At 37.7% G+C, this 98,070-nt stretch carries 80 protein-coding genes and 2 pseudogenes (1 of these 82 cut by a window edge); 31 read left to right on the top strand and 51 right to left on the bottom strand.

The features are described 5' to 3' along the window. From H6G25_RS07465 to H6G25_RS07430, 8 genes are all read right to left on the bottom strand, one after another. Positions 1 to 1,394: DUF4347 domain-containing protein (locus H6G25_RS07465; RefSeq protein ID WP_190391929.1), on the bottom strand; the 1,394-nt coding region annotated here is incomplete at its 3' end. A 144-nt stretch (positions 1,395 to 1,538) separates the two neighbouring features. Beyond that, positions 1,539 to 2,747 carry a DegT/DnrJ/EryC1/StrS family aminotransferase gene (locus H6G25_RS07460; protein WP_190391928.1) on the bottom strand — a complete coding sequence of 403 codons (1,209 nt, stop codon included), beginning with the start codon at positions 2,745 to 2,747 and terminating at the stop codon, positions 1,539 to 1,541. Beyond that, the gene (locus tag H6G25_RS07455; protein ID WP_190391927.1) at positions 2,740 to 3,714 is read right to left on the bottom strand and encodes an SDR family NAD(P)-dependent oxidoreductase; all 975 of its coding nucleotides are present in this window, start codon (positions 3,712 to 3,714) and stop codon (positions 2,740 to 2,742) included. Before H6G25_RS07455 ends, H6G25_RS07460 begins: the two co-directional genes overlap by 8 nt. Then, complete coding sequence (locus H6G25_RS07450; RefSeq protein ID WP_190391926.1) at positions 3,704 to 4,684, bottom strand: methionyl-tRNA formyltransferase; 981 nt, start codon at positions 4,682 to 4,684, stop codon at positions 3,704 to 3,706. The genes H6G25_RS07455 and H6G25_RS07450 overlap by 11 nt, the downstream gene beginning before the upstream one ends. 13 nt (positions 4,685 to 4,697) lie before the next feature. Beyond that, complete coding sequence (locus H6G25_RS07445) at positions 4,698 to 5,711, bottom strand: hypothetical protein (protein WP_190391925.1); 1,014 nt, start codon at positions 5,709 to 5,711, stop codon at positions 4,698 to 4,700. Then, positions 5,711 to 6,820: a DegT/DnrJ/EryC1/StrS family aminotransferase gene (locus H6G25_RS07440; protein ID WP_190391924.1), complete on the bottom strand. Its 1,110-nt coding sequence runs from the start codon at positions 6,818 to 6,820 to the stop codon at positions 5,711 to 5,713. Before H6G25_RS07440 ends, H6G25_RS07445 begins: the two co-directional genes overlap by 1 nt. Then, entirely contained in the window at positions 6,817 to 7,932 is a 1,116-nt protein-coding gene (locus H6G25_RS07435; RefSeq protein WP_190391923.1) for a Gfo/Idh/MocA family oxidoreductase, read from the bottom strand. Before H6G25_RS07435 ends, H6G25_RS07440 begins: the two co-directional genes overlap by 4 nt. A 220-nt stretch (positions 7,933 to 8,152) precedes the next feature. Further along, positions 8,153 to 8,704 (bottom strand): acyltransferase, encoded by a 552-nt coding sequence (locus H6G25_RS07430; protein WP_190391922.1) that lies wholly within the window; start codon positions 8,702 to 8,704, stop codon positions 8,153 to 8,155. A gap of 474 nt (positions 8,705 to 9,178) precedes the next feature. Between H6G25_RS07430 and H6G25_RS07425 the strand changes: the two genes are divergently transcribed. Next, positions 9,179 to 11,371: a tyrosine-protein kinase family protein gene (locus H6G25_RS07425; RefSeq protein ID WP_190391921.1), complete on the top strand. Its 2,193-nt coding sequence runs from the start codon at positions 9,179 to 9,181 to the stop codon at positions 11,369 to 11,371. A 118-nt stretch (positions 11,372 to 11,489) separates the two neighbouring features. Further along, complete coding sequence (locus tag H6G25_RS07420) at positions 11,490 to 12,341, top strand: WecB/TagA/CpsF family glycosyltransferase (protein ID WP_190391920.1); 852 nt, start codon at positions 11,490 to 11,492, stop codon at positions 12,339 to 12,341. Between the two features lie 236 nt (positions 12,342 to 12,577). Here H6G25_RS07420 and H6G25_RS07415 read toward each other — a convergent pair whose 3' ends face one another. The 4 genes from H6G25_RS07415 to H6G25_RS07400 all read right to left on the bottom strand — a co-directional run bounded on the left by H6G25_RS07415 (position 12,578) and on the right by H6G25_RS07400 (position 16,498). Continuing rightward, on the bottom strand, positions 12,578 to 14,365 hold the full coding sequence (locus H6G25_RS07415) for a WD40 repeat domain-containing protein (RefSeq protein WP_190391919.1): 1,788 nt from the start codon (positions 14,363 to 14,365) through the stop codon (positions 12,578 to 12,580). Positions 14,366 to 15,407: 1,042 nt separating this feature from the next. Next, positions 15,408 to 15,863, bottom strand: a complete 456-nt coding sequence (locus H6G25_RS07410; protein ID WP_190391918.1) for a ferredoxin — start codon at positions 15,861 to 15,863, stop codon at positions 15,408 to 15,410. Beyond that, entirely contained in the window at positions 15,863 to 16,249 is a 387-nt protein-coding gene (locus H6G25_RS07405) for a DUF1257 domain-containing protein (RefSeq protein ID WP_028085003.1), read from the bottom strand. The genes H6G25_RS07410 and H6G25_RS07405 overlap by 1 nt, the downstream gene beginning before the upstream one ends. A 39-nt stretch (positions 16,250 to 16,288) precedes the next feature. Continuing rightward, the gene (locus H6G25_RS07400) at positions 16,289 to 16,498 is read right to left on the bottom strand and encodes a DUF2997 domain-containing protein (protein ID WP_190391917.1); all 210 of its coding nucleotides are present in this window, start codon (positions 16,496 to 16,498) and stop codon (positions 16,289 to 16,291) included. A gap of 867 nt (positions 16,499 to 17,365) precedes the next feature. Between H6G25_RS07400 and H6G25_RS07395 the strand changes: the two genes are divergently transcribed. The 3 genes from H6G25_RS07395 to H6G25_RS07385 all read left to right on the top strand — a co-directional run bounded on the left by H6G25_RS07395 (position 17,366) and on the right by H6G25_RS07385 (position 19,412). Beyond that, positions 17,366 to 17,665: a 30S ribosomal protein PSRP-3 gene (locus tag H6G25_RS07395; protein ID WP_015079494.1), complete on the top strand. Its 300-nt coding sequence runs from the start codon at positions 17,366 to 17,368 to the stop codon at positions 17,663 to 17,665. Positions 17,666 to 17,880: 215 nt separating this feature from the next. Then, the gene (locus tag H6G25_RS07390) at positions 17,881 to 18,390 is read left to right on the top strand and encodes a hypothetical protein (RefSeq protein ID WP_190391916.1); all 510 of its coding nucleotides are present in this window, start codon (positions 17,881 to 17,883) and stop codon (positions 18,388 to 18,390) included. A 134-nt stretch (positions 18,391 to 18,524) separates the two neighbouring features. Continuing rightward, positions 18,525 to 19,412: a hypothetical protein gene (locus tag H6G25_RS07385; RefSeq protein WP_190391915.1), complete on the top strand. Its 888-nt coding sequence runs from the start codon at positions 18,525 to 18,527 to the stop codon at positions 19,410 to 19,412. Between the two features lie 59 nt (positions 19,413 to 19,471). Here the strand turns inward: H6G25_RS07385 and rpsU are convergent, their stop codons facing one another. From rpsU to H6G25_RS07370, 3 genes are all read right to left on the bottom strand, one after another. Further along, positions 19,472 to 19,669, bottom strand: coding sequence for a 30S ribosomal protein S21 (rpsU, locus tag H6G25_RS07380; RefSeq protein WP_015078697.1), 198 nt, complete (start codon positions 19,667 to 19,669; stop codon positions 19,472 to 19,474). 238 nt (positions 19,670 to 19,907) lie between these two features. Then, the gene (locus H6G25_RS07375; protein ID WP_190391914.1) at positions 19,908 to 20,279 is read right to left on the bottom strand and encodes an RNA-binding protein; all 372 of its coding nucleotides are present in this window, start codon (positions 20,277 to 20,279) and stop codon (positions 19,908 to 19,910) included. 190 nt (positions 20,280 to 20,469) lie between these two features. Continuing rightward, positions 20,470 to 21,324: an inositol monophosphatase family protein gene (locus H6G25_RS07370; protein WP_190391913.1), complete on the bottom strand. Its 855-nt coding sequence runs from the start codon at positions 21,322 to 21,324 to the stop codon at positions 20,470 to 20,472. Between the two features lie 101 nt (positions 21,325 to 21,425). On the opposite strand from H6G25_RS07370, the gene H6G25_RS07365 reads away from it, so the two are divergent. Together H6G25_RS07365 and H6G25_RS07360 are read left to right on the top strand one after the other, a co-directional pair. Beyond that, a complete protein-coding gene (locus H6G25_RS07365) occupies positions 21,426 to 21,596 on the top strand; it encodes a hypothetical protein (RefSeq protein WP_199319682.1) in 171 nt (56 codons plus the stop codon). Positions 21,597 to 21,792: 196 nt separating this feature from the next. Beyond that, on the top strand, positions 21,793 to 22,104 hold the full coding sequence (locus H6G25_RS07360; protein ID WP_190391912.1) for a HigA family addiction module antitoxin: 312 nt from the start codon (positions 21,793 to 21,795) through the stop codon (positions 22,102 to 22,104). Between the two features lie 244 nt (positions 22,105 to 22,348). Here H6G25_RS07360 and H6G25_RS07355 read toward each other — a convergent pair whose 3' ends face one another. After that, positions 22,349 to 23,233 carry a sugar kinase gene (locus H6G25_RS07355; protein ID WP_190391911.1) on the bottom strand — a complete coding sequence of 295 codons (885 nt, stop codon included), beginning with the start codon at positions 23,231 to 23,233 and terminating at the stop codon, positions 22,349 to 22,351. 52 nt (positions 23,234 to 23,285) lie between these two features. Here H6G25_RS07355 and H6G25_RS07350 point away from each other — a divergent pair, with 52 nt between their 5' ends. Together H6G25_RS07350 and rsmI are read left to right on the top strand one after the other, a co-directional pair. Further along, complete coding sequence (locus tag H6G25_RS07350; protein ID WP_190391910.1) at positions 23,286 to 23,729, top strand: DUF29 domain-containing protein; 444 nt, start codon at positions 23,286 to 23,288, stop codon at positions 23,727 to 23,729. Between the two features lie 163 nt (positions 23,730 to 23,892). Continuing rightward, the gene (rsmI, locus tag H6G25_RS07345) at positions 23,893 to 24,747 is read left to right on the top strand and encodes a 16S rRNA (cytidine(1402)-2'-O)-methyltransferase (protein ID WP_190391909.1); all 855 of its coding nucleotides are present in this window, start codon (positions 23,893 to 23,895) and stop codon (positions 24,745 to 24,747) included. A gap of 733 nt (positions 24,748 to 25,480) precedes the next feature. On the opposite strand, the gene H6G25_RS07340 is transcribed toward rsmI, so the two are convergent. From H6G25_RS07340 to H6G25_RS07330, 3 genes are all read right to left on the bottom strand, one after another. Then, positions 25,481 to 32,809 (bottom strand): esterase-like activity of phytase family protein, encoded by a 7,329-nt coding sequence (locus H6G25_RS07340; RefSeq protein WP_190391908.1) that lies wholly within the window; start codon positions 32,807 to 32,809, stop codon positions 25,481 to 25,483. Between the two features lie 499 nt (positions 32,810 to 33,308). After that, the gene (locus H6G25_RS07335) at positions 33,309 to 33,917 is read right to left on the bottom strand and encodes a TIGR02466 family protein (RefSeq protein ID WP_190391907.1); all 609 of its coding nucleotides are present in this window, start codon (positions 33,915 to 33,917) and stop codon (positions 33,309 to 33,311) included. Between the two features lie 127 nt (positions 33,918 to 34,044). Then, positions 34,045 to 36,072, bottom strand: a complete 2,028-nt coding sequence (locus tag H6G25_RS07330) for a flavin-dependent dehydrogenase (protein ID WP_190391906.1) — start codon at positions 36,070 to 36,072, stop codon at positions 34,045 to 34,047. Between the two features lie 161 nt (positions 36,073 to 36,233). On the opposite strand from H6G25_RS07330, the gene H6G25_RS07325 reads away from it, so the two are divergent. Then, a complete protein-coding gene (locus H6G25_RS07325) occupies positions 36,234 to 36,467 on the top strand; it encodes a hypothetical protein (protein ID WP_190391905.1) in 234 nt (77 codons plus the stop codon). 127 nt (positions 36,468 to 36,594) lie between these two features. Here H6G25_RS07325 and H6G25_RS07320 read toward each other — a convergent pair whose 3' ends face one another. The 6 genes from H6G25_RS07320 to H6G25_RS07295 form a co-directional block, all read right to left on the bottom strand. After that, a complete protein-coding gene (locus tag H6G25_RS07320; RefSeq protein ID WP_190391904.1) occupies positions 36,595 to 37,944 on the bottom strand; it encodes a TldD/PmbA family protein in 1,350 nt (449 codons plus the stop codon). Positions 37,945 to 37,947: 3 nt separating this feature from the next. Then, positions 37,948 to 38,691 (bottom strand): Uma2 family endonuclease, encoded by a 744-nt coding sequence (locus H6G25_RS07315; protein ID WP_190391903.1) that lies wholly within the window; start codon positions 38,689 to 38,691, stop codon positions 37,948 to 37,950. 112 nt (positions 38,692 to 38,803) lie between these two features. Further along, positions 38,804 to 40,240, bottom strand: coding sequence for a TldD/PmbA family protein (locus tag H6G25_RS07310; protein WP_190391902.1), 1,437 nt, complete (start codon positions 40,238 to 40,240; stop codon positions 38,804 to 38,806). A 115-nt stretch (positions 40,241 to 40,355) separates the two neighbouring features. Next, entirely contained in the window at positions 40,356 to 40,976 is a 621-nt protein-coding gene (locus H6G25_RS07305; protein ID WP_190391901.1) for a pentapeptide repeat-containing protein, read from the bottom strand. Next, positions 40,973 to 42,391 (bottom strand): DICT sensory domain-containing protein, encoded by a 1,419-nt coding sequence (locus H6G25_RS07300; RefSeq protein ID WP_190391900.1) that lies wholly within the window; start codon positions 42,389 to 42,391, stop codon positions 40,973 to 40,975. The genes H6G25_RS07305 and H6G25_RS07300 overlap by 4 nt, the downstream gene beginning before the upstream one ends. A 60-nt stretch (positions 42,392 to 42,451) precedes the next feature. Continuing rightward, positions 42,452 to 44,017, bottom strand: a complete 1,566-nt coding sequence (locus H6G25_RS07295) for a photosystem II high light acclimation radical SAM protein (RefSeq protein WP_190391899.1) — start codon at positions 44,015 to 44,017, stop codon at positions 42,452 to 42,454. A 242-nt stretch (positions 44,018 to 44,259) separates the two neighbouring features. Between H6G25_RS07295 and H6G25_RS07290 the strand changes: the two genes are divergently transcribed. From H6G25_RS07290 to H6G25_RS07270, 5 genes are all read left to right on the top strand, one after another. After that, positions 44,260 to 44,496, top strand: a complete 237-nt coding sequence (locus H6G25_RS07290; RefSeq protein WP_190391898.1) for a hypothetical protein — start codon at positions 44,260 to 44,262, stop codon at positions 44,494 to 44,496. A 234-nt stretch (positions 44,497 to 44,730) separates the two neighbouring features. Beyond that, positions 44,731 to 45,111, top strand: coding sequence for a DUF1830 domain-containing protein (locus H6G25_RS07285; protein ID WP_190391897.1), 381 nt, complete (start codon positions 44,731 to 44,733; stop codon positions 45,109 to 45,111). A gap of 16 nt (positions 45,112 to 45,127) precedes the next feature. After that, positions 45,128 to 45,235, top strand: a complete 108-nt coding sequence (locus H6G25_RS07280; RefSeq protein ID WP_190391896.1) for an RRXRR domain-containing protein — start codon at positions 45,128 to 45,130, stop codon at positions 45,233 to 45,235. Positions 45,236 to 46,755: 1,520 nt separating this feature from the next. Continuing rightward, positions 46,756 to 49,380: a DNA polymerase III subunit alpha gene (locus tag H6G25_RS07275; RefSeq protein WP_190391895.1), complete on the top strand. Its 2,625-nt coding sequence runs from the start codon at positions 46,756 to 46,758 to the stop codon at positions 49,378 to 49,380. Positions 49,381 to 49,759: 379 nt separating this feature from the next. After that, positions 49,760 to 50,266 carry a hypothetical protein gene (locus tag H6G25_RS07270; RefSeq protein ID WP_190391894.1) on the top strand — a complete coding sequence of 169 codons (507 nt, stop codon included), beginning with the start codon at positions 49,760 to 49,762 and terminating at the stop codon, positions 50,264 to 50,266. A gap of 541 nt (positions 50,267 to 50,807) precedes the next feature. On the opposite strand, the pseudogene H6G25_RS07265 reads toward H6G25_RS07270, so the two are convergent. Further along, a pseudogene (locus H6G25_RS07265) lies at positions 50,808 to 51,551 on the bottom strand (molybdopterin dinucleotide binding domain-containing protein); the annotation flags it as partial. Positions 51,552 to 51,767: 216 nt separating this feature from the next. Beyond that, entirely contained in the window at positions 51,768 to 52,325 is a 558-nt protein-coding gene (locus tag H6G25_RS07260) for a calcium-binding protein (RefSeq protein ID WP_190391893.1), read from the bottom strand. Positions 52,326 to 52,539: 214 nt separating this feature from the next. On the opposite strand from H6G25_RS07260, the gene H6G25_RS07255 reads away from it, so the two are divergent. Further along, entirely contained in the window at positions 52,540 to 53,115 is a 576-nt protein-coding gene (locus H6G25_RS07255) for a hypothetical protein (RefSeq protein WP_190391892.1), read from the top strand. Positions 53,116 to 53,127: 12 nt separating this feature from the next. Here H6G25_RS07255 and H6G25_RS07250 read toward each other — a convergent pair whose 3' ends face one another. The 9 genes from H6G25_RS07250 to H6G25_RS07210 all read right to left on the bottom strand — a co-directional run bounded on the left by H6G25_RS07250 (position 53,128) and on the right by H6G25_RS07210 (position 62,716). After that, positions 53,128 to 53,778, bottom strand: a complete 651-nt coding sequence (locus tag H6G25_RS07250; RefSeq protein ID WP_028085096.1) for an LON peptidase substrate-binding domain-containing protein — start codon at positions 53,776 to 53,778, stop codon at positions 53,128 to 53,130. A gap of 191 nt (positions 53,779 to 53,969) precedes the next feature. Further along, positions 53,970 to 54,287 (bottom strand): 30S ribosomal protein S10, encoded by a 318-nt coding sequence (gene rpsJ / locus H6G25_RS07245; RefSeq protein ID WP_015113498.1) that lies wholly within the window; start codon positions 54,285 to 54,287, stop codon positions 53,970 to 53,972. Positions 54,288 to 54,450: 163 nt separating this feature from the next. Continuing rightward, entirely contained in the window at positions 54,451 to 55,680 is a 1,230-nt protein-coding gene (gene tuf / locus H6G25_RS07240) for an elongation factor Tu (protein ID WP_190391891.1), read from the bottom strand. A gap of 22 nt (positions 55,681 to 55,702) precedes the next feature. Then, positions 55,703 to 57,781, bottom strand: a complete 2,079-nt coding sequence (gene fusA / locus H6G25_RS07235; protein ID WP_137907297.1) for an elongation factor G — start codon at positions 57,779 to 57,781, stop codon at positions 55,703 to 55,705. Positions 57,782 to 58,094: 313 nt separating this feature from the next. Then, positions 58,095 to 58,565: a 30S ribosomal protein S7 gene (gene rpsG, locus H6G25_RS07230; RefSeq protein WP_137907282.1), complete on the bottom strand. Its 471-nt coding sequence runs from the start codon at positions 58,563 to 58,565 to the stop codon at positions 58,095 to 58,097. A 322-nt stretch (positions 58,566 to 58,887) separates the two neighbouring features. Then, entirely contained in the window at positions 58,888 to 59,271 is a 384-nt protein-coding gene (gene rpsL / locus H6G25_RS07225) for a 30S ribosomal protein S12 (protein ID WP_028085100.1), read from the bottom strand. Between the two features lie 246 nt (positions 59,272 to 59,517). After that, positions 59,518 to 59,841: an iron-sulfur cluster assembly accessory protein gene (locus H6G25_RS07220; protein ID WP_190391890.1), complete on the bottom strand. Its 324-nt coding sequence runs from the start codon at positions 59,839 to 59,841 to the stop codon at positions 59,518 to 59,520. A gap of 68 nt (positions 59,842 to 59,909) precedes the next feature. After that, entirely contained in the window at positions 59,910 to 60,326 is a 417-nt protein-coding gene (locus tag H6G25_RS07215; protein ID WP_028085102.1) for a cupin domain-containing protein, read from the bottom strand. 539 nt (positions 60,327 to 60,865) lie between these two features. After that, positions 60,866 to 62,716 carry a phosphodiester glycosidase family protein gene (locus H6G25_RS07210; RefSeq protein ID WP_347239150.1) on the bottom strand — a complete coding sequence of 617 codons (1,851 nt, stop codon included), beginning with the start codon at positions 62,714 to 62,716 and terminating at the stop codon, positions 60,866 to 60,868. A gap of 473 nt (positions 62,717 to 63,189) precedes the next feature. Between H6G25_RS07210 and H6G25_RS07205 the strand changes: the two genes are divergently transcribed. Then, a complete protein-coding gene (locus tag H6G25_RS07205; RefSeq protein ID WP_190391888.1) occupies positions 63,190 to 67,860 on the top strand; it encodes a glutamate synthase-related protein in 4,671 nt (1,556 codons plus the stop codon). A 180-nt stretch (positions 67,861 to 68,040) separates the two neighbouring features. Here the strand turns inward: H6G25_RS07205 and H6G25_RS07200 are convergent, their stop codons facing one another. After that, positions 68,041 to 68,352 carry a hypothetical protein gene (locus tag H6G25_RS07200; RefSeq protein WP_242034904.1) on the bottom strand — a complete coding sequence of 104 codons (312 nt, stop codon included), beginning with the start codon at positions 68,350 to 68,352 and terminating at the stop codon, positions 68,041 to 68,043. Between the two features lie 261 nt (positions 68,353 to 68,613). On the opposite strand from H6G25_RS07200, the gene H6G25_RS07195 reads away from it, so the two are divergent. The 4 genes from H6G25_RS07195 (at position 68,614) to H6G25_RS07180 (ending at position 76,513) form a co-directional block, all read left to right on the top strand. Continuing rightward, on the top strand, positions 68,614 to 72,030 hold the full coding sequence (locus tag H6G25_RS07195) for a hypothetical protein (protein ID WP_190391887.1): 3,417 nt from the start codon (positions 68,614 to 68,616) through the stop codon (positions 72,028 to 72,030). Beyond that, complete coding sequence (locus H6G25_RS07190) at positions 72,023 to 74,392, top strand: DarT ssDNA thymidine ADP-ribosyltransferase family protein (protein ID WP_190391886.1); 2,370 nt, start codon at positions 72,023 to 72,025, stop codon at positions 74,390 to 74,392. The genes H6G25_RS07195 and H6G25_RS07190 overlap by 8 nt, the downstream gene beginning before the upstream one ends. 206 nt (positions 74,393 to 74,598) lie before the next feature. Next, positions 74,599 to 75,228 carry a DUF4433 domain-containing protein gene (locus H6G25_RS07185; protein WP_190391885.1) on the top strand — a complete coding sequence of 210 codons (630 nt, stop codon included), beginning with the start codon at positions 74,599 to 74,601 and terminating at the stop codon, positions 75,226 to 75,228. A 211-nt stretch (positions 75,229 to 75,439) separates the two neighbouring features. Then, positions 75,440 to 76,513 carry a macro domain-containing protein gene (locus tag H6G25_RS07180; protein ID WP_190391884.1) on the top strand — a complete coding sequence of 358 codons (1,074 nt, stop codon included), beginning with the start codon at positions 75,440 to 75,442 and terminating at the stop codon, positions 76,511 to 76,513. A 330-nt stretch (positions 76,514 to 76,843) separates the two neighbouring features. Here H6G25_RS07180 and H6G25_RS07175 read toward each other — a convergent pair whose 3' ends face one another. The 4 genes from H6G25_RS07175 to H6G25_RS07160 all read right to left on the bottom strand — a co-directional run bounded on the left by H6G25_RS07175 (position 76,844) and on the right by H6G25_RS07160 (position 81,320). Beyond that, positions 76,844 to 77,791, bottom strand: a complete 948-nt coding sequence (locus tag H6G25_RS07175; protein ID WP_190391932.1) for a polysaccharide deacetylase family protein — start codon at positions 77,789 to 77,791, stop codon at positions 76,844 to 76,846. A 118-nt stretch (positions 77,792 to 77,909) separates the two neighbouring features. After that, complete coding sequence (locus H6G25_RS07170; protein ID WP_190391883.1) at positions 77,910 to 79,388, bottom strand: addiction module component; 1,479 nt, start codon at positions 79,386 to 79,388, stop codon at positions 77,910 to 77,912. A 482-nt stretch (positions 79,389 to 79,870) separates the two neighbouring features. Continuing rightward, positions 79,871 to 80,239: an EamA family transporter gene (locus H6G25_RS07165; RefSeq protein ID WP_190391882.1), complete on the bottom strand. Its 369-nt coding sequence runs from the start codon at positions 80,237 to 80,239 to the stop codon at positions 79,871 to 79,873. 124 nt (positions 80,240 to 80,363) lie between these two features. Continuing rightward, positions 80,364 to 81,320 (bottom strand): glycosyltransferase, encoded by a 957-nt coding sequence (locus H6G25_RS07160; RefSeq protein WP_190391931.1) that lies wholly within the window; start codon positions 81,318 to 81,320, stop codon positions 80,364 to 80,366. A gap of 78 nt (positions 81,321 to 81,398) precedes the next feature. On the opposite strand from H6G25_RS07160, the gene H6G25_RS07155 reads away from it, so the two are divergent. Together H6G25_RS07155 and H6G25_RS07150 are read left to right on the top strand one after the other, a co-directional pair. Continuing rightward, positions 81,399 to 83,858, top strand: a complete 2,460-nt coding sequence (locus H6G25_RS07155; RefSeq protein ID WP_190391881.1) for a hypothetical protein — start codon at positions 81,399 to 81,401, stop codon at positions 83,856 to 83,858. Positions 83,859 to 83,861: 3 nt separating this feature from the next. Beyond that, the gene (locus H6G25_RS07150) at positions 83,862 to 85,391 is read left to right on the top strand and encodes a glycosyltransferase family 39 protein (RefSeq protein ID WP_190391880.1); all 1,530 of its coding nucleotides are present in this window, start codon (positions 83,862 to 83,864) and stop codon (positions 85,389 to 85,391) included. 66 nt (positions 85,392 to 85,457) lie between these two features. On the opposite strand, the gene H6G25_RS07145 is transcribed toward H6G25_RS07150, so the two are convergent. From H6G25_RS07145 to H6G25_RS07130, 4 genes are all read right to left on the bottom strand, one after another. Continuing rightward, positions 85,458 to 86,816, bottom strand: coding sequence for a DUF2079 domain-containing protein (locus H6G25_RS07145; RefSeq protein WP_190391879.1), 1,359 nt, complete (start codon positions 86,814 to 86,816; stop codon positions 85,458 to 85,460). 441 nt (positions 86,817 to 87,257) lie between these two features. Beyond that, entirely contained in the window at positions 87,258 to 88,031 is a 774-nt protein-coding gene (gene hisA, locus H6G25_RS07140; protein ID WP_190391878.1) for a 1-(5-phosphoribosyl)-5-[(5-phosphoribosylamino)methylideneamino]imidazole-4-carboxamide isomerase, read from the bottom strand. A gap of 24 nt (positions 88,032 to 88,055) precedes the next feature. Next, positions 88,056 to 88,394, bottom strand: coding sequence for a DUF3593 domain-containing protein (locus H6G25_RS07135; RefSeq protein WP_190391877.1), 339 nt, complete (start codon positions 88,392 to 88,394; stop codon positions 88,056 to 88,058). After that, on the bottom strand, positions 88,391 to 88,726 hold the full coding sequence (locus H6G25_RS07130) for a DUF2499 domain-containing protein (RefSeq protein WP_190391876.1): 336 nt from the start codon (positions 88,724 to 88,726) through the stop codon (positions 88,391 to 88,393). The genes H6G25_RS07135 and H6G25_RS07130 overlap by 4 nt, the downstream gene beginning before the upstream one ends. 110 nt (positions 88,727 to 88,836) lie before the next feature. On the opposite strand from H6G25_RS07130, the gene csaB reads away from it, so the two are divergent. The 3 genes from csaB to H6G25_RS07115 all read left to right on the top strand — a co-directional run bounded on the left by csaB (position 88,837) and on the right by H6G25_RS07115 (position 91,240). Next, the gene (csaB, locus tag H6G25_RS07125; protein WP_190391875.1) at positions 88,837 to 89,883 is read left to right on the top strand and encodes a polysaccharide pyruvyl transferase CsaB; all 1,047 of its coding nucleotides are present in this window, start codon (positions 88,837 to 88,839) and stop codon (positions 89,881 to 89,883) included. 45 nt (positions 89,884 to 89,928) lie between these two features. Then, on the top strand, positions 89,929 to 90,366 hold the full coding sequence (locus H6G25_RS07120; RefSeq protein WP_190391874.1) for a hypothetical protein: 438 nt from the start codon (positions 89,929 to 89,931) through the stop codon (positions 90,364 to 90,366). A gap of 295 nt (positions 90,367 to 90,661) precedes the next feature. Further along, complete coding sequence (locus H6G25_RS07115; protein ID WP_190391873.1) at positions 90,662 to 91,240, top strand: Uma2 family endonuclease; 579 nt, start codon at positions 90,662 to 90,664, stop codon at positions 91,238 to 91,240. Here the strand turns inward: H6G25_RS07115 and H6G25_RS07110 are convergent. Both H6G25_RS07110 and H6G25_RS07105 read right to left on the bottom strand, forming a co-directional pair. Continuing rightward, the gene (locus H6G25_RS07110; RefSeq protein ID WP_190391872.1) at positions 91,214 to 91,372 is read right to left on the bottom strand and encodes a hypothetical protein; all 159 of its coding nucleotides are present in this window, start codon (positions 91,370 to 91,372) and stop codon (positions 91,214 to 91,216) included. The two genes, H6G25_RS07115 and H6G25_RS07110, sit on opposite strands and share 27 nt — an antisense overlap. Positions 91,373 to 91,387: 15 nt before the next feature. Continuing rightward, the gene (locus H6G25_RS07105; protein WP_190391871.1) at positions 91,388 to 91,597 is read right to left on the bottom strand and encodes a hypothetical protein; all 210 of its coding nucleotides are present in this window, start codon (positions 91,595 to 91,597) and stop codon (positions 91,388 to 91,390) included. Between the two features lie 152 nt (positions 91,598 to 91,749). Here H6G25_RS07105 and H6G25_RS07100 point away from each other — a divergent pair, with 152 nt between their 5' ends. The 5 genes from H6G25_RS07100 (at position 91,750) to H6G25_RS07080 (ending at position 95,901) form a co-directional block, all read left to right on the top strand. Continuing rightward, positions 91,750 to 91,983 carry a hypothetical protein gene (locus tag H6G25_RS07100; RefSeq protein WP_190391870.1) on the top strand — a complete coding sequence of 78 codons (234 nt, stop codon included), beginning with the start codon at positions 91,750 to 91,752 and terminating at the stop codon, positions 91,981 to 91,983. A 50-nt stretch (positions 91,984 to 92,033) separates the two neighbouring features. Next, a complete protein-coding gene (locus H6G25_RS07095) occupies positions 92,034 to 92,543 on the top strand; it encodes a DUF29 family protein (protein WP_190391869.1) in 510 nt (169 codons plus the stop codon). A 311-nt stretch (positions 92,544 to 92,854) separates the two neighbouring features. Further along, positions 92,855 to 94,813 carry an AAA family ATPase gene (locus tag H6G25_RS07090; RefSeq protein WP_190391868.1) on the top strand — a complete coding sequence of 653 codons (1,959 nt, stop codon included), beginning with the start codon at positions 92,855 to 92,857 and terminating at the stop codon, positions 94,811 to 94,813. Beyond that, positions 94,810 to 95,436, top strand: coding sequence for a hypothetical protein (locus tag H6G25_RS07085; protein ID WP_190391867.1), 627 nt, complete (start codon positions 94,810 to 94,812; stop codon positions 95,434 to 95,436). Before H6G25_RS07090 ends, H6G25_RS07085 begins: the two co-directional genes overlap by 4 nt. A 180-nt stretch (positions 95,437 to 95,616) precedes the next feature. After that, on the top strand, positions 95,617 to 95,901 hold the full coding sequence (locus tag H6G25_RS07080) for a DUF427 domain-containing protein (protein ID WP_137906983.1): 285 nt from the start codon (positions 95,617 to 95,619) through the stop codon (positions 95,899 to 95,901). 62 nt (positions 95,902 to 95,963) lie between these two features. Here the strand turns inward: H6G25_RS07080 and H6G25_RS07075 are convergent. The 4 genes and pseudogenes from H6G25_RS07075 to H6G25_RS07060 form a co-directional block, all read right to left on the bottom strand. Beyond that, positions 95,964 to 96,140, bottom strand: a pseudogene (locus H6G25_RS07075) (TOBE domain-containing protein); the annotation flags it as partial. Positions 96,141 to 96,266: 126 nt separating this feature from the next. Beyond that, positions 96,267 to 97,028, bottom strand: coding sequence for a hypothetical protein (locus H6G25_RS07070; RefSeq protein ID WP_190391866.1), 762 nt, complete (start codon positions 97,026 to 97,028; stop codon positions 96,267 to 96,269). Positions 97,029 to 97,030: 2 nt separating this feature from the next. Further along, a complete protein-coding gene (locus tag H6G25_RS07065) occupies positions 97,031 to 97,498 on the bottom strand; it encodes a deaminase domain-containing protein (RefSeq protein ID WP_190391865.1) in 468 nt (155 codons plus the stop codon). Positions 97,499 to 97,576: 78 nt separating this feature from the next. Continuing rightward, positions 97,577 to 98,070: the 3' end of a DNA cytosine methyltransferase gene (locus tag H6G25_RS07060; protein ID WP_190391864.1), read on the bottom strand. 754 nt of this gene lie beyond the right edge of the window; the window shows 494 of its 1,248 coding nt (coding positions 755-1,248); its start codon lies beyond the right edge, outside the window — the gene reads right to left on this strand; the stop codon is at positions 97,577 to 97,579.

Below are 98,070 nucleotides of genomic sequence, written 5' to 3'. Positions count from 1 at the left end.
TGTGATGTTAAACCGCTAACAGAAACGATACTTACGTCATTGATGTTAGCAACGTTAGTAGTAGCTGTACTGATGGGATTTTCACTGCTGCCGAGAGCATCAGTGTAAGTAGCCCTGACTCGTACTTGCTGATTCACCTGTGCTTGAGCCAGAGTCAGTCTTTGGCTAGTAGCTCCGGTAATATTTGTCCAGGTAGTACCGTTGCTGCTCTGTTGCCACTGATAGTTAATGGTTACACCCGTTAATCCATCAGCATCGGCAACATTTGCTGTCAGGGTTTGGTTTTGCCTTGCCGTGCCACTGATGCTGACTGTACCAGGTTTGTTATTGGGATTTGGGGCAGTGGGAGCAAAGACAATATCCCGAAAATAGTTGGAATTTTGATAGGATTGGGCAGGAAAACTACCTGGGGTAAAGTCATACACCCCATTACTGCCATCGGCTACTGCGCTCAGGTCGCCATTCGTAAGGGTAGTCCCCAATCCATTGCTGGTAAAGGCGTAAAAGGTGTTGCTATTAACTGAAACAACATAAGTCGTATTGGCTTGAATATTCAATGGAGTTGCCAATGTTTGCTGTTGCCAACCCGAAGCAGTTTCATTGGTAAATGTTACGCTTGCCAGCAGGGTGCCTGTAGAAGACCAAATTCTACCAATATGGGTACCTGTTTCACTGGGAGCTTTGTAGTAGCGAATAGCTGAAATCTGTCCAGATTTCCCACTGCGGAATTCCATCCCCAACTCATAATCTCCGGCACTGCCAGTTCCATCTGTCTTAAATTGTGCTGGTGTTTGCGTGGTAAAAACACTTGCCAATAACCCCTTGTAGGAGTTGATCTGGGAATCTGTAAAGGGTGTCTGAGTCTCAATAGTGCCTGTAGCATACTCCAGAGTCCAGTTGCCGCCCAAGGCAGAATTACCCGTTAAATCTGTAGAAGCCGCAATATCGCCTCCTGTCAAGGTACTGATCTCTTTGACGAAGGCTTGTCCCAAGTCTCCTGCCGCAATATTACAACCGTAAAACAGAATATCCGCATCTGGAGTCAGGGATGCTTCCCACTGTTTTAGTTCGTGGGTGTATTGCTGGAGAGAGTTTGCACTCAGAAAACTGTTGCCCAATTGTACTTGAGCGACATTTCCATGGGAGATAATATCAATACCTGTCAAATTTTGATAATGTCCCAAGGTTTCGGTAATTTGAGCAATACCGTCTCGCGTCGGATCGAGAAGAACCTTGACATCTGCTTGCAGGTCTGCCATGAGAGTCATGGCATCAGAAACTCTTGAATCAAAAAATGCAATGTTTGTTACTGTTGATTCTTTTAAGGGGTCTCGATATTCTGTGATTAAGTTGGAATTTAATGGAGATGGCGATTCAGTTTCTGTAAACAACATTTGTTTTATCTATTTCCTATGTACGTATATGTACAAGGTTGAAGGCATTGCTGATTAAGAGTATGAATATGGCTCACGCAAAGTCGCAAAGTCGCAAAGAATTAAAGTTGAAAAGTCCAATTCAGTAATACCGACTTTTAATTTCTATATCTGCATTTGACAAGCGGCTTTTAGCTCGTTGACCACAGCATCTTGCTCTTGCTCGGTCATTTGATGAAATAAGGGCAATAGAATAGCGTGATCCTGTACTTGTTCACTTTCAGTTAAGAGATCGCAATGTTGTTCGGAACAGTCGCAATTTGCTCTTGCTACTCCACAAGACCAAGCTTCATGTTCATAGGCAGGTTCACGATGAGCGCACATAATTCCGCGTCGCGTGCCAATTCCAGCATCTAGCATTGCTTGCATCAGTTGTCGTTGATCATACTGTGGAGATAAGCGGATGCAGTAACTTTGCCAGTTACTCTTTGCCCAGGTTGGCTCTGTTGGTAATTTTAATCCTGGTATATCTGCCAACTGATGATGATATCGTTGTGCTAAATAACGACGGCGTTCCAGAATTTCCGGTAGGCGTTTGAGTTGTTCCCGTCCGACTGCTGCCTGAATATCAGTCATGCGGTAGTTGTAACCCAACATGGGATAGGACTCGAAAATCACCTGTTTTGCGCCGTGACGGACAGTATCAGGGACACTCATCCCATGTTGTCGCCAAAGCCGAAATTGTTGATCCCAGTCAGGATTATTAGTGGTAATCATCCCCCCGTCACCTGTGGTAATTACTTTGCGAGGGTGAAAGGAAAAGCAAGCAATATCTCCGTGGGGTTTACCGATTTTCTCCCATTGTCCATCCCAGAGAATCTCGCTACCAATGGCACAAGCTGCATCTTCAATCAGTGGTAAGTTATAGCGCTTCGCTATCACTAAAATAGCTTTGAGGTCGCAAGGCATTCCCATTTGGTGGACTATAAGAATAGCGCGAGTGCGATCGCTAATTGCATCCTCAATTAAAACTGGGTTGATATTGTATGTCTGCGGTTCAATATCCACAAAAACTGGAATCGCGCCACAATAACGAATACTATTAGCAGTAGCAATATAAGAGTGACTGACAGTAATCACCTCATCTTCTGGCTGTACACCCACGGCTAACAGTGCTAAGTGCAAGGCTGTGGTGCAATTAGAAACAGCACAAGCATATTTTGCTCCTACATAAGCCGCAAATTCCTGTTCAAATCCGGCAACTTCTGGTCCTTGAGTCACCCAACCGGACATGATAGCACGTCTGGCTGCTTCGGCTTCTGGTTCGCCAATCCAAGGTTTAGCAATGGGGATATTTTGCATTTTTTTAGACATGGCTTGTTTCCTTTGTCAGTTTTTGTTTGTGCCACCAAGTAACCAAGCGAGATAACCCTTCTTCTAAAGATACCTGTGCCTCAAATTTCAATAACTGTTTGGCTTTCCTCACATCTGCCACTCGGCGTTGCACGGCGTTAACTTTACGTTCTGGTTTATATTCTGGTTGGAGATCAGAACCCATCACTTTTAGTAAACTATGGGCTAAATCATTTAAGCTAGTTTCTACACCACTAGCAATATTGAAAACCTGATCTGTGATCCCAGCTTTAGCCGCCAAAATATTAGCTCTAGCGATGTCTTCAATATAGATAAAATCCATTGTTTGCTCACCATTGCCAAAAATTAGGGGTGGCTGTCCGGCAATAATTCGCTCCATCCAGCGAATCAATACCTCAGTGTAAACACCGTAAATATCCATGCGAGGTCCATAAACATTGAAGTAGCGTAATCCTACATAATTCAGTCCATACATTTCATAGAAGCTACGGTATAAACCTTCATTAAAGGTTTTCGCAGCACCGTAGATGGTGCGGTTATTGTAGGGATGATCAGATTCAGTTGTCGGGAAATTCTCTGCCATGCCATATATTGAGGCTGATGAGGCTGCAACTACCTTTTTCACCCCAGCTTTGACTGCTGCTTCGAGAACATTAAAAGTGCCATCTGCGAGAACTTCCAATGCTAGACGAGGTTCTTCGGCACATTGGGTAATCCGAATAGCAGCTTGATGAAATACCATATCCACACCTTGCATGATATCAGCCAGGAGTTGGCGATCGCGGATATCTCCCTCAACAATCACTAACGGACCATTGGCTTGTGTCCAAGCTAAGTTATCACGACAGCCGCGGGTAAAGTTATCGAGGACAATAACTTCTGCTACTTCCTCTTTTACCAGTAAATCGGCAATATGAGAACCAACTAAACCTGCACCACCTGTAATTAAAATTCGTTTATTTTGCATTTTCTTTGAGTTTTGTAGTTTCGGTTTCTAGACTTTGAATACGAATTAATAAATCAGAGATTCGTACTCCTAAAGTGCTTTTAGTAGATTTAATAATATTGGCCGCTGCTGTTATTTCTTGTCCAACAAATTGCACTTTAAATAGTCTCAGTACACCATCACCTGTCAGCACATCAACATAACCTGCTGTCTTTGATCTACCGATGACCCTACCAGGGATACGCCCTACATAAACAGGTGGATTATTAAGAATTTGAGCTTGCCAAATGAGTAGTTTCTTTTGTTGAAAATAAGTGTACGCACCCGGAAAAGGAGAAACTAATGCCCGAATTAAACAATCTATACTTCTAGTTGAATCTGACCAATTAATCTCACCATCTTCGGGAAGGCGAGTACAACAATAAGTAGCTTCAACACTATTTTGCTTTATTCCTTGATATCCATTGAATACTTTAATAACTGTCTCTGCCAAAAATTGCCGTTGAATTGTATTCAATCGGTCATATATATCAGCAACAGTATGATCAGAATGAATGGGAATTAGTTGTTGAAATAAAATGTTTCCTTCATCCAGTTCTGGCGATATTTTATGAATGGTTATCGCTGCACAAGATTCATTATTAATTATCGCCCAATTAACATTAGCACGACCGCGATAATTAGGCAATGGAGAATAATGAACATTGAGAAATGTAGACAGTTCTATTATTGCTGGTGGCAGAATTTGGTTATAGGAAGAAATCACCACACAGTCTGGTTGAAATTTTAAGAGTAAAGATTTAATTTCTGACTGGGATATCTTAGAAAAGATGGGAATACCCTTTTCTTGAGCAAAAGTAATAACAGGATCATCCACAGCAGATTCAGTCTCTATATTTCTGACTAAACCTTGCACATTGCACTTGGATATTAAAGACTCCAACGCACTAAATGTGGTCGTACCTATACCAATTAGCAGAACATTAACCATTTATCACCTTCCTTTACAGCAGTTGCACAAATTCCATCAATGACTGGTTATGACTCTGTGAAAATTGTTGCTGCCAAATCACTTCCGCTGCTTTGAGTCCACCTACTTGCAGACGGATAATTGGTTCTGGCCCCACAGCAGAAGGGAGGATACCCATGTGTTGCGGTTTCGGTTCTACTTCTGGACACACTAGAACATTCTGGGATAAAAAGGCAGACCTATCTATGTCTCCCCAATACTGAGCTACCACAGCACCTGGCCAGTATTTAGCGATATTGTCTGCATCCATCGCAGATAAAACTGGGTGAGTCTGGGGTTGCAAAGCCACTAAGATCACATCATATTTTCTGTGTATGGGCGCTACTTTCAGACTATCAACTGTGTCTACATTAGCACCAACACTAACTAGTCCACGTTCAATAAATGAACTAAAAGGATTATCACATAACAACAAAATATTACTTGTGTAGACGGCAATCCCAGCATTCAGTAAAAGCTTGATGGCCATGATCCCTAAAAAGGAAAATACGTCTACACTCGGATGTCGTTCATTGACACCTGCTACCTGAATTCCTCGCAAGCGACAGCTAATGAGGTCTATATCCTCTGATCTAAACTCCCATGCCTCATACATTAATCCAATAACTGTTGTTGGCTGCATCTCGGCAATCATCTCTGCATCAATAGGACGAACATGGCCACTATTGGTGATAATGTCGCTTTGAGCTAAAATATCTGGTAATTTATGTGTGATAAATTCGATTTTATCACTTACGCCCCCGATTTCCGCAAGTTGTTCTGTCTGGGCTTTCACTTCCTCTATAGTGCCATAGCGGCTACCTTGGGTCAGAGCAAACACTTTTTTCGCTCCTGCCATTGCAGCTATTACGGGGGTAACAACATAAGCTCCTGTTGCTGCTTCTGTCAGTACAGTCAGATTGTCAAGTTGCAGTTGACAACGGTGAATTGACTGTTGTATTAGGGTAATGAGACGATGGGGATTAAAACCAGGACGGGTATCGTTCATTAATTTTTGACTCCCTGAAGAATGTTTTGCAAATTTTCGCTAACAACGTGAATTTGTGTTGGTGTCAGTTCTGCATACATAGGCAGTGAAAGCACTTCCTTCGCTGCTAGTTCTGAGTGGGGAAAATCACCTGCTTTATATCCTAAATCTGCATAAGCTGGTTGCAAATGCACAGGAATCGGGTAGTGAATGCCTGTTTGGATACCCTGATCATTTAGCTGCTGTTGTAGGGGATCTCGTGACCTTGAACGCACGGCATAAATATGATAAACGTGATGGCTGTATGGCATAACAGTAGGAGTGATGACGTCTGCCTTTGCTAGTAGTTTATCATACTGGGCAGCGATCGCTCTCCTAGCCTGGGTCCAATCATCTAAATGGCGTAATTTAACCCGCAAGATTGCTCCTTGCAAGCCATCCATGCGATAGTTATAACCCTTGAGGACATGATGATACTTGCGTTCTTGTCCCCAGTCACGCAACGTTTCCATAGTGAGGGCGTATTTGGGGTTATTGGTGACTACCATTCCGCCCTCACCATACGCTCCCAAGTTCTTTCCTGGATAAAAGCTAAAACAACCTAAGTCGCCAATACTACCAACTCGTTGCCCCTTATACTCCGCCCTGTGTGCCTGGGCGGCATCTTCAATGACAGTCAGACCATAACGGCGAGCAATGTCTAAAATTGTGTCCATGTCTGCTGGTTGACCATACAAATGTACTGGCAAAATTGCTTTAGTGCGTTCGGTGATGGCTGCTTCAATTTTGGTGACATCTATAGTCAGGGAAACAGGGTCAATATCTACAAAAACAGCCTTAGCTCCGGTATAGTCAATGGCGGCTACGGTAGCTACAAAAGTGAAAGGTGTGGTAATTACTTCGTCACCAGGACCAATACCCGCTGCTAGAAGTGCTAGATGCAAAGCACTAGTACCTGTATTTACAGCAATGCCATAATCGGCGCTACAGTAGTTAGCGAACTCCCGTTCTAATGCTGCTACCTCATTACCTAAGATGAATTGTGTACTTTCCAGGACTTGAGAGATAGCGGTGTGGATTTCGTCTTTAATACTCAAATACTGTGATTTTAGGTCTATAAATGGAATCATCCTGCTACCTCTGCTAAGTTTAGTTCAATTAATCGTCCCTGCTGTTTAATAGATTGGGTAGCAGCTTCTAAAATTTCCACTACTCGCAGTCCTGCTGCTCCATCTGTAATTGGGGGATTACCTTGTCGAATACAATCAATAAAATGTAATGCCTCTGTTTGCAATGCTTCTGTCATATCCAACTTGGGAGACCACATATCACCTGTGCGATAACCGACCAGCATTTGATAAACGTTCTCAGGACTGTCATTCACTGTAATTCCCTTGTCGTACACCTTAATCTTTTCACTCGGTTCTAAATCGTCATAACAGACCATTTTTTGACTACCACCCAGTATTGTCCGCCGTACTTTTACTGGTGCGAGCCAATTGACATGAATATGGGCAATTAAGTTATTCTCAAAAAATAAGGTTAAGTAGGCAATGTTTTCTGGTTCGCTAGAAATGTGACTCATCCCTGTAGCGGATACCGCATAAGGCTTTGATAGCAATACATAATCCATAATGGAAAGGTCATGAACTGCCAAATCCCAGATCACATTGACATCGTGCTGGAATAGTCCTAAGTTGACACGGACAGAATCATAGTAATAGACATCGCCTATGGCATTTGTCGCTACCAGTTCCCGCATCTTCCGCACAGCACCTGTATACACAAAGGTGTGATCTACCATCAAGACTAAATTACGCTTTTGAGCCTCATCTATCAGTCTGATTGCCTGTTGGGAGGAAACAGTCATTGGTTTTTCTACTAATACGTGCTTACCGGCTTGCAAAGCTGCTAAGGCTAAATCGTAATGAGTAGAAACTGGTGTAGCAATGGCGATCGCATCAATCTTTGGATCTGCAAACAGGTCTTGGCTATTTGTGGTTAACTTGATGGCTGGGTATCGAGATTGCACCTTAGCCAGTCTATCTACTTGAAAATCACTAACTGCTATGACTTCTGCTCCTGGCAAATCAGCAAAGCTGCGGACTAAATTTGGACCCCAATAGCCATAACCGATAACGCCAATTTTGATTGTATTAATTGCCTGACTTTGCTGATTGATGGAGGTATTGTAAATATTTGGATCAAAAGCCAACCGCGAGTGAGCATGAGTATTTGTCATGGAATCTCCACGTATAAATAGTAAGTTTTACAAAACTTGATTTTTTCAAAATAAGCAGAATGACAATTTCTAGTGATGATTACAAGCAATCTTGTTAACAATACCTTCGCTAAATTTAAGGAAATTTTTTTGATATGTTGTAAAGTAACATGGTTGCATGATTTATGGTAGACAAATTGGCAAAAGTTATTTAGGATCTCAATTTGGTAAAGATATTGTTTTAAAACTCGGTTCTAATAGCTTTAAAAACTGAAATATTATCTGATTTCGTTAATAAGTTACTATGGGCAAAGCCGCCCAGTTTAGGAAGATTACCGATGATCTTTGCTGGTACTCCCACGACAATTGTATAATCGGGAATATCACGGGTTACAACTGCTCCAGCCCCAACTATGGCATTTTCACCAATTGTAACTCCTGGTAAGATTGTGGCATTACTACCAATAGAGGCACGGCGTTTTACATAAGTCTTAATTACAGACCAATCAGTTTCGTTTTTTAGGCTACTGTCTTGATTAGTTGCACGAGGGTAAAGGTCATTGGTGAACATAACTCCGTGACCAATAAATACTTCATCCTCGATAATCACGCCCTCACAAATAAAACTGTGTGATGAAACTTTACATTTAGATCCAACTATGACATTTTTCTGAATTTCCACAAAGCTACCAATCTTAGTTTCATCGCCAATTTCACAACCGTAAAGGTTGACAAGGTGAGGATGAAAAATGATTACGTCTTGACCTAACCTAACATTGTCATCTATCGCCATTTTTGTCTACCTTTGATAATTAAAATCCATGAGGAATCAGAAAAGTATACTTTTTGATACTTGAGTATATATATTCGATGATTCAATCTCTCACCTTTGGAAAAATCCATGCCAATCAAGTGATGTATCTGAAATTATAAATACTGGATTGAAAACAATTAAATGATAGTTCAATATAAAAGTCAATAGCTAATTTACGTTTTTTTGTTAACTTTAAATAATCTTTACAGGTTTTGAATAAAACTATAATGACTACAGTTAAATTATAAATATTAAGAAAACATATTGCTTGTCTGTTGACAAAGTGACAACTAATATGTTTTCCAAATTAAGAGCTTATAGAGATTATGCCAATTTGTCCACTACAACTCATGAAACAGTGTTACCTTACCAATTACTTGACTCTACAAGTTTTATATTTAATTGATTGAAATATCGAGTTGAAAATCAATTAGAAACTATATAAGGTTTGAGATGATAAAAAATCCCTATGCTTTACAGAATTTATCTCAAATAAATACACAAGAGGCTCAATCTACTCCTTTTGTTTATACAGTTCAGTCAGAAGAGGGTAATGAAGGTGGATTAAACTTAGGCAAATTATTGGCGGTTATTCGTCGCAGAATCATTATAATTGCCATCGGAACAACCGCTTTTGCATTTGCTAGTGTGGGATTAGCTTTGAATAAACCTCCAATTTATGTCTCTCAATTTAGACTTTTAACTGAACCGATAACAGCTGAAGATAAAGTAGCCCAAGATGACAGGTATAACAGAAGTGATTCTAATAAAATAGATGAAACTAAGTTGAATATTTTACAAAGTCCTAAATTGATATATCCTATCACCCAAAAAGTCCAGATGTATTACCCAGGTAGCAGCGCACCGGAACTTAATATCAAAATCCTACCTAATACTCAAATTTTAGAAGTTACTTATCAAGATCCCAATCCTAAGAAAGTTTTGTTTGTATTAAATCAAGTATCTGAATCATACTTAAAATACAGTTTAGATGAACGCCAAACAGAAACTAAACTGGGAATTAAATTTGTTGAAAAACAATTGCCACAACTACTAAGAAGAGTGGAAAATCTTCAGTCAAAACTACAACTTTTTCGTCAAAAATATGGACTGATTAATGCTGAAGTTCAAGGACAGGAACTTGCTAGTCAATTTAACCAAATTGTACAGAAACGGCTAAGTACAGAAATGCAATTAGCTAGAACTGAAACACTCTATACTAGTCTGCAAAAACAGTTGAGACTGGAAACTGATGAAGCAGAGGCTATTTCTATATTGAGTGAGTCTCCTGATTACCAGAAGCTATTAAGCCAACTCCAAGATAGAGAAACTGCAATTGCTATAAAATCATCTGAATATACAGAAAATAGTCCAAATATTCAAACTCTGCTGATTCAAAAACAAAATTTACTGGATTTAGTAGGCAGACAAAAACGGCGACTTTTGGGAATAACGTTGTCAAACACAAAAATGAATTCCTTAGATTCAGTTACACCAAATTCGGCTCGTCTGCGAGAAATTCAAAAATTTCTTGAGATAAATAAACAAATTGAGGTATTAAAAACAGAAATTCAATCTCTTAATCAAGCTGAAAGTTCTGTGGGGCAACAAATTAAATACTTTCCCTTTATTATTCGTCAGAAAGATGATTTAGAACGACAATTAAAAATTTCTGTTGATAATCTTAATCACTTTTTAACCGAACGGGAAAGATTACGCATAGACTCAGCTCAAAAGCAGATACCTTGGCAGATACTTACTCCTCCTAGTCAGCCTAAAAATATTGCACCAAGTACCACACAAAATTTAATTTTAGGAACAATTTTGGGGTTATTATTAAGCACAGGATTTGCTTTGATTATAGATAAGCTCAACAACGTCTTTTATGACCTTGAGGAAGTTAAAGATAAAATTAAATTGCCAATATTAGGGAATATTCCTCATATTAGGTTTGAAAAGAATGGTAAGCTTTATCGAAAACAGCATAGCTCAAACTTTTGGGAATCTTTCCGCTCTATTTATACAAATATTTCCTTTTTAAATAGTGATAGTTCTCTCCGTTCTCTAGCTGTGATTTCTGCTGCTCCTGGAGATGGTAAATCAACAATTGCTTTTTATCTAGCTCAGACAGCAGCAGCAATGGGTAAACGGGTGTTGTTGGTAGATGCAAATCTACGTTGTCCTAGTATCCATAAAATGTTAGACTTACCCAATACAAAAGGATTAAGCAATCTGATTTCTGAAGGACTAAATTTTGAGAATGTTATACACACAAACAGTAGCAGTATCGGAGAAAAAAATTATGATCTGAGTAGAGCGACTGCAAAAGATATAGGAAAATCATCTTTAGAGCATAACTTGTTTATCTTGACTACTGGAGAAATTCCCCCAAATCCCACAATTTTACTGTCATCTCCTCAGATGCAAAGCCTGATAGAACAATTTAAACAAAATTTTGATTTAATCATATATGATACATCGCATCTATTAGGTTTTGCAGATACTAATCTGCTGAGTAAATACACAGACGCAAGTATTTTGGCTATAAGAGTAGGTAAAACAAACCTTTCTGTTTTAGCCAAATCATTAGAGCAATTAAATTTCTCTTCTACTCCTATTTTGGGTGCGATTGCTATTGATCGATAATATATAGGAGTTTGATTTGATTTCTGTTCCCTGTTAAGAGTTCCCTTCTCTTCTCGGTTTAGCATAACAAGTACCGAAAAACCTTGAATTTTTACAACTCAACAATATAAATAAAAAGATGCTAACTACAAAAAATCAAGTTCAATACTTAAATTCATCTCTGAAATTTGAAGTTTCAACAACGCCTGCCAAAATTGATATTATTGGCTCTCCTGTTACTGCTTTACCTTTTGAGGTACAAATAAATATCATATTAGAATGGGCGATGAATAATGTGAGCAAAGTTATTTGCGTATCCAATACTCATATGCTTGTAGAGGCTTATTGGCATCCAGAGTTTTCCTCTGTTTTAAAGAGTGCGGATATTGTGACTCCTGACGGAATGCCGCTGGTTTGGATGTTGAAACTAATGGGTATAAATGCTCAAAACCGCGTTGCTGGTATGGATATTCTTTTATCTTTGTGTAAATTAACTCCACTAAGAAACATTCATCTTTTTTTCTTAGGTGCTGATATAGTAACTCTAGAGAAGATGAGAAGGAAGTTAGAGCGTGTCTTTCCAAATGTAAAAATTGCTGGCATGGAGCCTTTTCCATTTCGTCCACTCACACACGCAGAGGATGAAGCTATAATCAAAAAGATTCATGATAGTGGGGCAGGAATAGTTTTAGTCGCTCTAGGATGTCCAAAACAAGAGTTATGGATGAACCAACACAAGGACAAAATTCAGGCTGTGATGATTGGTTTGGGGGGGGCATTTCCTGTCTTTGCAGAAAGTCATAAAAGAGCACCCTATTGGATACGTCATTTAGGTTGTGAGTGGTTATATCGTTTGATTCAAGAACCATTGAGACTATTTAGTCGCTACAGTACAACTATCCCAACTTTCATCTGGTTAGCTTTCAAGCAAATCTTAAATTTGGCTCTAAGTAGGTTTACCATGAATTTACCGTATCGGCTCAGTAAGTAGGGCTTGGCGAAAAAGTGCGAAAAGCCCTGAGTCTACGGATTCCACATTCCGCACCCCAGGTTTCATAATCGGTCATTTCGGATTTTTGAATACCTAAAAGGATAAATTTCATGCAAAAAGTGTGGAAATTTTAGATAGCGAAAGCGAAGTACTACTGTAAGCAGTTCACCAATCTCAAATCTCTAAATGACCAATTTTCTTTATGTGATAGTTTAGGGTGCAGAAGGTCGGTTTACTTAACTTCGCTGCCAAATTTTAATTGTCTTGTCCAAACTTCCACTGACTAACATTTCGCCAGAATCAGTAAAGGATAAAGCTGTCACTGTGTTATTATGACCTGTAAATGTCCCTAATAATTCCCCTGATTCTAAATGCCACAATTTGATGGTTTTATCAGCACTACCACTAGCAATAATTTGTTCGTCAGGACTTAAAGCAACTGCATTCACACTATCTCGATGTCCTTTGAGAGTGTGAACTAATTCCCCAGTGGCTAAATTCCAAACTCGAATAGTTTGATCTTGACTACCACTGACTAAAAATTTAGCATCAGCACTCATGGCTAGAGTAGTAACAATATGGGAATGACCCATCAGGTTATATATTGGTTGTGTATCTTGGGAATTTTTCTGATTTTTTGTTGAGGATGTTTCCCAAACTTTGATTTTGCGATAGCTACCTGTAATTAAAATTTTGCCATCTTGACTTAATACCATTGAATGCGCTGCTGTATCATCCAAATATAGCGTATTTTCAACTTGGCGATCGCGCAAATTCCAAAATAATATCTTGCGATCATGGCCACCTGTTGCTAACATCTTACCATCGGGTGTAAACGCCACACAACGCACATCTCCACGATGTTTATGCAGGATATCAATGAGGTCTAACGCCCCAGTATGCCAAATTTTCACCGTGGAATCTGCACCTACAGTCACTAATGTTTGCCCGTCGGTACTAAAAGCCAAAGCATTAACTTCATCTACTAAGTCAGAAACCACCCAAGGATATTCTGATAATGTCTCAATTAATTCACCTTTGGCTAAATCCCATAATTTTGTTTCTCCCCTGCTACCACTAGCTAAAATTGGGATGGTTTTGACGTTTTTACACCTGACTTCTTTGACTACCAAAGTTTTGATAGCATAGGCTAAACAGTTAATACCTCTAGTATGTCCTTTCAATGTTTGCCAGTATTCCCAATCACCAATAATTTTCTTTTTTGGATGATCTGATGGTAAGGTTTGAATTGTCTCCACTACGGTTTTCTCATCAGTTATTGGTACATGATCTTGTTTTTCACCAAGAGATTGTAAATACCAATTTAATCCCCCTGCATACAACAAACTACTAGGATTTAAATAAGTCTTTGATTCTGGAAATTCTAGTTGATTTGTGGGTAAAAAACCAGTAATCACAGTTTGTTTTTTGTATCCTAATTGTGTATTTGCTGGATAAAACAAACACAGAAAAATTAATACCTGGTGGTTATTAATATCTTCTTGACTAACAGACCAACGGATTTTATCTTTTTTAATGCTGTTAAAACTTTCTCCATCTGCTACATGAATTTGAATACTCACCTTTGGATTATGAGTCAATAAATAAGTAAATTTACTTTGACTATCTAAATTTCCCTCATCATCTAAAACCATATTTTCTAAAGTGTCTTGTGGCACTTTTTTCACCAATTTTCCTAACCGTTCTGTCATCATCCGATCTACAATTTGTTCACGAACTAGATAATCCTCAGCTTGACGTTGAAAATAGGTAGGAAAGGGAATTATCCAATCAGGATATTCAGGATATTCTGGTGGTATCGGTGGCGGATTTTTGGCGAGAATTTCGGCTTGCTGACGGGAACATTCGAGAATCTTTGTTAATGACTCCCCCGTAAATGCCATGACTTCACTGTGATAACCTCTAAGTTGACTTTCTAAAAGAGAAATATCCGCAGTTTTCGGTTTCTTGACACGGTTTAAGAAGTCAGTTTGTTGCGCTTTTAGTAAACTAATCCAATTCATCTGTATGATAGTGGCACGCTATTGCATACCCAAGATAACTTTTAACAATACAATTATTCAATTGATAACCTTTAGTTAAGTAAGAACTAAGAAATGATTACAGTCTAATAGAATACAAAAACTAGCGGCATTGAATGGTAAATATCAACTCGTCAGGTGATTAAGCACTAGTTAAGATGTAGTGGGGGAGATTTCGATAATTTCCATGATTTCCATAAATTCTAACTACCTTAACTAATAATTTACTGTTTCCCTAGAAACAGTTCTCTTGCTTCTAGAAGTGTGCAACTTTAGAGAAAACTTTTTTTATTTTCAGACCTATGCAACCGCTTTGTTGTCATTCTCAGCCAAAATACACCTGTAATTGACAGCATTTCCTAATCCACGGAGGTACATATCCGCGTCTATCTGCGTTTATCTGCGTTTAATTTCTAATCCCTGTAACCAAGTGAGATTAGAAATACAGCAGTTTCCGATATTATGAAGTACAGATATTAATGATAAAACTCTTGTGGTGAGGGCATCTTGCCAAAGTGTACCTCACTCAAGCTGAACTTTCTGTATTATAACCGCACTGAGAATGTATCATTACTCTCTTAAACCTCTCTTCTGCATATTTTCCAATAATTGATAAGTTTAAATTATTCGTTTTTAGAATTTCATAATTTTTTTAAAATTCGCTTTCAGACTGAAAGGTGTTAGGACGGGGTTAGCTGTGGTAATATGTTCATATTGTTAATAATCGGATGGAAGTAAAATTTTTATTTAGGGATATATTCCCATTATAAAAATATCACTTCCAGAGAAAAAAGTCAATGGGTTTCAACCCAAAAAAAAGATTTTTTTGGATTCATAAGTTTTACTTATTATGTTTTATATTTTTTTATTATGTTTCTTATATTTGAAGAATAGAACTTACTTAGGCCAGATTTGACTAATCACCGACGTGAACTAGGGATAAAAGCTATTTTGGAGTAGGAGTAATTGATGAATTACACCTACTTTCCTGCTATTTGGCGTAATTACGGAAATTGTGGGTAATTTAAGAACTGGATTTTTGTAACTTTTGTTTCCTCCGGCGTTTTTCTGTCGTGGTTACACCATGTTGTACTGGATAACCAGCGATAGGAATTACTTGATATTTTCTGTCCGCTTCTAGATTTTTCAGTTCAGTATAGTCAACCCAGTGGATACAATCAACAGGGCAGGTATCTATTGCTTCTTGAATTATCTCTTCTGTGTCCGCATCTTGACGAATTACACGCGATCGCCCATAATCTTCTTCAATGAAGAAAGTATTACGGGCAACATGAGCGCAATGTTTACAGCCAATACAAGTAATTTCATCTACATAAACGCCTTTCTGCCGAACCACACCGCCTAATTCTGGTTCTAACCCAGAACGTTCAGGAATATCTTGCCAAAAACTCCCCAGTTCTGGTTCTAAGCCAGAACGGTGATCTTCTTGTTCTTCTCGTGACGGCAGGAACTCAAGCATTACGTACTCCAGCGTTGTACTACTAGACGGATAGAACCATCTTCATTTTTTTGTTGTTCAGCTACTTGGAAGCCTACTTTAGTAGTTTCTTTAACTACCGTTTGATAAGCATAACCTTGGGTAACTTGACGCAAAAACCCATCTACAGATAGATTTTGCTGCCAATATTGTAAATCTGCAACTAATTCGTATTCTTGACCATTCCATCTAAAACCGATATCATAACCATTTTCCTGCTCAATTGTTACTTCTGCGGACTGAGTTTGACCACGATAACCGCGTACCTCACTAGGTCCAGGTTTCCAGTCTATTCCCAAGGCGGAAAGGGCATCTTGCAAGGATTCGAGATTGCGGATTTGTGTCTTGATTTGGCTAAAGTGTGACATAGTGGTTTGTAATCAAAAAAAATTAATTGGTTGGATAATTTACCATTGACTGTGGACTTTTTGCGTATTAGTCACAATATTTTCTGTGTTGTTTGTGGCAAAAAACTCAGAAGTTGGCTCATGACTCAACACTCTTCCTAGCTGGGCTTCTATAGCTGCTGTGACTTCAGCACAAGAGACACCGATAATACCGGTGACTTTTTCTTGGACTCGACCGTCTGGATAAATGATGAATTCTAATGTTTCCATATTCTGAAAGCCAACCTTGATATTACAATTGAACTTTGCTGCAAGACCATCATTGAAAATTTGGATATTGGAACTTAGATACAAATTTGCCACTTGTTTTATAATGTTTCATATTTTAATATATAAATATCATGATCTTTACAAAAATTATTATGGTCATTAGTAATTACATCCATCAACAATAAGTTTCTCAAGGTCAAGGCTACCAAAGATCAAAACTGTCGAAAATCTGGCCAGTGGGTGGTTTTTATAGGGTTATAAGCCAGTTTACGCTTTGTTTGGGCTGAATTGTTATTCAAGTCCGACTAAGTAAGTTGGCGTTAAACAATCAACATATATAAAGAAATGTAAATTCAACAAATACCTTATAAATAGGTTATTTCAGGGTTCTTACAAAAAAATGTATATTAGACAAGAGTGCAAAATTAATTTTATGTTATGATTAAGGGTTGTGTTAATTTTAGATAAAAGTTAGAGTTACACGGCTATGGTTGAATTTGCGATCGCAAAGAACACCAAAAATACATAAAACCTAAAACCTCCTATCGTGCCACGGAAACAATTGTGCAAAAGGTCTATTGATTGTATGGTGCCGACTTACTTAATATTACAGTTGGTTGCATGGGACTTACACAGAATTCATGGAATAAGAAAGCACTCGAAGCACAGAGGTGACGGAAAAATAGGGGTTTAGGAAGTATTTTACGTAAGTTCTAAAGATAATTGATTTTTTGGTGTTGCCAAAAGAAAAAGATCAACAAAAAATTTAGATATGATTGATCAGTATTAGTCAAACAGTCAAAGATTGAGTTAAAATAAGGGGTCGCAAACTCAAGTTAAAAACCCGGATATTCCCCGGAGGTGTAATTGACCAAGTTCATTTTAAAAATTCTCTGGTTGGACGAAAACGTCGCCCTCGCAGTTGACCAAGTGGTTGGTAAAGGTTCTAGTCCCTTAACCAAATACTTTTTCTGGCCTAGAAATGATGCCTGGGAAGAGCTAAAAAAAGAGCTAGAATCCAAGCATTGGATTACAGATGTTGACCGCGTGGAGTTGCTTAACAAAGCCACAGAGGTAATTAACTACTGGCAAGAAGAAGGCAGAAAACGCCCAATGGCAGAAGCGCAGTTAAAATTTCCGGAAGTTGCCTTCACGGGTAGTGCTTGATTATTTTAGACTAATGATGGGTGATTGGTGGTAATTAAGTAAAATTACCATTAATCGCCAATTCTACCCTCTCTTTTATCCCTGATTTTTAACCTGCCCACGCAGGTTTTCTCTGTGTAGTAGCGTCCGCCTAGAGTACCGTAGGTATATCTTTATAATCGCCATTGTTAGGCTTGTGCATTCATCATCTCAGCTAAAAATAAGGAGAAGCCAAAATGTTTACAAATCTTGGACGGAGAGTTTTAGCTGCTGTATTATTATCATTTGTCTTGCTGACTACGGCTTGTTCCCCAAAAGAGCCTAGTCGTTTTGATCAGGTACAACAGGAAAGTACCCGACAAAAAAGCGGACAGGCTGTAGTTAAAGATGCGACTCAGGGTAGTAAATTAAATCAATTCTTCCCTAGTAGTGGTGATGGTTATAATCGAGTTTATACTCAGGAAAAAAAAGGCTTTTCTGAGGCCAACCTGAAAAAAGATGGTAAAGTAGTTGCTCAATTGGCTATTTCTGATACTAGCAGTATACCAGGAGCAGCAGCAAAATTTGCTAACAGCACTGAGAAAATAGGCGGTTATCCCTCCGTACAACTAGGAAAAACTCAAACTTCGGTTTTGGTGAATAAGTACCAAGTAAAGGTTATTTCTAAAGATCCATTATTCACAGCTAATGATCGCGCAATATGGATAGAGAAGTTTAATCTTGATGGTTTAGCTAATTTGAAATAGGTAGTTAACTAATGTTCCCGGTGATCTAGTTTAGGCTAGTGATTGGTAATTGGTAATTAAAAAAATTTTTGACCATTTCCCAACCAGCAATTGACGTGAATACAAAACCACAAATACAAAATAAGGAGATTTTTGTGAATAAACCAATTTACCAATTAGTTGATGAACTTCCTACCAATAATTTGACAGTTTCCCTATTAAATGCTTTGGATTTTGTTGCTCCCGGTGAATGGCACAATACGGTTGGTTTTGTCAATACCATTAAAACTGTTACCGGTGAAACAGACGAGGATTTAATTCAACAAATTGGTGAAAGAGCAATTTATCTATTTAACGACAAATCCCAAGGATATCAAACCGCGCTCTGGCTGTATCAAACTGTTGACGGTACAGATAAGGTTTTAGGTGCAGCCGCTTTAGCTAATAAAGTTGGGGAAAAAATTCCTTTTCTCGGTTTTTTAAACGCCGTGACTCCCAAAGCAGACAAAGCCCAAACTATTGATCTCACTTTGAAAATAGTTGCTGAATTAGTGGCTTTTTGTCAAATTAATGGTATTCCTGGAGATAGTATTGGCGATTTTGTTGCTTCTTTGGGTGAGTATGCTGGAGAGTCCCTGATTCGCATGGTGGCGTTAATTTGTGTAGATGGTTTAATACCCTTAGGACCTGATTTTATTAATAAATCATTATCAATGCTCAGTCAAATAAACCCCCAAGAGTTACAACAAAATTCAACTTTTAGCACCATCAAAGATAAAATTCCTGGTAATGGTATTGGTGGGAAAATAGACTTTATTGGTAATAGTGTAGACTCGGTTAAGGGTTGGATGAATGGTATTGTTACCGCTAATGCTTTAACAGCCCAAAGTGTCTTAGGACATTGCAAAGGTTTTATAGACTTTGCTGATGATAAATTGGACTATGTAGCAGCGTTTTTAGATGTGGCTACAAATTACTATGAACATACAGGAACTCAAACCTTAGCCCGCCGCTTAATTGAAAGAGCATTAGCGGAAATCTAGCAGTTAATTCCAGACAAAACAAAACAACTTAGGGGCAATATAAAGCAGCCCCTAAAAATTTACCGTTTGAAGCGAGAACGTTGTTGACGACGTTGCTTGTGTCTAGCTATAGCTTTACGCTTTTCTTTTTCTAAAGGTGTTTCAAAGTGACGCTTTTTCCGCATATCTTGGAAAATTCCCGCCTTGGAAACTTCTCGCTTAAATCTTCGCAATGCTGACTCAATACCTTCATTTTCGCCCAAGACCACTTGTGTCATTCCTTTTCCTCCTAATTCTAAATTAAATGCTTGATAGCTAGATGTGACATACTCCACATCCTCTCTTTATGATGAATGTGGGTTTCTCAGCGACTCTTCTTTGAAGACATTAACTGAGCCTTAAGACCGTGTGTCCCACGGTTCTTTAATTAATCAAACTAAAATAAAACATTCCAGCAGCATCTAGCCTGGGGCTGTATCTGCTGGATACTCTAGATGTTAATTTTTTTAAACAGACTTAATAGCGACGACCACCACCACCGCTGCGATCACGATCTCCACCGCCACCGCTGCGATCACGATCTCCACCGCCACCGCGATTACCACCCCAACCTCCGCCGCCACCGCCACGAGAAGGATTCCTTTCTTCCCTTGGTTTAGCTTTGTTGACTTTTAAATCACGACCCATCCATTCAGCACCGTCAAGTGCTTCAATGGCTGCAGCTTCTTCTGTTTCTTTTTCCATGTCCACAAAGGCGAAACCCCGTGGACGACCAGTTTCCCGGTCTGTAGGTAGCTGTACACGACCAACTGTTCCGTACTCCGCAAAAGCCCGTTTCAGGTCATCCTCTGTCACCTGATAGGACAAATTACCAACGTAAATCGTCATAGAATAGAGTCTCCCAAATCAGAGAGTGTAGAGAGTTAGATTCGGAGAGACGTATTTAAAAAAATCTTAAACCGACTTACTCAACCGAAAATAATCCTTATTTCCCCAAGTATAGCACTACATGAGAATATTAACCCATAATGAGCAAAATTTCCCAAGAAAAATTCTAGCATTGTTAATCAACAATGCATTAGGTGGAAGTAAACCGTGCGAGAATGTTTTGTGCTTCTTGACACAGTACCTCATGATTTTGATAATTACTCGCCAGTAACTCTCCCCATTGATGAATGTCGCCGGTATTATATTTTAATGGCGTGCAGTCAAAATGGGTAAACTTGCCACCTGCTTCCGTGAGAATGAGTTCGGGGGCTGCCATATCCCAGTCTTTAGGTGCGGACTTACCGGAAAGGGAAATGTAAACATCTGCTTGCTGTTCAACTATTGCTGCAATTTTGCAACCGACGCTACCAATTGGCTTTTGATGTTGATAGGGTAGATGCTGTAACAGATATTCTAACCTATTGTTGCGATGGGAACGACTAACAACTAAAATTAGATCTTGAATATTTTTGGTTGCGTCCAGCCGCACGGGTACAGAACCGCTGGCAGTTTCGATAAAAGTTCCACCGCCTCTAGTGGCATAATACAACTTTTGTGTTTCTGGAACTGCTACCACAGCTAACATTGTCTGTGTTCCTTGGACTAGGGCAATATGAATTGCATATTCTCCAGTTTTGTTAATAAAGTCCTTTGTCCCATCTAAAGGGTCAATAATCCATACCCACTCAGAGGGATTTTTTCCCTGTTGTGATTTATAAGTTTCTTCGCTGATATAACCAAAGTCCTCATGACCTAAAGCGGCTTGTAATTGTGACAAGATATATTCACTTACAGCCAGGTCTGCAACTGTAACGGGTTCATTGTCCTTATACTTGACATCTAAATTGGCTTTTTCACCAGTACCATGATAATAACTACTAAGTAAGCTGGCAGCACCCCAGCCCACTTGTCGGGTAATTGTTAATATTTCTGATAGATCTTTCATTTGTAGATAAATTTGGGTGTGATTACACAATTAAACAGCAAAAATACACAAATAAGGTTTTTAATTCAGCGTGCTACTCAAATGCTCACAAATACCCAGAAGTGGTTGACGACTTCTTTGAAGTCATGGCAATTATTGACGCTGCTGTAGACGAACGAGACTTGTATGCCCAAAAAGGATTGAGATTTGAAAAACTACAAGAAAAACGTGGCAAGGAGGGACAACGTTCTCTGCGTTTACAGCAGTTTTCATGTATTTGTACCACACGCTAATTTTTCTATTCCTTTGTTCCTTTGCGTCTTTGCGCCTTTGCGTGAGATATAAAATGTGGTTCATTTACCCGAAAATTGCTGTAAATGCCCAGTGACGTTTAATTGTCACCTTGGCTGAAGATGAACAAGGAAACTACCTGACAATTATTGATATCGAAGACTACCACTAACACCACGCAGCAGGGGAAACAGAAATATGAACCAAAAACTAGCACCAGCAAGAGTACCAACCCCAGGCAGAATTTTAAGTCGAGAACTAGAAGCGCGGGGGTGGACACAGAAAGACCTAGCGGAAATCATGGGTCGGCCAGTGCAAACCATCAACGAAATTATTCGTGGTAACAAGCAAATTACTCCAGAAACAGCCCTAGAACTTTCCCAAGCCTTTGGGACATCACCAGAATTTTGGACAAACTTAGAAGCCAAATATCGCTTGCATTTAGCAAGTAAACAAAAAACAGAGCCAGATATAGCGGTTTCTGCTCTTATGAGGTACAAAGTTGAATGATGAAATTCTTTACTATGGCTAACGCCACGCTACGCGAACGGCAAGCTCAGTACAAGTCTTGCCCGCTAGATATGTACCTCATAACACCGGGAAGTGCTGTATAGCCCGTAAAAGACGTTTATATACCCTTGCTCCCATCTCATAACTGATTAAAAATAATTGGATTCCTAAAACCAATTCTTTAGATGAATTAGAGCAGCAAGTTTGTAATTTTTTAGGCATATTTTCTTTAACAGAATTGCTTCTATCTTAACTTGTGACCAATGGCATTTAGCCAATTCCTTGTACCAAAATATTGACAAGCTTTAGCAGCAGTGTTAGCAGCTAGTTCTAATGCTTGGACAAAACTATTTTCTAGGATGTAGTGACAGAAAGCACCATGAAAAATATCTCCTGCCCCTAGTGTATCTACTGGCTGAATTTTTGGTACATTGACTGAATCACGGACACTATTAGTTAGGTATTGTATGGGGTTTTCTCCTTGAGTAATGGCAATATGAGGAATGTTAAATTTTTGTAAATAGTTAAAAACATCTTGTTGATTTTGGCAGTGAGGAGGATAAAAATTAGCAGAACAAATAGCATAATCTACAAAGGGTAATATTTCTGCAAATCCTGGTTTCCAACTACCACCATCAATGACAATGGGAATATTCTGGATTTTAGCACTTTGGGCGATAATTTTACTAATGGCCATTTGATGTCCGTCAATTAAAACAATATCAATATTTTCTAAATTTTCTAAAATATTTGCCGGGATAGAGTTAATATTTGCCTGAGTTTTCATGGCATTAATAGAAATTACCGCTCTTTCACCTGTACCTTGGGTGACAATAATAGAAGATACTGGTGGTGGTGTATTCTTGTGAGGTTCTAAGTCAATAATGGCAACTTGGCAATTTTCTAAATCCTTAGAAATTAGCTGTGTGATCTCGTGAGAACCCAATACACCTAATACTGTAGCTTGGTTGCCTAAATGACTGAAAGTGACAGCGGCGTTTGTTGCAGGTCCTCCGGCTGCTACAGTATAATCAGTAGCGACTAACTTTTGATTATTTTGGGGAGGAGAGTCCGCGAGATAAATGAAATCTAAGGTAATTAAACCGACAAATAAGGCAGATTTGATCATTGGTCAATTTCTGAACTATTAAGTAAATTATAAGTGGATTATAGGAGAATTTATGAATTCAACTAGTCATGATCATGATTTTTATGCTTGGACTCAAGAACAAGCACGACTATTAAGAAAGGGACAATTTAATCAAATTGATTTTCGTAATATTGCTGAAGAAATTGAAGATATGGGACGTTCGGAAAAACGAGAATTAGAAAGTAGATTAGAATTACTACTTATGCACTTACTTAAATGGCAGTTTCAATCTAACTTGCGTTCTCGCAGTTGGCAATTAACTATTAAGGAACAACGTTTACGTTTAGAAAAACTTTTGGCAGAAAATCCTAGTCTTAAATCTTTTTTAGCTGATTCTTTAGAAAAAATCTACCAACTGGCTATGATTAGTGCAGAACGAGAAACCGGACTGTCTTCATTTCCTGAAAGTTGTCCTTATAGTTTAACAGAAATTTTTACATCTGAATTTTTACCTGACGATATCATGTATAGTTAAAGATGTATTATACCATTTACCACTCTAGCAAATTACAGCCTGATCTGCGTTTACCTGCTTTTATCTGCGGTTAATTCTCTATTAAGGTTTTATCATTTGGTAAGGTAAATAAAATTAATCAACCTAGAAATTTTTTAATCTCTTGAATTAGTGTGAAATTGATATGCAAACTGAACCAAAACCAGGAACACTTTATATTGTGGCTACACCTATTGGCAACCTAGAAGATATGACTTTTAGGGCGGTGCGAATTTTGCAAGCAGTAGATATGATTGCAGCAGAAGATACAAGACATACAGGAAAATTATTGCAACATTTTCAAGTGAGAACTCCCCAAATCAGTTATTATGAACATAATAGTAATAGTCGCATTCCTGAATTACTAGAGTATTTGCAATATGGAAAAGCGATCGCATTAGTAAGTGATGCGGGAATGCCAGGAATTTCTGACCCCGGATATGAGTTAATTAAGGCTTGTATTGATAATAATATCACTGTTGTCCCTATTCCTGGTGCAAGTGCTGTAATTACGGCTTTATCTGCGGCTGGATTACCAACTGATAGATTTATTTTTGATGGGTTTTTGCCGGCTAAAAGTCAAAAAAGAAAGGAATATTTAACATCTTTACAAGGGGAATCTCGAACTTTAGTTTTTTATGAATCACCCCACAGATTACGAGAGACTTTAGCAGATTTGGCAGAGATTTTAGGCAGCGATCGCTATGCAGTTATAGCACGAGAACTGACTAAATTATATGAAGAATTTTGGCGAGGGACTATTGGAGAAGGAATTGCTAATTATCAAGAAAAAGAACCCCAAGGGGAATATACCATTTTAGTAGCAGGAACTCCATCTAATCAACCTCAACCCACAGAAACCGAATTAAAAAATGAGTTATTATCAATGATCAAAGAAGGTATTTCTCGTTCTCAAGCTAGTCGAGAGATAGCCAAGAATACAGGTTTATCTCGTCGCTATCTTTATCAACTAGCTTTGACAATTGAACTTAGCAGCTAAGTACAGAGATTAGAAAGAGATTTATATATTAGAAAGAGATTTATATATAGGACTCCTATTTGATTTTTGATAGCTTGCGTGGCGTAGCCATACAAGACTCAGTAGGTATCAATTCTGTCTTTTTTCCAGTTAAGAGTTCCCTGTTCCCTGACCACACAGGTAAATTCACAGAATCAAACCGGATTCCTATAGAATATCTATAATTGTTCCTGTTTTTTCCGGTCTTGTTTCTTGTTCTTGCGCTTTTCTATACATCTTAATGCGCCTTTATGTAAGTGGTTTCATCTATTTTAACTCTTTTTCTTGCACCTTTTTCACCTTCTATCCTCATCAAGTCCTTGATTTGTCTTGGTTCTAGCTTTACTCAGCAATCCCTAAGTATTAAAACTTAAAATTTTGACAACATAAGTATTGTTAAAAACAATAAAAAATAAAATTAAGGAAATATTCGTATATTACAAAATGAAGTGCGGAATGTGGGTTAAAAACAGAAAATCTAAGTAGGTGAACGGAAAAAAACCGACATAAGTAATGAAAAGTAAAGTTGCCCAAAACCTGTTCCCTTGTCATAACGACAATTTTTAACGCCAACCTACTTATGTCTGAGAAAAAGTGGGAGATGATAGCGAAGCGCGACCTAGGAATCATCCCCCACCTCAGAGAAATCAGTTGTAGAGACATTCCTCATGTAGGGATTCTCGGCTCTACCCTGATTAAGTGAAGCAATTAGCCATTAAACAAGAGAGAAATTACTAGCAGTCAGAGTGGGAACAGTAGCGAGAATAGCAAACTCACCACCAGCACCAAGGCCCGCAGCCGTGCCATTTTGGTTGTAGAAAAGACTACCACTGCTAGAGCTATAGACAATCAGTCCGTTACTAGTACCTGCCAAATCATCATCTTCAACCACAGCAAACTCATTTGCTACGCTGAATCCTTGGCCGGCAACACTGGTGAGAGAAGCAAATACAGACTTACTCAACAATATTTTATCATTACCGATACCAAAGTCTTGGATAGTATCTAGACCTTGACTAGCTGAAGTGAACGCAGCATTGCCTTCAAAGCCGAAAACATCATTACCAGCACCACCAGTTAGAGCATCATTACCAGCACCACCAACCAAGCGGTTATCTAGGTCATTGCCGATAATTCTATCTGCTCCAGCACCGGCAATCACGTTTTCAATGACATTAGCGGCAGTTAATCTCAGTTTTGAACCATTAGCAACCAGGGTTTGAACAGTGGTAATGCTTAGATTTAGGCGAATTGCCGCCATTGTACCAGTGAAGTCAATGGTATCTTGACCACCATCTACTGCTGCTTCTGTAATGGTGTCAGTACCGAGGCTAGTTGCGGTAATGGAGAACAGATAGGTATCATTTCCTGTACCACCAACCAAAGTATCATTACCTAAACCACCATCAAGGATGTTATTAGCCGTGTTACCTGTGATGACGTTATTACCATTGTTCCCTGTACCGTTGATAGCGGTTGTTCCTGTGAGGGTGAGGTTTTCGATATTGCTTAAGGCAGCAAGACTGAAAGTGGCACTGGATTGAATAGTATCTGTACCCTCTCCCGGATTTTCCGTTATGGTGTCAGTTGTGCTATCCACAACATAAATATCGTTACCTACACCACCAATTAAGGTATCAGTACCTAAACCACCGTTAAGGGTATCATTACCTAAACCACCATCAAGGATGTTATTAGCCGTGTTACCTGTGATGACGTTATTACCATTGTTCCCTGTACCGTTGATAGCGGTTGTTCCTGTGAGGGTGAGGTTTTCGATATTGCTTAAGGCAGCAAGACTGAAAGTGGCACTGGATTGAATAGTATCTGTACCCTCTCCCGGATTTTCCGTTATGGTGTCAGTTGTGCTATCCACAACATAAATATCGTTACCTACACCACCAATTAAGGTATCAGTACCTAAACCACCGTTAAGGGTATCATTGCCTAAACCACCATCAAGGATGTTATTAGCCGTGTTACCTGTGATGACATTATTACCATTGTTCCCTGTACCGTTGATAGCGGTTGTTCCTGTGAGGGTGAGGTTTTCGATATTGCTTAAGGTAGCAAGACTGAAAGTGACACTGGATTGAATAGTATCTGTACCCTCTCCCGGATTTTCCGTTATGGTGTCAGTTGTGCTATCCACAACATAAATATCGTTACCTACACCACCAATTAAGGTATCAGTACCTAAACCACCGTTAAGGGTATCATTACCCGCAAGACCAGTGAGTTTGTTATTTCCACTATTGCCGGTGATGATATTATTGGCGGCATTACCTCTACCATCAATATTGTTAATACCAGTCAAGGTCAGGTTGGTTTTTATTGCTGCTAATGTGGCAGTAACACTGGAAGTGACGGTATCAGTGATAGTGACAGTGCTAGTAACAAAGGGGATAGTTGCACCAACGGGATTAGTTAAGGTGATAGTGAATTTTTCATCAGCTTCAGGGGTTATATCAGCTACAATAGGAATGCTGATCGTCTTGAGTGTCTCCCCAGGCGCAAAGGTGAGTGTACCAGCAGCAGCAGTGAAATCAGTACCAGAAGTAGCAGTACCACCGCTGGTAGCGTAGTCAACCGTTACCACAGTATTACTAACTTCACTCAGAGTAACTGTAACTACAGCATTTGCATCCACAGATCCCTCCTCTACGACAGTAACATCGTTAATACTGATTCTGTTGACCAAATTTAAAGGTTTCTCCAACCTCAACAAAATTTGTTCATTGTTGTCTACCGCAGGAGGACGACCGACTGAGAAAGGATAGTTGTTGTCATTGGCAACTAAAATCGTATTTTTGTCAATAACTACAACACTCTCAATAGTTACGAAGGGGAAGACAAAAGTAGTTTTGCCATCTCCGTTAATGTCGTTGGGGTCTTTGATGTTGAGTAAGTCTACAACTTCTTCCTTGGTTACATAACCATTAGCATCTGCTTTAGACAAATCAATCTTAAAGATTCTCTTGAACTGAGCAGCATCTCCTTGATTATTATCCCGCTCAATCACCAGGTACTCATTATCATTAATGACAGTGATATCACCAATAGCATTCGCTGCATCATCCAACCTGTAGAACAATTCCCTACTAGTGTATTGGCGGCTGGCAATATCAAACTCATTAATCCGTAAAGCACCCGCAGCATCACCTTGAACCGTACCCTCTAGGAGGATATAGAGCTTAGTTTTGCTGGCGTTAATTGCACTACCCTCAAAACCCTTAGAGCGACCTAAATTAGCAACAGCAGTTCCTGCCAGGACATCAGGATTTTGGGGAGAACGAACAATGTTATACCCAGCATCGTTAACTAATCTGTCTCTGACAGTATCGCCTGTATCAGGAAAATCCGTAAACAGTGCATCTACACCTAATTGGAAGAACTGTTGGAACTCTAGTTTAGGATCACCCTTGTAATCTGCCGCTAAATAGCGTCCTTCATTACGGAAAGTGTAAGGATGAACCAGCAACCCGGCATTATGAGCATCTAAAACCAAACTAGTAGGAGCTAGTGTAGTTCTATCAGCATCATTAACCGTACCATCACCATTGACATCATCGGCTCTGCCGTCGCCATTAGCATCAGTACCCCTAACGCTGACAATCATCCGTTTCCAAGGACCAATAGCATCAGCATATTTCGCCACATCAGCCAAACCTTGGGAAGTTCTTAAATCACCATAGGTGCGAGAGTCACCACTAACGATAAAATCGTAAGGTTTATCTTCAATAATATTGCCATTGATATCAATACCACTGGCATCTAGAAGTTGAACCAGTGGGATATCTACCCCCGCAGCCGGCATGATAGTATCATGCAACTCCTTCAAGTTGCCAACTTCAAAGGACTGGATGAAAATGCGACTAGGATCAGTGAAATTATTTGCCTTCAGAGTATCTATGAGGATCTGACCCAGATTACGGTTAATCTTAGTAGTTGTACCTACATAAGTAGCTTCAGAAAGGGAATAGGTCGGATGCTTGGTTTCGGGGTAGATACCAATTTTCTTACCTGTACTGGCTTCCACAGCCTTAACTAAATTAATAATTTCCGTCAAGGTAGGAATTTCAAATTGACCGTTAAAAGACTGGTCACGGAAAGACAGACGCTCAATAGCGCGTAATTCCTTAATTTCTGCTAAAGTGAAGTCTTCAGCAAACCAACCCGTAACCGACGTTCCATCCAAAATTACAGTCTTTTTCCGGTCTGCAAATTTAGCAATAGTAGCCACATTGGTGGTTGTATTACCAGTATTTACAGTACCATCAGCATTCAAGATTGCTAAAGCAGGTTCATGACGAGCAATGAGTACACCATCTTTAGTAACAACCAAATCAGGCTCAACAAAATCAGCACCCTGCTCAATTGCTAACTGGTAAGCAGCTAAAGTATGTTCTGGACGATAGCCACTAGCGCCTCTATGACCAAGAACATCGGGCGCTGTGCCGTCTAAAGTCTTAAATCTATCTGGTGTAGCAATGGGAGCTTCTAGTAACTTACCAGTGGCATCAAAATGTAGAAGGTAAGGACCAAATTCCTCACCAACCCAGATAGTGCCATCCTTATCAAAGACGAAGGACTCGATATCAAAGTCTGCACCAGTGAGGTTTCTGGCTGCTGTTGCATCATTGACAATTGTGAAATTAGTAATCTTCCTGTCTGGGTCAGAGAATTGGATGTAATCTAAAACTTTAACACTACCGTCTCCATTCTCCGTACCTTTAAAGTTTGGATCTACACGATAAATCCGTAACAGGTAGTCAGCGCTATTTTCTTTTGCACCGTAACCATTATCAGGTTGGAAGTAAAAACTGTTATTGTTACCAATTTGAACAGCACTAAAACCTTGAATTGGTTGACCAGGGAATGGACCGGTTTTACCATTAGCAGAAATACCATTACCAGATTGTGGCCCTTCGGCAAAACTATCCGCAGGTAAAGCAGAAAACCCTAGCAACTCAACATTTGGTACTGGAGTAGCAATCAACAATTGACCACCACCTGAATGATTACCATTGAGGACATTCAACTGGTTGAGGTCTAGACCATTGCGAACACCAGCTTGGACATCAAATAGATAGGAACTGCGACCAAGTTGGGAATTAGGCGTAGTTTCTACGATACCGGATGTCTCCCAAGTCCCGAAACCATTATTAAAAGCAGTACCTTGAGCATTCTGGTCAATTTCAAACAGAGGTCTGACTGTATCGGTAGCAATATCGTAGGAATAAACACGGTCATTGCGCTGTTGAGCATTGACAACTTCACCACCACGACCAGCCGTGTCCTCTTGTAATAAGAGTTTGCCATTGCTATCAACAACAACGTTGTCATAGCTAATCCCCGTGTTTGCACCACCAGTTAGCACCAATTCAAAATCGCTAATTTCTCCCGTAGGATCTGCCGCATTTAAACTAAAGCGATAAGCCTTACCGTAAGCATTATCCTCAATAGTAGTACCAGGAATGGTGCTTGTATTACCAGTAGTGACAAAGTAGAAAGTACCCGGATTGTTAGGATCTTCGGTGATGTCTTCAACACGACGGAAATTAGTAGAACGGGTGACATCATTTACCCAGGTAGTCAAAGCAGTACCATCAGTCAAGGGCTGGTCATCTGCACGGTCTGCTGTACCTTTGGTATCATAAATTACTGACCGATCAACCTTTGTCCAAGTAGCCGTGACCTTTGTACCTTCCGCTAAGGTTTCGTAGTCATATCCTGTCACCTTGAGGACATATAGTTCACCGTCTTTGAAGCCATTGGGGTCTGCTGCTGTTTGATTACCCACAAACATATACAGTTCACCGTCTCCAGAATCTTCTGATGACAGTAGTACTGTTTTATTGGAGTTAGTAGCCCGATATTGAGATGCTGCAATTACGTTTTCTTTGGAGAAGCGACCGAAACCGTCTAAAGCTTGAGCAGTTCCATCCGTTGCTACAGCCCAACCACGACCGTTACCAAACTCTTCTGGGACAAAGTATACTGGGCCACCTTCAAAGCCATAAGTTGCCAAATAACTGGAACAGAATGGACCGAAGGCAAAATTTCCTGTTTGAGTAATACCATCAGGTGTAATGGTGATTTTACTGATTTCTTGATTTTTGCTATCTACTACCTTCTCAATTAAATTCTTACCACCAATTACCCGCCAATTTTTATCAAATTGGAATAAGGAAGCCCGCGCACCAGTGATTTGTCCAGGAATGGTGCTAGAAATATCTGTTTTTGTGGTGCTGCCAAATTCGTGGTTAACAAAGACATAGTAAAAATCAACGGTTTCATAAATGCCCAGTCCGTCAGGAGTACCAGTAAAAGCGAATTTTTCGGTATTACTAGCGGTAAAAGCACCAAAACTACCTGTTAATAGAGGCACTTCATCCCCAGTTGTCAACAGTGCATTGAGTCTGTAATCAACACCATTTAGCACTTTTACATAAGCAGGATCAGTGGTTCTACCATTGACTACCGGCTTTTCGGCAACTTGAGGAACAGCCGCTAACAATTGTCCACCCTCTACATGAGCGCCATTGAGAATATTGGGCTGGTTCGGGTCAGCAGTGTTGTTGAGACCGTGAGCTTGAACATCGAATAAGTAGCCACTTACACCAGTTAGACCATTTTGGGGTAGTTCAACAATTCCAGAGCTTTCCCATGCACCAGTACCGATATCATAGGCAGCGCCAGCAGCCTGTTGGTTAATTTCAAACAAGGACTTAACGGTATCGGTAGCGATGTCATAGGACCAGATTTGAGCATCGCGGTTCTGGGCTGCCATGACACTACCACCAAAAGCAGTGGTGTCTTCTTGAATGGCTATTTTGCCGTTTTTGTCAACAACGATGTTGTCGTAGCTAACTCCAGTATTGGGTCCACCGTTTAATACTAATTCAAAATCACTAATTGCACCCGTGGGGTCAGCAGCGTTGAGACTGAAACGATACATTTTACCGTAGGGGTTTTCTGCTTCTGCTGCTACTGTGGTAGTAGTACCATTTACTCTATTATTTGTACCTGTGCTGACAAAGTAGAAAGTGCCAGGATTATTTGGGTCTTCTGCTATGTCTTCTAAACGGCGGAAGTTGGTAGAGCGGCCACTGGTATTCACCCAATTAGATAAATCTAATCCAGTGGTCTTAGCTACATCATCAGCCCTGTCTTCCGTTCCTTGGGTGTTATATACAACACTACGGTCAACCTTAACCCAAGTAGCACCTACTTTTACTCCTTCTACCAAGGTTTCGTTGCTATAGTCTGTAACTCTAAGAACATACAAATCACCATCTTTGAAACCGTTGGGATCTGCTGCTGTTTGATTACCAACGAACATATAGAGTTCGCCATCACCAGTGTCTTCAGTAGAAATTAATACCGTTTTGTTGGAGTTGGTAGCTCGATATTGAGATGCTGCAATTACGTTTTCTTTGGAGAAGCGTCCTAAACCATCTAAAGCTTGAGCAGTGCCGTCAGGTGTAACTGCCCAGCCTCGGCTGTTACTGTCAGATTCTTCTGGTGCGAAGAATACAGGACCGCCTTCAAAACCACTCTCCGCTAAAAAGGATGAACAGAAGCGGCCAAAACCTGGTAAAGTGGAGGTTAGGCTGACAATATCTGCTCCGCTAGTAGTAAAGGTGATTTTGCCTAATTCCGTCCCCGTACTGTCAACGGCTTTTTCAATTAGGTTTTTACCACCGACGACTTTCCAGTTTTTATCGAATTGGAATAGGGAAACTCTCGCTCCGGTGATTTGTCCTGTGACTGTGGTGGAAAAATCTGACTTGGTAGTGCTACCCAATTCGTGATTGACAAACACATAGTAACCTGTGGCTGTCTCATAAATTCCCAAACCGTCGGGAATGCCTGTAAAGGCAAATTTATCAGTAGCACTAGTAGTAAAAGAACCAAAAGCACCTTGTAATAAAGGAACTTCATCACCTACAGTCAATAAAGGAACAAGGGCATATTGTGCGCCTTGGGGAAGTTTATTGACGTAAGCAGGGGCGGTTGTTCTTCCGTTCTGAATTGCCATATTTAGGACATCTCCATTAAGGATTTAGCTTTTCACCAGATACTCAAGTTTTCTGATTCAATTGCTTCATTAAGAACAAACTATGCTTCACTCCAAAAAAGGGAATATCCAAAACTTCAGTAATAGCCTTGATTTTGGATTAGGACTTACGCAAAATACCTCTAAAACCCTGATTTTTCCCTGACCTTTGTGCCTGAAGTGGTTTGTTATTTGGTGACTCCTGAGTAAGTCCTATGGATTTCACTTTCACAAGATCAGCATTCAAAAAAACTCAAGTAACATGGATAATCATATTTGTAGAAAATTAAGATAAAATTAAGGTTAAAGAAATATTTGTTTAAAATGTGCAGAAAATTTCACCTAATATATGTACTTGCTGTGTATGCTCATATAATTTGTTTCTCCGTTCCTAATACGGCAGTGCCAAATATGAAACGTTATTAAAAGGTTTTTTACTTATCCACATTTCAGAAAAAACTGATAGCTGACGGTTGAATGATTACTTTTTCCTTATAGGCACTATTCCAATATTAAAACTAATACACACCCTGTCTTCATGGCTCATGTTTATTTCTACACCATGTAAAAGCCAACTAGGAAAGATTAACATTGTCCCTGCACAGGCTTTGTAGGTTATGCGTGGCAGAGTCCATAAATTAAATTCTACAGATGGTGGTACTATCATCTGTGATCCTGGTCGAGGATCGCAAAAAAATATGCCACCACAATTTTCAGGAGTTTTGAGATAATAAACCCCGCTTAAAATAGAATTAGGATGATTATGTACAGAGTTAGCAGCAAATTTACGATTAATAATTGCCCAACAGGTTGTAATTTTGAGGCTGAATTTTTCTAAATCCCATTGTAGAAATGTGGCAACTTCTAAAACATTTTTATTGATAATTTGTGTGAAGTTGTGAAAGGATTCTCGTTGGTGTAAATCATCTACACTATGCCATCCTAGCATATTTGACCATTGCTCACCTTTACTATCTTGCTGTTCTTCTGTATAGATAGTTTGTAATAAGATGGGATTTAATTGTTGATGATTTTCTACTGGAAAGTGCCAAATAGATGTGGGAAACCAATCATTTCTAGAACCAGACATAATTTTGATTTTTAACTTATTTTTAACTTATTTTTTTTTGACTTATATAGAAGATAAGTATCATGGAACTAAGGATTTTAGGAGCGTGAAAACTCCAAAATCCCCAATTATTTGATAATAGCTAAAACTAGCGCAATGCTGGTGGTAATCGTGGTCTACCTGTGGAAATTGCATAGTTAATAACTAACAGTTGCAACCATAATCCAGGAAAACGAGTTTCTAACCAAGATTGACTCCATTTTAAAAACTGTGGTAACCATGCTCCCAAAATAACACTAATTAAAGCATGACGGGCAAAGTTGAAATAATTGCCAAGCCAACGCAATAAATCCTGCCAACCTGCTAGTTGCCAAATCCACAATAGCAATGGTGGATTTTTACTCGCTGCTTTCAATGCTAGACGGTTAAAGGTAAACCAATCACAGCGATCTTTAATGAAATTATCTGTCACTTCTGGGGTTTCATCTACTAATAATCCAAAGAAAGTATTCAACATGGAATTTATCAGTTGGGGAGGGATAAATTTCCCAGTGGGAACCATCATTCCCTTAGAAAATAACCACATTACAGCCACATTACTTTGATAAGCACGAATTTTATTTAAGTAATCAGAACTCAATAAATCATGCTTAAGAGCAGTATTTAATAGGGTGGTTAACCGTTCTAAATTACGGACCAAAGAACCAAAACCAGTAAACACTAGAGGAGATTGAAGAGAAGCAGCATCACCAATAGCAATTAATCTATCTACAGCAATTTTGCGATCGCTACCACTTATACTAAAATGTCCTGGTATATAGCCAAAGGTTGGTTTTTTCCAAACCAATTTATCTAAATCACAACGCCGATATTCTGGCAAAATTGTGAAAAAGTCCTCATACATTTCCAACAAAGAACCGGGATTTTTGGCATTTACTTCATGATAATGAAATAGATAAATTGTTAATTCTTCCCCAACGCCAGGAAACAACTCCCAAATTAATTGTCTTCCCCTAGAAATGTCCCCATGACTATAAAGAACATCCCCATATTCAGAATCCCACACTCCAGGTTCAAAGCCTTTTTCAATTACTGCTCCCACGGTAGGACACACACTATCAAAGGCTCTACCACCATTTAATTGCCAAGCAATGGGTGAAGCAGTTCCCATGGCATCTATCAATAAACGTCCAGTGACTTGTTTTTGATTGCCGGTGGGCAAATGCTTGACATTAATACTCACTTGTGTAACACTAATATCAACTCGCAAAAACTCGGTTTCGTCGGAAATATCGCCACCAGCAGCTTTAAGTTTTTCTCCACACAATGCCAATAACTTTTCTGAATCTAAAGCTATATTTAAAACGGTGGGCGTGTGGAGGACAGGTGCTTTTAACTTAGAGGGGTTATTAGCATCAAAAAACTTATTAAACCCGTCTTTATACTCTCTAGAAATAATTGTTTCTAGTTCAGCATTTGTTAATAAACCCAAATTGATTAAACTTTGGATTTCATCACGGGAAATATTCCATTCTCGGTTCATTCTCCCAAAGGGTAATCGTTCTACCAACAGCACCTTATAGCCTAGTTTAGCCATGACTGCTGCATGAATTGACCCCAAAGCCCCACCAATGTAAATGATGTCATATTCAGGACTGGTTTTCTCTTTTTCCTGGCTATTTCCTTGATAAAATACAACTTGACGGGGCTTTTGAGGATTTTTCACCCCTTCTCTCCACTGTTGCTCCCACCAGTAAACCCGCTGGAGGTGATATTCCCCATTAGTCATTTTTTGGAAATATTTGACAGTTAGGGGATAATATGGTTCTAGTTGTGGAAAAATTGACTTTTGGGCATCAATCACAGGTGGTTCTGGATAGCAGTTGGGAAAGCGGCTTCTAATTTCCTGGGTTAGATGTTTGAGAATGAGTCTCTCACCTGGAAAAGGTTGTTCTCCCCAACGGAATACTTTCAGATAAGTCGTCCGCTGCACTGACCAAACAAATACAGACAGTTCTACGTCTCTAGAAGCGGTATTTTGAATCGGTATTTTTCCACGAAAGCCGTTTGGGGTGATGAATTTTTCCCCATGTTCTAGAATAAAATCTCTTTGTAGCCACTGAAGTACGGATATTGTATCAGGGGTAGGAATTTCTAAATAAAGAAGTTCTTGCATTTTGTCCTCGTATTCCTCGTAAATCTACTCACCTAGACAGAGTTAAAAAAGGCAGAAACTAGGTTAAACTCTGCCCTAATTAGTTTCATAAAGATTCCATGAAGAATTTTAATGATTAATCAAGTTTATTGTTCATATTGTAAATTTTGTAAACATTAGCCATGAATTATCCTATCCCAGACAGTCCCCAAGAAATTTCTGCACTGAGAAAACAGCCAGTTGATGAAGAATTAGTAGCTGCGGTAATCGCTGGTGTAGTTAAAGTTGTTCGTTCTCAGGGTCAGTCTTTAGACCAATTAACCGCTCAGGTGTTGGAAGATGACCAGATGTTAAATCAACAACAAAGACGCTGGTTAAGTAAGTTGGTTGCCCAAGCATGGGATAATTTTCCCTAAGATGACCAATGCAGTTAAGCCAGCAGTTAGAAACCGCATCTACACATACAAAACCAACCTTAATGGGCTTATAAACCTGGGGTTGAGTTATAAAAACCGAAAATTCCAAATTATCAAAATTATCAAATTATAAGGTATAGGTGAAATTTTCCACTAACATACCAGGAACTAAACTACCTCCTAATTGCCGATTTTCGTAAGTTCCGACTTCGGGAATAAATTCTTGGAAGTCGGTGAAATCAACTAAATTTTCTGCTCCCCAAAAACGATAGAGACTTTCATCAAAGCGGAGATTAGCAATGGGGGCAATTATTTCGCCATTTTCTACCCAAAAGCAAGCATAACGAGTCATACCTGTAATTCTACCAGATGGGCGATCGCTCCAATTCAAATAATGTAAATTAGAAACATATAATCCTGTATCTAAACTGGGTAAAATCTGCTCAAAACTCAAATTACCGGGGCTGATTTCTGGAGAACGTAAAGTTTCTGAAATATTCGCACCATTAGCTGGTTTATTGTATTCCTTTGCTGTGCGAGAATTAACTAAACTATTAATTAAAATACCTTTTGCAATTAAAGTTAATTCTGGTGCAGCCATTTCCCCCAAATTATTAAAGCGAGGAACTAAACCACTTTTAAAATTTTCTTTTAAAGTGAATTTTGGTGAAAGTTGTTTTTCTTGACGGGATAAAGCAGCTAAAGCACTATTACCTTGTTGAATATCAGCTTCACTGATAGCACCCCAGGAAAGCATACCCAATAAACCAGCTACCGCAGCGGGAGCAAAATAGGTTTTGTATTGTCCTTTTGGTAATTCTTTAACTGGACGAGATAGGATTTCTAATTGCTGTTTCCCATCATTTATTTTAGCTAAATAAGCAGCTTCATTCCACTCACTTCCGGCAAAAGTTACCTTTACAGCTTGTTTTGATGCCATAAATAAGGAATAATCTAAATTAAATGAATCAGTTGTAAACCAGTGTTTTTGTCCACTAGAATCACCATAACCTCTGATGACAATTCCTCCCGCATACATACCAGTAAAATCCAAATTATTCACAGTTTCCAAAATTCTGGGAACTAATATTTCTGGAGTTAATAATTTACCAATATTAAACTCTCGACTGGTATTATTTCCTGATGGTAGAACCAAATAAGGATCAATTGGTAACAATGGTAATTCATCACGTAATTCTTGTAAAGCTGTATCAGCTAATTCCCAATCTATTTCCCAATTATTTGTCCAGGGAAACTGACGAAAACTACTACGTTGATTGGCCATTAATGTCAATTGAATCGAACCATCATCAACATAGCCTGTCTGTCTAACTTTAGCAGAATTAAACCGGGTAAATTGACTGCTTTCGCTGCTAAGTCTGATGGTAAAATGTTCATGCTCTGCTTTTTTAAGCAGTAGAGTTTCCAGAAGTTGATTAAAGGTTTTTTCTAAAGTTGATAATTCTTCAATTTTCATGGTTTAAATTGTATCTGGATCAATATTTAATTCTCGCAATTTTGCTGCTAAACGTTCGGCTCTTCTAGCTTCCCATTCTGCTCTTTGGGATTCTTTTTCGGCTCTTTGGGCTTGTATTGCTGTTTTTCTAGTTTCTTCTTGGGCGGTTTCTTCGGGTGTAGGGACTAACTCTCCTGCTGGGGTAAAATACCTTAACAGACCTTGGTTAATTCCTAAGTATAAACCTAACTGCTCACTCCATAAATGTCCTTTTTCATTGGGTTCTAAAGGTTGATATTTTCCATTTGTTAAATAAAAACCTGCAAATTCTAATGTATAAGGGTCAAACCAAAAATAATCTGGTGTGCGGAAAGTATTTTGATAAATTTCTTTTTTATATTCTTTATCAGTATTGGCTGTACTGGGTGAAAGAATTTCTAAAATGAAATTAGGATATTTACCGTCTTCTTCCCAAACTACCCAACTTTTACGGGTTTTACGTTCAGTTCCCAAGACAACAAAAAAATCTGGACCGCGGAAATATTCCGATTTTTTTTGGTTAGGACTATAGTAAATAGTCAAATTTCCCGCAGCATAGAAATCATATCTATCTTTCCATAACCATTTGAGACATTTGATTAAGAGCATAATTTGCTCTAGATGTAGTTCTGTTTCCACGGTCGGTTCATCACTATATAAATCACTTGGGGGAAATATTACATCTGCGGAGATGTCTTGTTGTGATTCTAATTCTTGAGCAATGATCATATTGATATGGCATCAAGTAGCTACTTGTTTATTGTAGCATTAATTAGTTAAAGATCAATACATTTCCTTATCACTTAACCCAAGCTCATTAAACATTGCGAAACATAATTCGTCAACCACCACCAAAAACTTCCACATTTGCAAATGCACAAACTGGTGAACCATGGCCTACAAAAATCATTTGATTTGGTTCTCCTTTACCGCAATGAGGCGCTCCATAAATTTGCCAATTGCTATTATCTCCAACTTGAATTAAACTATGCCAAAATTCTGGAGTAGTGGCACGATAGTTAGGATTTCGTAGGGTTTTTGTCAATTTACCGTTTTCAATTAATTTGGCATATTCGCAACCAAATTGAAATTTATAACGTTGATCATCTATTGACCAAGAACGGTTAGATTCCATGTAAATACCATGTTCTATGCCGGCGATAATTTCCTCAAAGGTGGCGTTTCCTGGTTCTAAATTCAAGTTAGCCATTCTATCTATAGGAGGACGATTCCAGGAACAAGCCCGCGCACAAGCAACACCTGGTAAATTTGCTCTGGTTTGACTTTCTAAACTGCCTAAACCTCTTTGCAAAATCCCATTTTTAATGATATATTCTCTGGTGGCTATTGCACCAGTATCATCAAAACCATAACTGGCAAATTCACCTGTTACTGTAGGATCAAAGGTAATATTCAGCAAAGGTGAACCATATTCTAATTTACCAAAATCATCTTGGGTAACAAAGCTACCCCCAGCATAGTTGCGTTCATCTCCTAAAATGCGATCAATTTCTAAAGGATGTCCGATACTTTCATGAATTTGTAGCATCATTTGATCCGGCGCTAAAACTAAGTTAGTCCGGGTATTTGGACATTCTGCTGCTGTTAATAATTCTAAGGCTTCTTCTCCAACTTTTTGGACTTGATGCCATAAGTTATCTTCTTGGAAGAGTTCCCAACCTCCTTGATAATAGTTGGCTTCTTGTCCATTGTTAGTGCGTTGTTGGACGATTTCTCCATCTTGGGCTATGGCGCTAAAATGATTTCCCAATGTGAGAATTTTTTGATATATTTCTGAACCGTTGCTACTGACAAACCAGGTTTCTTTTTGATGTGTACTGGTTCTGGCTGTTGTTTGCACGATTTTATCGTTAATTTTTAGTCCTTGACAAATCCTAATTAGTAAATTATTTATTTCTCCAGGACTAATAGTATTAAATGGTTCTAAATATGGTGATTGATATTCACCAACTACTTGAGGACGGATGTTTTCACTAATTGGATATATCCACCATTTTCTAGCTGCTAATGCTTGTTTATAGGCGATTTTAGCAGCATTTTGTAAACTAGAAATATTTAAGGAATTAGTAGCAGCATAACCTAAACAGCCATCAACCATCACTTCTATCATTGCTCCCATATTCAATGATTTACCGTTGCTTTGAGGTAAACCATCACGCACATAATGGTGTGCAGAAGTTGTTTTAACGGCTCTAATTCCTACCCAATCGGCTGGTATATTCAAATTAGCGATCGCTTTTGTTAATTCGGTCCACATAATTGCAATTAAAAGTTAGATTAAACGAATATCCCAGAAATAGGTCATTTTACATTTTTTACAAAACTAAACATACATACATACATTTGTTTGATCCTGCCAACTTGCTTAGGTTCTAAAATTTAGGTTCTAAAACTGTACCCACAATACATACCTTATCTAAACTTGCGCCATTTAACTTCACAGCATCTACTTCCGCACAAAGTAAATTCGCTCCAGTTAAATCCGCTCCTGCTAAGTTAGCCCCTCGCAAATCAGCCTCTTCAAGATTCGCTTCAGTCAGTAAAGCCCCTCGCAAATCTGCGCCGCTTAAATCTGCACATTTGAGATTAGTCCTCGTTAAATTAGCACCTCGTAAATCTGCACATCGTAAATCACTACTTTGTAAATTTACACCCATCAAATTAGCGCCACTTAAAAAAGCACCGGTTAAAGACGCATCATTCAGGATTGCTCCCATCAAGTTACTACCCCTCAAATTGCTACCACGTAAATCTGCACCAGTCAAATCAGCTTGCATTAAGTTTGCACCCATTAAATTCGCCCGCAAGTCAGTTTGTTGCAGATTTGCACCCATTAAGTTTGCTCCCGCAAAATGGCCACCCTCTAATTGAGAACCAGTAAAGTTAGTCCCTACTAAATGCGCCCCTGTTAAATTTATCTTTCTTAGATCTAAGTGAGATAGATTCTCATCTTCTAAATTTGCGCCGGGAAGTTGTTTATTGTTGCTAATCATCCGTAAATTCTCCCTGGTGTGCTGTATACTGAAATTTGTTCACTGCTTTTGCTGTGGCTATCCCAACGAGAATCAAGCAACCATAAACCGCCGCTGACTTTCGGTGTGATCACGGATAAATCAAGTCCCTGTTGTAAGCCCATAACTAATAAGGTCAAGGTATCTAAAAGTTTAGGATCAAAGCGGGTAGATTGTTGTTGCCGACACTGATCTAAAGCTTGGGAAAATATTTCCCCTTCGCTTTTACCTAAATATTTATACTGATTAACTTGTCTGATAAATTCTGCTGCTAGTGACAAAATTCGTGATTCTAAAGGAATATCATCACCGAGTAAACCAGCAGGTTCACCTGTTCCATTCCACCATTCGGTTTGATGGGTGATAATTTGTGCTATTGCCCGTAATCGTGGCATAATTCGTAATGCTTGCGCTCCTGGTACGAGGGGACAAGCCAGAGGACAACTAGGTGCTTTTTCTAGATCAGCCGTGGTTAAGTGACTGGGAGTAATCAGACTCTCAACGTTTTGCAGTGAACCTATGCGATGTAACAAAGCCGCAAGACGTAATCTTTTAATTTGCCATGCAGGTATATCTAACAGTTGCCCCATTGTTTCTACTACAGATGCTACTTCCGTGGCTACACCATGGTGATTGATATCTGCTAAATCAATCAATTGCGCCATCCGTAAAAATGCTTGGATTTCATTAGATACCAAGTTACGATCTAGAGATTTTCGATGGGATGCTACGGGAATAGATAAGTTGTCCTGTCCTGTTTTCAGGTAATCAACAACACGGGCTACGACAGTAGCCACATCCGCTGATGAAGATATATGTGTATGAATTGCCTCTTTATATTGAGTAAGTTTCAGTGCTAATTCGGGATGATAGTCTTTGATATGCGCGATCGCTAATTCTGCGGTTTCCTGGACTAATTCCGGCTCAAATGTCCATAAACCGTAGAATTTCCGCTCTAAATCGGAAGTTGGCAAGCCCTCAATCCCATAATCATCTGGGGATAACTCTTGACAAATTACCATCGCTGTGTAGTCAGGTGATAAAATCATCAAATGCCATTCCTGAGCTACAGGATCATCTGTTGCCAATGCTACCAGATTAACATTACTTAACTGGCTAGTGGGATGTTCCGCAAAACCAGCGTCAGCAGCGGCCATAATGACAATTTGTTGGCTGTGTTGAGCGATATCTGCATATCTGACTGCTTCTTCTAGATACCATTTACCCTCTTGGAAAGCCGTAATTACCAAAGGAGCATTATTTCTAGTTAAAATATGGTCTTCTAAAGCATGACAGAGGGCAACCAAGGTATTCTTATAGTACACCCCAAAATGAATTGGGCGCGAACTATGGCGGTGGGAAGCTTCTAACTGTTGGAGAATTGAACCTTGTAACATGAAATTAGGGTTTTTTGAATTTTACTAGTCCGTATAGCGGTGATTAGAAATCACCTGAACTTAGATTGACACTAACTGCTTTTCTGGTATGGGTGCAGAAAGCGCCGTTTCCAAATCAGCGCGACCTAATTTGGCTTCTAAAATATTCATCACTTCCCGTCCAAAATCGTTGGGATTTTGTCGCCAAGCTTGTAAGCAGACTTCACCAAAGAAAGAACCCAGAGGTTCAGGATTCCATAAAAGCTTTTTAGCGGTCCAAGGCATTAAACTCATCGGATCATAACCCGGTTTGAGAATATCCTCTTTAAAAGCATATTCCTCTAAATGGGTGTGGGGTTGTAGTCCAATAAAGAAAATAGCGGGTTCAACTTTATCAACCCCAAAAATCTGTTCTAATTCCCTGTGATATGCTATAGTTTGCCTAATAGTTTCTGGACGTTCATCAATGACATTAAAGGAATAATTAACAGAAACTACATCATTGAAACCGGCAGCTTTTAAATCACGACAGTTCTGCAAAACAGTTCGTAAATTGTAACCCATTCGCATTTTGCGGACTAGTTCTTGAGAACCGCTAGTAATACCGATTTCAAAATAATTCATACCTGTTTTTACCATCAACTCACACAATTGCGGTGTTAAGTTGTCGGCTCTAATGTATGCTGCCCAATGAATATCTGACATCCCGGAATCAACGATTTTCTGGAGTAATTCCACAGCATCATCAATAAATTTACGTGCAGGTATAAACTGAGCATCTGTAAACCAGAAATTACGGATACCACGATTGTATAATTGTCGGATTTCTGCCACAATTTCATCACTGGGATTAATGCGGACTTGTTTACCCTCAACTACAGTATAAACACAGTAACAGCAATTATGGGGACAACCGCGTTTAGTTTGCACACCAATGTAAAAATCTTGTTCTTGCAGGTAATAACTAAATTCCGGCCAAATAGTCTCAATGTAATCGTAATTACAAGCTGTTTTTTCTAGAGGTGTGGGTTGTTCATGAATTAAGCGTGGACGCGGTGCATTTTCTCCCACAACATAACAACGTTCATTGCGGAAATCTTCACCATTGAGCAGTTTTGTTAAAAGTGTTTCTCCCTCACCCACAGAAATAATTGTTCCCGCAGGTAAACTTTTACCCAACTGTTCATAGAATACACTTACCGCTCCACCACCCAAGACTACACGGGCTTGAGACTGATATTTTTGGGCGCGTTTTAAACCCCGTTTAACCAAACCGAGATTACGCCATAACTCTACATAATAAGCTATAAAAATTCTTAACCCGCCCAAAGCACCACGTAATTTGATGAATGGGTTTTTAGCGTAGTAAAATTCAAAAGCGTTTTGCAGGGGATTTCCGCCTCGTCCTCCTACTGGCGCGTAAATTTGAATATCTCGCCAAGAAAAGACTAATAGTGTGGGTTTAAATTCATCAATAGACCGGTCTAGAGCGGAAGTATAATCTACAGGTGGGACTGTACCTAAGTCAAAAATCCGCTGTTCTACACCGGGAAATAGTTTGTGAACATGATCCGAAAGATAGACAACCCCAATGGGAAAGATAGGGTTACAGGGAAGACGAACATAGAGAATTTTAGTTGGGTTCATACTGGGTTTAACTGCACTGCTTACCGTTGTTGAGGGAAAAATTAGTACCGTTCCAGCGGGAGTCAAGAGTCAAAAGTCAAAAGTTATATGACTTAATCAGGATTGTCCTTGACATTGCAGTTATTTTGTGTTACACAAAAAACTGAAAACTGGACTGCATAAAATTTGCTTATTATAGAAGGCGGTTTATGAACAAAATTTTCATATACATTCACCATAACATTGAGTTGATGAATTGAGGAATGACTTGCTGCTGGGATTCATGGGAGATAGATGTCAGGGAACAGGGAACAGGGGACAGGGGACAGGGGACAGGGAACAGGGGACAGGGAACAGGGGACAGGGAACAGGGGACAGGGAAGAGGTTTTGGGCAACTTTACTTTTCGTTACTTATGTCGGTTTTTTTCCGTTCACCTACTTATTTACATTTACCAAGGTGGATGAAGATAAGGAAGTAACGGCTGAAATTCTTAGCTAAGAAGAATTGACAGCAGTTTTATTCAGAATAAAAAGCCATATTCTTATTTATGACGGATTTGATCAACAAAAGATAGATTTATTTACAAAAATTTTAGAAACTAGATATAACTTTAGATATAAATAATGCAGAAAATCGCAGATGGTAGTCGCAGTTACAGTAACAGGGGATCATCCAGTGTTAGGTTGACATAACTAAAATAAAATTGTGGCGTAAATCAGCTTACCACTAGTTATGGCTCAGATATTAGATCCTCTACCACCGGAGCATTCGGGGAAAATTCTCTGCTGCTACGTTAATGCCACAAGTAAGATCCAGGTGGCTCGCATCTCCAATATTCCTAACTGGTACTTTGAAAGGGTGGTATTCCCCGGACAAAGACTAGTATTTGAAGTTCCTAAAGAAGCACAAATGGAAATTCACACAGGAATGATGGCCAGTGCTATTATATCAGATACCATTCCCTGCGATCGCCTCGTTGTCCATGAACCTAGCACTGATGAGGAACAAAACAAATCAGTCCCAGCAATAGATCTTACTAATAGTCATCCAATGGGGTCAGAAATTAATAAAAAAAATTTAGATACGACAAAACCTTTGCAAGTAGTTGAATAGACATCTGTAGAAATTAATGGAATTACAACATCGTGGTGCTGTAATTAAAAGTGAGCTAGAAACACGCTCATCTGTTAAGCGTGGTCGAAGAAACCGTCATACTCGTTATAGAAAATTACGGTAGATTTTAACCCACATTCCGCACCCACAACTGTCACAGAGGGAAATTAATGAGGTAAGGAAAACAAGAATAAAAACAAATATCTGAAACCAAAAAAAGAGATTTGAGCAACCATGAATCACCAAAAATGGGATCAAAACCTATTCTCAATAGACATCTGGTGACAATTAAATGTACGTCCTTTGAAACCCTTGTAGAGACGTGACCTGGGTAGGGATTCTCGGCTCTACAATGTTTTTGGTGAATGTAACCTAACTAATCCAGATTATCCAGAAAAGAAAATTGGGACAGAAATTTACAAGTTACTAGAGAAATTGACTCCAATGCCTATACATCTAGAGAGTTAAGAAATTTTGAAATCAAACCAATCCAATTACACCAGGACTTACGCAAAATATCTCTCAAACCCTCTTTTCTTCGTTCTCTTCGTTCCTATCCCTGACGGGACGCTCCGCGAACGTGGTTCATTATTCCGTGACTTGTGCGTAAGTCCTATACACAAAAAATCCCCCACCTCACGGCGGGGAATAATGTAATATTTATTAACAGGATTATTTATTTAATGTAGATGTATTATATTATAGCTAAAAAAATAAGGTTTAACGACTGCGATCGCTACTTTCCCTTGGACTAAATCTCACTCACCAAGACTTTATTGTTAGTTGGGTGTAGTTTCTATATCTCCAAAACCATGTACAGACGTTTCATGGAACGTCTCTATGCCAGCCAGGGTTAACTTATCCTTTCATTGATGCAATATACAGGGCTTTAGCACATTAGCTGCTTAATAACCCTACTTACCACCCAAAATTATCTTCACATACCACAAGTTACCTGATTTATCAATAGTACATTTGCTCTACCAGTTAAATTACATTATTTGCTGAATAATTTTTCCCCAATTTACCCTTTCAACCCACTGCTAATTTGTAAAGTTTTGTACTTTTTTTCAAAATTGACCTCTGAAACGACTATAAATAAAGACTTTTGCAGATCATCTTTTGATCAGGGTGCAAAATTGACAATAATACCCCAATTTTGAAATTCTCAATAATTCTAGCAAATCGCCGAAAGTATTGCAAGCTCGTTATTAAATAGAAATAATTCTTAATTAATTGTTAAGAAAATCTAAAGTTGAATTTTCCTAAGTTATGAATATTAAAAGTATTATCGCATTTATATAAGTTTTAATTATATTAATACTGTGAAATTTTGAAATTTTATGATCACTTCCGTACCATGAATCAATTATAGGACTTATGCAGAATATTCCTCAAGTCCTCATTTCTCTGTGTTTTCTGTGTCTGGAGTGGTTCGTTATTCTGTGACTCGTGCGTAAGTCCTAAATTATTTGCTAGAGTATAGGAAGGAAAAAACCAAGAAATAACGAAAAATTACCAATTTTTATCATTAGAATTAGGAAAGATTAATATTCTATTTGTGGGTTAATTACTCCCTTCTCGGCATAAGATATTAACTAAACACTGTTAATCTAAAATTCCCTTACTTTACCAAATACTAATATGTCCTTTGTTCCCTTACATATTCACAGTGATTACAGCTTGCTTGATGGTGCTAGTCAACTACCAGAATTGGTAGATCGAGCGATCGCATTAGGAATGAAAGCGATCGCCCTCACAGATCATGGTGTCATGTATGGGGCTGTGGAACTGATCAAAATTTGCCGCAGTAAGACGATTAAGCCAATCATTGGCAACGAAATGTATATCATTAATGGTGAAATTGACAAACAAGAACGTCGTCCTAAATATCATCAAGTCGTATTAGCAAAAAATACTCAAGGCTATAAAAATTTAGTTAAAATCACCACCATTTCTCACCTGCAAGGAGTACAAGGTAAAGGCATTTTTTCCCGTCCTTGTATTAATAAGGATTTACTCAAACAATATAAGGAGGGGTTAATAGTCACCAGTGCTTGTTTAGGAGGAGAAATTCCCCAAGCAATTTTGAGTAATCGGCCAGATATAGCCAGGAAAATTGCTAAATGGTATAAAGAAGTATTTGGTGAAGATTTTTATTTAGAAATTCAAGATCATGGTTCTCAAGAAGACCGAATTGTGAATGTAGAAATCGTCAAAATTGCCAGGGAATTAAACATTAAATTCATCGCCACAAACGACTCCCATTTTATCTCTTGTTTTGATGTAGAATCCCATGATGCCTTACTTTGTATTCAAACAGGTAAACTCATTAGCGAAGATAAAAGAATGCGGTACAGCGGCACAGAATACCTCAAATCATCCGAGGAAATGCACCAGCTATTCCGTGACCATTTAGCCGATGATATCATTGCCGAAGCGATCGCCACAACGGTCGAAATTGCGGATAAAGTTGAACCTTATCACATCATGGGTGATCCACAAATTCCCACACCCACAATCCCTTCAGGACATACAGCAGATACTTATGCAGAAGAGGTTGCATGGTTGGGACTTTTAGAAAGATTAAATCGCAAATCTCGCAACGAAGTAGATCCAGTCTATAAAGAAAGATTAGAATATGAATTAAAAATGATTCAGCAAATGGGATTTTCCACCTACTTTTTAGTAGTTTGGGACTATATTAAATTTGCAAGAGACAATAATATTCCCGTTGGACCAGGACGGGGTTCTGCGGCAGGTTCTTTAGTAGCTTATGCCATGAAAATTACGAATATTGACCCCGTACATCATGGTTTATTATTTGAAAGATTTCTCAATCCCGAACGTAAATCAATGCCGGATATTGATACAGATTTCTGCATTGATAAACGAGATCAGGTAATTGAATATGTCACTGAAAAATATGGGGTTGAGAGAGTAGCCCAAATTATTACTTTTAACCGTCTGACATCAAAAGCAGTGTTAAAAGATGTCGCTAGAGTGTTAGATATTCCTTATGGAGATTCTGACAAAATGGCGAAAATGATTCCTGTAGTCCGGGGTAAACCGACAAAACTGAAAGTGATGATTTCCGATGAAACTCCCGAACCAGAATTTAAAGCCAAATATGATAATGACCCCACCGTGCGGCGCTGGATTGATATGGCCATGCGAATTGAAGGTACTAACAAAACCTTCGGTGTTCATGCTGCTGGTGTGGTTATTTCCGCAGAACCATTAGACGAACTTGTTCCCCTACAGCGAAATAATGACGGTTCTGTAATTACCCAATATTTCATGGAAGATTTGGAATCATTGGGATTATTAAAAATGGACTTTTTGGGTTTACGGAACTTAACCCTAATTCAAAAAACCATTGATTTAATTGAACAAAGTCAAGGATATCGTGTTGATCCTGATCAAATTACCGGACAGGAAAGAAAAGCACAAAAAATATTAGCTAAAGGTGAACATACCACCTTACCAAAAGATGTGGCTAAAGCTTATTCACTATTAGAAGCAGGTGATTTAGAGGGCATATTTCAATTAGAATCTTCAGGAATGAAGCAGATAGTCCGAGATTTGAAACCTTCTAATATTGAAGATATTTCTTCTATTCTCGCACTTTATCGTCCCGGACCATTAGATGCAGGATTAATTCCTAAATTTATTAATCGGAAACATGGACGAGAAGAAATTGAATATGATACTCAAATTTTAGAACCGATATTAAATGAAACCTATGGCATCATGGTTTATCAAGAGCAAATTATGAAAATTGCTCAAGACATGGCTGGTTATAGTTTAGGACAAGCTGATTTACTCCGTCGCGCTATGGGGAAAAAGAAAGTATCGGAAATGGAGAAACAAAAGCAAAATTTTATTGATGGTTCTGCAAAAAATGGTGTAAAATCCCAAGTTGCTGAACATTTATTTGGGGATATGTTAAAATTTGCCGAATATTGTTTAAGTTATGATACAGAAATTTTAACTGTTGAATATGGTTTTTTAGAGATTGGGGAAATTGTGGAAAAGCAAATTGAGTGTCGGGTGTATACAGTTGATAGCAATGGCATACTTTATACTCAACCTATTGCCCAGTGGCATCATCGGGGACAGCAAGAAGTCTATGAATATTTATTAGAAAATGGGGCAATTATTCGCGCGACAAAAGACCATAAGTTTATGACTGAAGCAGGGGAAATGTTACCCATTGATGATATTTTTACCCAAGGCTTAGATCTATTACAATTGGCAAATTTATAGCAGAAGACAAGGAGCAGAAAAATATCTATTCCCTGTTCCCTGAATTGTTACGAGGGAATTTAGAAATCAATCCAGTTAATCCCAAAACTCTTTTTGAAAACGAACCACAGAGTCACAGAGAACACAGAGAAAAGAGAATAATACAGGGGTTTCCGCTCTTATGAGGTACTTCATTTGCCCCCTCCTCGCACCCCCCTCAATCCCCCAGCAGCGGGGGGAAGAAAAGGATAAACTTTTGATATTGGAGGGGGTTGGGGGTGGGGTTATTGTACCTTATAACATCGGGAAGTGCTGTAAGTTCTTGTTTGCAGAAACCTATGCTTTTTTCTCAAAACCTGTGTTATTATTAGTATGTGAATCATTCTGGAGGTTAACAAAAATGACTCAAGAATTAATAGACCTGAGAAACAGCATTTTACAAGGAAATTATGCCGATACTTTAGCAATTATTGATGAATTAGAAGGAATGAGTAAACAAGCAATATTGAGAAATATAGAATCATTTTTAAAAATTTTACTCATTCACTTGATTAAAAATCAAATAGAACAGCGATTAACAAATTATTGGATGGCTTGTATTCGTAATTCAATTAGAGAAATTCAAAAAATCAACTTGAAAGAAAATAAAAAATCCTATTATGTCAATTATGATGAATGGGAAAATTTAATCGAGGAAGAAGTAATTGAAGATGCGATCGCTGATGCTAGTATAGAAATCATGAATGGTAAATATACCCGTTCTCAATTATCAGAGATATTAGATAGAAAGCTAATTATAACAACAGCTATGACATTTTTATTCTTAACTTACACCTATTCACCAAAAGAATTACCAGCTATTATGGATGATTATCTCAGTCAGTTACCAAATGATAAAAATTGGTAATTTTTCGTTATTTTTTTGGTTTTTCTCTTTCCCATACTCTAGCAAATAATTGACTACTGGTACGGAAGTGATCATAAAATCTCACAGTATCTTATAAGTAAAATTTATATAAATACAATAATACTTTTAATATTCATAACTGATGAAAATTCAACTTTAGATTTTCTTAATAATTAATTGAGAATTATTTTTATTTAGCAACGAGCTTGCAATACTTTCGGCGATTTGCTAGAATTATTGAGAATTTCATAATTGGGTTATTATTGTCAATTTTGCACCCTGCTAAAAAGATGATCTGCAAAAGTCTTTATTTATAGTCGTTTCAGAGATCGATTTTGAAAAAAAATACAAAACTTTACAAATTAGCAGTGGTTTGAAAGACTAAATTGGGGAAAAATTATTCAGCAAATAATGTAATTTGACTAGTAGAACTAATGTACTATTGACAAATAGGGTAAATTATGGTATGTGAGGATAATTTTTGGTGGTAGGTAGGGTTAATAAGCAGCTAATGAGGTAAAAGAGATAATAGAGATAATATTTAGTACACAAAAACCGGAACTCTTTTATAAGCAGGTGTGCCACTTTCAGGATCAATTGCTGCTGTCAATAAAACGTTAGCTTCAGGATAAAACATAAAGGCTACACCTTCACGAATTGCACCACAAATAATTTCAATATTCTCTAGTTCTCCTCCACTTCCTTTAACTGTAACTCGTTGATGTTCTTGAAATCCTGCTTTTTTGATATCCAAACTATTCATTAGAATACAATGACGATGGGGCATATTGCGATATTTATCTGCACTGCGATAAACTACGGTATTATGTTGTCCATAACCGCGTCCTGTTCCCAATATTAAGACAATTCCTGGTTGATTTTCCTCCACACCAAAAGTTGATTTATCAGGTAAAGTTAATTATGGTAAAGGTGTGACAAACATCCGCGCTTTACCATCAAAAGTGGGAAATTTCGGTTCATCAAAAATCCGTCCTGTAATGGTAAATTCTGCCTGAGTTTGATCAATTTGACCTATTTTCTCATAACCAGGAATAGTTTTAGCAATTAATTCTCTAACATAAACCGTATCTTGCAATTTACGCCAATTAATCGGATGTTCATCATGTAAACGATGGGCTATTTCTGTAATTAATTCTACTTCAGAAATCAAATCAGAATTATCTGGTTGTAAATGACTTTTACCTGCATCATTTAACCTGACAAAATTATTACCTGATTCCGTTGTTGTCCGATGGGGATTTTCAAAACGATTGAAAACAGGTAAACTTGGAGAAATATCGCATTTTACCTTAGAGTCGAGGGTTAATCAAGGGAATGGCAAAAAACAAAAGAAGCATGGATTGAATTTTTAACCCCAACTTATTTAGAGGATGTTTCAAAAGTTTTCCACTAATTATGTTTTGCGTATTGGCATATTTGTGCCAATACGCAAAGGAAAAGAGATGTTTAATTGAGCAAGGCGCACTTTTCAAACAACCTCTTAGACAAAGCTGAAATAATAGCTTGTTAACGATATACTGGTGTTATCTTGAACTATCCCTATCAAGTCTCCATTATTCTGATATATCCCTGTGTCAAGGGCAGAACTTCCCACACCAAAGGATGCATAAGAAAGATAATAAGAACTCGCACTGCCTTTAAGCTGGATATAGTCATTCTGACCATTATAGTCTTCTATTGTAGCATAACCAGATCCCTGATAAAAGTTTCCGGCTGATGTACCTAAAACAAATGTATCATAGCCACTACCACCATTTAAGGTATCATATTCGTAACTGTTATAGGCATATGAGCTAGAACCCTGTAAGGTATCGTTACCAGTTCCCCCAGATAAGTAATCGTTACCAGTGCCTCCATAAAGGGCATCGTTACCACTCCAACCATAAAGCTTATCATTACCACCATCTCCATAAATGGTATCGTTATTAGTGTTACCCCAGATAGTATCATTACCGCCATAACCAGAGGCATAAAGATTATCAGAACCCGTGTAATTGAAGTAATTAGAACTACTTGTGCCCCAATAGTAGTAAGTCATGTCTTTCTCCTTGATTGCTGAGAGTTTTTATCGTTCTTCTTTACTGAATGAAGACTCTACTACTCTAGTGCCTTTGACAAAGATGAAGGGTAGGAAAAAGTCTGGAAAAGTCGGATATTTTTGATAAATAAATTTACGTAAACTTTTTCAGAAAAAAACCTTGTACTCATGTATATAACCATGATATAGTCTTAGACAGTAGGAAATTGTAATCATGGTACTACCAGACAAAGCACAGAAAGAGGAAATATCGTGTAAAGAAGCAGTCTCAGCAGTTGAGGAATTATTAAAACGGGGCAGCCTAACAAAAATTCAAGAAATTGTATTTTGTGAATCTTGGTTAGGACGAAATTATCTGGAGATCGCTTTAGCGTACAATCATTCTCTTGGTTACATAAAAGATGTTGCTTCGGAATTATGGAGAGAAATATCCCAAGCTTTAGGAGAAAAAGTTACTAAAAATAAGCTGCACAGAGTCTTGGAAAAAATAGTACAGCAACAAAATATTACCAAAAATAAACCGCAACCTAACAGACATAATTACACCATCATAGCAACGTCTATTAGTCCTGACGGCCAACTCTTTGCCACTTGTTATAGTGATAATACAATTAAAATATTGCATCTATCCACGAGAAAATGTATAGAAACGATAGTATTATATAATACAAATGTATTGGATATTGCTTTTTATCCTATAGATAAAATCTTGCTTATCTTTAGCGAGGATAATACCATCAAATTTTGGAACATAGAAATTAGAGGCTTTGTGCAAATCCCGAACTTCTAAAATTTGGTCAGTTTATCCCATATTGCTAAATGTATCTTTAAGGACAGAACGCGCCGCTAAATGATTACGAGTAGAAGTGAGAATTTCCGCTTCTCGTTCTAAACGAGCCACTGTATCCTGTATTTCTAGTAATGCTTGTTGTTCTGGGGCCACACCATAGAGATTACTACCTATCCAATAAGATAATTCTGTGGGTAAATCTGGTAAATCATTCGGTAATTCAATATTTTGTTCCGTTAATTTGGATGAAAGACGAACCACATCCCGTAAAAGTTGTTCTACCTCAGATGCTAAAGGACGTAAATCCTTAGCTGGTGGTTGATCTTCAATCCATTCTACCAAACCAACACGATAAGGTTTTTCCCGGACATATTCTAAAACACGAAACCTTTGCTGTCCTAAAGCTAATAGTTTCATTCTGTCATCAGGTAGCCGTTGACAATGAAGAATTTCCGCACAACAACCAACGTTAGCAATTGTCCCATTAACTGGGTCAATCATCAATACCCCAAATCGGCGATCGCTCTCCAAAATGGTATTCATCATGATTCGGTAGCGAAATTCAAAGATATGCAAGGGTAATGGTCTGGTAGGAAATAGAACTACTTCAGGTAATGGAAACAGGGGTAGTTCACGAACTGCAATTTTAGAAGAGGATGTCATTGTTAGTTAGTTGAGTATAAATTGTATTCTTAAAATATTATATTCTTTTCTAATTTTTCCCGACTTGGTTTATATTTTATCATTATGTTTGATAGCTAAAGAAAAACCCCACAAGATAAATTTTTTCACAAAACAAAAATAGATCCCCGACTTTTGATCAAAGTCGGGGATCTTATTGACCAATGGCAAATTTACAATTTGACTTCAATATCCACACCAGAAGGCAAATCTAGCTTCATGAGTGCATCAATAGTTTTAGAGGAAGGCTGATAAATGTCAATAATGCGTCTATGGGTACGGGTTTCAAAGTGTTCGCGGGAATCTTTATCTACGTGAGGTGATCTGAGTACGCAATATATCTTTCGTTTTGTTGGTAAAGGAATAGGTCCTATAGCTGTCGCGTTGGTACGGTTAGCTGTGTCTACAATCTTCTCGCAAGATGTATCTAATAAACGACGGTCAAATGCCTTCAAACGAATTCTAATCTTCTGCTGCTGTAGAGTGGCCATGTTTAGTTTTCCAGGTTCGGTAAATTTTAGACTTTAGATTTTAGATTTCAGATGTTAAATTTCATCCCCAATCCAAAATTTAAAATTGTTTATGGGAATAGAAAGGAGCAGAGATTTTATTACTTATCTCCGCTCCTTTGTCATGAGAGCAAAAAGGTGAGTGTTATTTCAAGATTTTAGCGACAACACCAGCACCAATCGTCCGGCCACCTTCACGAATAGCGAAGCGCATACCTTGTTCAATAGCGATCGCATTGATCAATTCTACTGTCATTTTAATCCGGTCTCCGGGCATCACCATTTCTGCCGCATCACCATTATCAGCGGTAAACGCTGTGATTGTACCAGTTACATCAGTTGTCCGCACATAGAACTGAGGACGGTAGCCAGAGAAAAATGGAGTTTTCCGTCCACCTTCTTTTTCAGTTAAAACGTAAACTTCACCTTCAAACTGAGTATGAGGGGTAATTGATTTTGGTTTAGCGATTACCATTCCCCGTTCAATATCAGCTTTTTGGATACCGCGCAGGAGTACACCCGCATTATCCCCTGCTTGACCTTCATCAAGACTCTTCTTGAACATTTCGATCCCAGTCACGGTAGTAGCGCGAGTATCTCTGATACCTACCAACTCTACGTTATCACCGACTTTGACCACGCCCCGTTCAATCCGACCAGTGGCAACTGTACCACGACCTGTGATGGAGAATACGTCTTCTACCGCCATCAAGAATGGTTTGTCTATATCCCGTTCAGGAGTAGGGATGTAAGAATCTACAGCGTCCATGAGTTCGTAGATTTTGTCTACCCAAGGATTTTCACCCCGTTGAGTTTTGGGATTAGCAGTCATTGCTTCGAGAGCTTGTAGACCTGATCCTTTGATAATGGGGATGTCATCACCAGGAAAATCGTAGCTGGAAAGCAGTTCTCGTAGTTCTAGTTCTACCAATTCCAGCAATTCTGGGTCATCCATCAAATCTTCTTTGTTCAAGAAGACCACCAGACTGGGAACACCCACCTGTTTTGCCAAGAGAATGTGTTCACGGGTTTGGGGCATAGGACCATCCGTAGCCGCAACTACCAAGATACCTCCATCCATTTGCGCCGCACCTGTGATCATGTTCTTCACATAGTCAGCGTGTCCAGGACAGTCTACGTGTGCGTAGTGCCGATTTGCGGTTTCATACTCAACGTGAGCCGTATTGATTGTAATACCCCGGGCTTTTTCTTCCGGTGCATTATCAATTTGGTCGTAACCCTTAGCTACGGCTTGACCCATAGCCGCCAATGTCATAGTAATAGCTGCTGTTAAAGTAGTTTTGCCGTGGTCAACGTGTCCAACAGTACCAATATTTATGTGGGGTTTATTTCTTTCAAACTTTGCGCGTGCCATGAATAATCGTTTCCTTTTTTAATTAAGCGTTCCCTTTACTTTTGGCAATGATAGTTTCAGCCACGCTCCGAGGTACTTCTTCGTAGTGACTAAACTCCATCGTAAAGATGCCCCGACCTTGGGTTTTTGACCGGATATCAGTAGCGTAACCAAACATGGTTGCTAGTGGAACTTTCGATACTACCTTCGCAACCCCATTTTCAGTGCTTTGGCTTTCAATCTGTCCTCTGCGGGAGATTAAGTCACCGATGACAGTTCCCATAAAGTCTTCAGGTACTTCAACTTCAACTTTCATCATCGGCTCTAAGATGACAGGAGAAGCTTTTGCAGCCGCTTCCTTGATTGCCATAGAACCGGCAATTTTGAAAGCCATTTCTGAAGAGTCTACGTCATGGTAAGAACCATGTATTAATGTCGCTTTGACATCAATGAGTGGATATCCAGCTAAAATACCGGATTCACAACATTCTTTCATTCCCTGTTCAGCAGGTCCTATGTACTCTTTGGGTACAATCCCACCGACAATTTTAGAGACAAATACAAAACCTGTGCCTGGTTCGCCTGGTTCTAAGTTGATCACCACGTGACCATACTGACCCTTACCACCACTCTGACGGATGAATTTACCATCAACTTTTTCGACGGATTTGCGGATGGTTTCGCGGTAAGCCACTTGGGGCGCACCAACGTTTGCCTCTACTTTAAATTCCCGTAACATCCGGTCTACGAGAATTTCTAGGTGCAATTCTCCCATTCCCGCAATTACAGTTTGGTTAGTTTCAGGGTCAACACGAACACGGAAGGTGGGATCTTCTTCTGACAGGGATTGTAGTGCTTTGGAAAGCTTGTCCATGTCGTTCTTGGTTTTGGGTTCAACCGCTACCGAGATCACTGGCTCAGGAATAAATAAGGATTCCAGAATTACTGGTGAGCCTTCATCACAAAGGGTATCACCTGTCAAAGTATCTTTTAATCCTAGTGCAGCACCTAAATCACCAGCCCGTAGTTCATCCACGTCTTGCCGATCATCTGCTTTCATCAGCACTAATCGAGAAATCCGCTCTTTTTTGTTCTTACTGGCGTTGAGAATATAACTACCTTTCTTCAACACACCAGAATAAACACGAACGAAGGTCAGGCGACCATAAGGATCAGCCATAATCTTAAATGCCAAAGCTGATAATGGTTCGTTATCATCAGCATGACGTTCTACGGGATCACCGTTGAGCAGTGTGCCTTGAATTGGTGGTACTTCTGTTGGCGCTGGCAGGTAATCTATCACTGCATCCAACATCAACTGCACACCTTTATTCTTAAAGGCTGAACCGCACAGCACTGGTACGATTGTCCCAGCAATTGTCCCTTTACGTAGAGCAGTACGGATTTCTGCTTCTGTCAGTTCTTCGCCATCAAAATACTTGGTCATCAAAGCATCTTCGGTTTCTGCTACTGCTTCTACCAATTGTTTGCGATACTCTGTGGCTTTTTCTTGTAGGTCGGCTGGAATTTCTGTTTCTTGGATATCAGTTCCTTGGTCATTTGTGTACATATATGCACACATCCGCACTAAGTCTATAATCCCCTTAAATTCAGTTTCACTACCGATGGGTAGTTGAATGGCGATCGCATTAGCCCGTAAGCGATCGCGCATCTGATCATGCACTCTATAGAAGTTCGCACCGGTGCGATCCATCTTGTTAATAAAGGCAATGCGAGGTACTTTATAGCGGTCTGCTTGTCGCCATACTGTTTCTGACTGTGGTTGTACACCACCTACGGAACAAAACACAGCGATTACACCATCTAATACTCGCATGGAACGTTCAACTTCAATGGTGAAGTCCACGTGACCCGGAGTATCAATAATGTTAATTTGATGATCTTTCCAACTGGTACTAATTGCAGCCGCAGTGATGGTGATTCCCCGCTCCCGCTCCTGCTCCATCCAGTCTGTAACGGCTGTTCCTTCGTGAACTTCGCCAATTTTGTGAATGATCCCAGAGTAAAATAATATTCTCTCTGTCGTCGTTGTTTTTCCCGCATCTATATGCGCCGCAATACCGATATTGCGTACTCTCTCTAGCGGGTTTGTGCGTGCCACCATTACCTCCTATCGTTGTCGCCATGATATCTTGTATATTACTGCTGCTATATAAATCCTAGACCAAGCTAGACATTTACTTCTTACTTCAATGGGAGCATGGGAGCGGTTATCCCTCAGTAAGCTTTCACGCTTTAGCCAAACGCAATATCACTTTTTTGCTCTGAAAAAACTATCACTATAATTGCTTGGTTTTCGCGCCAGTAATAGTTTGATTAAAGACTATGGACTTGCCACGCCCCGCTATCAGATAATTCACATTGTATATGAATTACCGAACAGTAAAGGACGATATATCGCTTTTTTACTTAGTTTAGTAACGATAGTGTGCAAATGCTTTGTTTGCTTCTGCCATGCGATGCGTTTCTTCCCGCTTACGAATAGCACTTCCCGTTTCATTCGCCGCGTCCATTAACTCATTCGCCAGTCTTCCGGCCATAGTTCTCCCTGGACGTTGACGAGAATACTGTACTAACCAACGTAATGCTAGGGTAGTACCCCTATCTGTACGCACTTCCATTGGTACTTGGTAGGTTGCTCCACCGACTCGGCGAGCTTTTACTTCTACTAACGGTGTAGCGTTACGCACTGCTTTTTCAAAAGTTTCTAAGGGACTTCCACCAGTGCGTTCTTCAATAGTTTTCAAAGCGTCATAAACTATTCTTGCGGCAATTGATTTTTTGCCATGACGCATTAGTCGTCGCATCATCATACTGATTAGGCGACTATTGTACACTGAGTCCGGCGGCACTGGCCGCCTTTGACTAACACCACGACGAGACATACTTCATCCTTGAATAGGGAATTTGGCAACGAAATTATATGTTATCAGAACACAGGGGACTAAAAGCGGTTTTATCAGCCGCTTCATTTTCCTGATTTTTTGCTTATGGCTCTATCAGTTGTCAAGAGACTGAATTAATTCACTTTATTGTCTGTCACCAGACACAGAAGACGACGACTTAATCTACTTTTAAATTTAGATGAAAGTGCTGTTATCTTTTACAGGATTATTATCAGAAGCTCATGCAACTTGCTGTTTATGCCAGATACAGAGTTTTGGTGAGGACGATTAACCGTATTTGACGCGATTAACCGCCGCTTACCTATTTTTTCCCTGCTTTCTGGCGTTTAGTTCCATATTTGGAACGGCCTTGTTTCCTGTCTTTAACTCCGGCTGTATCTAATGTACCACGGATAATATGGTATCTAACTCCGGGCAAGTCTTTCACCCGACCACCGCGAATCATAACTACGGAGTGTTCTTGTAAGTTATGACCGATACCTGGGATGTAAGCTGTGACTTCAAATCCAGAGGTAAGCCTTACCCTTGCTACCTTGCGGAGTGCTGAGTTGGGTTTTTTCGGTGTTGTTGTGTATACTCTGGTGCAAACGCCTCGACGTTGAGGACATTCTTTCAGAGCAGGGGACTTGGTTTTCTGACGCGCTAGTTCGCGCTCACTACGGATTAGCTGCTGTATTGTTGGCATGAGTTACAGCGCGTGAAGCTGCTTTATGATCTAAGTTTTAACAAATCCTGATTATATCATTTTTTCTGATTTTATGTCAATTATTTTGGAAGGGAACTCTTAACTGGGAACAGGGAACTCTTAACTGGGAACAGGGAACTCTTAACTGGGAACAGGGAACTCTTAACTGGGAACAGGGAACAGGTTACAGGGAACAGGTTACAGGGAACAGGTAATTCTTAACTACTGACAACGGACAACTGACAACTAACCAATAGAGAAAGAATTACCACAACTACATCTGGATGTTGCTTGGGGGTTATCAAAGCGAAAACCACCACCCATCAAATCTTCTGCGTAATCTAGTGACAAGCCATGAATGTAATTTAGGCTTCCTGGGTCTATGACTAGACGAATATCATCAAACTCTACCATCTGGTCTGTGGCTTGTACAGTTGTATCAAAACCTAAATCGTAAAACCAGTCAGCACAGCCACCAGATTTCACCCGCAAACGAAATAAAATATTTGCTGGTTGTTTGGATTTTAAGCGCCTGATTTCATTAATGGCTGCTGAACTTAAATTGATCATGGAATTTTTTATTGGTCAGTGATCAAAAAGAAAAAAATCTCCCCTGTCTATTCCCTTGTATCTATTGTCTATTTTTCACGTGCATAGTCATCTTGATAGCGAATAATATCATCTTCTCCTAAATATTCGCCATTTTGGACTTCAATCAAAATCAAGGGAATCACGCCGGGATTTTCTAAGCGATGAGTTGTACATTGGGGAACATAGGTTGATTGATTATTGCTTAATAATATCTCGTGATCGCCACAAACTACTTTGGCTGTACCTGAAACAACTATCCAGTGTTCACTACGGTGGTGGTGCATTTGTAAACTCAGGCGATGACCTGGTTTGACTTCAATACGCTTAATTTTATATCCGCGACCCTCTTCCAAGACTGTGAAAGACCCCCAAGGACGTAATTCACCCGCAGCAATGCCTCTAGAATTAATTGTTGGTTGTAAAGTCAGTGTATTCGTGGGGACAGTTTCTGATAATTTAGCCATAATTACCTCATTTGGAGACATAATAAACCCGTTTTTAGCTTTAACAGTTGATGATAAAGGGGGCGAAATTCGGCCACTTTGATTAAGATAGCAAAAGTCAACACTAGCTGGTAAAATGAGAATGTTCAAACTAATTGTCTACATAAAATCTTTATCAAAAACACGACTTAGGATAAGATGTGAATAAGATCGCCGACTTCTTTGAAGGTTTCAAGATATTTTCCGTTCATCTACTTAGGGCTTGCTGATAGCGTAGCGTGGCGTTAGCCATATAAACCTAAAACCATTTATTAATAAAGGGTTTCGCGGATTTTTACCACAAAAAAGTGCCAGGTTTTGGCTAATGGTGTCTTAAAATAGGTGCATTTTTCTTTGTCGGATTTGGAAAATTGAGGATATCCAGACAGTTAAAACTGTTCCCTGTTCCCTGTTCCCTGTTCCCTGTTCCCTGTTCCCTGTTCCCTGTTCCCAGTTAAGAGTTCCCTGTTCCCAGTTAAGAGTTCCCTCCCCTCACAGACAACTTTTTCAGCAAGCCCTACTTACTTCTTTTTTGTGTTTTGGGTAAGTCCTGACTTTGATTCTAGGAAAATTCCAATACCGTTGTGAACACGGGCTGCTGTATTAGGAGAACGATCCAGCAATTGACCACCTAAATAAAGACTGGTAGAACTACCACCGTCTAAATTTAAAGCGTTGATACAACCCATTGTCTGCATTAGTTTGGCTTGTTCTTCTAAGGTTGGACCTCCACCACCAGCGCGATTATGTACGGCAGCAATGATTAAGTTGCCTGTTTTAAGGGTACAAATACTGCTACGAACTGCTTGACTTTTCATAAAAGCAGAACCGAATTTCTCCGCTTCTCCGTCGAGGACTATTTGCCCATTTTCTAGTAATAGGGGTCCTGCACCGATAATATGGGGATAACGACTAAATTCTGGTGTGCTGGTGGTGTTGGTAATGTTAATTTTTGTACCAATGGGTAATTGTGGTGTCTGATTACGAAAAATCAGGAGATAACCATTTTTGGGAATAGGAATAGCATTTATACCAGTTTTCACCCCTGGTAATTGATTAGTTACTTGATTGTTTTCCACGACAATTATATTTTCATTCTCAGTTAAGGGTGTATAAGTATCTCCCCATAAAGATGTGTAACGGGAAATACCATTTTGAACATAGCCAGTATTGAGTAAAATAATAGGTAAATTTTGATTATTGTTGCTGGTTAGGGTTTCTGTGAGGGTGAGGCGACCAAAATAGAATTGTCCTTTATTATTCCAAGCTATTGCTCCCCGGTTCAGAATTGGTCCTGATATCCATTGATTATCTCGCCTAATTGCCCCCAATGGCAATTTATTATTGCGGTTAAAATAACCACCATTTATTGCCGCTACGGCTAAGTAATTTTGAGCAGTTTGGATTAAAGGGGCAGTACCAGTTAATGTTTGCACGTTAGTTAATATAGGTTTAATGCTTAATCCTACTGTGCGAGGATTAATATCTAACCAAACCACAGGAAAGCGGTCTGTTCCTAAAGTTACTAGCCGCTGTCGCCATTGTAACCCCTGCGCCCAGGTAATATTTCTTTCGACCATTGCATCAGGTTGAATATCAATTACTAGGCGATTTGGTTGGGAGAGAGTGCTAATTTGTACAGATTGTCCGAAGGGAATACTCAAATTGATAATTGTTTGATTATTGACAATTTCTATTTTTTGAATGGGTGATTCTGTGCTTTGTGCTATGGGTGGTTTAGGGTTATAAACTGCGAGTAAAGCCGCATCAGCAATAGTATCTAAAGTGACAGTCCATTCGCGGTTGGCTGGTGTGGTAGATTTGGGGATAATTTCATCAGGATCTACTACTTTTTTGACTGGTAACTCTTGTCTAATTTGCCAAAAAGTTGGGTTATCTAAGTCTAGTACAATCCGATCCCCTTTTGGTTGTTTACCAAGACGAATATTTTTCAGTTGAGAAGGAGGAGTAGCAATTCCTAATGTGTTACCATTAGTTTTAATTTGCCATTTTGCTGTTTGAGCTAATTTACTTATATCTAAATAGCGATACCCACCGCTTATTTTAGTATTAAGAGTTATGGGATTGGTTAAGCCAGAAAACCACTGTATTGGCTGTTTACCATGATTGTTACTACTGAGTAAGTCTATACCCATCAATTGCTTAACTGCGCCATCACTGATATAAGTTTGATTTCCTGTGGGTTGTAACCATGCTCCTGGTAAGGTTCGGCCATTTATAGTAATTTGATTACCAGCGCTAACAGCACTGGGAACGGAATTTGGTATACTAGGAACGTTTTGGGCGAGTACGCCATAATTAGCAGTTAAACATAGTCCCGCTGACAGCAGTGGTGACAGAGAATTGAGCATTTTCCAGATCATTGTGTTTTTTGATAAAGTTATTATGCAAAAACCAGCCTAACGAAAATTTATCAGAAAATTAAAAAAATAATTACCTTTTTTAGAAATAATCATGATAGTATGTATATTGGGTTTTTGTCTCTTATCAAGAGTAGCAAACAGTTGTCACACTAAAAATACTAGCGATAACTGCTTTAAATAATACACACTGCTTGGAGACTATCATCATAGTCTTGGAGATTAAATCTAAAATTCCCACAGCTCTAAAATTTTAGATTAGGGTAATTTTTTTTAGAGTGCATAAACAAATAAAAAATAGAGTAGGCACTGGTAACACAGCTTTGGCTAAATGTCAAGCTAAGGCTAAAATTGTTATCCCTAAATTTTGGTAATTATGTATTTTTATCGAGTGCCAATAAATGAGAAAATTTCCCTATAGCAGTAGTAACAACGTCTGTACCTCAACATTTCAGGAATAAAGTATGAGTCATCAATCAAGTCAGGGTCAGCAAACTACAATGTCAGATATCAATTGTCAAGATACTTATTTAGGACAAAAGTGGTTAGTAGAAGAAAGGGATGCTTGTGGAGTAGGGTTTATTACCCATCGTCAGAATATAGCTAGTCATGAAATTTTGGACAAGGCTTTAACTGCTTTAACTTGCTTGGAACATAGGGGAGGTTGTAGCGCTGACCAAGATTCTGGTGACGGTGCGGGAATACTGACAGCAATTCCTTGGGAATTATTGGCACAAGATAACAGTCACGGAATTGACTTTGCTGATGTGAGTCATAAGGCTGTGGGAATGATATTTTTACCCCAAGACTCAAAAGCCGCCCAAATTGCTAAGAACGCATTTGAGCAAATAGCAGCAGAGGAAAAATTGACTGTACTGGGCTGGCGAGTAGTTCCGGTGCGTTCAGAGGTGTTAGGTGTACAAGCTAGAGAGAATCAACCTCGTATAGAACAGGTTATAATTTCTTGCGCTGATAAAAGCGGTGATGAGTTGGAAAGAGAACTGTATATTGCGAGTAAACGCATTATGCAAGCGGGAAGGAGAATTTCTGAGGACTTCTATGTATGTTCTTTCTCTAGTCGCACCATTGTTTATAAAGGCATGGTACGTTCGGCTGTATTGGGGGATTTTTACGAGGATCTCAAGCATCCTGCTTTTAAAGTATCATTTGCGGTATACCATCGCCGCTTTAGTACCAATACCATGCCGAAATGGCCTTTAGCTCAACCCATGCGGTTATTAGGTCACAATGGAGAAATTAATACCCTGTTGGGGAATATTAATTGGATGATGGCACGGGAAGCGACTCTGAGTCATCCAATTTGGGAAGATCGTTTTGATGAACTCAAGCCACTGGTAAACACTGATAATAGTGATTCTGCTACTTTAGACAATGTATTAGAGTTACTGGTACGTTCGGGACGTAGCCCTTTAGAAGGGTTAATGATGATGGTTCCCGAAGCCTACAAAAATCAACCTGCTTTAGCGGAATATCCAGAGATTGTAGACTTTTATGAATATTACAGCGGTTTGCAAGAAGCATGGGATGGACCAGCACTTTTAGTATTTAGTGATGGGAAAAAGGTAGGAGCGACATTAGACCGCAATGGTTTACGACCTGCGCGTTATGTCATTACCAAAGATGATTATATCGTTGTGGCTTCGGAAGCGGGAGTTGTAGATTTCCCAGAAGAAAATGTTCTGGAAAAGGGTAGACTAGGACCAGGACAAATGATTGCGGTAGATTTAAATACCCAAGAAATCTTGAAAAATTGGGAGATTAAACAACGTATTGCAAAACAGTATCCTTACGGGGAATGGTTGCAAAAATATCGCTTAGAATTGAATCGCTTAGTTAAGGGTGAGTCAAATGGTAATGGTAATGGACATCATAGCCTAACTAATGGCAATGGGCAGACTAGCAGGAAAATTGATACACAAGTCCTATTACAACAGCAAACCGCTTTTGGCTACACTCTAGAAGATGTGGAAATGGTAATTCACCCCATGGCCAGCACTGGTGCGGAAGCCACTTTCTGTATGGGTGACGATACTCCATTGGCTGTGCTTTCGGACAAACCCCATTTACTGTATGACTATTTTAAACAACGTTTTGCCCAAGTGACTAATCCAGCTATTGACCCTTTGCGGGAGAAGTTGGTCATGTCCTTGACGGTGGAACTGGGGGAAAGGGGAAATTTATTAGAACCTAAGCCAGAGTACGCTCGTAAGCTCAAATTAGAATCGCCTGTACTCACTCAAGCAGAATTAGAAGCAATTAAACTGTCAGGATTTGCCACAGCTGAGTTGTCAACTTTATTTCCCATATCTACAGGACCAGATGGTTTGCAGTCTGCTGTGGAATCTTTGCAAAAACAAGCGGCGGAGTCTGTACGGGCTGGTGCGAAGATATTGATATTAAGCGATCGCACTGGTATGGATATTGCCGCAGAATATACTTATATTCCCCCGTTATTAGCCATTGGTGCGGTTCACCATTATTTGATTCGCGCTGGGTTGCGAATGAAAACGTCCTTAATTGTGGATACCGCCCAGTGTTGGAGTACCCATCATTTTGCTTGTCTGTTGGGTTATGGTGCGGGTGCTATTTGTCCCTATATGGCTTTGGATACTGTCAGCGCTTGGTGGGATGATCCTAAAACCCAGCAGTTTATGACTAGGGGTAAAATTGCTACTTTGACCTGGGAAAAAGCTATAGAAAATTATCGCCAAGCTGTAGAATCGGGTTTGTTGAAAATTCTCTCGAAAATGGGAATTTCTCTGCTTTCTAGCTACCAAGCAGCACAAATATTTGAAGCGATTGGTATTGGTCGTGATTTACTAGAATTGGGTTTTCGGGGAACAACTTCCCGCATTGGTGGTTTAAGTGTGAGTGAATTAGCTCAAGAAGTGTTATCTTTCCACCGCAAGGCTTTCCCAGAATTGACAGCGAATAAGTTAGAAAATTTAGGTTTTGTTCAATACCGTCCCAGTGGAGAATATCACAGTAATAACCCAGAGTTGGCTAAGGCTCTACATAAGGCAGTTAATGGTAAACAATATGACCATTATCAACTGTATAAACAGCATCTGCAAAATCGGCCTGTGACAGCACTGCGTGATTTATTGGATTTCCACAGTGAACGGACACCAATTCCTTTGTCAGAAGTAGAGTCCGTTAATGATATTGTGCGGCGTTTTTGTACCGGGGGGATGTCTTTAGGGGCTTTGTCACGAGAAGCACATGAAACTTTAGCGATCGCTATGAATCGCATTGGTGGTAAATCTAATTCTGGTGAAGGTGGAGAAGATCCGATTCGTTACAACGCTTTAAATGATGTTGATACTGCTGGTAAATCTCCTACTTTCCCCCATTTGCATGGGTTAAGAAATGGTGATACTGCTGCAAGTGCCATTAGACAAGTTGCGTCAGGTCGGTTTGGCGTTACACCCCAATATTTAGCCACAGCTAAACAAATTGAAATTAAAATCGCTCAAGGTGCAAAACCAGGAGAAGGTGGACAGTTACCAGGACCCAAGGTTAGTCCCTATATTGCCATGTTACGGCGTTCTAAACCCGGTGTAACTTTGATTTCTCCACCACCCCACCATGATATTTACTCTATTGAAGACTTAGCACAGTTGATTTTTGATTTGCACCAAATTAACCCTAAAGCCCAAGTTTCAGTAAAATTAGTCGCAGAAATCGGTATTGGCACAATTGCTGCGGGTGTAGCTAAGGCTAATGCTGATATTATCCAAATTTCAGGCCATGATGGCGGTACCGGTGCATCACCCCTTTCTTCTATTAAACACGCTGGTACTCCTTGGGAATTGGGTTTAACGGAAGTACATCGAGTCTTAATGGAACACAGGTTACGCGATCGCGTCATCTTGCGTGTAGATGGTGGTTTAAAAAGTGGTTGGGATGTATTGATTGGGGCTTTAATGGGCGCTGAGGAGTTTGGTTTCGGTTCGATAGCTATGATTGCGGAAGGCTGCATTATGGCGCGAATTTGCCACACTAACAACTGTCCTGTGGGTGTAGCTTCTCAGAAGGAGGAACTGCGGAAGCGGTTTACAGGAGTTCCCGAAAACGTTGTCAACTTCTTCTATTTCGTTGCGGAGGAAGTGCGAAGTCTGTTAGCTAAATTGGGATATCGTTCCTTATCAGAGATAATTGGTCGCGCTGACTTATTAACAGTACGCTCTGATGTGAAACTCAATAAAACCCATCTGAACCTAGATTGTTTAACTAAGCTACCAGATACAAAAACTAATCGTAGTTGGTTAGTACATGAAAAAGTTCATAGTAATGGACCTGTATTAGATGATCAATTACTAGCTGATGGGGATATTTGTCAAGGAATCCAGGAGCAAGGGATAGTTAGTAAAACCTACGCCGTTGTTAATACCGATAGAACCGTCGGGACTCGATTAACTGGGGTGATTGCTTCAAAATATGGTGACAACGGCTTTAAAGGGCAAATTAACCTGAAGTTTCAAGGCAGTGTCGGGCAAAGCTTCGGTGCTTTTAATCTTGATGGTGTGATTTTAAGCTTAGAAGGTGAAGCTAATGACTATGTAGGGAAGGGAATGAATGGTGGGGAAATTATCATTAAACCCCCAGCAAATGCGACTTACAACCCAGCGGAAAACGTCATTGTCGGCAATACTTGCCTTTATGGTGCTACTGGTGGTAGATTATTTGCTAATGGTTTGGTTGGAGAACGGTTTGCTGTACGCAACTCAAAGGGTACAGCCGTGATTGAAGGTGCTGGTGATCACTGCTGCGAGTACATGACTGGTGGTGTAATTGTCGTCCTGGGTAAAGCAGGCCGGAACGTTGGTGCAGGAATGACTGGTGGTTTGGCTTATTTCCTGGATGAAGTCGGTAATTTCCCAGATTTTGTGAATCATGCTATTGTTAAGGTCCAGCGGGTTGCCAGTGATGCGGGTGAAAAACAGTTGTATGATTTAATTAAAGCCCACGCTGATAAAACTGGTTCACCCAAAGCCTTAGAAATTATCGCTAATTGGCCGGAGTATTTACCCAAATTCTGGCAGTTAGTACCACCATCTGAAGCTGACAGTCCAGAGGCTAAAGTGGCAGAAAAACAATTAAGTTCTGTGTAATTTGTCTGAATCAGGATGTACAGGATTTGAGGATTTACAGGATTTAATTAAATACTTTATCCTGTTTATCCTTTAATCCTTTTTTGTCTGAATCAGGATGTCCAGGATTTGAGGATTTCCAGGATTTATTCTTTTACCTGTGCGTATTCCAGTAGGAGTTTGACTGATTTATTTCTCGCGTCAGGTTTGTGAGTGTTGGTGATAAGGAGGGTATTTGTTGAGGGAATTTTGGGGAGAATGGACTCCAACTGCAACAAAATTTCTTTTGCACAAACTTCTAGTAATGTGCTGTTGGTGTACTAATCTTCCTCCACTCCCAACTGGTGGTGTCATGATATGGGATAATGCTTGAGGAATGGTTTCTTTAGATTCTGGGGGGTATTCTGTATGGTTGAAGTTTGCCCATTGTTGATCTAGAGTGTGGGTTTTTAGTTGTTTGATGATGCCATTTAGAAAAAATTCGTTTTCACCAAAGTATAAGTATGTTGGCATGGTAGTACGGCAATTGTATTATCGTATATGAGCGTAAGCTCTAAATCCACTATAATTTTGTCTGCATGGATGGGGAAGCAGTCATTCAATGAAATAACACTTTCGTTAACTGCTGCATACCTACTGGCTTTTTGGCAATCACACAGCCAAAAAATTCGCTCTAGTTTTATTTTTTTACTTTTGTAAATTTCGTATCCAAACATTGCCATGCTTTACTTAATTAGTTATAATTAAGACAATAAATTATCACTAATCAAAAATATGAGAATAAAATCCGTCAAACACCTAAGAAGATGGATTGTCGAGAAACAATCATCTTTCTCTGTCATTACCCAAACCGGTTCGTCGCTTCCAGATCATATACAACCTGATTTTATGGGCTGTGAGAACAAAAATTCATCTGGTGAAAAAGTAGTTGGCTTTTTCAGTGCTTATCATGGTATGAAAGCTAACATAGCTAACTTCTTAGCAACAGGATTACAAAACGCTGAAGATGGACAGGCTATATATGAGTTTCTCCAAAATGCCGCAGATTGTGAATCCGATACATTTTACATTTTTTATAATGATAAGTTTTTTCTGGCTTTGAATAATGGCATAGAATTTAAGTTAAAAGATGTAGTTTCTATATTAAATACTAGTCAATCTAGTAAATCTGATAGTACAAATCAAGCAGTAGACTGCGACAAAATAGGTCGCTTTGGTATTGGTTTTAAATTGGTTCATAGATTAGTAGGTGAAAATGAAGGCTTAAAAGAATTAACAGAAGAATATAAAGGACCAATTTTGTTTAGTTGGACTAAACCCGAACAATTAGAATCACTTTTAAATGTTACTAACGTCCAACAAATAGAATATGATAATGATTTAGAGGGAGAATCTCCCTGGCTATTTAAAATTTTAATAACTAACTTTCCTACTCAACCAGTCGAAGAAGTTAAAGATTTAAGCTATAGAAATAATGTTGTATTCACAGAAAGAGAACTGGGTGAATTACTGCAATTTCTTAGAGAAAATCAATCTAACTTAGAATTATCAAAGCTTCACAGAGGTTCATTATTTTTCCTAAATCTGGGTGCAGGTAAGAGCCAAGCTTTAGACAAGCATTATGAGCATGACCTTAAAAAAGGCGTGGAATGCTCTCTCAATATGCTGAAATCCCTAAATAATGTAATATTAAAAGACAAGCATATCGAAAAACTTGCATTACAAACTATAGAGTTTAAAATACCTAAAGATTCTGATGATTTTATAGCAATAAATCCTACTGATAAAAAATGTGATATAAAGATTCTATTTGGACATTTACCTTACAAGAGAAGTGGAGAACTTAGAGATTATCCCAACTTCTATAAATATTTCCCAATGGGTGCAGAGGATCATAAGTTAAGTTTTATTCTCCATTGTGATGCTTTTAAGATAGAAACAAATCGGCGAGAACTAGAAGAACTACCAACTAACAAAGCTATTTTTAAGTGGTTTATCACTCAATTTCTCAAGAAGTTAGATGAATATATTGAGAATCAACCTGATTATTATCGAGAGCTATATGCTAATATTTTGTTATCTTCTCAACCTTCAAAAAACTGGATAACTGAATCACTATATCAGCCTTTAATACATTATATATCTGGTAAAATACCTACCCATAGAGGAAATTTCTATAGTCGGGAAAAAGTTTATATTAAAAATACAGAACTCAATATCAGTCCTATTGATTTTGGTATTCAAGACAAAGAATGGTTTTACTGGAATAAAAATTCAGATAAGGAATTAGTTAATAAAGTATCTTTAAAATTCTGGAAACTTGAGAGTTTAATCATTGAAGGTAATATTGAGTTTATTAATAAATGGATAAATAATGCCTCTGAAAACTCTTATAAACTGTTGCTCAAGGAGTTAAGTGAAATTAATGATAGTATTTGGACAACTGATTTTATATCAATAGTTTGTAAACTGAAACTTTTTAAATTTACAGATAAAAAATACTATTCAATTAATGATATAAAAACTAAATCTAACTATCTGCTTATTTGTTCTCAGGATACTTTGGCTATGAAAAATATCCTAACAAATAAATTAGGGTTTTTCTTATCAAAAATAAATTTAGCAGATTATCAAAATTTACTAGGTAAACTCGAAGGCAAGTTAGAAGAGCATTTACGAGGTAGGTTATTCACTAGAGTTGCTGAAAGTATAATATCTCATAAGTGTAATTTAACACCAAAAGAAAAAGAAAATATTTTTAAATTCTTAAGAGGACTCAAACAGCCAGAGAAATTGAAAAAACTGATTCTGTTTCAAGACAGTTCTCAGACTTTGAAACCCTTGGAAGAAATGCTATCTCGAAATATTGTTTTACCCAATTGGCTACAAACTTATCAAGTTGATGATAAAGAATATTTTTCGCAACTGGATAATTATTTACTAGAAGAAAAGGAGATTTACGAGAAAATTATATATCGTGATTGGGACAATATTATTAAACAGGTTGAAGTTACTTTTAGTGGTAATGACATTGGGCAGTTTTATCAAGATATCACACGCTACTTTGCAGATAGTGAAAACAAGAGTCCGTTAACAGAATATCCATATATATTTACTGATGGTGGTTTTAAAAAAATAAATCAAGTTTTTTACAGTGAACAATTGGGTGAAGTTCAGTCTTATAATGACCTTAAGGTAGCAATATCATGTCTCACTAATCTTCAGTTACCAGAGAAAAATATTTTTAAATACCTATCTCAAGAACCTTTCAAAACTAACCAAGACAAGTTAAAAGATTGGATTGATGTACAGATGGTTGAATTAGAACAATCTGCGGTAAATAATTTAATTGAATTTACTGCCAAAAATGGTGAATCATTCTTCAATTTTCTTTATATCAGTCCTACTCAAGAACTAGGAATACATTCAGTTATAGATAAAAATAATAGTGATATTTACCAATATTATACAGAAAAAGCAAAACTGAAAGAATATATAGAGCATCACCTTTCTGATAAACTTAAAATATTGCCAACAGAATTTCATAATGAAAGAGGAAATAATCAAGGCTTATTTAAAGATTCAACTTTATACGAAGTTTTGTTTAAAAACTATTTCTCTGATGAATTAATAGAAGAATTGATAGGTGTTGTCAAAGAATCTGGGAATAAAGATGTAGGAAAAGAGTTTTTGCGGTGTATACCCTCACTAACACTGGTTCATGAAGAAGTTTATCAAAAAAGCTCCTATGAATATCAAGTATTAGAATTGGCTTGTCAATGTTTTATGGATGATAAATCACTACAAGCAGAATTTAAAAATAAAGTTAGAGTTATTGATAAAGAGGAAGGAGTTTACCCAGTTAGAGAGGCTGTAAAAGATGAGGTGATATTTAAAATTGATGATGAGAAATATGAACTATCATTATCTAAAATTTTACCACGCTATCAAGATACCAGTGGAATAGTTGATAAAATGCTCAAACAGTTTAAAAGTTTGAATAATCAACTAAAAACTCTATTTGGTATTGGTAAAACAACAATAACTCATGAGGAAGTATATGAAGAGTTGAAACAAGAGTTTCCCCATTTACAAAATGCTCAACAACTAGCTTTTGTAGTTTTATATGCCAAATCCAAAAATGATATTCAATTATTAGAAGACTTTACGGTAAATACAGCTAATGAATAACACATCCTCTACCAAATTAAGTGAATTAAATTTCTACGTCAATGCTGATAAAAGCTTTTTTATCAGTGATGATAGCTTGTTAGATAATAATTATAAAGATATCGAAAAGCTACTAAGATTAGACGCAAAAAATCCTGTATTTAAGATTGGTGATAAGCCTACGATAATTTTAGAGCCATACTTTGATGATAATGATCAATTTTATTGCTTTCCTTTAAAGCAGAATCTTCAAGATGAGGGCGAAACTCAACAAAACTTTTTGAAGATAATGTACGATAAATGGCTATTAAAAAAGCCGAAATCCATATCTATATCGGAAACTCATTGGCTAAACGATGATGATACTACTATAGTTAAATACAACACGGAAAATATTCGACTTGTTATAGGTTTTTCACCCAAATACTCTGTTTATCCGAACACCTATGCTTTGCCAGAAGAACAATTACCTGAATGGGTTCAGGAATGGATATTTGATGATTCTGATGATTCTTTGAAAATTGAGTTTTTAGCTGCATTAGAAGTTCACACAGAAACATCTAATATCGTAAAGTTAAGGAATTATTTATTTAGTAAATCTGAACATATATTTAATAATTTTGCGGCTATTAGTGATTATCCGCGTCTGCTAAGCAATACTCTTAACTGGTTATGTGCTGTTAGTGTTCAATTTAGAGAAAGTGATAAAGATGCTTTGGCAATTATTAGACGTATCTATGACTCAGTTTCAATTTCAATGGAATCAAATTTGCCTTTAATTACAGTTGAATTTCCTGATGACATCACTGATAATTTAATTATATACAAATTCCAATTTTCTGAAATAAATACTTATTATTTGGATGAGAAAAAATATCAAGAATTATCTAATTTAAAAATTGAAATAGTATATATTTGGGCAATTATTAAATCTCAAGGTGGTTTACTTATAGATAAAAGATGTTATCCAGAAAATTTCAATATAGAATCTGTTAATTCAATTATTCTGAATCAAAAATTAGATACTGATTTCCTATCTAAGCACTCAATACCTTTTCAAGAAGATTATTATAGACTTTGGTTGACCAAAATTAATAATAAATTTTCAATTCGTGTATGTGAAAAAGAGATAAGGTATAAAATCTCTTTTGGTAATCAAGTTATTAAGTATGTTATTTTTCAAGGTAAAAATATAGATATAAGCAATAATATTATCTATGTTAATTCTCAATTTATAGACTCCATTGAAGACCTACTGGAACAATTTATTAATAAATCTAATTTTACCTTTGATGACCTTATCTGCTTCAAAGAGGCGAAGACATCAAGTAAGGTAAAAATTCAACGTGAACTTGCTGCTGAACAAAATAAAGTTAATCCTCATGAAAGTCCTTATGTAGAAACAAAATGCAAGCAAAACGATTTTAAAGATAGCCGTTCAAATCAAGAATTAATTGAATTCCAAACAGAGTTAACAACAAAATTAAACCAGCAATACTCCCATTGGAAAGGGTATATTTATCATTTTACTCATATAGAAAATGCTGTCAAAATCTTAAACTCCATGTCAATTTTACCAAGAGGTAAAGCAAGTTTTAAAGATTCAGCCGGACAAGATTTAATTGGTCGAACTAATGATTACATTAAAAGAAACTTTGCCCGCTTTTATTTTAGACCCCTTACGCCTACACAATTCCATAATGAATTATTAGGTAGCCGAGAAAATATATTTGCCATTTGCCCAGTTCCTATATTTTTCAGGTTCAAAATAGAAGATGTATTAAAGACACATGGTGCTAGATGTGCTGTTAGCAATGGTAATTTAGCTACTGACTGGGCGCATTATGGTAATAGTATAGAATTTTTAGATTATTTTGATTTTGATAATATATATAATGATTTTGGAGAAGCTAATTACAAAACTGCATCTCAACAAGAATTTATAGTCAAGAATGGGCTTGATTTCTCTAAGGGAATAGATTTCCAAATTATATGTAGAAATACTCAAGATAGAGAATCTTTAATTAACATGATAGGCGCGGATTCAGAGTATGTAAGTAAAATAGTTATAGATAATTCATTTTATAACTGTGTCAATCCATTTGTACAAGTAGAAAAAACAGATACCGTTATCAATTTAAGTATTAAACAGTTAAAAAATAAAGTGATAACAGGGAAAATTCGTTTATTTTCATCTCAAGGATATCTATACTTAAAATCTATTTCCTCTACTACTCAAGATTTTATAGATATAAACCTAGATAAAAAATTAATTGTAGAGGTAAAAACTAATATTCGCTTAGAATTTGACCAGATTGAACCTTTTTATGTATATTTTGTGGAAGATGGAAAAGATTGGTTAATTTATCAATATGGTTCTTGAAATAATTAAGTTAACATTTTCAAATCTTAGGTTTCAAATCTTAGTTTTCAATTCTAGCAAATACTATTAACTTTACTGGAGTGATGTTTGCTGGTCTTACCTTCATTCAAATAGCGACATAGTTATTTTGTAGACAATAGTTTAAAATCTAGAGAATAGGTTTGTTTGTACCTGAAACCTCCAAGAGTATAATTTAAAAGCACTAGATGTCTACACCGATTTATCACATCACCCATATTGATAACTTAACCTCCATAATCACCAGTGGGGGATTGATAGCAAACAGTAGACTTAAGATACAGCAAACCAATTATCTTGACATCGCACACGGACACATTCAAGATAGACGTGATACCACAAAAGTCCCCTGTAGTGCTGGGGGATATTTACATGATTATGTCCCCTTTTATTTTGCTCCGCGTTCACCCATGCTCTATGCCATTCATAAACAAAACGTAGATAGTTATAGCGGTGGACAACAACCAATTATCCATCTAGTTTCAGAAGCTTATACCATCAATTCTTTAAAACTAAAATTTGCTTTTACTGATGGACACGCTATCATGGCATATAGCGAATTTTATGATGATATGTCTGATTTACAATCAGTCATAGATTGGGAATTAATGAAATCAAAATATTGGGCGAATACTCCAGATGACCCCAACCGCAAGTGGAGAAGACAAGCAGAATTTTTAGTTTATGAAAATTGTCCTTGGAGTTTAATACAAGAAATAGGTGTAATCAATAAAACTATTGCTGAACAAGTACAACTAATACTTACCGCCTTTAATATCCAAATTCCAGTAAATATTTATCAAAATTGGTATTATTAAAATCATCAATCAATTAGCTAAATAATATTTCAAATCATTATTAATATTATTCAAAAATTCCATTAAGTAGTAAAATAATATTTAAAATCAGTTTCTAGTTTATCCAGTGATAGATAACACTAATTGATAATAATTGATTATCAATCAGCAACTACCACAGAGAATATAACAGTATAAACAGCGATTAAAATTATTTAATCCCTTAAAAACAATGATTGAAATTAAGCAAGGCAACTTATTAACAGAACCATCACAAGCCCTAGTAAACACAGTGAATTGTGTCGGTGTCATGGGCAAAGGCATTGCTTTGCAATTTAAACAAGCCTATCCAGAAAATTTCCGCCAATACGAAAAAGCCTGTCGTGCTGGACAGGTGCAACCGGGGCAGATGTTTACCGTCGCTACAGGTAACTTATTTAATCCCCTGTACATTATTAACTTCCCCACCAAACGCCACTGGAAGGGCAAATCTAAATTAGAAGATATCAAAACTGGACTGGTAGCATTAGTCGCCCAAGTACAGCAATTAAACATTACTTCCATTGCTATACCTCCATTGGGGTGCGGTAACGGTGGCTTAGACTGGAGTGAGGTAAAACCCTTAATAGAATCAGCTTTTGCTGCACTTCCAGATGTCCAAGTCATTATTTTTGAACCCAGTGGCGCACCTGCTGTGGAAACAATGCCCGTAGCCAGCAAAAAGCCAAATATGACTCGCGCCCGTGCCTTGTTTATTCGCTTACTGGAATTGTACGGTATTCCTGGTTATGAATTAACCAAACTAGAAATTCAAAAACTCGCCTATTTTTTACAAGTAGCAGGTGAACCCCTACGCCTTGAGTATGTAAAACACAAATATGGACCTTATGCCCATAATCTAAATCATGTTTTAAAACACATAGAAGGGCATTACATTCGCGGTTATGGGGATGGAACAGCCAAGGCAGAAAGCGCGGAAATTTACGTTTTACCCGCAGGTAGAGAAGCTGCACAGTCCTTTTTAGCCAATGACCCATCAGCACAGGAACGGTTAGAACGAGTTAGCAACCTCATAAATGGCTTTGAAACCCCTTATGGCATGGAATTATTGGCTACAGTTCATTGGGTAGGGACTCAAGAAACCAACCCAGTCCAAGATAGTGAACAGGCCATAGAGTTAGTTTATTCCTGGAGCGATGGGCTGCGCCCCATCGTAGATGAACGCAAACGCACCATCTTTAAACCACAACATATACGTAAAGCTTGGCAGCGATTAGGACAGCAGAATTGGTTGGCTGCAAAATAAAAATATAAGGCGATCGCCCTCATCACCAGTATAATTCCCCACTCATTGCGTATTTAGAGATGTCTACTTTATCTGTATTTATTCTGTTCATGCTTTCATCTTTTTTGTCTGAATCAGGATTTAAGGATTTACAGGATTTAATTACGATTATGTGCATCTTCATACAGAATTGGTATAAGCTGAGAAAGATGTAATTTGCATAATTAAAACAGGCAGGATGCCTGTTCCACAAGAGTTTTAGTTGTGAGCAATATACAATCTAAATGTCCAACAGCTTATTCATCCTGTTCATCCTTTAATCCTCGGTATCCTGATTCTGACATTATTTCTTTAAGGTTTCTTGGGTTTTTGGGGTTTTTGAGATTTTGTTTTATTGTGGGCAATTAAAGATGGATACTGATCTTGCATTTCTAGAAGTTCAGGAATAGTGACAAATTCATAACCTTGTTTGCGAAACTTACTAATGATTTCTGGTAATGCTTTAACAGTCTGAGATCGATCTCCGCCTCCATCGTGCATTAATACAATACCACCTGGTTTAGCTTCTCTAAATATATTATTCATTAACTGAGGCACGGCCGGACGTGAATAGTCTTTGGAATCAGATGACCACATAATAACAGCATATTTATTACTTTTAGCATAAGCTACCACCCCATTGGTCATGTTGCCACCAGGTGGACGAAATAGACTAGTTTTCACCCCTGTAGTTTGATAAATTATGTCCCCGGTATTTGCAACTTCCGCAGCGGCTACCTGTGCATTCATGTGATGATACCAGTGATGCCAAGTATGGTTAGCGATAGTATGACCATCTGTAACTATTCGTTTTGTCAAGTCAGGATAATTCTTAACATTTTGTCCGACGACGAAAAATGTGCCTTTGATGCGATTTTTCTGGAGAATATCTAATACTTTTGCTGTACTATTAGGCCAAGGACCATCATCAAAGGTTAGGGCGATAACTTTTTTTCCTGGGGGGAGTTTAGCTTCACTGACAACAATTCCTTGAAAGTTAGTCGGTACATCAGTGGAAACACCTTTTGCTTGTGCTTGTTGTTGCCAGCTAGTCAACATTTCTGTTTTTAAATCCTCTAACCGCTCTTGAGTTACCATCAGAACAGCAGTATCATTATCCTTGGTGCTAACGCTGCGATTTTCAGCGTCAGAGGTGTTACCTTTAAACATGATCATCAAAGCAATGCTTAAAGCACCAGTTAAGCCAAGTATTGATATTAATATTCCCTGCGTCTCAAAAAATGACTTATTATTTTCCACAGCATAACTCCTTGAAGGGGTGAGCAATAAATGATCAGGATCATGACTCTGATGGTAGGTTATAACACATTTCTCTATATACTGAGATTCACTAGCCTGAGATACACAACTAACGTAGTTAACCAAGGTCAAACAGTGTCAATTGCTTATAATTCGCTCTCTGATTGACCTGACTTGTAAAATTACTTTCAGGTTCTAGAGTCTGGGGCTGATCCTTGCCCGTTATCGCTGCGGTTTCCATCAAGGAATCCCGAAACTTCTGACTTCTTTTTAACAAGATTTTCTTCACATCGGAATGTTTCATGTATCGAGTGATTTCAACATCACTCATTCTTGCTAGAATATTGTCAGCAGCATTAGTATCTGAGTGCATTACGACCCCATCATGTCCGGTAAACTTGTCACCATTTCTACTACCCGTTAAAGTAGCAAATCTGGAGTCAAGTTGTGACGTATATGCACTATTAACACTAACAACCGTGCAACCTACACGGGTTGAAACTTGTTTGAGAGCATCCGCAACTACCCCCTTGCACCATGAAGAAACATTTCTCTTGATGCGTTTTTTCAAGGGCTTTTTGCTTTTTATTGCTTCCGTCAGATCTTCAAAAGCTACCTTGATTGCATCAGTCATCAAGTGATATGTAGCTGTAAAAACTATTGTTTGAATCCTACCTTTAAATGATGTTTCTCGGTTGTTCCACTTGATTTTACCGAGGTTATTCCGTTTGATTCTATCAGCTTTGGCACTATTCCCTTTGGCAATAGACTTGTCAAAAACTGATTTGATTTTGTTGCGTTTAACTTGTTTCGCTGTTCTGTAATCAGTTTCTTCTGTTTGGATTTTACCGAAATTATTACCCAAAAATCTAGCACCATCGTTAGATGATGTAGCATAAACTTCTGTATAACCTCTGTCACAGCCAATTATTTTACCTTCGGTCTTTTTTTCGGCTTTTTGAATATCGGTTGTGTAATGTATTTCCCATCTACTATTACGTTTGATTAGCCTTAACTGACATTTTACTTCTGTCGGTAAAGTCGTTGGCAATTTCAGATTTTTACCCTTTGTGAGTCCGCCAAAACGCAGCCACACCACGCCTTTATTATCTAATTTAGTATCAAAAGCCCTAAGAATAATTTGGTTACAAACTTTCGTATGACCTCGATACCAAAACTTTCTCACCAAGGTGCAAAGTTTGGGGTGTTTCAACCATTCACGGCTTTCTAATGTAAGTTGTAAAACCCCTTTTTTAGACTGGAAGGATTGGAATGATTGACCCAAGGATTTCATCACTTTTTCAACACAAGCAGCCTGAACCAAATGGATATTATCAATTACATCATAAAGGGTTGAATCCCATAACTTAGCAGGTAATTGGTACTTGTCTTTAGATGTGCGTAGCTGTTTGTCTATTTCAAATTTAGAAATACCCCAAGCCTTTAACGAGCCGAACTCATTCCACAAGTCAGAGCGTAGTTGTCCTAAACGCAAAGCAATTAAATCAAGTTCGTTAGATTTCCAAGTATTTAGTTTTTTAGTCCCTAAAATGGCGATTCTCGTAACGGTTAACTGATTTTTAACTTTGAGTTTCATAGTCTAGACTGCACTACCTTCTATTAAATCACATGGGCTACTATTTGGCTCGTAAATATTTTGTTCTTAGGCTATTTTTTCCTGGTCGGAGAAAGTAAAGTTTAGACTAGTAGCTGGGTTTTTGTGCTAACACGGGCATAAAGAGCGAGTTCTTTATCTGTTGAGACTGTTTTGATAAATGCTGATTCTGGATATTTCCGATATCCAGCAGGAGAACGAATACATTCTATTTTCCCTAAGTCAGCCCCCTCAAGCGGTTGTCTTGGGGTGATAGTCGAATTGTTTATAAACTTGTTCTGGGGTTAGGTATTTCATCTTGCGGTTAAATACGATTAACCCTAGTATACTACGTTATTTTGAGATTAAATGACTAGACCTAACCTCCAACTCCCTTCACTAGGATAGGAGGAAAGGGGGAGTTAAAACCTCTTCCTTGACAGGGGAGAGGTTTGAAGATTTGTTAGAGTGGGTGAGGACATAGTTTATTTTTTCCAGATTACTAATATCACTCCCGTGACAATTAAACCTAGTCCAAAAACACGGTTGAGAGGAATGGCTTCCTTTAAAACAAAGTAACCTAATAATACAGAAAATATATAACCAATTGATACAGCGGGAGCAGCAACGCTAAGATTGATTCTCGTCAGCAGGAGAATATAAGCTATAGCACCAATACCATAACAGGTTAGTCCTAATAAAAGTTCTGGTGTAGTCACAATACTGAGAATATGACTAATAGCGTTACCTGCATCAACTTTACCTAATTTTGTCGCTCCTATCTTCAAAAAAAACTGTCCACCAACACTAATGATAACTGAAATTAGCAGTAAACTAAATTCTTGGATTGACACAGATATTACCTGAGATATTATATAGAACACAAATACGAATCCATAGGGATTCACTACGCCAATGGTAAACGCTGCTACAGAAACAAGGTTTATCTCGTTGAGATTGAATAAAATGATACTATAGTCATGTTATATTTGAGTTGTCTTTTAAACCTCCAGTTTCCTTTAATGTATAAAGAGGACGACCTTTGACTTCTTCGTATATCCGGCCAATATATTCACCTAAAATACCAATACAAATTAATTGAACTGAACCAAGGAAAAACATGGAAATTGTAATTAATGTGTAACCAATTGTGGGGGAGAATGGTTCGGATAAACGCCAATACAAAACTAATAATATCATAAATAAGGCAATAAAAGCTGATAATATGCCTATATAGGTAGCCAGCCGCAAGGGAACAGTGGAAAAGGAGATAATACCATCAATTGCTAAAGCCCAAGATTTACCAAATGTATATTTTACTGTACCAGCAAAGCGGGGATCTCGTGCAAAAGGTACAGAAGTTTGTCGAAAACCTACCCAAGCACGTAAACCGCGAATGTAGCGATTACGTTCGGGCATAGAATTAAGGATATTTACGACCTGTCTATCCATTAAACAAAAGTCTCCTGTATCTTCAGGAATATCAACTTTAGCCAAACGTCGAAGAATGCGATAAAAAAGATATGCAGTCAAGCGTTTTAGCCAGGTTTCTTGTTGACGAGATGTCCTCTGGGCATAAACTACTTGATATCCTTGATGCCATTTGTCAATCATGGTTAAGATTAATTCTGGTGGATCTTGGAGATCGGCATCCATAACAATGATACATTTACCTTGGACAAAGTTCAAACCTGCGGTAACGGCAATTTGATGTCCAAAATTCCGGGCTAGACTGAGGTAATGGACTCGGTTGTCACAATGATGTAATTCGCGCATCATACTTAAAGAGCGATCGCGGCTACCATCATCTATTAAAATTAATTCAGCGTCACCGTCTAACTGTGCCATGACATGATGTAATCGACGATACATCTCTGTGATGTTTTCTGATTCGTTATAAATGGGAATCACGAGGGAGTAGATAGGTTGGTTGATCATGATAAAATTTTTTGAGAAACTTGAAAATGTTTAAAATTCATCTTTAAAATTTAATTACCTGAAAATCAAAACCTAATGAATAATTACCGTTATCTGAAAATCAATAAAGACTATATCATACTATTAACAATTTGGTTGATAGGATTACTGATAGATAGAACATGGTTTTTCTTAGATGAATCTATTCCATCCTATGATCAAAGCGCCCATTTAACCGCAGCATTGCATCATTATCGAATTTTTCAAAACCTGAATATTTTATCAGGTAATTGGTGGTTATCTCTGTGGGAATTAACCCCCAGTTATCGCGCTCCTTTTGTGTATATTTGTACTGTACCATTTTTGGTATTATTTGGTAAAGGCTATGATCAAGCCAGTTTAGTCAACTTATTATACACAGCTATACTAATTTTATCAGTATATCACTTAGGGAATTATTTATTTAAAAACCGAAAAATTGGCATCACAGCCAGCATATTTTGCTTATTATTTCCCATTATGGGAATTATGCGAACTGATTATTTATTAGATTATGGTTTAACGTCTATTGTCATAGCTACTTTCACCATTTTAACAATTTGGAAAGATAGTCATACTGGTTTTGTATCATGGATATTAACTTTAATCTTGGGGGTAGGAATAGGGTTAATTATGTTAGCTAAACCCACGGGTTTTATTTTTATTCTTATTCCTAGTATCTACACATTAATTATTTTTATCAGCCAACGTAAATTTATTAAACTAATTCAAACAGCCTTATCTTTAATTTTAGCTTGGTTAATTTGTGGTTCTTGGTATAGTTTAAATTGGTTAACTATTATTACTTCTGCATTAAATGCTAATAATGTGGGAAAAGGAGAGGGTGATCCTGCTGCGACAACCATTGCTGGTTGGTTATATTATCCGCAAACTATCCCAGAAACTGTTGGTTTTCCGATATTATTTATGAGTATTGGTATTTTCTTAATTTATCTTTTTAAACATAGATTTAGTCAAAATGCAGTTAAAGATAATTTAGCTAAATCTGCTTTAAATTGGTTATTTATTTTTCTAATTGGTAGCTATGTAATTTGTTCTCTAGGGACAAACAAAGACATTAGATTTATTCTTCCTTCTTTTCCGGTAATTAGTTTAATTTTAGCTTACTTTTTTAATTTAATTGAAAATATCTGGTTTAATAAATTAAGATTAGCAACTATACTATTAAGTGGCATAATTTTAATAAATAATTTGTTTCCTTTACCTCTAATTCAAGCTTATGGAGGAAAACATTTACCAAATAATGAAAGTAAAAAATATCCTCTTGCTGAATTAATCGAGAAAATTCATCAAACTACCCCATATTTAAAAACAACTTTAGGAGTAGTTCCTGTTTCTACACCCCAAGTTAATGAGTTTACCTTAGATTATTTCGGTACATTGGCTGATTTTCGCGTCTATGGGAGAAAATTAACCATGAAATTATCGCAAGTAGACCAAGATTTAGAGTATTTATCTTGGTATGTCACCAAAGATAATGAACCAGACGAACCGGGAGAAAAGGGAGAAACTAAACGCAAATTAAAATCTTTGATAGAAACTTCTCCTGATTTAAAATTACAAAGTGATTGGGTATTACCCCATGGTGATAAATTAAGATTATATCATCGGAAAAATCCTCAGATAGTTGTTGAAAAATTAATTGAAAAATTAAATAATAATCAGCATGATCAGAAATCAGTTACTTTAGAAAAAGTTATAACTGCTAATCAATTTTTAATAGGTAAAAATAACTCCGTTACTTATCAAATAACTGGTTCATGGGATGAATTACAAAATGGTTTGTTACTATTAAAATGGCAAAATGGTCAATCAGCTTGGTATCATGATCATGCAATTGGTCTAGGTAATTTATATTGTGGTATAAAATGTCATCCCCAGGGAAATTTTCGAGTCATTGAGAATCTAGCTACATTTATTCCCCAGGAATTACCACTAGGAAAATATCAACTATCAGCATTCTATTTAGATAGAATTACTGGTAAAATCACACCTTTAAATAGTTCTGACATAACTGTAAATGTTACAGACACAGGAAAAGTAGAAAAAACACCACCGTTAGATTTAGTTTCTCGAATGTCACAATTAGCAGTAGAATTACAAAATGGCAAGTTAGATAATATCTTTGTACAGATAGATAATTTTAATCAATATGACCCGACGCAAGACTATTTAAAACAAATTGAATTTGCTGCTAATTATTACTTAAAAAATCAACCAAATAACTTAAATTGGCGTTATACTCTAGTGCTATCACAACTTTTACAGCGCAAAGCACCGGAATTAATTCAGAATTTAACAGAATTAACTAAATATGATGCAAAAAATCCTTATACTTGGCTTTATTTAGGAGTTGTTTATTTATATGACTTTCAACCCAGACAAGCCGAAAAGCAGTTAATAATGGTAGAAAAAATCAAACCAGATATCCCAGAATTAAAGACTTTAAAAACAGTGACAAATATTATGAAATTTCTCCCCTTAATTCACTTCTAAAATATGAACAATAAACAATGGTTATTAGGGTTATTGGTAGCGTCTTTGGTTTTATGGGTAATGTTTCTGGGAAATTTACCTTTACGAGATTGGGATGAAGGTACTTATGCTATAGTTGCTAGAGAAATTTATCGTACTGGTAACTGGGTTTATCCTACCATTCAAGGAGATCCTTTTTTATTAAAACCACCTTTAATGCAGTGGTTAATTGCTATTTGCTATCATGCAGGAGGAATACAAGAATTTACTACTAGATTTCCGGGAGCATTTTTAACCGCGCTAGGAGTTCCTTTACTTTACTTAATTGGAAGGTTAATTTTTGCAGAAACTTTACCAGCTTTATTTTCGGCTTTGGTTTATTTAACATTATTGCCTGTAGTCCGTCATGGTAGACTAGCAATGTTAGATGGAATGACTATTTCCTTTTTCTTATTATTATTATTTTGTGTTCTCAAAGCGCGTCATGATAGAAAATATGCTGTTGGTATCGGATTTTGTTTGGGTTTAATTACTCTGACAAAGGGAATGTTAGTAGTAGTTTTAGCAGGAATAGCAGGTTTATTTATCATTGCTAATAAACAATTAGCTATATTTAAAAATCCATTTCTATGGATAGGAATGTTTTTAGGAAATTTCCCTGCTATTGCTTGGTATTTTGCCCAATGGCAACATTATGGTAATATTTTCTTAGAAGTGCATTTTCAGTCTCAAGCTTTTGATAGACTGGGAAAAGCTGTAGAAGGTAATACCGGTCCGATTTGGTATTATTTACTGGAAGTGATAAAATATGGTTTTCCCTGGTTGTTATTTTGGCCAGGAGGCTTATATTTAAGTTGGAAAAATCGTCATACTGCTTGGGGTTGTTTAACTCTCATTGGTACAATTGTTTATTTTGCCATAGTTTCTTTAATGAGTACCAAATTACCCTGGTATATTATGCCCATATACCCATTTTTAGCTTTAGCAATTGGGGCTAATTTAAGTTATATTTGGCAGGAAGAGAAGTTTAAAACCAGATTTTTGACAGGATTTTTTGCATTTTTAGTTATTATTGGTTTAGTAGGTTGTGTTTATTTTAGTTTAGTTGATAAACAGCCATTGTTAATTGTTATGAGTATGATTTTAGCAGTGACTATGGGAATCACATCATGGTTCATTAATCAGCATAACCGTCAATTTATCCCGGTTTTATTTGCGGGAATGTATTTAGTTTTAGCAATGTTAATGAGTTCCCAGTCATGGATATGGGAGTTAAATGAAAAATTCCCCGTTTTACCAGTTGCAGCATTAATTAGGGATAATATTCCACCAGGAACAGAAATTTATACTTCTTTTCCTGATGGTCGTCCTAGTTTAGACTTTTATAGTGATTGTCAAGTTATTCCTAAATCTCTTGCAGATTTACAAGATAAGTTTGTTCATAAATCTTATTTGTTGGTGGATAATGACACCTTGCAGAAAATGAATTTAAAGGAGAGTAAAATTATCGGGGAATCAGAAGGTTTTAAATTGATTTCACCGCTAATTAATTAGAGGATGTACAATACAGAAATTCCAGACCCCCGATTTTAATTCACCACTACCAGAAGATATTTTACGTTAATTTTTTGTGAATAAATAAATATCATCTTGTTGATATGTCAATTTAAATCTTGGCTTGTTGTTTAATTGATTTACTAAACTTGTTGCAAATTCTTGATTACTTGCCCAACCTGGATGACGGACATTTAACAATATATAATCAAAAATATTCAAATCTTGATTTGGAAAATCTGCATTTGTAAATTTAATTAAATCCCGGTTACTTAAATGTGGGGTAATTTGCGCCGTTGTGTAAACGCTACCCTGATTTTTGACCAGAGAAATTGCTTCTCTTGTAGCTGGCAAATTATCTATAGACTCTAAATATTTACCTGTAAAATGGGTAAATTTTGCCAAGCAGAGAAATGTAATTAATGACCAGATAATGATTCCCCGTTTATTTTGTAGTAATCCCTTACCTACAGTCAGACTAGCAATAACAGCCAATATCAAAAATGGTAAAACTGGTAGTGAATATTGGTGTATTAAGTCTTTTTGTGATTGATCATTAGAAAGTATATTCATCACTAAACAAGGAATTGCACCTACTAAATAAATTATACTTTTATATGAAAATCCCCAAAATACAGGGATTAGAAGCAGAAATAAATAGAAAAAATTATCAGAAGTAAAAATATGTTTTAGTATCATGACTGGATTAGAAAACAAAGTTTGAAAAGCTTCATTGAAGGAGCTTCCTAAATAATTATACCGACCGAGATGACGTTCTACAGAAGCCATTTCAGCACCAAAAAAAGGAATAATTAATTTAGTAGTAATTACAAACCAAACAACACCAGAAATAATAGCAATTACACCATACAAACGCCGCTTTTCACATAACAGTAAGCATACTCCCATTGCTAAGATTGTCAGAGAGAATACTTCTTTACAAGCCAGTACAAGAATAACACTAATACAAAACTTCCACATCTTTCTCTCTCTAGCTGCAAAAATCATCGTCAAAAGTGCGGGGACGGCAATACTATCTGGGTGAAAATCAAATAAGTTAGCATTATACAACACTGGATACAATAAATAAGCAGTTGCTACTGCTATAGCTTGACTTTCTTTCAATCCTGCTTGAATGGCTAGATACCATGTAGGTAAAGCACCCAAAGATAAAGCAGCAGACTGTACTGCAAATAGCCAATAGACACTAGGGTAAATTTTGTATGGTAAAGCTAAAGGGTACAAAATAAAAGCAGCATGATCACCAAGAATATGAAATTTAAGGAAAGAAGAAATAGGCACTTTTCCCTGACTAATTAAATAAATTGCTTGGTCAAAAATCCCTAAATCAAAAGCGGTTGATTGAAATAAAGCGTGTCTTAAACTGCTAGAAGCAAATAAAATGAAAGCACTTATAGCAATCATCCAACTAATAGTACCAAGTCAGTTTTTATTTTTCCCAAGATTTAATTCCATGTATTTTACCATTTTGAAGTTTTTACTTAAAAGCGATTCCTGCGGAGCGCTTCGCTATCGCCTTTGGCGCTGCGCTTCACACAATCGCACTTCTCCACTATCATATAACTAAGAGCGATCGCTTTGGTAAGCTTTGCTAAACGACACCTTTCTCATTAGTGATCACAAATGTTACAATGCAGCTATGTTGTAAATCAGGGTTACAAACCTGACTTCTCAGAGAATTTAGGGATCTGGGGTTAAACTGTTAATATAGTCTGATACTAACAATACCCTGTCCAAATTGAAAAAAGTCTTGATTTGTAGGTTGGGTTGAGGTATGAAACCCAACATGAGCGTCGGGTTGCGCTGTCGCTTAACCCAACCTGCGAAAAATGGACAAGCCGTTGATTAAGCAAAGCTAGAAATACCGAAATCTGGTGGTATATCTTGTATTCTCCCCGGTCCAATGGCCTGTAATCCTTCTTTGAGGATAATATCACCAGTATACAAGGCTTTACCCACTATCACACCTGTTACACCTTGGGGTTCTAAGGCTGATAAACTTAATAAGTCAGTAACAGAACTTACACCACCAGAAGCAATTACGGGTATGGAAATGGCGGCAGCAAGTTCTCGTAATGCGTCTAAATTTGGTCCTTGTAATGTTCCGTCTCTGTTTATATCAGTATAAATTATCGCTGCTGCTCCTAACTCCTGCATTTGTACTGCTAGTTGGGTAGCTAATACTGATGAGGTTTCTAGCCAACCACGAGTAGCAACTAAGCCGTTACGGGCATCTATACCAATAATAATCTTTTCAGGAAATTCTTGACAGAGTTCTTGGACTAGTTGGGGTTGTTCAACTGCGACAGTTCCCAGAATTGCCCAATCTACTCCCAGATTGAATAATTCTACCACACTTGAGCGATCGCGTAATCCCCCCCCAACTTCAATGGGTATGGACAGATTATTTCTAATGGCTGCAATGGCGGCCAAGTTAACTATTTTACCAGCTTTTGCCCCATCTAAATCAACTAAGTGTAATCTGGTCGCGCCTTGGTCTGCCCACATTTTCGCCACTTCTACGGGATTTTCGCTAAATACTTGGGATTGTGCGTAGTCTCCTTTATATAGTCGCACACAGCGACCTTCTAGTAAATCAATTGCGGGTATTACTTCCATAATTTGTCCGTTCTCCGTTGTCCGTTAACTGTCACCTGTTCCCTGTCCCCGTGGCGTAGCACCTGTTCCCTGTTCCCTGTTGCCTAATTCTTGTACTGCTTGACGGAAGCCTAAGACTAGTAAGATGTTAGCTAGGGTTAAAAAGGCTTCTGCACCGCCATGTAACCAGTCTATATTGGCTAATTGTTCTCCATACTGCACTTTGGCGTAAATGCCGGCGGGAATGGTGACGGCGACAAATACCAATGTGCCGTAAAATCCATATAGGGCTAACCGTGGCATTTGTGGACTGCGGCTGATAAACCACAGGAAACCCAAGTAGGGAAACAGAGAAAGGGCAAAGAGGGTTTCTTTTGATATCATTGTTCTGATTTGATGGTTTGTGTCTTAATGGGGCTTGTAGCTTTGGTAGAACGCCAAATTATATAAGCTGCCGCCCAAAGGGTAAAGTTACCAACTAATGTCATGGTAGCTTGTAAGGTGACTAACCATTCTAGGGTTTGGGAATTGTCGAAGTAATGCCAAGTACAAGCACACATTGCGCTAATTAAAGCTGGTAACATAGCAAAGGACAATCCCCACCAACTCCGATTTTCTGTTAGTTCACCATATATCCAAATTAGCCATATTGCGGTTATCCACTCAAGGACGCTGGAAATATGAATTATCCAGGTGGGAATTGAAAGTACGTGCATAATTATCAGTGGTCAGTGGTCAGTTGTTAGTTGTCAGTGGTAGATAACTAGGTTAAAAAAAATTGGTAGTCCAAAATCTAAAATCTAAAATCTAAAATCTAAAATTCAAAATGGCAAAAATGCGGGTTTTATTGTCTGGTTATTATGGTAAGGGTAATGGTGGTGATGAAGCTTTGTTAGCCACACTTCTGCAAATGTTACCACTTGATGTTACTCCTGTGGTGCTTTCTGGAAATCCTGAAGAAACTCATCGTCATTACGGTGTGGAATGTTACAACCGTATGGGGGTTTTATCAGTCTTCAAGGCTTTGCGCTCTTGTGATGCTTTTATTTGGGGTGGTGGTAGTTTAATGCAAGATGCTACTAGCGTAATTAGCCCTTTTTATTATGGCGGATTGATGGCTTTAGCTCAAGTTATGGGTTTGAAAACTGTGGCTTGGGGACAGGGTATAGGTCCTTTGTTGCGTTCCCAAACTCGATTTTTAGCCCAGCGGAATTTTGCGGGTTGTACTCAAGTCAGTGTGCGCGACGTTGCTAGTTCTCGGTTATTATCAGATTGGAGTATAGCCCATATCCTTGCCCCTGACCCGGTTTGGGCGTTAAAATCAAAGCCAGTACCGGAATTAGCAGATTTACCAAAACCGAGAATTGCGGTTACTTTAAGAAATCATCCTCAATTAACAGAAAATCGGTTAACAAATTTAATTCAAGCCTTAGTTAATTTGCAAAAAGAAACTCAAGCCTTTATTTTACTATTGCCATTTCAAAAAAGTGAAGATATAGGAATTGCGGAAAAAATTCATACTCAATTACAAGATGTGAGTAGAGTTATTTGTTCCGAAGATCCACAAATTTTAAAAGGTGTATTTCGCGGTGTGGAAATGTCCATAGGAATGCGTTTACATAGTTTAATTATGGCAGCTAGTGAAGGTTCTCGTTGTTTTGCATTGAGTTATGATCCTAAAGTCAATCATTTAATGGAAGATTTAAAAATACCTGGTTGGGATTTACATAATTTACCAAATGATGTAGAGTTAATTAGTAAAACTTGGATTGATTATTATCATCATGGTGCGGCTTTGTCACCTAATAAAATTCAATCTTTAGTAAATGGAGCTTTTTTGCATCGGGATTTGTTAAGTAAAGTGTTAAAATGAAATTTCCGAATAGGTGAGTCATTTCCTAGTTATGAGGTTATATAGATGTATTATGCTGATATGGCAGTACACGGAAAAGATAGACATTTACAGCTTTTAGTGGAAGTTAAAAATAAACGTAGTGCATCTAAAATTTGGGCTGCTAAAATGCGACGCAATATGTATGCTCATGGGTTACTTCCAGAAGCACCTTTTTTTCTATTAGCACTTCCAGATAAATTTTATTTGTGGAAAAATATAGGTTTATCTACTGATTTGATAGAGCCAGATTATGAAATTAACCCTGAATCTTTTCTTAAGCCTTATTACCCTAAAGCTTATGCTCCCAACTATGAAATTAGTAGTGAAGGTTTTGAGCTAATAGTTTCTGCTTGGCTTCATCAAATATTAACATTACCATCTGTTGATTTACTCCCGGAAAATATGGATTGGTTAGTAAATTCAGGTCTATTTGATGCTATTCACCACGGACACCTAAACTGATCTTGACTTTACACCCCAGGATGCTATTGTTTACGCTTCGGTTGTTGAACATTTGAATAAGTCAGGTGAACAGCAATGTTGCTTTATTAATAGAAATTCTAAGGACTTCGATAATCCAGATATTCAAGAAGCTTTAGATAAATATAATTGCCGAATATTATTTAAATTTGATGCTGGATTTGGCTATATTAAAAATCAAATCGGGATTGTCTAACTAACTTAAATTGTGATGACAAAACCTGCAACTTGCTTTATAATTTAGTTAAGGTTGATATCATCCTCAAGGAGATTGATTATGACAGCTATCACAGTCAACTTAAACCCCATTATCCAACTTACCGAAAACCAATTTTATCAACTCTGTCGAGAAAATCCTGAAGTCAAATTTGAACGCAATACCAAAGGAGAAATATTGATCATGTCACCAACCGGAGGAGAAACAGGAAAACGTAATGTGGAAGTTGCAGCAGATTTTGTGTTTTGGAATCGTCAAACTAAATTAGGAGTTTGTTTCGATTCTTCCACTTGTTTTAAACTTCCCAATGGTGCAAATCGTTCTCCTGATGTTGCTTGGATAAAAAAAGATAGATGGGATAAACTTACAACAGAAGAACAGGAAAAGTTTCCACCAATTGCTCCAGATTTTGTTTTAGAATTAATGTCACCCAGTGATAGTTTGCCAGAAACACGGGCAAAAATGCAGGAATATATGAATAGTGGAGTTAAATTAGGTTGGTTAATTAATCGGAAAATGGGTCAAGTTGAAATTTATCGTCTTGGTAAACCAGTAGAAATATTAGACTTTCCTCAAGAATTATCAGGTGAAGATGTTTTACCAGGATTTATTTTAAATATGGAAATTATTTGGGGATAGAAAGGTTTTCCCTAAAACGGCTAAGGTGCGTAAACCTTCAGGTATTTCATGAAGCCTTGTCAAATCATCAGCATATTTATTTAGTTGTTCCGGTGGGATACCTGTACGGACAATTACAATTTCACTGCTCATATTATTATTGAATCTTTATAAAAGATGAAAGTGTTCAAAAGCTTCTCTAATTAATGGCAATCTATCTGGAGGACAAGGATAAACTCTTGGTTTTCCTTGAGAACTGCGTTGAGATGCTTTAATTGCAAGTCCTAACTGTTCTTTAGCATGAGCAATCCAACAGGTTTTAACTGTTACCTGATGTTTAGTTTTGATGTAATGCTGGAGTTGCTTGTAAGTAGTCATACTTGAGAATTGATATTACCTAAGATGAAGATATTAAGGAAGATATTAAGATTTTAACGCACCTTGGAGAATTGGCAGAGGGATAGTAGTTATAATTGTAGGAGGGGCTATTTCATCGAAATCAGTCGGGTAGGCTTACTACAGCTTTAAGTATGAGTATAAACACACAATTTCAAGCTAGGGTAAACAACGGCAAAATTGAAATTCCCGTTGAGTATCAAGAACAAATATGCAGCGCCGAAATAGTGCAAATCGTGATTTTGCAACCTGCACAAACACAGAAACACTTTCCACCAACGGGTATTATCGCCCAGTTAACAGCAAATCCCATGCAAATATCAGGGTTCAAGCCACTCACCAGAGAGGAAGCAAATGAGCGCTGGTGAAATGATGCGATGTTTTATTGATTCCAATATTTGGCTATAAGTAGGTAAACATGACGCAAGAATTAATGGAATTAAGACAAAGTATCTTAGAAGGGCGTTATGATGATGCCTTAGAAATTCTTGATGATTTGGAGGATATGAGCAAACAGGGAACTTTGCGAAAAATAGAAGCTTTTTTAGTCAGGTTGGTTATTCATCTGATTAAAAATCAAATTGAACAGCGTTTAACTAATTCCTGGATTGCTTCAATTTCTGATTCTGTGATTCAAATTGCCAAATTGAATATTAAAGATCATCAAAAATCCTATTATATTAAATCTGATCAATGGGGTAAATATTTAGGAGAATCTGTAGAAATGGCAATTCGTCCCGCTAGTGCGGAGATTTTTGGTGGGACTTTAAAACCGAGTCAAGTTTCTCAAAGATTACAAGAAAAAGAATTAATTGATTTTGCGGAAAATCTTTTGTTGTTAACTTATGAACATCAACCTAAAGAGTTAGCGAAGATGATTGATAATTATTTAGCACAATTACCAGGAGGTGAAGATTGGTTTGAGTAATTTTGGTAAAACTAAGTTGTTTGAAGATAGTGAAGTAATGAATAACCAACTTGGCGTAGATATATGCTTGTGTTGTCTTCATGATGATAAGATATTGAATGAACCACGAAGGAGCGAAGACAGCGAAGAAAGAAGAGTTTTAGAGAGTTTTTGCGTTAGTTCTGGTAAATTGTGTTTGTTGGATATTTTTTGTTATAATCTAGGTAAGCTGGTTTTGACAATTACCCAGGGTTTTGTATTTTACTATCTTGTGAAAGAATTTAACCTATAATTTATTCGGATTAATTTTAAAAAGTGAACGGGATAAACTCATGTTTATTAGTATTGATCAAATCAAAGAGTCTCTTAAATATTTGGAAAAGGTAGATTCTTTTTGGGGAATTACTTTTTTGAAGTTTAAGCAATTACGATTACCAGTAGGTACTACTATTGAAATATCTCTACATTCAGAAATTGAAGATTTTTTAGAAAATCACTATAAACCCTGTAAGGAATCAGCATATTTTTATAGATGTTTCGGGTTGCCAAAAACTAAAAATAGCTGGATGACACATCATAAATGGATAACACTTAAACGATATATAGATTATTTTATTATAGAAAATATTGATACACAAATATTTGGTCAAGCATTACTAAGTCATCAAGTTAATGATGATAACTGGGGTTGGAAAGATAACTATATTGAAATTTTGAAATCTTGTTTATATAACAATCAAGTAATTCCTGCTTTTCATTTAGCCGTCTGGATATATCGTGAAAAAGAATGGACATCTGAAACAACACCAGAAGATATTCCAGAAGATATTATTGAACATTTCAAAAATGATTTTTTGTTAAATGATGAAGAAATCAATCAATTGTTTGATATTTCTATTCCTGAAGGAATTAATCGAAATCAGCTTTTTCAAGATAAAGTAGTGTCTTGGGAAGAATTAAAAACTGTTATTGGTAAACCTCCAGATATTCTACCCGAAGAAGGTACTTTAACTTATTTAGAAATACAAGGTGTAGGGGCTGCAAAAAAACTTTGTTTTGAACCAGCAGAACGACTGAGTTTAATTACAGGTGATAATGGATTTGGTAAAACTTTTTTACTAGAATGTGCTTGGTGGGCTTTAACTGGACAGTGGGCAAATTTACCAGCATATCCAACGCAAACTGCAAGTGATGATGAACCTGTAATTACATTTCAAATTTCTGGAGATTCTGAATCTGATACAGAGAGTATTTCTTATAATTGGCAACTTCAAAGATGGAATGAAATTAAAAATCGCTCAACTATTCCAGGTCTTTTAATTTATGCGAGAGTAGATGGTTCTTTTGCCGTATGGGACACAGCAAAACAATATTTATCATCTTCTTCACGGATTAGAAATATTGATAGAAAACCACTTCCTTTTGTGTTTACAAAAGATGAGTTATGGAATGGTCAAAAAGATGAAAATGGTAATACTTTTATTAATGGATTATTGCAAGATTGGATTCAATGGCAAAGTAGACCAGATAAATATCCATTTGACACCTTAGTAAAAGTATTAGCACGTTTATCTCCTCCAGAACAGGGTGATTTAGGAATTTTGAAACCGGGAGAACCTGTTAGACTTCCTTATGATGCTAGAGAAATTCCCACCATAGAACATCCTTATGGAACTGTTCCCATTATTCATGCTTCCGCAGGGGTACAGCGGATAATTACAATGGCTTATTTGATAGTTTGGGCTTATGAAGAACATAAAATACAATCAAAACTTATCCGCAGAGAACCACAGAAGAGAATGGTTATTTTAGTAGATGAATTAGAAGCACATCTTCACCCCCAATGGCAAAGGGCTATTTTACCTGCTTTATTAGATGTGAGAGATGATTTAGCGTCTGATTTACAAGTGCAAATTATGGTTGCTACTCATTCTCCTTTAGTTATGGCATCTGTAGAACCTAGATTTGATCAAAGAGTTGATAAGTTATTTAGTCTAGAACTGGTCAAAAGCGATTTATTAATCAATGAAGTCCAAATTGAGGAACTTCCTTTTATTCGTCAAGGTGTGGTAGATTATTGGTTAATGTCTGATGTTTTTAAATTGCGTCATTCGCGTTCTTTGGAAGCAGAAAAGGCTATAGAAGCAGCGAAAGTTTTACAATTGTCAGATAATCCAAATTCGGAAGATGTGGCAAGAGTATCACATGATTTGGCCAGGTATTTATCAGAAGATGATAGATTTTGGCCAAGGTGGGTTTATTTTGCAGAACAGCATGGAGTAGATTTATGATTCCTGTTAAACCCCAGCCTGAACCTGATGATTTTGACGAAAAAGTTAGACAACCAGGTTTGGTTTTCTTGAGTAAAGTTCCTAATCCTAAAACAGAAGATTGGAAAAAACACGATTATTGGGTGAAATCATTGCCTGATTTATACACATCTTATAATAAAATTTGTGCCTATTCTGCTCAATGGATTCCCCGTCCAGAAGGTAGTCCAAGTGTTGACCATTTTCTTCCTAAATCTCCTAAACCTGAATTAGCTTATGAATGGCATAATTTTCGTCTTGCTTGTTTAAGTTTAAACCAAAGAAAGGGAACACAATTAGATGTTATTGACCCTTTTGAATTACCTGTAAATAGTTTTATTCTAGATTTTCCTTCTCTTATTATCAAGCCTAATCCTGAACTTTTATATCCGCTCAAAGGAAGAGTAATATCAACAATTAATCGCTTACAATTAAATGATTATGACAAGTGTATTGACGGAAGATTAGAATGGCTAAAAACTTACTATGAAGATAATTCTAGTTTCGACTCTTTAAAAAGGAAAGCTCCATTTATTGCTTATGAATTAGAACGTCAAGGATTAGTAGAAGTAGACAAGATAGCATACATTATGGGGGTGAGATAGTTTTATATATTTAAAAACATTGTTAGTTTTTTATATATGTAATAAATCTTAATTGATTAATGTATTATTTGTGATTTGTGAATGGAAATAAATTACAGTAGAAAAAATATTTCAGAACTTATGAGTACAAATTCTCAATTTAGATGTCAGAATATAAATTGTGAACTTTTTTAAACTCAAATCATGAAAGCAATTTGGAATGGTGCTATTCTAGCCGAAAGCGATAATACCGTAGTTGTGGAAGGAAATCATTATTTCCCTGCTGACTCTATCAAGAAAGAATATTTTCAAGACAGCAGCACTCACAGCACTTGTTCTTGGAAAGGGGTTGCTAATTATTATAGTATTCAAGTTGATGGTCAAGTTAACAAAGACGCTGCTTGGTACTATCCTAGCACCAAAGAGAAAGCTAAAAATATCGAAGGTTATATTGCTTTCTGGAAAGGTGTAAAAGTGGAAGTTTAGTACACAAAAATATCCCGGACTTCTCCAAGAAGTCCAATATCTGAATTTTGAAACCAGTCTTTCTAATCCTTTGCAATGACAATATCATTAGATTTAATCACAGCATAGGCTTCCGTCCCTTCAGATAATTCTAACTCCTCTGCGGAAACTCTAGTAATCATTGAGGTTAATTGGACTCAGTGAACAATTTCTCAGGTTATTTCAGTATTTATAGTTCCTGTCGTGACTGGTTTCACAACCCAAAGCTAGAAATACCAAAATCTGGTAGAAATATTAGACTTTCCTCAAGAATTATCAGGTGAAGATATTTTACCAGGATTTATTTTAAATATGGAAATCATTTGGAGATAGATATTAATATTATGTTATTTATCAACTGCCAAAAATCTCAATAACAAATTTTGTTTTTCCAAATCTATATTTCTTTGAGGCTGATTATTCTTGACTACTTTCCAAAAACAGTTTCGGATTTTAGTAATATGTTTGGTCATTTTATCAACTCCCTTTAAAGTATGAATACTTTTAGGTAAACGTCCACAAAAAACAGATGGAACAACATCTAATAACCACCAGTCAAAGAGTTCCCGTCTACCTTGCGAACCTGGAAAAATAGCATAACCCTGGAAGCAATCATCTAAAATGTTTAATATTGCTTCTCTGGTTTTCACGGATTCCAGCACTTGCAGCATATTCTCAAAAACATCAACAGCTTCATCAAGAGCCTGATATTGTCCTAAATAATTCTGATAATTCTGAAATGAAATGTTTAAATTTGACTGATAATTATCTTGAGGATATATCAAACTTTGAAAAAGATACTGAAATGTATTACCAGTTATTGTCTCACGAGGTAAATAACTTTTAATCGTTGGTTGTACAGCGATTCCCATAACTATGGCCATAAAGAAATAGCAATAACTTATATCTAAACTATTTTTTTCTTTTTCTATTCCATCAAATACTGTGATTAAAGAATCTTCTAAACTTATTCCCTGAATGTTTTTCTCTTCATATAATTCTGCATAGGAATATCCCTGAATTTTCTCTATGACTAAACGTAAAGAATCAGGAATTTCAGCAGATAAAATGAGAGGATAATTTTCAAGTTTACATGATATGAATGTCATAGTTAATTGCTACTCGGAGGATAAGGATATGTCCAGGAGATAGTTATTTTTATCTCAGGAAATTTTTGACGAAACTGATTTATAACACCTTGACAACTTTCACAAGGTTTTCTTTCTGTGTAAAGATACAATTGCCCTCTAACGCTTTTATTATCGTTATTGTAGATAAATTCTAAAGTTTCTGCAATAGCTGATAAAACCTTATATTCCGCATCAGTATCCATAATACGTTTTGAGTGAGAATCTACAGCAGGTTCAAATTGTCCACCCTTTGACTTAGGTTGTGGTAGAGGTGCTGGACTTTTGGCTTTAGATGTTGCACCCATTCCAAAAGCTTTACCATCTTCTAATCTTACCTCGACAATAGCAATATTACCTTTCGGAAATGGTCTGTTACGATTAGGATATATCTCTGGAAAATATATATCTCGAATATTAGCCGCATCTGAGATTAAATTTGGTTCTTCCATATTGGATTTATAATAATAATCAAATAATTAATTTAGCTACAATAAAATTGCTGTATTAGCTAAATAAATGCTAAATATTCATTTTTTTCTGGTTCTTGGTTCTATAACATGAGGGTTTACTCCAAAATATTTCGCTGCTGCTGACATATCAAATGTTAATAAGTTAATATCCCCTAAGTCTTTAATACCTTGAGGTTGAGAAGATTTGATATCTAAAACTTGAATAATTTCCTCTGCGACTGCTTGCGCTAAAAGCGGGGGAACAGAATTACCAATTTGTCGAAAACCATGCCATTTTGTGGGATGAAATCTAAACCAATCAGGATAGGAATGTAAACGCGCAGCTTCCCTCACAGTAATACATCTGGGAATAAAAGGATGTATGGGACGAGGAGAAGTAAATGCACCTTTATTACTAGGTGTTCCCGCTCTTAAGGTATTACATAAACCATGAGGATCAAGTTTATGAAAACGACTGATTGATTCGATTTTACCATGGGGTGTAGAGGCAAATCTTTCCATAGATTCGGGTGAGTGTTTACTTCTTAAACTTGATGTGAGTAAATTATGAT

The sequence above is a fragment of the Dolichospermum sp. FACHB-1091 genome, from assembly GCF_014697585.1.
Taxonomy (GTDB): Bacteria; Cyanobacteriota; Cyanobacteriia; order Cyanobacteriales; family Nostocaceae; genus Dolichospermum.
This window is presented reverse-complemented; position numbering and strand designations above follow the sequence as displayed.

Excerpts from the sequence above, each read along its gene's own strand:
- H6G25_RS07460 (WP_190391928.1), bottom strand. The coding sequence starts at position 2,747 with ATGTCTAAAAAAATGCAAAATATCCCCATTGCTAAACCTTGGATTGGC.
- H6G25_RS07455 (WP_190391927.1), bottom strand. The coding sequence starts at position 3,714 with ATGCAAAATAAACGAATTTTAATTACAGGTGGTGCAGGTTTAGTTGGT.
- H6G25_RS07450 (WP_190391926.1), bottom strand. The coding sequence starts at position 4,684 with ATGGTTAATGTTCTGCTAATTGGTATAGGTACGACCACATTTAGTGCG.
- H6G25_RS07445 (WP_190391925.1), bottom strand. The coding sequence starts at position 5,711 with ATGAACGATACCCGTCCTGGTTTTAATCCCCATCGTCTCATTACCCTA.
- H6G25_RS07440 (WP_190391924.1), bottom strand. The coding sequence starts at position 6,820 with ATGATTCCATTTATAGACCTAAAATCACAGTATTTGAGTATTAAAGAC.
- H6G25_RS07435 (WP_190391923.1), bottom strand. The coding sequence starts at position 7,932 with ATGACAAATACTCATGCTCACTCGCGGTTGGCTTTTGATCCAAATATT.
- H6G25_RS07430 (WP_190391922.1), bottom strand. The coding sequence starts at position 8,704 with ATGGCGATAGATGACAATGTTAGGTTAGGTCAAGACGTAATCATTTTT.
- H6G25_RS07425 (WP_190391921.1), top strand. The coding sequence starts at position 9,179 with ATGATAAAAAATCCCTATGCTTTACAGAATTTATCTCAAATAAATACA.
- H6G25_RS07420 (WP_190391920.1), top strand. The coding sequence starts at position 11,490 with ATGCTAACTACAAAAAATCAAGTTCAATACTTAAATTCATCTCTGAAA.
- H6G25_RS07415 (WP_190391919.1), bottom strand. The coding sequence starts at position 14,365 with ATGAATTGGATTAGTTTACTAAAAGCGCAACAAACTGACTTCTTAAAC.
- H6G25_RS07410 (WP_190391918.1), bottom strand. The coding sequence starts at position 15,863 with ATGCTTGAGTTCCTGCCGTCACGAGAAGAACAAGAAGATCACCGTTCT.
- H6G25_RS07405 (WP_028085003.1), bottom strand. The coding sequence starts at position 16,249 with ATGTCACACTTTAGCCAAATCAAGACACAAATCCGCAATCTCGAATCC.
- H6G25_RS07400 (WP_190391917.1), bottom strand. The coding sequence starts at position 16,498 with ATGGAAACATTAGAATTCATCATTTATCCAGACGGTCGAGTCCAAGAA.
- H6G25_RS07390 (WP_190391916.1), top strand. The coding sequence starts at position 17,881 with ATGTTTACAAATCTTGGACGGAGAGTTTTAGCTGCTGTATTATTATCA.
- rpsU (WP_015078697.1), bottom strand. The coding sequence starts at position 19,669 with ATGACACAAGTGGTCTTGGGCGAAAATGAAGGTATTGAGTCAGCATTG.
- H6G25_RS07375 (WP_190391914.1), bottom strand. The coding sequence starts at position 20,279 with ATGACGATTTACGTTGGTAATTTGTCCTATCAGGTGACAGAGGATGAC.
- H6G25_RS07370 (WP_190391913.1), bottom strand. The coding sequence starts at position 21,324 with ATGAAAGATCTATCAGAAATATTAACAATTACCCGACAAGTGGGCTGG.
- H6G25_RS07360 (WP_190391912.1), top strand. The coding sequence starts at position 21,793 with ATGAACCAAAAACTAGCACCAGCAAGAGTACCAACCCCAGGCAGAATT.
- H6G25_RS07355 (WP_190391911.1), bottom strand. The coding sequence starts at position 23,233 with ATGATCAAATCTGCCTTATTTGTCGGTTTAATTACCTTAGATTTCATT.
- H6G25_RS07350 (WP_190391910.1), top strand. The coding sequence starts at position 23,286 with ATGAATTCAACTAGTCATGATCATGATTTTTATGCTTGGACTCAAGAA.
- rsmI (WP_190391909.1), top strand. The coding sequence starts at position 23,893 with ATGCAAACTGAACCAAAACCAGGAACACTTTATATTGTGGCTACACCT.
- H6G25_RS07340 (WP_190391908.1), bottom strand. The coding sequence starts at position 32,809 with ATGGCAATTCAGAACGGAAGAACAACCGCCCCTGCTTACGTCAATAAA.
- H6G25_RS07335 (WP_190391907.1), bottom strand. The coding sequence starts at position 33,917 with ATGTCTGGTTCTAGAAATGATTGGTTTCCCACATCTATTTGGCACTTT.
- H6G25_RS07330 (WP_190391906.1), bottom strand. The coding sequence starts at position 36,072 with ATGCAAGAACTTCTTTATTTAGAAATTCCTACCCCTGATACAATATCC.
- H6G25_RS07325 (WP_190391905.1), top strand. The coding sequence starts at position 36,234 with ATGAATTATCCTATCCCAGACAGTCCCCAAGAAATTTCTGCACTGAGA.
- H6G25_RS07320 (WP_190391904.1), bottom strand. The coding sequence starts at position 37,944 with ATGAAAATTGAAGAATTATCAACTTTAGAAAAAACCTTTAATCAACTT.
- H6G25_RS07315 (WP_190391903.1), bottom strand. The coding sequence starts at position 38,691 with ATGATCATTGCTCAAGAATTAGAATCACAACAAGACATCTCCGCAGAT.
- H6G25_RS07310 (WP_190391902.1), bottom strand. The coding sequence starts at position 40,240 with ATGTGGACCGAATTAACAAAAGCGATCGCTAATTTGAATATACCAGCC.
- H6G25_RS07305 (WP_190391901.1), bottom strand. The coding sequence starts at position 40,976 with ATGATTAGCAACAATAAACAACTTCCCGGCGCAAATTTAGAAGATGAG.
- H6G25_RS07300 (WP_190391900.1), bottom strand. The coding sequence starts at position 42,391 with ATGTTACAAGGTTCAATTCTCCAACAGTTAGAAGCTTCCCACCGCCAT.
- H6G25_RS07295 (WP_190391899.1), bottom strand. The coding sequence starts at position 44,017 with ATGAACCCAACTAAAATTCTCTATGTTCGTCTTCCCTGTAACCCTATC.
- H6G25_RS07290 (WP_190391898.1), top strand. The coding sequence starts at position 44,260 with ATGACTTGCTGCTGGGATTCATGGGAGATAGATGTCAGGGAACAGGGA.
- H6G25_RS07285 (WP_190391897.1), top strand. The coding sequence starts at position 44,731 with ATGGCTCAGATATTAGATCCTCTACCACCGGAGCATTCGGGGAAAATT.
- H6G25_RS07280 (WP_190391896.1), top strand. The coding sequence starts at position 45,128 with ATGGAATTACAACATCGTGGTGCTGTAATTAAAAGTGAGCTAGAAACA.
- H6G25_RS07275 (WP_190391895.1), top strand. The coding sequence starts at position 46,756 with ATGTCCTTTGTTCCCTTACATATTCACAGTGATTACAGCTTGCTTGAT.
- H6G25_RS07270 (WP_190391894.1), top strand. The coding sequence starts at position 49,760 with ATGACTCAAGAATTAATAGACCTGAGAAACAGCATTTTACAAGGAAAT.
- H6G25_RS07260 (WP_190391893.1), bottom strand. The coding sequence starts at position 52,325 with ATGACTTACTACTATTGGGGCACAAGTAGTTCTAATTACTTCAATTAC.
- H6G25_RS07255 (WP_190391892.1), top strand. The coding sequence starts at position 52,540 with ATGGTACTACCAGACAAAGCACAGAAAGAGGAAATATCGTGTAAAGAA.
- H6G25_RS07250 (WP_028085096.1), bottom strand. The coding sequence starts at position 53,778 with ATGACATCCTCTTCTAAAATTGCAGTTCGTGAACTACCCCTGTTTCCA.
- rpsJ (WP_015113498.1), bottom strand. The coding sequence starts at position 54,287 with ATGGCCACTCTACAGCAGCAGAAGATTAGAATTCGTTTGAAGGCATTT.
- tuf (WP_190391891.1), bottom strand. The coding sequence starts at position 55,680 with ATGGCACGCGCAAAGTTTGAAAGAAATAAACCCCACATAAATATTGGT.
- rpsG (WP_137907282.1), bottom strand. The coding sequence starts at position 58,565 with ATGTCTCGTCGTGGTGTTAGTCAAAGGCGGCCAGTGCCGCCGGACTCA.
- rpsL (WP_028085100.1), bottom strand. The coding sequence starts at position 59,271 with ATGCCAACAATACAGCAGCTAATCCGTAGTGAGCGCGAACTAGCGCGT.
- H6G25_RS07220 (WP_190391890.1), bottom strand. The coding sequence starts at position 59,841 with ATGATCAATTTAAGTTCAGCAGCCATTAATGAAATCAGGCGCTTAAAA.
- H6G25_RS07215 (WP_028085102.1), bottom strand. The coding sequence starts at position 60,326 with ATGGCTAAATTATCAGAAACTGTCCCCACGAATACACTGACTTTACAA.
- H6G25_RS07210 (WP_347239150.1), bottom strand. The coding sequence starts at position 62,716 with ATGCTCAATTCTCTGTCACCACTGCTGTCAGCGGGACTATGTTTAACT.
- H6G25_RS07205 (WP_190391888.1), top strand. The coding sequence starts at position 63,190 with ATGAGTCATCAATCAAGTCAGGGTCAGCAAACTACAATGTCAGATATC.
- H6G25_RS07200 (WP_242034904.1), bottom strand. The coding sequence starts at position 68,352 with ATGCCAACATACTTATACTTTGGTGAAAACGAATTTTTTCTAAATGGC.
- H6G25_RS07195 (WP_190391887.1), top strand. The coding sequence starts at position 68,614 with ATGAGAATAAAATCCGTCAAACACCTAAGAAGATGGATTGTCGAGAAA.
- H6G25_RS07190 (WP_190391886.1), top strand. The coding sequence starts at position 72,023 with ATGAATAACACATCCTCTACCAAATTAAGTGAATTAAATTTCTACGTC.
- H6G25_RS07185 (WP_190391885.1), top strand. The coding sequence starts at position 74,599 with ATGTCTACACCGATTTATCACATCACCCATATTGATAACTTAACCTCC.
- H6G25_RS07180 (WP_190391884.1), top strand. The coding sequence starts at position 75,440 with ATGATTGAAATTAAGCAAGGCAACTTATTAACAGAACCATCACAAGCC.
- H6G25_RS07170 (WP_190391883.1), bottom strand. The coding sequence starts at position 79,388 with ATGAAACTCAAAGTTAAAAATCAGTTAACCGTTACGAGAATCGCCATT.
- H6G25_RS07155 (WP_190391881.1), top strand. The coding sequence starts at position 81,399 with ATGAATAATTACCGTTATCTGAAAATCAATAAAGACTATATCATACTA.
- H6G25_RS07150 (WP_190391880.1), top strand. The coding sequence starts at position 83,862 with ATGAACAATAAACAATGGTTATTAGGGTTATTGGTAGCGTCTTTGGTT.
- H6G25_RS07145 (WP_190391879.1), bottom strand. The coding sequence starts at position 86,816 with ATGATTGCTATAAGTGCTTTCATTTTATTTGCTTCTAGCAGTTTAAGA.
- hisA (WP_190391878.1), bottom strand. The coding sequence starts at position 88,031 with ATGGAAGTAATACCCGCAATTGATTTACTAGAAGGTCGCTGTGTGCGA.
- H6G25_RS07135 (WP_190391877.1), bottom strand. The coding sequence starts at position 88,394 with ATGATATCAAAAGAAACCCTCTTTGCCCTTTCTCTGTTTCCCTACTTG.
- H6G25_RS07130 (WP_190391876.1), bottom strand. The coding sequence starts at position 88,726 with ATGCACGTACTTTCAATTCCCACCTGGATAATTCATATTTCCAGCGTC.
- csaB (WP_190391875.1), top strand. The coding sequence starts at position 88,837 with ATGGCAAAAATGCGGGTTTTATTGTCTGGTTATTATGGTAAGGGTAAT.
- H6G25_RS07120 (WP_190391874.1), top strand. The coding sequence starts at position 89,929 with ATGTATTATGCTGATATGGCAGTACACGGAAAAGATAGACATTTACAG.
- H6G25_RS07115 (WP_190391873.1), top strand. The coding sequence starts at position 90,662 with ATGACAGCTATCACAGTCAACTTAAACCCCATTATCCAACTTACCGAA.
- H6G25_RS07110 (WP_190391872.1), bottom strand. The coding sequence starts at position 91,372 with ATGAGCAGTGAAATTGTAATTGTCCGTACAGGTATCCCACCGGAACAA.
- H6G25_RS07105 (WP_190391871.1), bottom strand. The coding sequence starts at position 91,597 with ATGACTACTTACAAGCAACTCCAGCATTACATCAAAACTAAACATCAG.
- H6G25_RS07100 (WP_190391870.1), top strand. The coding sequence starts at position 91,750 with ATGAGTATAAACACACAATTTCAAGCTAGGGTAAACAACGGCAAAATT.
- H6G25_RS07095 (WP_190391869.1), top strand. The coding sequence starts at position 92,034 with ATGACGCAAGAATTAATGGAATTAAGACAAAGTATCTTAGAAGGGCGT.
- H6G25_RS07090 (WP_190391868.1), top strand. The coding sequence starts at position 92,855 with ATGTTTATTAGTATTGATCAAATCAAAGAGTCTCTTAAATATTTGGAA.
- H6G25_RS07085 (WP_190391867.1), top strand. The coding sequence starts at position 94,810 with ATGATTCCTGTTAAACCCCAGCCTGAACCTGATGATTTTGACGAAAAA.
- H6G25_RS07070 (WP_190391866.1), bottom strand. The coding sequence starts at position 97,028 with ATGACATTCATATCATGTAAACTTGAAAATTATCCTCTCATTTTATCT.
- H6G25_RS07065 (WP_190391865.1), bottom strand. The coding sequence starts at position 97,498 with ATGGAAGAACCAAATTTAATCTCAGATGCGGCTAATATTCGAGATATA.